The sequence below is a fragment of the Brevundimonas sp. genome (assembly GCF_013912005.1).
In the GTDB taxonomy this organism is placed as follows: domain Bacteria; phylum Pseudomonadota; class Alphaproteobacteria; order Caulobacterales; family Caulobacteraceae; genus Brevundimonas.
The window spans coordinates 56,695-167,063 of sequence record NZ_JACESB010000004.1 but is presented as its reverse complement, the minus strand read 5'-3'; the positions used below and the strand labels follow the sequence as shown (position 1 = coordinate 167,063).

Here is a 110,369-nt window from a genome sequence, read left to right as displayed (position 1 = left end):
TCGGCCAGCACCGGCTCGTGGGCGGCCATGACCTCCGCGGCCTCCGGCCCCTGGATGGCCAGCAGGGCGCGGTCGTCGAGGATCGTCAGGGTCGCGTCGCCGGACAGGCTGGCCTTCAGGTGGGCGAAGTCGGCGTCCTTGTTGCCGGCGTTGACCACGACATAGAGGCCGTCGTGGTCGGGCTTGCCGGCCATCAGGTCATCCATGACGCCGCCCTCGGCGTTCAGCAGCAGCGAGTACTTCTGCTTGCCCGCCTTGAGGATCTGGTAGTCGCCCGGCACGAAGCGCTCGAACTGCGCGACGGCGTCGGGGCCGGTGATCTTGCACTGGCCCATGTGCGAGACGTCGAACAGGCCGGCGTGCTCGCGGGTCCAGCGATGCTCGGCCAGAACGCCCTCGTACTGCACCGGCATGTCATAGCCGCCGAAGCCGACCATGCGGGCGCCCAACGCCCGGTGCGCGGCGTTGAGAGGGGTGGTCTTCAGGGTTTCGTCGGTCATGTCAGGCCTTCAGAGTCGCGTGCCGGGGCGGAAAGCTCCGCCGTCCTCGCGCCCCCGCTGTCCTGAAGCCTGAGAGATTCCGGCCGCCGGGGGCCCGGCGACCTTGCTCCGTCGGCGCGCTCCGGAGAGCGACTTTCCAGCGTCCGTGCGCCCCGCGGTCCTTTTGCCTGAGCGTTTCCGGGGCGGTTGCGCCTTCGGCTCCGAAGCCTCCGGAAAGGCCCCGATCTCTCCCGCGAGAGCGTCGCGACCTAGGCCCCGACTCAAGGGCCAAGTCAAGCGGAACGGCGACCGACGGCCCGCGACCTCACCCGGCCGCCCAGGCCTCCACCTCTGCGATGCGGGCCGCCTTCTCCGCCGGCGCCAGGAACGACCCCTCGAAGCTGTTCCGCGCCAGCCGCGTCAGCTGCTCCCGCGTCAGCCCCACCGCCGCCGCCAGCTGCCGATAGTTGTCGTTCACATAGCCGCCGAAATAGGCCGGATCGTCCGAGTTCAGCGTCACGTGCAGGCCGCGGCGCAGCATCTCCGGGACCGGGTGGTCCTTCAGATCCTTCACCACGCACAGCTTCAGGTTCGACAGCGGACAGACCGTCAGGGTCATCTGCGACGCCGCCAGCCGCTCGATCAGCGCCTCGTCCTCCATCGAGCGGTTGCCGTGGTCCATGCGATCGATGTGCAGCAGGTCCAGCGCCTCGCGCACATACTCCGGCGGCCCTTCCTCGCCGGCGTGGGCCACCCGCTTCAGCCCCATCTGGCCGGCGCGCTCGAACACCCGCTGGAATTTCGACGGCGGGTGCCCGACCTCGGAGGAGTCGAGGCCGACGCCTTCGATCCGGTCCAGCCACGGCTCGGCCTGGCGCAGCGTCTCGAAGGCGGCATGCTCGTCGAGGTGGCGGAGGAAGCAGAGGATCAGTTTCGAGGTGACGCCCAGCTCCCGCTCCGCCCGCTTCATCCCGGCCAGCAGGCCCTCGGCGACCACGCCGAACGGAACGCCGCGGTCGGTGTGGGTCTGGGGGTCGAAGAAGATCTCGGCGTGCCGCACCGCATCGGCCGCAGCGCGGCGGAAGTAGGCGAACGCGAGGTCGTGGAAGTCCTCCTCGGTCAGCAGGACGTTGGCCCCGGCGTAGTAGATGTCGAGGAAGTCCTGCAGGTTCGAGAAGTCGTAGGCGGCGCGCACCGCCTCGACGCTGTCGAACGGGATGGACACCCGGTTGCGGCGGGCGAACTCGAACATCTGCTCGGGCTCGAGCGAGCCTTCGATGTGCAGGTGCAGCTCGGCCTTGGGCAGGCCTGCGATGTAGCTGTCGAGATCGGACATGACGGCTCCCTCCGGAGAGAGAGTTTAACCTACATCCGCTCCGGCGTGTCGATGCCCAGCAGGTCGAGCGCGATCACGAGCTGGTCCAGCGTCGCCTTCGCCAGCGCCAGGCGCGAGCCGCGCACCGCCAGGTCCGGCGCCGCCAGCACCGGGCAGGCGGCGTAGAATTTCGAGAAGCTCTGGGCCAGCCGGTACGCGTGCTCGGCGATCACGTGCGGCATCCGCTTCTCATAGGCCTCGGCCGCCGCCTGCGAGAAGGCGTCCAGCGTCAGGGCCAGGTCGCGCTCGGCCGGTTCGGCGATGGCGACAGGGCCGGGTTCCGCACCCTGGTCCGCCGCCTTGCGCAGCAGGGATTTGATCCGCACCGCCTGGTACAGCAGGTACGGCCCGGTCTTGCCCTCGAAGCTCATGAAGCGGTCGAGGTCGAAGACGTAGCTGGTCGTCCGGCTGTTCGACAGGTCGGCGAACTTGAGCGCCGCCACCGCCACCTTGTGGGCGATGTCCTCGAACTCCCCGGCGGGCAGATCCTCGCCCAGCTTCGCCTCGTGCAGGCGTTCGCGGGCCTTGTCCTTCGCCATGGTGATCAGGTCGTGCAGCTTGAGCACGCCCCCGGCGCGGGTCTTGAAGGGCTTGCCGTCCGGACCGTTCATGGTGCCGAAGCCGAGGTGCTCCAGCGAGCCCTCCCCGGCGTAGCCGGCCAGGTAGCTGGCGCGGAACACCTGCTCGAAATGCTCGGCCTGGCGCTCGTCGACGACGTAGAGGATCAGGTCCGGGTCGAGCGACTTGCGGCGGTCGAGGATGGTGGCCAGGTCGGTGGTGCCGTACATCGCCGACCCCTCCGAGGAGATCACCAGCAGCGGCGGCGGGCTGGGCGCCTCGATCACCGAGCCGTCGGCCAGCTTCTTCTTGCGCGTCTCCCCGGGGCGGGCGACGTGGACCACCCGCGCGCCGTCGTCCTCGACCAGCAGGCCGGTCGCCTCCAGATGGGCGATCATCTCGGGCATCAGCGGGTCGGCGTCGCTCTCGCCGTTCCACAGGTCGAAGGTCACGCCCAGCGCGCCGAACTCGCGTTCCAGCGCCGTGCGGCTGACGGCCACGAAGTGCCGCCACAGGGCCCGGTAGCCGGGGCGGCCGGCCTGCAGCTCGGCCGTCGCCTTGCGGGCGCGGTCGCGGAAGGCGGGGTCTTCCTTGGCCCTGGCGGCGGCGGCCGGATAGAGGCGCTCGAGGTCCTCCAGCGTCACCGGGCTGTCGGCCGGGAAGGGCCCGTCGCCGTCGGCGAGGAAGGCGTCGGCGCGGCCCTCGTCGCCGACGGCGACGATCAGCAGGCCCATCTGGAAACCCCAGTCGCCGAAGTGGGCGTCGCCCCAGACCGTGTCGCCGCGGAAGCGGAACAGCCGCTTCAGGCTCTCGCCGATGATCGAGGAGCGCAGGTGTCCGACGTGCATCGGCTTCGCCACGTTCGGGCCGGCGTAGTCGATCACCACCTTGCGCGGCGCGTCGACCATGGCGGCGCCGGCGTGCGCGGCGTCGCCCGCGACGTCCGCCGCCCGCGCGGCCAGCGCTTCGTCGGCGACCTTGAGATTGATGAAGCCCGGACCGGCGACCTCGACCGAGGCGAGGCGCGCATCCGCCTCCAGCCTGGCCGCCACCTTCGCCGCCAGTTCGCGCGGGTTCTGCTTCAGGGCCTTGGCGGCGGCGAGGGCGCCGTTGGACTGGAAGTCGGCCAGGTCGGGCCGGTCGGAGGCGGTGACGCGGGCCAGCCTCGGATCCACGCCTTCGGCGGCGAAGGCGGCTGCGACCGCTTCGCCCAGGTCCGTTCTGAGGTCGGCCATCAGTCGGCCTGTGCGCCTGCGTTGATCCGGAAGCGGCTGCCGGAGCGGTTGAACTCCGCCATTTCGGGCGTGACCTCGAAGCCGACCAGGATCTCGAAATTGTCGCCGCTGACGGTGTTGCTGGCGCGCGGGATCACGATGGTCTGGTCCTGGGTGACGGTGGTCGTCCGCTCATCGCCCTCGAAGGTCACCGGCAGGTCGAAATAGACCTTGTCCAGCACCGCCCGGTTCCGCTCGGTGACGGCGATCCAGTAGCGATAGGTGCGGCCGTTCCCCTCGGCCAGCGGCCCGCGCCCGAGGTTGAACAGCACCCGCGTCTGCAAGGTGATCGGGTCGTCGCCGCGGTAGGCGCAGTCCGAGACCAGACCCTCGATCTCGCCGGTGTAGCCGACGTTGGAGGCGGACACGCGGTCGCCGCCCAGCTCGACGTAGCGCGCAGCGTCGTAGAGAATCTTCACATAGGGGCACGGCCCGTCCGCGGCCCGGCGCCGCAGCGGCGCGATGCGCGGCGTCCGGTCCTGCCGGCTCTGCTCTTCCTGCTGCCCCCCCGGACTGCGGCCCCCCTCGGGCCGTCCGCTCTGGCCCGGGACCTGGGCGGAGGCGACGTCGGCCGAGAAGAGGGCCGCGGCGGAGAAGGCAAGGGCGACGAGACGCATTCGGCTGGATTCCGGAACGGGAGGCGCGCGAGGGACGCAACGCTTCCCGCCTGATAACGGCTAAACCGAGGCGCGGCAAACCCGCCTGCCCCTGAAACGGCGGTGGCGGCGGACCGGGTGAGCGACTAGGTTCCGCCCATGACGCCTCCCCTGTCTGTCCGAGAGCACGAGCGCCCGCCCCTGGCGGTGCGTCTGGCCACCCCGCGCGGGTTCTGCGCCGGGGTCGACCGCGCCATCCAGATCGTGGAGCGGGCGCTCGAGAAGTATGGCGCGCCGGTCTACGTGCGGCACGAGATCGTCCACAATCGCCACGTGGTCGAGCGCCTGAAGTCGATGGGGGCGGTGTTCGTCCGCGAGCTGGACGATTGTCCCGACGATCGCCCGGTGGTGTTTTCCGCGCACGGGGTCCCGAAGTCGGTCCCGGCGACGGCGAGGGCGCGGGAGATGCTCTACATCGACGCCACCTGCCCGCTGGTGTCGAAGGTGCACGTCGAGGCCGAACGGCACCACGCGGCCGGCCGCCACGTCATCCTGATCGGCCACGCCGGCCATCCGGAGGTCGTCGGCACCATGGGGCAGCTGCCGCCGGGCGCGATCAGCCTCGTGGAGACTGTCGAGGACGCCGAGGCCTTCCGGCGGCCCGGCGACGCGCCGCTGGCCTACGCCACCCAGACGACCCTGTCGGTCGACGACACCGCCGGGATCCTCGCCGTGCTGAAGCGGCGCTTCCCGGAACTGCCCGACCCGCACAAGGAAGACATCTGCTACGCCACCACCAACCGGCAGGAGGCGGTCAAGGCGCTCGGCCAGGGCTGCGACCTCGTGCTGGTCGTGGGCTCGAAGAACTCCTCGAACTCGGCCCGGCTGGTGGAGGTCGCCCTGCGCGCCGGCGCCGCCGACGCCCGGCTTATAGACGACGCGAGCCATGTGGACTGGGCCTGGTTCGACGGGGTCTCCACCCTGGGGATCACCGCCGGCGCCTCCGCCCCCGAGCAGCTGATCGAGGAACTCATCGAGGCTGTCCGGGCGCGGTTCGACGTGAGCCTGGTCGAGGACGACGGCGCCCGTGAGACGGTGACGTTCAAGCTGCCGCGCCTGCTCACCGCCTGAACCGGGCTTGCGCAAGCGGAGCCTTTGGCCTTGGCTGGCGTTGACCTTGGCCACGACCGGGAGCCCGCCATGCGCCGACCGAGCCTCGCCTGCGCCCTCGCCGCCAGCCTCGCCCTGATCGCGGCCTGCACCGAGGAGGCGGCCGCGCCGCCCGAGCCGGTCGCGCCGTCCGCGGCTCCCGCCGCCGCCACGGCTCCGTCGGTGAGCTACGCCTGCGAGAGCGGGCAGTCGGTCGCCGTCGCCTATCCGGACGCCGCCACCGCACAGCTGTCGTACCGCGGGCGGGAGTATGTGCTGAGGACCGCCGTCTCGGCCTCCGGCGCACGCTTCGTGGGATCGGGTCTCGAATGGTGGATCGCCAGCCGCGGCGGAACCGAGAGCGCCACGCTGAGCCGCCTCGGCCCTGACGAGGCGGTCGGCACGGCGGTGCTGGAGCGGTGCAGCCGTCCGGCGTCGGGGCCGGAGCCGGTCGGCCCCGTCCCGCCCGTGGGCGGCGACGCCGGACTCGCGGCCCCGCCCTGTCGCGGGCCGCAGCTGCGCCTGTCGAACGAGGGCGGCGACGCCGGCGCCGGCAACCGGATCGTCAACATCGGCCTTCAGAACGTCGGGGCGCAGCCGTGCGGCCTGACCGGCTACCCCGGCGTGACCCTGCTGGACGCGCAGGGCAGGACCCTCACCGGAATCCGCGCCGAACAGGCGGCCGGCAGCTACTTCACCGCCGACCAGCCGCCGGCGGCGGTGGTGCTGGCGCCGCAGGAAAAGGCCGCCTTCGAACTGGCCTGGTCGGTCGTGCCTCATGAGGGGCAGGGGGAGCGGACCTGCCCCGTGGCGAAACGCGTCCGCGTCACGGCGCCGGGCGACTCCTCCGCGGCCTCGCTGGACCTCGACCTCACGCCCTGCGGCGGTCGGGTGAAGGTCAGCCCGGTCCGCCCGCTCACGGGCGGGACGCGGCCCGCGCCGGAACCGAACGTCTGAACGGGGCTTCAACCCGCCACGAATTCGGCGTAGCGGAGCGCCCATGACCGCCAGCTTCCACGACCGCGTCGCCGCGGAACTCGCCGACATCGACTCTCAGGGCCTCACCAAGCCGGAACGGGTGATCGCCTCCCGCCAGGGACCGGTGATCAAGGTCGGCGGGCGCGAGGTGCTCAACTTCTGCGCCAACAACTATCTCGGCCTCGCCGGCGACGAGCGCGTCGTCCAGGCCGGGATCCGGGCGCAGGAGCGCTGGGGCGCCGGCACCGCCTCGGTGCGCTTCATCTGCGGCACCCTGGAGATCCACAAGGAGCTGGAGCGGGCGATCGCCGGCTATCTCGGCTTCGAGGACGCCATCCTGTTCGCCGCCGCCTTCGACGCCAACGGCGGGATCTTCGAGCCGCTGTTCGGGGCCGAGGACGCGATCGTCTCCGACAGCCTGAACCACGCCTCGATCATCGACGGCGTCCGGCTGTGCAAGGCGAAGCGGTACCGTTTCGCCAACTCCGACATGGACGACCTCGAGGCGCGGCTGAAAGAGGCCCGCGCCGACGGCGCCCGCGACATCGTCATCGCCACCGACGGCGCCTTCTCGATGGACGGCTATATCGCCAAGCTGAAGGACATCCGGGCGCTCGCCGATCGCTACGACGCCCTGATCATGGTCGACGACTGCCACGCCACCGGCTTCCTCGGCCCGCAGGGCCGCGGCTCGTTCGCGCACCACGGGGTGAAGGTCGACTTCGTCACCGGCACCTTCGGCAAGGCGCTCGGCGGGGCCATGGGCGGCTTCATCTGCGCGACGGCGCCGGTGGTGCAGCTGCTCAAGCAGCGGGCGCGCCCCTACCTGTTCTCCAACGCGCTTTCGCCCGCCGTGTGCGGCTCCTCGCTCGAGGCGATCCGCATCGCCGGCGGGGCCGAGGGCGACGCCCTGCGCGAACAGCTGTCCGCCAACGCCGCCCGCTATCGCGCCGCCATGGCCGAGGCCGGCTTCAGCCTGCTGCCGGGCGAGCACCCCATCATCCCGGTGATGCTCGGCGATGCGAAGCTGGCCCAGGACATGGCCGCCCGCATGCTGGAGCTCGGCGTCTACGTGATCGGCTTCAGCTTCCCGGTGGTGCCGCGCGGCCAGGCCCGCATCCGCACCCAGATGTCGGCGGCGCACACCTTCGACCAGATCGATCAGACGGTCGCGGCGTTCACGACGGCCGGCAAGGAATTGGGAGTTATCTGATGGCGGACACCATGAAGGCCCTGGCCAAGACCCGGCCCGAGGTCGGCCTCGAACTGATCGACGCCCCGATCCCGGTCGCCGGCGACGAGGACGTGCTGATCAAGGTCAAGCGCACCGCCGTCTGCGGCACCGACATCCACATCTGGAACTGGGACGAGTGGAGCCAGAAGAACGTCCCGGTGCCGATGATCACCGGCCATGAATTCTCGGGCGAGATCGTCGCCATCGGCAAGGACGTCGACCGTCGTCTGAAGGTCGGCCAGCGGGTCTCGGCCGAAGGCCACGTCATCGACCTGAACTCGGAAGCCGCCCGCGCCGGCCATTTCCACCTCGATCCCGCCACCAAGGGCATCGGCGTCAACCGTCAGGGGGCCTTCGCCGAGTACGTCGTCGCGCCGGCCTTCAACGTCATCGAGCTGCCCGACGACGTGCCGTACGAGATCGGCTCCATCCTCGACCCCTTCGGCAACGCCGTGCACACCGCCCAGCAGTTCGACCTGCTCGGCGAGGACGTGCTGGTCACCGGCGCCGGGCCGATCGGCATCATGGCCGCCGCCGTCGCCCGCCACGCCGGCGCCCGCACCGTCGTCCTGACCGACATCAACGACTTCCGCCTCGAGCTGGCGCAGAAGGTGGCGCCGGGCGTGCGCACCGTGAACACCTCGAAGGAAGACCTGCACGACGTCATCCACGAGCTGGGCATGAAGGTCGGCTTCGACGTGGCGCTGGAGATGTCGGGCTCGCCGATCGCCTTCCGACAGTGCGTCGACACCCTGATCATGGGCGGCGGCCTGGCCATGCTCGGCATTCCGTCGAAGCCGATGGAGACCGACTGGGGCGCCATCATCCTCAAGGCCCTGACCATCAAGGGCGTCTACGGACGCGAGATGTTCACCACCTGGCGCAAGATGCTGGGCCTGCTGAAGGCCGGCCTCGACCTGACCCCGCTGATCACCCACCAGATGTCCTACGAGAACTACCGCGAGGGCTTCGAGGCGATGAAGTCCGGCAAGTCCGGCAAGGTCGTGCTGGACTGGGACCGGGCCGCGGCCTGAGCCATGGACGGAGGCCCGGTGCTGGCCTTCCTGCGGGGGGAGGGCGTCGACGGGGTCGGCCGCGGCCTGTTCGACGTGCTGGCCTTCGACGACGCGACCGTGGAGCAGCGCCACGACTTCATCCAGTGGCTGTTTCCGCTGGATGAACCCTCGGCCGCCGTCCCCGGCGCCCCGGTGCTGTCGCCCGCCGAGGCGGCCGCGATCCGGGACGACACCCTCGCCCAGTGCGCCCTGGCGGCGGCGACCGACCGGATGGACGGCTTCTACCGCCGCACCACCCGCTGGCTTGCGCCCCACGACCACAACCACCTGCGCATCACCCGCATCATCCGCTCCCTGCGGCTGCTGGCCGGCGACGCGGCGGCCGACGCCTTCCGCGACGCCATCCTCTGGCGGGTCGAGGCGACGCGGGCTCCGGTCAGCGCCCGCAGCCGCGGCTACTGGATGACGGCCTGACCCGTCAGGCCGCGGCCGCGGCTTTCGGCCCGGTCGCCCGGAAGACGATCAGGGCGAAGACGAACATGCCGAGCACGACCATGGTCGGGCCGACGATCATCATCGGCGGCGCCCAGGCGACCAGGCCCGGCACGGCCAGCAGCTGGATGGTCAGGCCGATCATCATCACCGGCAGGCCCAGCCCGGCGAGCGCCAGGTGCGCCTTCGGCAGCCAGCCGTCGGCGGCGGCCGGGAGGCTGCGATAGAACAGGCCGTACAGGAACATCGACACCCAGCCGAGCAGGTTGATGTGGGCGTGCACCGGCGAAACGGTGAACTGGTGGGTCGCGCCCATCCAGTAGCCGAGCGACACGCCGACCACCGCGAAAAGCACGCCGAGGCGCAGGAAGACGTTGGACATGGTTAAACCCCTGAAAAGTGGCCGGCTCGTAAACCGACGTTCTCTCCCGGGGGCAAGTTACATCGGCGACAGGCTGCGGGCCTGATCGCGGCGGCCGCGACGCCGCCACTGCTCAGGCCGGTCGAACGAACCCGCCCAGGCTCCGGCGCCGCGGGCGCGGGCGCTCTCCTCCGCCGCCACATAGTCCATGCTGTAACGGCGGTAGGCCAGGGCCAGCCCCCGGCGCACGAGGGCCTCCCCGACGTCCTCGCCATTCCGCACGCAGCGGGCGACCTGCCGTCCGTAGCGGTCGGTGTCGATCACCGTGCAGTCGAGACTCCGCCCCTCCGCAGTGTCCGACAGCGCCGCCGTCGCCGCCGCGCCGCACGCCCATGGCCCCTCCGGCAGATCGCAGGTCTGGCCTCGCTCGAAGGCGTCCAGGCCGTGCAGCCGGACGCGGACGCCGCCCACGTCCAGCGTGTCGCCGTCGATCACCCGGGCGGCTCCCGTGAGCCGGTCGCTCGCCGCCGGAGCGGCCTCGGCGGCGGTGGCCTGCCGGTCCTCGGGATCGGGGGCGACGACGGCGCCGATCGCCGCGACCGCCAGCAGGGCCAGAAGGAGCCAGACCGGCCGCCGCGACCGTCGGCGGGGGAACAGGGGGGAAGGCCGGGGCACGCGAATCTCCATGCGGGGGAGACCGCAGCCTGGAAGGAGGAAGGTTCAGGAAGGGTTGTCGTCGCGGGCGGCCAGCACGCGGGCGAGCCGGCGCTCGAAGGTGGCCGCGTCCGGCCCCGGGAGCGCTGCGCCGATCCGGCCCGACTGGTAGAGCTCGAACACCCGCGGATGGACGTAGGACGACCGGCAGACGGTGGGCGTGTTGCCGAGCAGGCCGGCCACGGCCTTCACGCAGACGGTGATCTTGCGCTTCGCGTCCGTCGGAGAGGTCGGCGGGTCCATCTCCCGCAGGGCCCGGGCGGCGGAGACGGTGCCGGCCCAGGTGCGGAAGTCCTTGGCCGAGAACGTCTCTCCCATCGCCTCCCGGATATAGGCGTTGACGTCGTCGGAGGTGACGGGGACGAGGCTCCCGTCGGCGTCGCGGTACTTGAACAGCTGCTGGCCGGGGAGGTCCTGCAGCGAGCGGACCATCCGGGCCAGCCGCCGGTCCCGCACCCGCACCTCGTGCTCCACGCCGCTCTTGCCCTTGAAGGCGAAGGTCAGCGCGCCCCCGCCGACCTCCAGATGCCGCTTGTGCAGGGTGGTCAGCCCGTACGACCGGTTCTGCTTCGCATACTGCGCGTTGCCGACGCGGATCAGGGTCAGCTCCAGCAGGCGGACCGCCGTCGCCAGCACCTTGTCGCGGGAGGGGCCGCGCTTGCCGAGGTCCTGCTCGACCCGCCGCCGCAGCCGGGGCAGGGCGCGGGCGAACTCCGGCAGCCGGTCGAACTTGTTGGTGGCGGCGTGGCTCGTCCAGCCGGGATGGTACCGGTACTGCTTGCGCCCCTTGGCGTCGCGCCCGGTGGCCTGGATGTGGCCGTTGGCCCGGGGGCAGATCCAGACGTCGGTCCAGGCCGGGGGAATGGCCAGGGCCTGGATGCGCGCGAGCCGCTTCTCGTCCTCCACCGGCCGCCCGGCGCTGTCGTGATAGGCGAAACCTCTCGAGGTGGCGGTCCGGCGGATGCCGGGCTGTTCGTCATTGCAGTACGACAGGCCCTCCGGGACGGACCCCGGATCGCTCGCGGTCACCGGCGGTCTCCGGGCGGCGGCGGCGCGGGATCGAGGGGGAAGGGGTCGGTCATCGGGGCTCCTCGGGCCTTGCCCAACGGCGGCCGCCGATGGCGGTTCCTCTTGACCCGCCGGCCGCACCGGCGGAGGCAGGGCCATGAACTACCGACACAGTTTCCACGCCGGGAATTTCGCCGACCTGGTCAAGCACGCCCTCGTGCTCTGGCTGCTCGGGCGGCGCCAGGCGACGGGGCCGGCGACCGTGATCGACACCCATGCCGGCGCCGGCCTGTACGACCTGACCGGGGACGCCGCCCGCTCGCGGGAGGCGGAAGCCGGCGTCGCGCGGCTGATGGCGGCGGTCGACCGCCCGCCCCTGATCGAGGCGCTGGCGCGGGAGGTCGCGGCCCTGAATCCCGTCGGCGGCGTGCGCTTCTATCCGGGCTCGCCGGTGCTCGTCGCCCGACGCCTCCGGCCGGAAGACCGCTATGTCGGATTCGAGCTCAACCCGCCGGTGCTGGACCTGCTGACCGCGGCGCTGGCGCGCTTCCCGGCCGCGGCGGCGCGCGGCGGCGACGGCTACGACGAGGCCGTGTCAGCGGCGCGACAGGCCCCGGCCGCCTTCGTCCTGATCGACCCGCCCTTCGAGCGCCCCGACGACTACCAGCGCGCGGCGGACGCCGCCGCCGCCATCGCCGCGACGAACCCGGCCGCAACGGTGGCCGTCTGGACGCCGCTCAAGGATCTGGAGACCTTCGACGCCTTTCTCCGGCGGCTGGACGCCCGCGGGGCGAGGGGCGTGCTGGTGGCCGAGGCGCGACTCCGGCCGCTCCGCGATCCGATGAGGATGAACGGCTGCGCCATGGTCGTGCTCAACCCGCCGCCGGGGACCGACGTCGCGGCGCGGGAGATCTGCGGCTGGGTCGTCGATGCGCTGGGCGAGCCCGGGGGGCGGGCCGAGGTCTGGACGACCTAGGCGACCTCGACCGGCTCGTAGAGGTGCGGTTCGAAGGTGGCGGCGGCCAACACCGGCTCCATCGCCGCCGCGACCTCCGGGTGGCGGGCCATGGCCTTCCAGTCTTCCTTCGAGCGCCAGACCCCGTACACCGCCGCCACGCGGCCGCTGAGCCCGCGGTGCAGGGTGGACGATATGAAGCCGTCGCGACCGCGCTGGGCGCGGACCACCGCGGCGAGATGCTCCATCAGCGCGGCCTGACGCTCCGGCTCGCAGCGATAGACGTTGATCAGGACGACAGGCGCTTCGGACATGGCGGGGGCATAGCCGATCCCGCCTTGCGAGTCTCGCCGGCAGGCTCATATGCGGAAGCCTGCAGGAGATTGCCTTGACCCGCATTGCGATACTCGAGACCGGCGCCCCGCCCGCGGACCTCCGGGCGGAACACGGGGACTACCCGTCCATGTTCCGGGCCCTGCTGGGGCCGGGGTTCGACGTGGCCGTGTTCGACGTGCAGGCGGGGGAGCTGCCCGATCCGGCCGCGTTCGACGGCGCGATCATCACCGGCTCGCCCGCCGGGGTGTACGAGGATCACGCCTGGATACCGCCGCTCCTCGACTGGATCCGCTCGGCGCGGGGACGGGTTCGCCTCGTCGGCATCTGCTTCGGCCACCAGGCCATGGCGCAGGCGCTGGGCGGACGGGTGGAGAAGTCGGACCGCGGCTGGGGCGTCGGCCTGCACAGCTATGACGTCAGGGCCGGGGAGCCGTGGATGCAGCCGCCGGCGGCGTTCATCGCCATCCCCGTGTCCCACCAGGACCAGGTGGTCGAGGCGCCCGTGGACGCCCGGGTGACCCTCGCCAGCGACTTCGCCCCCTTCGCCGGCCTGGCCTGGGGGACGGACGCGATCAGCTTCCAGTGCCACCCCGAGTTCAGTCCCGCCTACGCCGCGGCGCTCGTCGCCGGTCGCGCCGGCCGAATTCCCGCTCCGGTGGTGGACGAGGCGCTCGCCAGCCTCACCGGGCCGGACGACCGTCCGGTGCTGTCGGCGTGGATAAGGGCGTTCCTCACCGGCGCAGCCTCCTGAGCGCAGGCCCCGCAAGCCCGGTCCCGCGGCCGTGCTAAGCCTTGCTCAACACCTCCAGTGCGAGAATGCGGCCCGGGGTCGGGAGTATCATGCCGCCAGTTCGCCTGTTCGCCGCGCTGCTTTGCGCCCTCGCCCTTTCGAGCGCCGCTCCCGCGCAGGCGCAGCCGGTACGCGCAGAGTCGCCGGAGGCCTCGGGCCTCGTGGAGTTCGTCGAGCGCCGCGCCGCCGCGACCAGTTTCGCCGACCTCGAAGCCTTCGGGCGAGCGGCCCTCGTCCGGAACGATCGCGAAGGGCTGAATCGTCTCTACCACGTCGCCTGGACCGTGCTGAACCAGGGGGAGTTCGACCAGGCCGCGCAGTGGAACCGGTGGTTGGCCGCCGCCGCCGCGCGCCAGAAGGATGCTCGCTACCAGGACGTCGCCCGCCTGAATGAACTGACCATCCGCTACGACCAGGGCGAGACCGGCGTGGCCGCCGAAATGTCGCGGATGGCGACCTCCGGACGCGACTGGTTCGTCCGCGCCCATGCGGCGCGGCTGACGGCGCTCTCGCTGATGGACCAGGGCCGCACCGGGGAGGCGCTCGAACTGCTCACCTCCGCGGAAGCGGACATCCCCGATCGCGATCCCTTCGCGGCCACCGCCCATGCCGGCATCTGGGAGGTCGCCGGCATGGGCCTGAAGGATCTGAACGACGTGCTGGGCGCCGCTGACGCCTTCCGCAAATTCGAGATCGACTATTCGAATCCCGAATACCCGCGGCCGGACTTCGACAGCCTGTACAATCTGACCAAGATGGCGTTGCAGGTGGGCGATACGGAGCGGGCGGCGCGGTACTACGCCGCTCATCACCGTCTGGCCCGTCGCGCCGGGCTGGAGACGCTGTCGGTCTACGACGCCAACCTCTGCGCCGCCGTCGCCCACGCCCGGGGCGACGCGCGAGGGGTGCTCGACTGTCTCGAGCCCTACGGGGAAAACCTCGGAGCCGCGGCCTTTCTGGCCCTCGAAGCCCTGCCGGTTCGGGGCGTCGCCCGCGCCCGGACCGGCGACGTGGCCGGCGCCCGCCGCGACCTCGCGCGTCTGCGGGCCCAGGAAGCCGAAGCCAACGTCGGCGCCGGCTCGGCGCACCTCGAGGCCGAGGTGCTGTTCGCCGAGGGACGACCTGCGGAGGCCTTCCGCCTGCTTCGCGCCCACGCCCGGCAGAGCGAGGTCGAGAACGCCCGCCAGTTCAGCGCCGGCATCCACCAGGTCACAGGCAATATGCAGCAGCAGCTGGCGGAGCGCCGGCGGCAGCTCGAGACGGCGCGCGCCAACACCGCCCTCCAGCAGGGGATCATCGTCATCGGAATCGTCTTCCTGCTCTCCGCCACCGGAACGGTCGCATGGCAGGCGCGGCAGGCCCGACGGCTGAAGGCGGCGCAGCTTCGCGCGGAGGAGGCGAACCGGACCAAGAGCGAATTCCTCGCCAACATGAGCCACGAGATCCGCACCCCGCTGAACGGGGTCGTGTCCATGGCCGACGCCCTGGCCCGGCGCGAGCTCGAGCCGCAGGAGCACGAGATGGTCGAGCTGATCCGCTCGTCCAGCGCGACCCTCGAACGGCTGCTGTCCGACATCCTGGACAGTGCGAGGATCGAGTCCGGCCAGGTCGCGATCGAACGCACCGCCTTCGATCTCGAGCAGGCCGTCGGCGATGTCGCCGCCCTCTGGCGGGTGCGGGCCGGCGAAAGAGGCGTGGCGCTGGAGGTCGACTTCGACCCCGCCCTGGCCGGCCGTGTCGACGGCGATCCGGTGCGGGTGCGGCAGGTGCTGACCAATCTTGTGAGCAACGCGCTCAAGTTCACCTCCGAGGGACGGGTCCGGATCTCCGTCTCGGCCATGGACCACGACCGCGTCTCCTTCCGCGTCAGCGACACGGGCGTCGGCTTCGACGCCGCCCAGAAGGCCCGCATCTTCAGCCGCTTCCAGCAGGCGGACGGCTCGATCACCCGCCGCTACGGCGGCACCGGCCTCGGCCTTGCCATCTCCAGCGCCCTCGTCGGGCTGATGGGCGGGCGACTGGACTGCGACAGCACGCCGGGCGAGGGCTCGGTCTTCTGGTTCGACATTCCGCTGCCCCGTGTGCAGGAGCCCTCCAGCCCGGGCGCGGATGCGCCGGCGGTCGAGGTCTCGGCCGGGCCGATGCGGGTCCTGCTGGCCGACGACCATCCGGCCAACCGCAAGGTGGTCGAGATCATGCTGTCGGCCACGCCGATGGAGCTGGTCGCTGTCGAGAACGGCCGTCAGGCGGTGGAGGCGTTCGCCGCCGGCGGCTTCGACCTGGTGCTGATGGACATGCAGATGCCCGTCATGGACGGACTCACCGCCACGGCCGAGATCCGGAAGCTGGAGGCGGCGCGGGAGGCCGCCCGGACGCCGGTGATCATGCTGACCGCCAACGCCATGGCGGAGCACGTCGCGGCCGGGCGGGCCGCCGGGGCCGACGGCCACCTCGCCAAGCCCATCACCATGGACAGCCTGTTCTCCGCGATCGAGGCCGTGCTGCCGGAGCGGGAGCGGGAAGCCGCCTGAGCCGTCTCAGGGCCACTTCACCACGGGCGGCATCGAGCTGAGGATCGACTCGACGTTGCCGCCGGTCTTCAGGCCGAAGGTCGTGCCGCGGTCGTAGAGCAGGTTGAACTCGACATAGCGGCCGCGGCGGACCAGCTGCTCCTCGCGCTCCTCCGCCGTCCACGACTCGGTCATGCGGCGGCCGACGATCCGGGAATAGACGTCGAGGAAGGCCTCGCCGACGTCGCGGGTGAAGGCGAAGTCGCGGTCCCGGTCGCCGCTGTCCAGGTGGTCGTAGAAGATGCCGCCGGTGCCGCGCGGTTCGTTGCGGTGGGGCAGGAAGAAGTACTCGTCGCACCAGGCCTTGAAGCGGGCGTGCCAGTCGGGGTCGTGGGCGTCGCAGGCGGCCTTCATGGCGGCGTGGAACTCGACCGTGTCCGGAGCGTCCGGTCGTCGGTCCACGTCGAGCACGGGGGTCAGGTCAGCCCCGCCGCCGAACCAGCTGCGGGTCGTGGCGATGAAGCGCGTGTTCATGTGCACCGCCGGCACGCGCGGGCTGACCGGGTGACAGATCAGGCTGATGCCGGTGGCGAAGAAGCGCGGGTCCTCGGCCGCGCCCGGCACGGTCTTGGCATAGTCCTCGGGGAAGGTCCCGAAGACGGTGGAGACGTGGACGCCGACCTTCTCGAACAGCCGTCCGTGCATCATGCCCATGACGCCGCCGCCGCCGGCCGGCCGCTCCCACGGCGTGCGGACGAAGCGGCCGGGCTCGCCGGGGAAGAGCTCCGGCGGGGCCTGGTCTTCCAGCGCCTCGAAGCCGGCGTGGATGCGGTCGCGGAGGGCCTCGAACCAGGCGCGGGCTTCGGCCTTGCGGGCGTCGAGAGGGGCGGGGGCGTCGGTCATGCCGCTTCATAAGGGCGGGCGACGCAGGCGCAAAGGCGGCCGTTGACCGCCCGGTCCCATCTGCCACTGTCCGGCTTCGCCACTTTCCGGAGGTCCCGATGATCCGCGCCGCCCTGCTGTCCACTGTCGCCCTCGCCCTGGTCGCCGGCGCCGCCGCCGCGCAGGATGCGGGCGAGGCCCGGGCCCGGCGCATTCTCGAACGGACCCCGCTGATCGACGGCCATAACGACCTGCCCTGGGCCCTGCGGCAGGGCCACGGGAGCGACCCCCACGCCGTCGACCTGACCGCCAATCTCGACGCCTCCACCGACCTTCACACCGACATTCCCCGCCTGCGCGCCGGCGGCGTCGGCGGCCAGTTCTGGTCGGTCTACGTCCCCGCCAGCCTCGAGCCGGTCGAGGCCGCCAAGGCCACCTTCGAGCAGATCGATGTCGTTCGCCGCATGGTCGCCGCCCACCCCGAGGCGTTCGAACTGGCGACCACGGCCGACGACATCCAGCGCATCCACCGCCGCGGCCGCATCGCCAGCCTCATGGGGATCGAGGGCGGCTACTCGATCGACGACTCGCTCGGTCTGCTGCGCGAGTTCCACCAGGCGGGGGTCCGCTACATGACCCTGACCCACTCGGCGACCACGACCTGGGCCGACAGCGCCACCGACGCCCCGAAGTGGGGCGGCCTGTCACCGTTCGGCGAGCAGGTGGTGAAGGAGATGAACCGGCTGGGGATGATGGTCGACCTGAGCCACGTCTCCGAGGAGACGATGGTCGACGCCATGCGCGTCTCCGAAGCCCCGGTGATCTTCTCCCACTCCTCCGCCCGGGCCGTCACCGGACATCCGCGCAATGTGCCCGACAGCGTGCTGCGGATGATGCCGGCTGACGGCGGCGTGGTGATGGTCACCTTCGTGCCGGGCTTCGTGAACGAGCAGGTGCGGGCCTGGGGCGCCGCCCGCGCGGCCGAGGAGGCCCGGCTGAAGGCGCTCAACCCGGGCGACCCGGAGGCGGTTCGTCGCGGACTGGAGACCTGGACGGCCGCCCGGCCCGCGCCGCGCGCGACGATCGACGACGTGGTCGCCCACATCCAGCACGTGCGCGATGTGGCGGGGGTCGACCACGTCGGCCTCGGCGGCGACTTCGACGGCGTCGGCAGCCTGCCGGAAGGCGTGGAGGGCGTGGACGCCTATCCGCGGATTCTCGCCCGGCTGATGGAGAACGGCTGGAGCGAGGCCGACATCCGCAAGCTGGCCGGTGAGAACGTGCTCAGGGTTATGCGCGCGGTTGAGGCGGCGGCGGCGGCGAAGGCGGCGGAACGCCCGATCCTGGCGCGGCTTGAGCCCGCGGAGGCCCCGGAGTAACGCCGCCGCGACCTAGCGCCACCTTGCGCCCGCGCCCTGCCCGGCCCAGAGGCCCGCGGATGGCGCGGGGCTGGCGAAAATCAGCGGGATTCGCGGCGGCCCTGTCCGCCCTGTTGCTGGCGCTCGTCCTGCGCGGGCTCGTCGCTCCGGGCTATATGCCGGAGTTCGACGGGCGCGGTTTCCGGATCGTGGTCTGCGAAGATCAGACCCCGCCGAACGCCCGGGCGGCCCACGCGCCCGCGCACCACGACCAGCACGGCGGCGAGGATCCGGCGCGGCCCGACTCCGTCTGCGCCTTCGCCGCCGCAGGTCCCGAGCTCGCGCCGGATGCGCCGCCGCCGCCGCCGCGGCGGTTGCTCGCCCTCTCCCCGTCGGAACCGGTTCGGCGCGCAGGACGGGTGCACATCCATGGTCCCCTGGAGGGGCCGCCGCCGCCCCCGCGGGCTCCGCCCCGGTTCGTCTGACCTGTCCTGCCCCAGAGGGCGAACCGTCCGACGACGGCCGCCCTGTTCCGCCGGCTGCCCGGCGTTCAGACCGAGCTCTTACCCATGACACTGACCCGAGGGGCCCTGGCCCTGGCTATCGGCGCGCCCATGCTCGCCGCCCTTCCCACGCACGCGCAGGATCCGTCCCTGCTGGACGAAATCGTCGTCACCGGCGTGCGCCGGGACGCCGTCGTCGACAGCGTTCGACCCGAAGCCGGCGCGGCCGTGACCGCCGACAGCTCCGGCCTGGTCGCCCGATTGCCGGGCGGCGCCCGCGTCGACAACGGCGGCCTGTCCGGACAGGTGCAGTACCGCGGCCTGTTCGGCGACCGCGTTCTGGTCCGGATCAACGGCCAGAGGTTCCATACCGGCGGACCGAACGCGATGGATCCGCCGCTCCACTACGCGCCCATGCCGCTGGTCGCCCGTCTCCAGGTCGACCGCGGGATCAGCCCCGTCCGCAACGGCCCCGCCCTCGCGGGCGGCGTGAACGCGGAGCTGAAACGGGTGGACTTCGGCCATGGCCGCGAATGGACGCCGGCCGGCGACCTCTCGGCGAACTGGCGCTCGGTCGACGACGCCCATGCGTTCGGCGGCGTGATCGGCATGGCGAACGACCGGTTCCGGCTGAACCTGATCGGCGCCCGGGAGGAGGGGGGCGAAACGCGGTTCCCCGGCGGGGTGATCCGCGACAGCGCCTTCGAGCGGGACACCTACGGCGTGTCAGCCGGCGTGCGGGGCGGCGTGGGCGAACTGTCGCTGGACCTTCGCGGCCAGGAGACCGGCCCCACGGGAACGCCGCCGTTCAGCATGGACATCCGCTACTTCGACACCGACTTCGCGCGTCTGGCCTACTCCGGCCCGGCCGGCTCGGCGGTGCAGGTGGAGGCCTCGTTGGGACACAGCCGGGTCGAGCACGGCATGGACAATTTCAGCCTCCGCCCCGGTCCCGCCATGTCGACGATGCGCCGGCTGTCGCTGGCGGACGCCGAGAGCCTGTCAGGCGACCTGCGACTGGCGTTTGCCGCGTTTGGAGGTCGCCTCGGCCTCGGCGTCGACTTCGAGCGGGCGGACAAGTCGGTGAGCATCACCCATCCGGACAACCCCGCCTTTCTCGCCACCTCCCTGCCCGGAACCAAGACGCGGCGGCTGGGCGGGCACATCGAATGGCGTGGATCCCTGTCAGGGGTGCAGGCCGAGGTCGGCGCGCGCGCCGACGGCCACCGCGCCGAGGCCGGGCTCGCCCGCACCGGCCCCGCCCTGCCGATCGGCCCGACCCGGCTGGCGGCGGCGTTCAACGCCGGGGACCGCTCCTGGAGCGGCGGCGCCTTCGACGTCGCCGCGCGCTTCTGGCGTGAGCTGGGCGAGGTCACGCCGCGACTGACCCTGGCCCGGAAGACGCGGGCGCCCAATCCGGTCGAGCGCTTCTCCTGGCTGCCCACCGAGGCCAGCGGCGGGCTCGCCGACGGCAACATCTACGTTGGCGATCCGGAGCTCCGGCCCGAGGTCGCGTGGATCGCCGAGGTCGGCTTCGACTGGCGGCGCGGAGGGGCGTGGGCGCGGCCGACGGTCTACTACCGACAGATCGACGACTACATCCAGGGCGTCGCATATGACGCCACGCCGGGCGTCGCGGACACCCTCGTCGAGATGGTGGCGGCGGCGAGCGGCGACCCCACGCCGCTGCGCTGGAGCAACGTCGACGCGGAGCTCTACGGTGTGGACGTCGACTTCGGCGCCGCCCTGACCGACCGCCTGCGCATTGAGGGCACGGCCAGCCACGTGCGTGGCCGCCGGCGGGATATGGAGGACGACCTCTACAGGATCGCGCCCCCGAACCTGCGACTGGCCGCGATCTGGGAGGAGGCGGACTGGTCGCTGGGCGTGGAGGCGGCGGGCGCCCTGCGCCAGCGCAACGTCTCGACGACGAACGGGGAGGCGCCGACCGGCGGCCACGTCGTCTTCTCGGTGCGAGGCGAGCGGCGGCTGGGCGCCGGCGTCGCCATCGAGGCGGGCCTCGAGAACCTGTTCGATCGCGAGTACCGCCCGCATCTGGCCGGCCGCAACCGCGTGACCGGGTCCGACGTCGCCGTCGGCGACCGGCTCCCCGGCGCCGGCCGTGGCGTCTTCGTCGCGCTCCGAAGCGCCTGGTGAGGGCGGGGAGGGCCCGGCGGAAGGCGGGCGCCGGGTCCTCTCCTCAGCCGCTTCGACCGGCGCAGCGACCGGGGCCGGGGCCGCTCCTCAGCGGACTTCGGCCGCCGCCCCGCGCCCGAGGATGAAGGCCGCGCCCGCGATGAGGAACGGCCCGCCGAGCAGGAGGTTGGTGGCTGGCGGGTTGTCGAGCAGCAGCAGCGGCGAGACACCCGCGAGAAGGAACAACGCGCCGCCGACGCCCGGCCATCTCCAGGCGACCGCCAGGATGCCGAGGAGCACGAAGCTGGGCGTGAGGTGGACCAGGAAGCCCGCCAGCCGGTACGCCAGCGACCCGTCCATGCCCGGGACGTCGAGCGCGAACAGCGAAATGAAGCCGGCGCCGAGGATGGCGATTCCGCGGGCGGCGAGGATCAGGAACCGCTGCATGCCGAACATATGCGACGAGCAGAGGGGGGGCGTCTTGAGCGGGATCAAAACCCGCGAAGTCCCTCCCAGAGGGCGATGCCCGCGCTGACCGACAGGTTCAGCGACCGCGCGCCCGGTCGAATCGGGATCACGACCCGGGCGTCGGCCGCTGCGTGAACATGCTCCGGGGCGCCCGTCGGCTCGCTCCCGAACAACAGGACGTCGTCCTCGCGGAAGGCGAATTCCTGCAACGGCGTGGCGCCCCTGGTGGTGAACAGCACCAGCCGGCCGGGGCCGCGGTCGCGCTGGAAGGCGTCCCAGTCCGGGTGGCGCACGAGGTGCGACAAGGGGCCGTAGTCCAGCGCCGCGCGCTTCATCGCCCGGTCGTCGAAACGGAAGCCGGTCGGCTCGATCACATGCAGTTCCACCCCGAAGCAGGCGGACAGCCGGATGCATGCGCCGACGTTCTGCGGAATGGCTGGTTGAAAAAGCGCGAGACGCATTCTAAGGCCCTCATACGCGCGGCCCGGGGGCTTGTCGCGGCTCGAATGCGACTGCTTCGCAGGTGACAGCGACAGCGCTTTGCGGCGATGAGCCGCAAGCCGGGCCGGGGCGGGACGTACCGGAATTCGCTAGACCATCCATGCCGGACGAAACCGCGCTCCGATCGGGCGCGGACTGCGGCGTACGAGGAGTGACACGTGGCCGAATCGGTCGTGACGGAAGGCGAAGGCGGCGACGCCACCCGCCGGGACTTCATCCATATCGCGGCCGGCGCGGCCGCCGTCGGCGCGGGGGCCATGGCCATCTGGCCGCTGGTCAACCAGATGAACCCGGCCGCCGACACCCTGGCGCTGGCGTCGATCGAGTTCGACATGACCAAGGTCCAGGAAGGCCAGCAGGTCGTGATCAAGTGGCAGGGCAAGCCGGTGTTCGTGCGCTACCGCACCCCGGCCGAGATCCAGGCCGCCGCCGCCACGCCGCTGTCGGACCTCAAGGATCCGCAGACCGACGCCGAGCGCGTCAAGGAAGGCCACCAGCAGTATCTCGTGGTGCTGGGCAACTGCACCCACCTGGGCTGCGTGCCGACCTTCGGCACCGGCGACTACGGCGGCTGGTTCTGCCCCTGCCACGGCTCGCACTACGACACCTCCGGCCGCATCCGTAAGGGTCCGGCGCCGCTGAATCTGGTGGTGCCCGACTACGAATACGTGTCCGACACCCGGATCAAGATCGGCTGAGGACGGACGAGAGACCCATGAGCGATCACGAATCCACCTACGTCCCCAAGACCGGCGTCGAGAAGTGGCTCGACAGCCGCCTGCCGATCGTCCGCTTCGGCGCCGACTACATGTCGCTGCCGACCCCGAAGAACCTCAACTACTGGTGGACCTTCGGCGGCATCCTGGCCCTCTGCCTGGCGGTGCAGATCGCCACCGGCATCGTGCTGGCGATGCACTACGTCCCGAACGTCGAGCTGGCCTTCGCCTCCGTCGAGCGCATCATGCGTGACGTCAACGGCGGCGACCTGATCCGCTACACCCACGCCAACGGCGCCTCGATGTTCTTCATCGCGGTGTACCTGCACATGCTGCGCGGCCTGTACTACGGCTCGTACAAGGCGCCGCGCGAGATGATCTGGATCGTCGGCTGCGTGATCTTCTTCCTGATGATCGCCACCGCCTTCCTCGGCTACGTCCTGCCGTGGGGCCAGATGTCCTACTGGGGCGCCGAGGTGATCACCAACCTGATCGGCGCCATCCCGGTGATCGGCGAGCCGATCCTGATCTGGCTGCGCGGCGGTCCGGCGATCGACAACGCCACCCTCAACCGCTTCTTCTCGCTGCACTACCTGCTGCCGTTCGTCATCGCCGGCTGCGTCGTGCTGCACCTGTGGGCCCTGCACCACGCCGGCCAGAACAACCCGGTCGGCATCCTGATCCCCAAGGACCGCCTGAAGAAGGACACCGTCCCCTTCCACCCGTACTTCACTGTGAAGGACGGCTTCGCGATCGTGCTGTTCCTGATCCTGTTCGCGGTCTTCGTCTTCTTCATGCCGAACGCCCTGGGCCACGCCGACAACTACATCCCGGCCAACCCGCTCCAGACCCCGGCGCACATCGTGCCCGAGTGGTACATGCTGCCGTTCTACGCGATCCTGCGCGCCATCCCGGACAAGTTCGGCGGCGTGCTGGCGATGTTCGGCGCGATCGGCGTGCTGTTCGTCCTGCCTTGGCTGGACACCTCCAAGGTGCGCTCGATGCGCTACCGCCCGGCGATGCGGACGTTCTTCGTGATCTTCGTGCTGGTGGGCCTCGGCCTCGGCTGGTGCGGCGCCCAGCTGCCGGACGCGCCGGTGATCCCGGGCATGCCCAGCTTCACCCTGATGGACGGGCAGCTGAACAGCTACCTCTGGCTGACCCGCCTGTTCACCGCCTACTACTTCGCCTTCTTCCTGATCATCATGCCGATCGTCGGACTGCGCGAGACGCCGCTGCCGATCCCGGCGACCATCTCGGAGCCCGTCCTGCCCGGCGGCGACGCGATGACGGCGGCGGCTCCGGCCGCGGCCGAGAAGAAGGGCTGATGGCGACCATGAACCTCGAGACTTCGATGCGCTCCATGAAGAAGACCCTGGCGCTGGTCGCCGCCGCCGCCGGCCTGGTGCTGGCGGCCCAGCCGGCCGCCGCGGCCGAGGGCGGCCACGGCTACGCCCTTCGCGACGGCAACTTCAGCTTCGAGGGCCCGTTCGGGACCTTCGACCAGGGCCAGCTCCAGCGCGGCTACAAGGTGTATCGCGAGGTCTGCGCCTCGTGCCACAGCATGGACCTGATGCACTTCCGCACCCTCGCGGAGCCGGGCGGGCCGTTCTACGACGCCCACCAGGCCAGCGCCGCCGAGAACCGCTACGTCAAGGCGTTGGCGGCGGAGGTGCAGGTGGCGGACATCGACACCGAGACCGGCGAGTCGGTGATGCGCGACGGCACCGCGGCCGACCGCTTCCCCAACCCCTATCCGAACGCCACCGCCGCGGCGGCGGCGAACGGCGGGGCCGCCCCGCCGGACCTTTCGGTGATGGCCAAGGCCCGCCACGGCGGCGCCGGCTACATCTATTCGCTGCTCACCGGCTACGCTCCGCCGCCCGAGGGCCTGCAGATCCGTCCCGGCCAGTATTACAACGCCTACATGGCCGGCGATCTGACGCCGTTCATGCCCGAGGGCGCCCACGTGCCGCCGGGCGGGTTCATCGCCATGCCGCCGCCGCTGATGGACGGCCAGGTGACCTACGACGACGGCTCGCCGGAGACGGTCAACCAGTACGCCAAGGACGTGGCCGCCTTCATCGCCTGGGCCTCTGATCCCAAGCAGGTGCAGCGCAAGCAGTCCGGCGTCGGGACGCTGATCTTCCTGCTGCTCTTCGCCGGCGTGACCTACATGAGCTACCGCCGGATCTGGAAGGGCGTGGCGCACTAGCGCCGCCCCCTCCCCACCGGACGACAGCGCCCGCCGGAGCACCGCTCCGGCGGGCGTTTTCGTCCGGCGGACCCGCTGTTGCCAGTCGTGACCAAGTGCTTTATAAAGCAAAGCACAGGAGGCGGGTCATGAAACAGGTTCTTTCACTCCTTGCGGCGGCGGCCATGCTGACGGCCCCCGCGGTCGCCGCGGCCCAGGAGCTCCACCCGGCGGGAACCGCGGAGCAGCGGGCGGCGATGCAGGCCCTGTCGTGGATGGACGGCGAATGGGTGGGCGAGGCCACGATCTACGCGGGACCCGGCCGCACCCTGGTCCAGCCCCACACCGAACGCGTCGGCCCGATGCTCGGCGGTTCGATCAAGGTCATCGAGGGGCGCACGGGCGGCCGCGACGACGCAGCCGCCTTCAACGCCTTCGCCGTGGTCTCGTGGGACGACGCGACCGACCGCTACACCCTGCGCTCGTACGCCAACGGGCAGGCGGGCGACTTCGCGATGACCGCCTCCCCGGACGGGTTCAGCTGGACCGTCCCCTCGCGAGGCGGCGAGATTCGCTACGTCACGACCTTCCGCGACGGCGAATGGCGCGAGGTCGGCGACTTCGTGCTGCCGGGCCGCGAGCCGATGCGGGTGATCGAGCTGCGCCTGCGCCGTCGCGGCGACACGGACTGGCCCGCAGGCGAACCGGTTCTGCCCTGAGCCGCATCGACAGGTCCCGGGCGACGCCCTAGGGTCGCCACCCTGTTCAAGGCCGAGGGTGATCTGTTCATGCGTCTGACCGCTTCCGCCGCCGCGCTCGCCGGCGTCCTGCTCGCCTCCTGCGCGACCACTGCGCCGTCCGGCGGCGACGCCGCCGCCCTGTTCGACCCGGCCCGGCTGTCCGAGCATGTGCGGGTCCTCGCCGACGACAGCTACCAGGGCCGCGGCATCGCCACGCCGGCGGAAGACATGGTGGTCCGCTACCTCAGCGAGCAGTACGCCGCCGCCGGGTTCGAGCCGGGCGGTCCGAACGGGGCCTGGACCCAGGACGTGGCGCTCAACCGGTTCACCACCTCGGACGTGGAGGCGCGCCTGGAGGTCGGCGGCGCGACCCTCCCGCTGGCGCAGGGCCGGGAGATCGTGGTCTCGACCCGCCTGCCGGGCTCGCAGGTCGACCTCCGGGACAAGCCGCTGGTGTTCGTCGGCTACGGCATCGACGCGCCGGAGCGGAACTGGGACGACTTCAAGGACGTCGACGTGCGCGGCAAGGTCATCGTCGTCCTGGTCAACGACGCCGACTTCGAGCAGCCCGAGCTCGACACCTTCAACGGCCGCGCCATGACCTACTACGGCCGGTGGACCTACAAGTACGAGGAGGGCGCCCGGCAGGGCGCCGCCGGGGTGATCATCGTCCACGAGACGGCTCCCGCCTCCTACGGCTGGCCGACGGTCCAGAACAGCTGGTCGGCGCCGCAGTTCGACATCGTCCGGCAGAACGCCGCCGCCGAGCGGGCGCCGATGGAGGCGTGGATTCAGCGCGACGTCGCGGTCGACCTGTTCCGCCGCGCCGGCCTCGACTTCGAGGCGCTGAAGACCGCGGCGCGCAGCCGCGACTTCCGCCCGGTGGAGCTGCCGGGGGCGACCTTCAGCGGTTCGTTCGACGTGGCCACCAGCCGGGTCACCACCCGCAACGTGATCGCGCGCCTGCCCGGGACCACCCATCCGGACGAGACGATCCTCTACACCGGCCACTGGGACCACATCGGCGTCGGCGAACCCGACGCCAATGGCGACGCCATCTTCAACGGGGCGGTCGACAACGCCACGGGCACGGCGGGCCTGCTGGAGCTGGCCCGGGCCTTCGGCCAGGGACCGCGGCCGGAGCGCTCGATCGTGATGATCAGCTTCACCGCCGAGGAGAGCGGCCTGCTCGGGTCCGAATACTACGCGGCCAATCCGGTGTGGCCGCTGGAGACCACGGTGGCGGGCTTCAACATCGACGCCATGAACGTCTACGGCCGCGTCGCCAACGTCGACGTGATCGGCTACGGCCAGTCGGACCTCGACGAACGCGTCGAGGCGGCGGCGGAGGGGCAGGGCCGCGCCATTCGCCCGGACGCCAATCCCGCGGCCGGCAGCTACTTCCGGTCCGACCACTTCCCGCTGGCCAAGCGGGGCGTGCCGATGGCCTATGTCGACGGCGGGGGCGAGTTCCTCGACGAGCCGATCGCCGCCCGCAACGCCGCCCGGGACGAGTACACCGCCCGCCGCTATCACCAGGCTGATGACGAATGGTCGGCGGACTGGGACCTGCGCGGCCAGGCGGAAGACCTGGCGCTGATCTACGGCCTCGGTCTCGACCTGGCGAACAGTCGCGACTGGCCGCAGTGGAAGCCGGGCTCCGAGTTCGGCCCGGCCCGCGCCGCCAGCGAGGCCGCCCGGCGTCGCTGATCGCGGCAGATGACGAAAACTTAACGGGCGGCCCCGGCGGGCCGCCCTAGAGTGCGCCCGGTCAATCCGGGATGGAGTCCTTGATGTTTCGCAGATTCACCGCCGGCGTCGCCCTCGCCGCCGTGCTTCTCGCCGCCGGCGCCGCCGCGGCCCAGGACTTCTCCGCCGAGCGGATCAGCAACGACATCCGCACCATCAGCGCCGACGAGTTCCAGGGGCGCTATCCCGGCACGGAAGGCGAGCGGATGACCCTCGCCTGGCTGCAGGGGCAGTACGAGGCGATGGGGCTCCAGCCCGGCGGCCCCGACGGCCAGTGGCTGCAGCCGGTCGAGCTGAAGCGCTTCACCCCCGTCGAGGGCGCGACGGCGAGCTGGACCGGCCCCGACGGGGCGACGCACCCGCTGACGGTCGGGACCGACCTGGTGGTGCGGGCGGCGACCAACGACGGCCGGGCGAGCGTCCGCGACGCGGGCGTGGTCTTCGCCGGCCACGGCATCTACGCCCCCGAGCGCAACTGGGACGACTACGGCGACCTGGATGTGCGCGGGAAGGTCGTCGTGGTGGTGGCCGGGGAGCCCGACGGCGAGCTGTTCAACGGGCCGTATGCGACCAACTACCAGTCCGGGGCCTACAAGGCCGACGAGGCCTTCCGGCGGGGCGCGATCGGCGTCCTCACCCTCGTTCCCCAGGGGGCGGGCTCGCCCCAGTGGCAGGGGCTCGTGCGCGCCAACGCCCGCACGCGGACGATGACCCCGGGCGCGGCCGACCTCGAGTTCTCGGGCGCGCTCAACCACGACACGGCGGCGGCCTGGGCCGCGGCGGCCGGTCTGGACATCACGCAGCTGCCGGACATCGCCGGCGGCACCTTCCGGGCGGTGGCGCTCGAGGGCGTGTCCCTGTCCGTGGACGCTGCGGAGACCATCGACACCCTGGTGACCCACAACCTTCTGGCGCGCATCCCCGGGACCGAGCGTCCCGAGGAGACCATCATCTATTCGGCGCACTGGGATCACGTCGGCGGCGCCGGCCAGCACCCGGGCGTCGAGGGCGACAACATCTGGAACGGCGCCTGGGACAACGCCTCGGGCACCATCGGCGTGCTGGAGATGGCGCGGCAGCTGAGCCGGGCGCCGCGGCCGGAGCGGTCGATCGTCTTCGCGCACATGGCCGCCGAGGAGATGGGCCTGCTGGGCGCGTACGGCTATGCGGCCGATCCGGTGTACCCGCTCGAGACCACGGTCGCCGACATCAACATCGACATGCTGCCCCTGTCGGGCCCGACCCGCGACATCCCGATCTTCGGCAAGGGGCAGAACGACCTCGAGGACCGGTTGCAGGCGCTGGCCGAGCCGCTCGGGCGCTATGTCTCCGACGACGGCATGCCGGAGCAGGGCTTCTACTACCGCTCGGACCACTTCCCCTTCGCCCGCATGGGCGTGCCGGCGATCATGCCGTGGCACGGCTGGGACTGGGTCGAGGGCGGCCGCGAGGCCGGCGAAGCGGCCTGGCGGGCGAAGTTCGCCGCCGACTATCACCAGCCGTCCGACGAATGGTCCGCCGACTGGGATCTGACCTCGGCGGTCGAGAACCTGACCCTGCTTTACCACCTGGGCCTCGACCTCGCGAACAGCGAGGACTGGCCGGGCTGGAAGCCGACCTCGGAGTTCGCGGTGGTCCGCGCCCGTTCCGACGCGGCGCGGCAATAGGGCGCGAGGCGTGGCCGTCGTCATCCGTCCGCTGACCGGCGACGGCTCGCCGCCCGCCGGGGGCCAGTACGCCCAGGCGGCCGAGGTGACCGGCGCGACCCGCTGGCTCTACCTCTCGGGCCAGATTCCGGTCGCCCCCGACGGCTCGCTGGCGGCGGACTTCACCGGCCAATGCGAGCAGGTCTGGGACAACCTCGAGACCCAGCTGCGCGCCGCCGGCATGACGCTCGACAACCTGGTCAAGGCGACCACCTTCCTGTCCGACCGGAAGTACGCCCTGGAGAACCGCGAGGTCCGCCTCCGCCGCCTCGGCGGCCGCCAGACGGCCCTGACGGTGATCGTGGTCGACCTCTTCGAAGGCGAGTGGCTGGTCGAGATCGAGGCGGTGGCGGCGGCGTAAGGCCCTTCGGGCGGACCGGAGCGTGCATGGCTCCGTCGGCTGAAGATCGCGCGCGGTTTCCCGGCAGAGCAGGGGCCGGACTGACGGCTGCGTTCAGCCGCCGACGCTCAGTCCCGGCCGCTCGTTGTCCCAGATCATGTGCAGGATCGACCACAGGCCGTCCGGCCCCCGGCACAGCTGGATCGAGTTGATCCCGCGCCGCTCCGGCTCAAGGTCGGCCGGGTCGTTGCGGGCCTCGTAGACGCTCCAGACATGGGCCATGTTGCCGAAGACGGAGATCCGGCGATCGATCTCGGTTTCGAAGAACCCTGTGGTCTCGAAGAAGGGCGTGACGTTCGCCTCGTACGCGTCGCGGCCCATGACCAGCATCGCCGGCCGGCCGTCGGCGTCCAGCCAGGTGCGGGCCTGGCGGCTGTCGGGGTGGAAGATCTCGCGCTGGGTCGCCCAGTCCCGCGGCCCGGCCGGGCCGGAAATGCAGGCGTACATGGCGTCGACCACGGCCCCGATGTCGGACCGGTCCACCATCAGGCCCGCTTCCGCACGAACACCGTGCCGGCCGAATAGCCGGCTCCGAAGCTGCAGATCAGGCCGGTGTCGCCCGGGGCGAAGCCGTCGTGGTGCAGGTGGAAGGCGATGATCGAGCCGGCCGAGGAGGTGTTGGCGTAGTCGTCGAGGATGATGACGTTCTCCTCCGCCGTCGGCTCGCGCCCCAGCACCTTGCGGCCGATCAGCTCGTTCATGTTGATGTTGGCCTGGTGCAGCCACAGGCGCTTCAGCGTCGCCGGGTCGAGCCCCAGGTCGCGGGCGTGGTCGACGATCATCTCCGCCACCATCGGCACCACGTCCTTGAACACCTTCCGCCCCTGCTGGACGAACATCTTGTCGGTCAGGCCGGTGGCGGCGGCCGGCTCGGCGCCGCCGGTCGGCAGGGCCGCCTTGTTCAGGAAGCCGAAATTGTTGCGGATGTTGTTCGAGAAGACGGTCTTCAGCCGCGTGCCGAGGATCTCCCAGCCGTCCACGGCCTGGTCGGCGGCCTCGACGATCACCGCCGTGGCGACGTCGCCGAAGATGAAGTGGCTGTCGCGGTCCCTGAAGTTCAGGTGGGCCGAGCAGATCTCGGGATTCACCATCAGCACGGCCTTCACCGAGCCGGAGGCGATGAAGTCGGCGGCGGTCTTCAGGCCGAAGGTGGCCGAGGAGCAGGCGACGTTCATGTCGAAGGCGAAGCCCTCGATCCCCAGCGCCTGCTGCACCTCGATGGCCATGGCGGGATAGGGGCGCTGCATGTTGGAGGCGGCGCAGATCACCGCGCCGATCTCCGACGCCGGCTTGCCCCAGCGCGCCAGCGCGTCCCGGGCCGCCTTCACCGCCATCTCGGCGAGGACCGACAGGTCCTCGTTCGGGCGCTCGGGCAGGTGCGGCGTCATGCGCTCGGGGTCGAGCACGCCCGCCTTGTCCAGCACGAAGCGCTGCTTGATGCCCGACGCCTTCTCGATGAACTCGACCGACGAGTGGGTCAGCGCCTCCATCTCGCCCGCCGCGATGTCGGCCGCGTGGTCGGCGTTGAAGCGGTCAGCCCAGGCGTTGTAGGCGGCGACCAGCTCCTCGTTGGAGATCGACTGTTCCGGCGTGAACAGGCCGGTGGCGGCGATGACGGCTTGGGTCATGGATTCCCGTGCGCCCGGGGCGCGTTCTGTTTCTGGACGGACTGATACGCCGCTCAGACGTCCCGGTCGAGACGGGCCAGCAGGCGTTCGGCGGCGGCGAGGTGCAGGCGCTCGACCATGCCGCCGTCGAGGCGGATGGCGCCCTTTCCGGCCGCCTCGGGGGAAGCGAAGGCGGCGACCACCGCCCGGGCGCGCGCGACCTCCTCCGGGGCGGGCGAGAAGGCGGCGTTGGCGGGCCCGATCTGCGCGGGATGGATCAGGCTCTTGCCGTCGAAGCCGTAGAGACGGGCCTGGGCGCACTCGGCCGCGAAGCCCGCGGCGTCGGTGAAGTCGTTGAACACGCCGTCGACGGCCAGCAGTCCGCGGCTGCGGGCGGCGGCGACCGTGGCCGCCAGCCACGGCTTCAGCGGCTCCCGCTCCGGCGAAGGGCCGGTTCCCAGTCCAAGGGCGAGGTCGTTGACGCCGAGCATCAGCCCTTCCAGCGGCGTGTCCGCGGCCGCCCGGGCCAGGTCGGGCAGCGCCAGCAGCGCGGCGGGGGTCTCGACCATGGCCCAGAGCGCCGTCCCTTCCGGCAGGCGCGCCGCCAGCGTGTGCACGTCGCCGCCGTCGCTGACCTTGGGCGCCACGATCAGGGAGACGCCGGTCCCCGCCAGGGCCGCCAGATCGTCCGCGCCCCATTCGGTGTCGAGCCCGTTGATGCGCACCGCCGCCCGCGGCCCCCAGCCGCCGGCGCGGACCGCCGCGGCCGCGGCGCGACGGGCGTCGGCCTTGGCCTCCGGGGCGACGGCGTCCTCCAGATCCAGCACCGCCACGTCGCAGGGGAGGGCGCGGGCCTTCTCGATGGCGCGCGGATTGCTGGCCGGCAGGAACAGGACGCTGCGGGCCGGTCCCATCAGACGCGCCCGGTCACCGGCACCAGCGCCCCGGTCATGGCGCGGCTTTCCGGCGACGCCAGGAACAGCATGACCCGCGCCAGGTCCCCGGGGCGGACCCAGGTCGCCGGATCGGCGTCGGGCATGTCGCGGCGGTTCTGTTCGGTGTCGAGGATCGACGGCAGCACGGCGTTCACGGTCACGCGGGTGGCCTTCAGCTCTTCCGCCAGGCTTTCGGTCAGCCGGTGCACCCCGGCCTTCGAGGCGGCGTAGGCGCCCATGCCGGCCGCGGCCTTGACGGCGCCGGCGGCGCCGACGTTGACGATCCGGCCCTCGTCGGAGCGACGGAGGTGCGGCAGGGCGGCGCGGCTGGCGTTCAGGGCGGTGACGAGGTTGAGCGCGTACATCCGGTCCCACGCCGGCTCGGCCGCCTCGGCGGTCTGCCAGACGAAGCCGCCCGCGATGTTGAGCAGGGCGTCCAGCCGGCCGAAATGCGCCGCGGCCGCATCGATCGCCCGGCTCGCCGCCGACGCGTCGGTCAGGTCCACCCCGCCCAGTTCGAGCACGCCGGGCGGCGCCGTCTGCCCCGAGGCGTGGTCGATCACCGCAATCTTCAGTCCGTCGGCCTGCGCCGCCTTGACCACGGCCCGGCCCAGCGCGCCGTGCCCGCCGGTCACCACGATCACCCGTTCCGCCATCGCGTCCTCCTCTGCGACCGAGGGCTTAGCAGATGATCAGGCGGCGAACACCTTGGCCATCAGCCGCTCCAGCGCCTCCGCGTCGATCCTGTCGAACGCCGCCTTTTCGGTGGCGTCGACGTCGAACACGGCGATCAGCCGCCCATCGCCGTCGGAGACGGGAACCACGATCTCGCTGGCCGACCGGCTGTCGCAGGCGATGTGGCCGGGAAAGGCGTGCACGTCCTCGACGATCTGGGTGGTCCGGGTCGCCGCCGCGGCACCGCAGACGCCACGCCCGAACGGGATGCGCAGGCAGCCGAGGGTGCCCTGGTAGGGGCCGACCACCAGCTCCTTCTCCCGGGACGGATCGACGACGTAGAAGCCGGTCCAGAAGAAGGCGGGAAAGGCGTCGGCCAGCATCGAGGCCACGGTCGCCATGCGGGCGACGCGGTCGGGTTCGCCCTCCAGCACCGCGAGAATCTCCGCCTCGACTTCGGCGTAGCGTTCCGCCTTGTCGGCGGGGCGATCGTCGCGGGCGACGTAGGTCATCAGCGGTCTCCGGAAGGGGCGGCTGATATAGGCGGCGACGCCCTTTCTGGCGAGAGGGCGGCTCGCCCGTCCAGCGAATCGCAAGCGTCTGATTCGCTTCGGAAGTCGGCGGGCGACCGCACAAAATGGCCGCTCCACGGCAACGCTTTGTCGCAAAACGGCGTTAACCTTGACAGGACCTTAACTGGACCGGACTGTCGCGGTCCCGCAAAGGTTAACGACCGGGCGCGGCCCGACCAGAGGGGTGCGAGGGAGTATGGCCGAGGGCGAAGCCACACACGAACGACGCTCGCGCGACGGCCGCTCCCGGGGACCGGTGGCGGTGGCTGCGGTGGCGGGGGTGCTGGCGTTGACCGCGCTGGGCATGGTGTCCTGCGGCGACCGTGGCGGCGTCCGCTTCTGGCAGGGCGGCGGCAGCGACGGCAACAGCTGCCCGAGGCCCGCCTCCCTCACCGGCTCCGAGTTCAACGCCCAGGAGACGGGACTGAGGGCGCTCCGGCGCGCGGCCTTCCGCGGCGACTTCTTCGCCCAGCTGGAGCTGGGGTCGCGCTATTCCGCCGTGCGCGCCACCGACAAGAACATCGAGGATCCGATCGAGAGCGCCACCTGGTACGCCATGGCGCTGGCCAACGACGAGGGCTACGCCCCGATCAACCGGGTGCGGCGTGACGGCTGGGGCGGGTGGCGGCCGCTGTCGAAATACGACGACTGCCGCGCCTGGGAACGCCACACGGCCTATCTCCGGCTGGACCGCCTGCTGGGGCAGATGACCCGGGAGGAGCAGGAGGCCGTCCGCGACCGGGTGATCTACGTCCTGTCGACCCAGGACGCCGAGGGCTATCGCACCCTGGCCCGCCTGCACGACGGCCTGTACGGCCCCTTCGGCGAGCCTGAGGACAATCGCGAGGCGCGCGAGGCGTGGGGCCGGGGCGGCGATCATCTCGGCGGCGGGGAGCGGCGACGGCGCGGCTACCAGGCAGCGGTCAACCTGTTCCAGCGGAACGACGTCGACGCCTACCTCTACAACTATCTGGCCGTGCAGACCGGCGACGTCGGCGCCTATGTGCTGATGAGCGACTTCGAGCGCTCGGCGCCGGGCCGCAGCCGCTATCGCAGCTTCGTCGAGGCCAAGGCGCGGCAGTGGACCCCGCCGTTCGAGTTCTACCCGAACGAGGCGCCGCAGTCCGGGGTGCCCTTCTCCGACGAAAGCCGTCCGCGCGGCGACGCCTCGGAATACGCCCTGTCGCGGATGGGCGGCGAACTGCCGTTCATCCACGTCGGCCGCGCCCTGCGCTATCTCGGCGTGACGGACGCCGCGCCCCAGCGGCCGGAGGATCTGTCGAAGCGGCAGATCGAGACGCTCGAGGCCATGCTCGGCCACGCCATGGAGGGGCGCCTGTCGCACCTGGAACGGGTGCGGGCGATCCAGCTCGCCGCCGTCAACGGCTCCTCGGAGGCGCAGCTGGTGCTGGCGGTGATGTACGCCGAGGGCGTCGGCCTCCCGGCCGATTATGCGCGCGCCTTCAAATGGTTCGAGGAGGCGGCGCGGCAGGGGAGCCCCGAAGCCAAGTTCGCCATGTCCAGCTACTTCGCCCTGGGGGTGTCGGGGGTCGCCGACCAGGACAAGGCCCAGGCCGTCGCCCTGCGCATCGACTCCGCCCTGTCGGGTTTCGGCCCCTCGGCGGGCCGGCTGCAGGCGGTGCTGGCCCAGGTCTCCCGTTCGCAGCGCCGCTAAGGAGGGCGAGAACCCATGACGATCCGCACCCCGCTCGGCCTGATCGGCGCCGCCGCTGGAATTGCGGCGGCCCTCGCGGCCTTCGCCCTGCTCGACGCGCCGACGGCGCGCGCCCAGGTGGCCGCCAAGGTGGAGAGCCAGACCCGGCCCAACTTCGGCCTGCTGCTCGACCCGCCGGCCCGGACGTATCGCAACCGCGGCGCGCATCATCGACGCTACGACTATCGACGCCACCGTCCCGACCGGGGCCCCGACTGGCGCCCCGGCGGGTACCGCCCGGGCAGCGAGGAGATCGTGCTGGTCGACTGCGGCGGCAATCCCGGCGCCGGCGCGGTGGAGGACGCGGTGCGCCGCGTCCGCCCCGGCGGGACCCTGGTTCTGCGGGCCCGCGGCGGGCCCTGCGTGGGGTGGCTGAACATCGACAAGCCGCTGACCCTCATCGGCGAGGGCGGCTTCGATCCCCGCGACTGGGAGCGGAGCGCCCAGCTGACGCTGCAGGCGCCTGACGGCCTGCCCTGCATGACCGTGGCGCAGGGCGTGCGGGTCGAGATCCGCGACGTCGTGTTCGCCTCGCCGAGGGCGGGCGACGCCGCCTGCGTGGTCGGCTACGGGGCCGAGATCGTGATGAACCGGGTCGGCTTCCGGCACGCCGGGGATGAGGCGGCGATCTACGCCGACGGCGGGCTGCTGGACATCCGCAACGCCGTGCTCGACGCCCAGACCATCGCTCCGGCCATCGTCGCCGACGGGGCGGTGCTGAACGCCTGGGAGCTGACGGTGCTGGGCGCCCAGTCGGGCATGGAGCTGACTCCTGGCCCCGGCCAGACCTCGCGCATCGCCGCCACCACCCTCAAGGGCACGAACGCGCCCAACAGCTTCGGCCCCCGCTCGATCGGCCTGCTGATCCGCTCGGGCCGCGATTACGGCCGGGTCGAGATCGAGAACGCCGCCGTCTGCGGCTATGTGGAGGGCGTGGTGGTCGAGGGCGCCTCCGTCGCGATCAAGGACAGCCGCATCTGCCGGGCGGACAAGGGGGCGGTGCTCTACAGCGGCGAGCTCCGGCTCGAGGACAGCCGCATCCGGGCCTCCACCGTCGGCGTCGCCGCCGCTGCGGGACATGCCGTGATCGTCGACAACGTCTTCGCCGGCGGGATGGACGAGGTGATCTACCGCGAGCCCCGCGCCAGCGTGGAGGCGCACGGCAACCGCGTCTGGTCGCAGTCCGTCTGCCGACCGTCCTTCCGCGACCGCTACCGCGGACGTTACGAACCCTACTGGCGTCCCGGCGACGGCTGGGAGTGCGCCCACGGCTCCTATCCGCGCGAGTGGTGGGACGCCGAGGACGGCCTGTTCGGCCTGCCGTACTATGACGACGGCTATCAGCTGGACGGGTACGACCGGTACCGCGACGGCTACGGCTGGTACGACCGCGACGGGCGCTACATCGGCGACGACCGCTGGCGCGGCGAGGATCGCTGGCGGCGCGGCGGCGGTTGGGGCTGGTGAGGCGCGCACGGGGAACGACCGCCGCGCCCGGCGGTTGTCCCCGCCATGACCAGTCCGCTCCAGGCCAAGGATGACCAGTGGCGCAAGCGCCGCGCAAACGCCAGCGTTCCGGTGTTCGACCCCGGGATGTCGCCTCCGGGTACGGACGCCGAGGCGGGCGGCGCTCCCGCGGCGGGAGGCGGGCAGGCGGGGCGGACGGAGACGGGCGAAGGCCGGCGGCCTCTCCCCATCATCCCCGAAGGCGAAACCGGCGGCGGTCTGCGCGCGCCCCCCAAGGTCTGGTATGCGATCGCCGTCGCCGTCGCCCTTCTCTTCGCCCTCGTCGCCGCCATTTCCGTTTTCCGCTGACCCGCGCCCTCTCGCGCGACGGGCGTCTTTCCGGAACAAAGAGCGAACAAATCGGTTGACGGACGCGCGGGCCAGGCTCCACAACGACCTCCGGACAGGAGGCGCGGATGACGGCGGAGGATCGCGAGCGGCTGGCGGGCGGACTGGTGCAGGCGAGGCTGAACCCCGCCAGCGCCGACGGCCGCGCCGGCCTCGGCGCCCTGCTGCGCGAGCTGGAACGAGCGTCGCCGGGCGCCCTGCGGCGGATCAGCGCCGAGATCGAGGCGCGCCGGCCGCGCCTGCGGTAGGCCCGGCAGGACTCGAACCTGCAACCAGACCGTTATGAGCGGTCGGCTCTAACCATTGAGCTACGGGCCCGCCGTGGCGGCGGCCTCGCCTAGCAGGCGCCGGCGGGGCTTGCAAAGCGGCATCCGTGTCCCGGGAGCCGCCCCTGTCCGTCGATGAACGGAACCTGCCGACGATCCTGCACGCTTGTTCAGGCGTGAACGGCCAAGGTGTCGCCACGGTCCGCGCCCAGCATCGGGAACGACGGACCGCCCCGCATCAGGAGACCTCCATGAACCGCCCCGTCCCCGCCGCCCCCGTCGCCCGGACCGCGCCCGCCCTGTCCAGCCGCGCGCTGCTCGTCAGCGGCGGCCTGCTGGCCGCGGCCGCCCTGGCCCTCGCCGCGCCCGCCGCCCGCGCCCAGTCGCAGCCCGAGGGCGGCGCCCCGCTGACCATCCAGGCGGTGACCGAGCGCCCGGCGCTGAACCTGTCGGCCTATGGCGAGGTCAAGGCGGCGCCGGACATGGCGACCATCACCTTCGGCGTCGCCACCGAGGCCGCCACCGCCGCCGAGGCGATGAGCCAGAACGCGGCGCAGATGAACAGGGTCATGGCCGCCCTGCGGCGGGCCGGCATCGCCGAGCGCGACGTCCAGACCTCCGGGCTCAACCTGTCGGCCCAGTACGACTACCAGCAGAACGAGCCGCCCCGGCTGCGCGGCTACCAGGCCGTGAACCGCGTCACGGTGGTGATCCATGATCTGGAGCGGGTCGGTTCGACCGCCGACGCCGTCGTCGCCGCCGGGGTCAACCAGATCGACGGCATCAGCTTCGGTCTCGAGGATCCCACGGCCGCCGAGAACCGCGCCCGCCAGCTGGCGGTGCGCAACCTGCAGGCCAAGGCCGCGCTCTACGCCGACGCGCTCGGGGTCCGTCTGGGCGGGATCCGCTCGCTGACCGAGGGCGGCGGCTATGCGCCCCAGCCGCCGCGCCCGATGTACGCCCGGGCCGAGATGGCCATGGACGCCGGCTCGACCCCCGTCGCGGCCGGGGAGCTGACGGTGCGGATCGACATCACCGGCGTCTACGACCTGGCGCGCTGATTCCGCCGGAGAGGGGAGGGCGGCCGGGCCGTCCTCCCGATCCCGCTCAGTCGACCGACCGGGCCAGCATCAGGCCGACGGCGACGTTCAGCACCGTGGCCACCATGGCGATGGCCAGGGTCGTCACCGAGTCGAGCTGCAGCATGAACAGCGGCGCGCTCCACGGCAGGCCCGTCACGGTGAGCGGAAGAAAGGTGACCCGTTCGGCCGGCATGCCCAGCAGGGCGAGGCCGGTCGGCAGCGCCAGCATGAGCGCTCCGGCGGCGGCGACCAGATAGGCGCCGTACAGGGGCCAGCGAACGGCGCGCAGGGTGCGGTTCATGTCGATCCTCCGGAGCGGAGGAGAGGCCCGGAGGCGCGCGTCGTCAAGCGCCCCGGTCGATCTCGAAGGCGACGTTCAGGCCGCCGGCTTGATCTCGTTCCGGTCGCCGAGCAGCACCACCGTCGGCGACCACTGGCGGGCCTCCTCCTGCGGCAGCTGGCCGTAGGTGACCACGATCACCTTGTCGTTCTTCTGGACCAGCCGGGCGGCGGCGCCGTTGACGCCGATGACCTTCGAGCCGCGCGGCGCCTCGATGGCGTAGGTGGTGAAGCGCGCCCCGTTGGTGATGTTCAGCACGTCCACCTGCTCGTGCGGCAGGATGCCGGCGGCGTCCAGCAGGTCGGCGTCGATGGCGATCGAGCCCTCGTAATCGAGATCGGCCTGGGTCACCGTCGCCCGGTGCAGCTTGGCCTTCATCAGGGTGACCAGCATGGGGAGTGCGGTCCCTTGGTGACGCGGGGCGATCGGCCCCCGCTCGCAGGGCGCTGATATAGGCGCTCGCGCCCGGCGCATCAATCATCGCGCTGCGTCGCAGCATGGGATGGTGCGACGCATTCGCCCGTTACGGGACGTTCATTTGACGGAAGGCTTCCCCGGCCTATGGTCAGACTGGGCCAAGCCTCGGCCCGCGGCTCCGGCGACCTCCTGTCCATGAAGCAATTCTTCCTCACGGTGGCGGGCGTCTTCGCCGGCCTGTTCCTGTTTCTCGTCGTGGTGCCGTTCGTGCTCATTGCAGTGGCGATCGGCTCGGCCTCCTCGAAGGAGCCCACCCCCGCCAATTCGGTGCTTGAGCTCGACCTGCGCGAGGGCCTGACGGACCAGACCCCGACCAATCCCTTCGCCGTGTTCGGCGGTTCGGGCCTGTCGACGATGCAGATCGTCGACACCCTCGCCCAGGCCGAGGACGACAGCCGGGTGAAGGTGCTGCTGATCCGCCTGCCGGAAGGCGGGATCACGCCCGCCGCCGCCGACGAGATCCGCCAGGCGGTGCGCCGCTTCCGCCGCTCCGGCAAGCCGGTCATCGCCCACAGCCAGGGCTTCCAGCCGGTCGGGACCAGCATCTCGGGCTATATGCTCGGCGCGGCCGCCTCCGAGCTGTGGATGCAGAACACGGCCAGCTTCCAGGTCGCCGGCCTGTCGGCGGACTCCATCTTCCTCGGCCGCGCCTTCGACAAGTACGGCGTGAACGCCCAGTTCGAACAGCGCTACGAGTACAAGAACGCCGTCAACGAGTTCACCGAGAGCGACTTCACCCCGGCGCACCGGGAGGCCATGGCGGCCTGGATGGGGTCGATCTACGCCTCGGCCATCGCCAACGCCGCCCAGGATCGCCGGCTGACGCCGCAGGTCCTGCGGACCACGATCGAGGCCGGGCCGTACTCGTCGGCCGAGGCGCTGCGGCGCCGCCTGATCGACAAGGTCGGCCAGGTCGAGGAGGCCGAGGCCGAGGCCAAGCGCCGGGCCGGCCGCGGCGCCGACATCATCGAATTCCAGGACTACGCCTCGTCGAAGGGCGAACGCGCCGGCTCCGGCCGCAACGCCGTCGCCATCGTCGGCGGCGAGGGCGCGATCATGACCGGGACCGGGAGCGGCGCCGATCCGTTCGGCGGCGCCGCCGCCATCCGCTCCGACGATCTCGCCGAGGCCCTCTACGACGCCATCGAGGACAAGGCGGTGAAGGCCATCGTCTTCCGCGTCTCCTCGCCCGGCGGCTCCCCGGAGGCCTCGGAGCAGATCCTCGCCGCGGTGCGCGCGGCCAAGGCGGCCGGCAAGCCGGTGGTGGTCTCGATGGGCGACTACGCCGCTTCGGGCGGCTACTGGATCAGTTCGGAGGCCGACTGGATCGTGGCCCAGCCGACGACCCTGACCGGCTCGATCGGGGTGTACGGCGGCAAGTTCGTGCTCGCGGACGCGCTGGGACGGTTCGGCGTCGACATGCGCAACCTGAGCATCGGCGGCCCCTACGCCGACGCCTTCTCGCCGTCGGAGCCGTTCACGGCCGCCCAGCAGGCGGCGTTCGCCGCCTCCATCGACCGCACCTACGAGGAGTTCATCACCCGGGTCTCGACCGGGCGGCGGCTGCCGCCGGCGCGGGTGCGCGAGATCGCCCGCGGGCGCGTCTGGACCGGCGCCCAGGCCCGGCAGCTGGGGCTGGTGGATCAGCTCGGCGGACTGGAGGAGGCCATCGGCAAGGCCCGCCAGCTGGCGCGGATCCCGGACGGGGATTCGATCCGCTTCAAGCGCTACCCGCAGCCGGAATCGCCGTTCGAGGCGCTCTCCGAAATGTTCGGCGTGTCGAGCGAGGCGGCGCGGGTGCTGGTCGGCGTCGGGAGCGTGATGAACGATCCCGCCGCCGGGGCGGCCGTTCGTCGCATCCAGACCGAGCGGGCCCGCGCGGAGGGGGCTTCGGTGCTGGCGGACCAGCCCTGGTGAGAGGGCGGACACTCGCCTGTGAAGGTCTGGCGCATTGACCGTTCACGGCTGTGGACCGACATTGGGGGTTCCGGCGTTGTCGAGACGCCACGGAAGGTAATGAGATGACCCGATCCGATCGCCTGCTGTTCGCCCAGGTCGGCCCCGGCGCCCGCCGTTCGTCCGGAGGGCTGCTCGCGCCGATGATGTGGCTGGGCGGCGTGATCGCCACCTTCGCCGCCATGGCGGTGGGCGCGGTGCTGGCGGTCGTGACCGCCGCCGCCGTGGCCGTCATCGCCCTGATCGCCGCCGTGCTGGTCTTCTTCGCCGGCCTCGCCATGCGCGCCCGCCGCAGCATGACCGTGCGCACCCGGCGCTCCGACGATGTGATCGAGGCGCGCAAGGTCGACGGGGCCTGGGTGGCCTACGGCTGGGAGCGGACGGGCCGGTAACGGGAATCGTGCTGAACGTCCGGGAGCTGCCGTCCCCCAATTTCGACGCCCGCCGGGCGCCGCCGGACATGCTGGTCCTGCACTACACCGGCATGCAGACGGCCGAGGCCGCCATCGCCCGGCTGTGCGATCCCGAAGCCAGGGTCTCCGCCCACTATGTCGTCGACGAGGACGGCTCCATCCTCCGGCTGGTCCCCGAGGAACGTCGGGCCTGGCACGCCGGGCGCGGCGCCTGGCAGGGCGAGACCGACTGCAACGCCGCCTCGATCGGCGTCGAGATCGTCAACCCGGGGCACGAGTTCGGCTATCGCGACTTTCCGGAGGCGCAGATCGCCGCCGTGCTGGAGCTGGTCGCCGACATCCGCGGCCGCTGGACCATCCCGGACGCGCGCATCATCGGCCATTCCGATCTCGCCCCCGACCGGAAGCAGGACCCCGGCGAGCGCTTTCCGTGGAAGCGGCTGGCGGCGGCGGGGCATGGCCTGTGGTTCGAACCCGCGGAAGAGCGCATCGCCGCCCTCGGGGCGCCGTTGGGACCAGGCGACGAGGGGCTGGGGGTGATCGTGCTGCGCGCCGGCCTGCACCGGCTGGGCTACGGCCTTCAGCCCGGCGGCGACTATGACGACGAGACCCGCGTGACCGTCGAGGCCTTCCAGCGCCACTGGCGCCCGGCGAAGGTGGACGGGATCGCCGACGGCGAAACCCGCGCTACCCTGATGGGCGTGCTGCAGCTGGCGACGGCGGAGAGCGTGACCGGGGTGCTGCCCTAGGCCGCCGCCGTTGACGTCGTCTCCGTAAGGGCCCACCTAGGCGGCGCCAGACGGCCGGGCGGTCGCGGCGGAGCTCGCTCCGTCGAGGAAAGTCCGGGCTCCACGGTGAAAAGGCGGCGGATAACCTCCGCCCGGGGCGACCCGAGGGATAGCGCCACAGAAAGCAAACCGCCGCCCGCTCGCGGGCGGCAAGGGTGAAAGGGTGGGGTAAGAGCCCACCGCGTTCCTGGCGACAGGGACGGCATGGCAAGCCCCGCCTGGAGCAAGACCGAATAGGGACGTTGCGCGGCTTCGGCCGCAGGGTTCACCGCCCGAGGCGTCCGGGTAGGTCGCGAGAACCGGCCAGCAATGGCCGGTCCAGAGGAATGATCGTCGCCCGCTTCGGCGGGAACAGAACCCGGCTTACAGGCCGTCTGGCGCCTTTTTCGACCTCCCCTCTCCCTGCGCGGGCGCTGCTCGCCAGGCCCCCCGCGGGCGCCGGGCGCGCCGCCGGCGGGCGGGTTGTCCCGCGTTAACCTGCTGCTGCGAAAGCTGGATTCCAGCCCGTCCCCAGCCTGTCGATACTTGTGATGTTCTGTGTATGTTCCGACCTCCAAGTGTTCGGACTGGGCGAGCTTCACGGTTAATGCTCGTCAACTAATCCCATTGTCGCCCATTTCATCCCATGCTATCCCAATCCGGCCGGGTTTGGGGCGCGGCGTGCGTCGCGTGGGATCAGGATCAGAGGGGCGGATCGAAGGGTCCGAGTTGGGCAGGGCGTGTTTCTCTCGACCTATGAGAAACAACTGGACGGCAAGCGCCGCCTGCTGATCCCGCAGGAGTTCCGCACGGCCGACAACGGCGCCGAGCACGGCGTGTTCTGCTTCTTCTCGATCGAGTCCGACTGCCTCGAGGCCGGCGGCGACAAGCTGATGGCCGAGTACGTGGCGATGATCGAGGAGCTGCCCTTCGGCGACGACCAGCGCACGGCGCTGGAGGAAACCTTCTACGCCGGCCAGCGCCCGCTTGCGTACGACGGCGGCGGCCGCATCACCCTGCCGGAAAGCCTGTGCCAGGAGGCGGGGCTGGGCGAGGACGTGGTCATCGTCGGCCTCGGCTCCCGCTTCCAGATCTGGGATCGGGCCCGCTGGAACGCCCGCCGCGAGGAGCGCCGGACGCTGGCGCGCCAGGCGGTGCGGGAGCGCGGCGAGGCGGCCCGACGCGCGCGCGCCGCCCGGCCGGCGGGGGAGGGCGCATGAGTCCGCACGCCCCCGTCCTGCTCGCCGAGGTGCTGGAGGCGCTGGAGCCGAAGCCCGGCGACGTGGTCGTGGACGCCACCTTCGGCGCCGGCGGCTACACCCGCGCCATCCTGGCGGCCGGCGCGACGGTGATCGCGCTGGATCGCGACCCGACCGTGCAGCCCTTCGCCGACGCTGTGGCCAACGACTTCCCGGACCGCTTCCGGCTGGTTCGCACCCCGTTCTCGGGTCTGGCCGAAGCCGTCGCCGACAGCGGGGCGGCGCGGCTGGACGGCGTGGTCTTCGACATCGGCGTCTCGTCGATGCAGCTGGACCAGGCCGAGCGCGGCTTTTCCTTCATGCGCGACGGGCCGCTCGACATGCGCATGTCCGGCGAGGGCGAGAGCGCCGCCGACATCGTCAACTCCTGGGAGCACGGGCCGCTGGCCCACATCTTCCGACTCTACGGCGACGAGCGCCAGTCGGGGCGGGTCGCCACGGCCATCCTGCGCCGCCGCGCCGAGCAGCCCTTCGAGCGGACGCTGGATCTGGCCGCCGTGGTCGAGAAGGCCCTCGGCGGCCGCCGCGGCGCCCCGATCCATCCCGCCACCCGCGTCTTCCAGGCGCTGCGCATCGCGGTGAACGACGAGCTGGGCGAGCTGCGCGCCGGGCTGGAGGCGGCCGAGGCGACGCTTTCGCCGGGCGGCCGGCTGGCGGTGGTCACCTTCCATTCGCTGGAGGACCGGATCGTCAAGGCGTTCCTCACCGAGCGCAGCGGCGCGGCTCCCGGCGGTTCGCGGCACGCGCCGGCCGCCGTCGACACGCGCAAGCCCAGCTTCGTGCTGAGGTTCAAGGGCGCGCGCGAGGCGACCGAGGCCGAGCGCGAGGTCAATCCGCGGGCGCGCTCCGCCAAGCTCCGCGCCGCCGTGCGCACCGACGCCGCGCCCTGGGGGAGGCTGGCCGCATGAGCCTGCTCGTCCTGCCCCTGCAGCGCCTGTTCGCCTGGAAGATCCGCGGCGTGCGCTGGGTCGAGATCATCGGCGTCCTGCTCGTGGCGGCCATGATCTTCTCGGTCTATGTGGCCAAGGCCGCCGCGGCGCGGACCGGCTCCGAGATCGCCGACCTCGAGCGGCAGATCGCCGAGAACGGCCGCCGCGTCCGCCTGCTGCGCGCGGAAGCCGCCCGGCTGGAGCGGCCGGTCCGCCTCGAGGCGCTGTCCCGCGACGCGGGCCTCGTGCCGGTGGACGTGCATCGCCTCGCCACCGAAGACCGGCTTCCCACGCTCGCGCCGCGGCCGGAGCCCGCCCCGGCTCCGACCCCCGCGCCCGCCGTCGCCGCGCCCGAAGCTCCGGTCGCCGCGGAAGCGGCGCCCGCGACGGACGAGGCGGCGCGATGAGCGTCCACGATCCGCACGCCTGGGACCGTTCCGTCCGCGCGCCGGCGTGGCGGCCGCGCCTGCGTCTCCCCTCATGGCGGTGGCTGGCCGAGGCCATGTGGTGGGTCGAGCACTCCTTCGGCCGGGCCCGCGCCGACGCCCGTCCGGAGGAGGACACCCGGGTCCGCATCTTCCTGATCCTCGCCGTCTTCAGCCTCGTGTTCGCGGGCCTCGCCCTGGGCGCCGCGCGCGCCGCCCTGCTGGCGCCGAAGGGCGGGGTCGGCTCGGCGCACCATCCGTTCGCCATGACCCGCGCTGACCTGGTCGACCGCAACGGCGCCCTGCTGGCCACCAACATCGTCCACTACGGGCTGTACATCGATCCGGCCGAGGTCTGGGACCGCCCGCTGGCGGCGCGGCAGATCAAGCAGGCTCTGCCCCGGGTCTCGATGAAGCGGCTGAACCGGGTGTTGAACGGCGAGCGGCGGCTCATCGTCCTGCCGGGCCTGACGCCGCAGGAGAAGGCGGCGGTGCACGCGCTGGCGCTGGGCGGCGTGACCTTCGAGCCGGAGGACCGCCGCGTCTATCCGCTGGGCGGCTCGGCGCGCCACGTGGTCGGCGCCTCCGACGGCGGCGGGATCGGCATCACCGGCGCCGAACTGGCCTTCAACGACGAGATCCGCGCCGCCGGCCAGAAGGGCGAGGCCTTCCCCCTGTCCATCGACCTGCGCGTGCAGGGCGTGCTGGAGAACGAACTCGCGGCCGCCGCGACGGAGACCCAGGCCAAGGGCGCCGTCGGCATCGTCGCCGACGTCCAGACCGGCGAGATTCTCGGCATGGCCAGCTGGCCCACCGACGAGGGCCTGAACCGCGCCGCATCCGCCCACTACGAGATGGGTTCGGTGTTCAAGACCTTCACCGTCGCCGCCGGCCTCGACACCGGCCGGGCCGACATGGACACCCTGTTCGACGCCTCGGAAGCCTTCATGATCGGCAACCGCCGCATCACCGACTTCCACGCCACCAACCAGATCCTGACCCTCGAGGAGGTCTACCTCCACTCCTCGAACATCGGCACCTCGCGGCTGGCGGTGGAGATGGGGCCGCAGGTGATGCGCGACTACTTCACCCGCTTCGGTCTGCTCGACGCCGCGCCGATCGAGCTGCACGAATCGGCCCGCCCCCGCCGGCCGCGCAAGTGGGACGACTCCACCCTCGCCTCCCTGTCGTTCGGCTACGGCATCATGATCACCCCGCTGCAGATGACGGCGGCGATGAACGCCCTGACCAACGGCGGACGGTTCATCCCGCTCAGCCTGCGCAAGGGCGGCCGTCGCGACGCGCAGGCGCGCCAGGTGGTGACGCCGGAAACCTCCGCCGCCCTGCTGGAGCTGATGCGCCGCAACGTGGTGCGCGGCTCGGGCACGCGCGCCGACGCGCCCGGCCTGCGGGTCGGCGGCAAGACCGGCTCGGCGAACAAGCTGGTCAACGGCCGCTATGATCCGACCCATGCGGTCGGCACCTTCGCCGCCGTCTTCCCGACGGACGGGCCGCTGGACGCCCGACGCTACTCGATCCTGATCCTGGTCGACGAGCCCGGGACCTACCCCCGCACCGGCGGCTTCGTCGCCGCCCCGGCCGTGGGCCGCATCGCCGACCGCATCGCCGGCTTCCTCGGCGTCGAGCGCCGCGCCGATCCCTACCGTACGGCCCTCGGCGAGGCGGTTCCGCAATACCAGGACGTGGAGGGCGACGGGCGATGAGCGCGCTGCGCCTGTCCGAACTCCTGCGCCGCGACGTGCCCGCGGACCCGGTCATCACCGGCGTCACTGCCGACAGCCGCAAGGTCGCGCCGGGCGCGCTGTTCGTCGCCCTGCCCGGGACGGCGGCCGACGGCCGGGCCTTCATCCCGCAGGCCCTGTCGCAGGGCGCCGCCGCGGTGCTCGCGCCGGCCGACACGGACGCGGGGCTCGCCCCGGTGCTCGTCACTTCCGGCGACGTGCGCCGCGCCTACGCCATCGCCGCCCGCAGCTTCTACGGAACCCAGCCGGCCACCTGCGTGGCCGTCACCGGCACCAACGGCAAGACCTCGGTCGCCGCCTTCTGCCGGCAGATCTGGGCCCGCCTCGGACGGACGTCGGCGAGCATGGGCACGCTCGGCGTTCTGAAGCAGACAGGTAACGTTAACGAGACGCTGACCGGCCCCGGGCTGACCAGCCCGGATCCCGCCGATGCGGCCCGCCTGCTGGCGGGGCTGGCGGCGGAGGGCGTGACCCACCTCGCGCTCGAGGCCTCGTCGCACGGCATCGACCAGCGGCGTCTGGACGGCGTCTCCCTGCGCGCCGCCGCCTTCACCAACCTGACCCAGGACCACCTCGACTACCACGGCACGATGGAGGCCTACCGCGCCGCCAAGCTGCGCCTGTTCGAGACCCTGCTGCCGCGGGGCCGCACGGCGGTGCTGAACGCCGACTCCGACGCCTACTCCAGCTTCGCCGCGGTCAGCATCATGTCGGGGCTCGGCGTCATGGGGGTGGGCGAGCGCGGCCGCGACCTCGCCCTGATCGGCCGCCGCGCCACGCCCGAGGGGCAGCGCCTCACGGTCGACGCGGCCGGCGAGATTCACGAAATCCTGCTGCCGCTGGCGGGGGCCTTCCAGGCCTCCAACGCCCTCGTCGCGGCCGGGCTGTGCATCGCCGGCGGGGAGAAGGCGGGGGAGGTGCTCGCCGCGCTTGAGAGCCTCGAGGGCGCGCAGGGGCGGATGCAGCGCGTGCCGGGCCCGGGGCCGGGCGAGGTCTACGTCGACTATGCGCATACGCCGGACGGGCTGGAGACGGTGCTCAGGGCGCTGCGGCCGCACGCGACCGGGCGGCTGATCGTGGTCTTCGGCGCCGGCGGCGACCGCGACCGCGCCAAGCGCCCGCTGATGGGCGAGATCGCCGCCCGTCTGGCCGACGTCGCCATCGTCACCGACGACAATCCGCGGTCGGAAGACCCCGCCGCCATCCGCGCGGCGGTGCGCGAGGGCTGCCCGCAGGCGCGGGAGGTCGGCGACCGTCGCCGCGCCATCCATCTGGCCGTGTCGATGATGGGCGACGGGGATGTGGTGGTGATCGCCGGAAAAGGGCATGAACAGGGACAGATCGTCGGCGGGGTGACCCATCCGTTCGACGACGTCGCCGAAGCCGCCGAAGCCCTCCGCATCCATGCCTGACGTCGCCCCCCTCTGGACCTCGGCCGAGATCGAAGCCGCCACCCGCGGCCGACTCTCCGGTCCCGCCTTCGACGTCTCCGGCGTCACCTACAACAGCCGCGAGATCGCGCCCGGCGACCTGTTCGTCGCCCTGCAGGGCGCCCGCGACGGCCATGACTTCGCCGCCGCCGCCTTCGCCGCCGGCGCCGCCGGGGCCCTGACCTCCCGGCCGGTCGAGGGCGGGCCCTGCGTCGTGGTGGAGGGAGACACCTTGGCGGCGCTCGAGGCGCTCGGCGTCGCCGCCCGCGAGCGGGCCCCGCAGGTGCGCCGCGGCGCCGTCACCGGCTCGGTCGGCAAGACCAGCGTCACCCAGGCCATCAAGGCCGGCCTCGACCTCGCCGGCCCGGCCCACGCCTCGGTGAAGAGCTACAACAACCACATCGGCGTGCCGCTGACCCTCGCCCGGATGCCGCGCGCGGTGGAGCGGGCGGTGTTCGAGATCGGCATGAACGCCCCGGGCGAGATCGCGCCCCTGTCGCGCATGGTCCGTCCGCACGCCGCCTGCGTGACCACCGTCGGTCCGGTCCACATCGAGGCGTTCGACAACGGCGAGGCCGGCGTCGCCGCCGAGAAGGCGTCGATCTTCGAGGGGCTGGCGGAGGATGGAATCGCCGTCCTGAACGGCGACATCGGCTTCGCCGCGGTGCTCGACGCCGCGGCGCGCAAGGCCGCGGCCCGGCGGGTGACCTTCGGCGCCGCCGCCGGCAGCGACGCGCGCCTGATCGACTTCCGGCCGGACGGCGACGGCGCCCGCGTCCGGGCCGAGCTGTACGGCCGCCCCCTCGACTTCCCGCTCGCCCAGTCGGGCTTCCACTGGGGCCTGAACAGCCTGTGCGTCCTGCTGATGCTGGAGGCGCTGGACGTCCCGCTCGACACCGCCCTGGCGGCGCTGGCGGACTTCCGCCCGCTGGCCGGACGCGGCCAGACGACGGTGGTGCGCGCGCCCGGCGGCGCCTTCACCCTCATCGACGAGAGCTACAACGCCAATCCGCTGTCGATGGCCGCCGGCTTCCGCAGCCTGGGCGCCCGCCCGGTCGCCCCCGGCGGCCGGCGCGTCGTGGTGCTCACCGACATGCTGGAGCTGGGCGAACGCTCGCGGGCCCTGCACGAAGGCCTGGCCGAACCGATCGCCGCGGCGGGACTGGACCTCGTCCACGCCGCCGGGCCCGCGATGAAGCGTCTGCACGAGGTCCTGCCGGCGGGAGTCCGGGGCCTGTGGCGCGAGACCGCGGCCGAACTGGCCGCCGAGGCCGCGGCGCTGGCCGGGCCGGGCGACGTCGTCATGGTCAAGGGATCGAACGGCTCGAAGGCCTCGCTGGTCGCGAAGGCGCTGACCGGCCTTGGCCAAGCGGATGAGGGGACCGCCTGATGTTCTACCTGCTCTACCTCTATTATGCGGACGTCGCCCGGGATTACCCCCTGCTGAACCTGGTCCAGTACCAGACCGTGCGGGTGGCCCTGGCCATGGCCACCGCGATGATCGTAGCGGTCGCCATGGGCAGCCGCTTCATCGCCTGGATGCGGGTGAAGCAGGGCAAGGGCCAGCCGATCCGCTCGGACGGCCCCATCACCCACCTGTCCAAGGTGGGCACCCCGACCATGGGCGGGCTGATGATCCTGGCCGGCATCGCCGTGGCGGTGCTGCTCTGGGGCGACCTGACCAACCCCTACATCTGGATCGTGTCGCTGGTGACCGGCGCCTTCGGCGTGCTCGGCTTCGTGGATGACTACGCCAAGGTGACGAAGCAGTCCTCCGCCGGGCTGACATCGAAACAGAAGCTGCTGGCCCAGACCGCGGTCGCGGTGATCGCCGGGATCCTGACCGTGCTGTGGATGAAGGCCTCGCCGACCTCGCCCAATCTCGAGACCTCGGTCGCCTTCCCCTTCTTCAAGGCGGTGCTGCTCAACATCGGCTGGTTCTACGTCGCCTTCGCGGCCTTCACGATCGTCGGCTTCTCCAACGCCGTGAACCTGACCGACGGCCTCGACGGCCTCGCCATCGTGCCGGTGATGATGGCCGCCGCGGCCTTCGGCATCATCTCCTACCTCGCCGGCAACTTCATCTTCTCCGAATACCTCGGCATCCACCACGTTCCGGGCGCGGGCGAGCTGGCCATCTTCCTCGCGGCCATCATCGGCGGCGGCGTCGGCTTCCTCTGGTACAATGCGCCGCCCGCCAAGATATTCATGGGCGACACCGGCTCCCTGGCCCTCGGCGGGGCGCTGGGCGCCATCGCCGTGGCCACCAAGCACGAGCTGGTGCTGGGCATCGTCGGCGGCCTGTTCGTGGTCGAGGCGGCCTCGGTGATGATCCAGGTCGCCTACTTCAAGGCGACCGGCAAACGCATCTTCCTGATGGCGCCGATCCACCACCACTTCGAGAAGATGGGCTGGCCGGAGTCGACGGTGGTGATCCGGTTCTGGATCGTCGCCGCCATGCTGGCGCTCGCCGGCCTCGCCACCCTGAAGCTGCGCTGACGCCATGATCCCCGTTCCCGGCTTCGAAGGGCGGAGGATCGCGGTCTTCGGCCTCGGCAGGTCGGGACTGACGGCCGCGCGCGCGCTCAAGGCCGGCGGCGCCCGGTCGGTGCTGTGGGACGACAGCGTCTCCAGCCGGATGCAGGCGGAGGCGGAAGGGTTCGCGGTCGAGGATCTGACAACCGCGGACTGGTCCGGCTTCGCGGCCCTGGTTCTGTCGCCCGGCGCGCCGCTGACCCACCCGAAGCCTCACTGGACAGTGGAGAAGGCCAGGGCCGCCGGGATCGAGGTTCTCGGCGACATCGAGCTGTTCGCCCGCGCGCTGGCGGCCCTGCCGCAGGACCGGCGGCCGAGGGTCGTCGCCATCACCGGCACCAACGGCAAGTCCACCACCACCGCCCTGATCGGCTGGGTGCTGAAGCAGGCGGGGATGACCGTGCACGTCGGCGGCAACATCGGCATCGGCGTGCTGGCCCTGCCGGCCCCGACGCCGGAGGCGGTCTATGTGGTCGAGGTGTCCAGCTATCAGCTCGATCTGACCACGGGCTTCGCGCCCGACGTGGCTATCCTCATCAACATCAGCCCCGATCATCTTGACCGGCACGGCGGCATGGACGGCTATGTCGCGGCGAAGCGGCGCATCTTCGCCCGGTCCGGACTGGCGCTGGTCGGGGTCGACGATCCGTGGGGGCGGGACACGGCGGCCCGGCTGCAGGCGGACGGACGGGCCGTCGCCTCGGTGTCCACCGGCGGGGAAACGGCCGACATCGTGGCCGCGTCCGGCGTCCTGACGACGCCGGAGGGGCCGGTCGACTTCGCGGCCGCCCGCTCGCTCAGGGGCCGCCACAACGCGCAGAACGCCGCCTTCGCCTGGGCGGCCGCCCGGGCCCTCGGCGTGCCGCACGCCAAGGTCCTCGAAGGCCTTCTGGGCTTCCCCGGCCTCGCCCATCGGATGGAGACCGTCGGCCGCCTCGGCCGGGTCGCCTTCGTCAACGATTCCAAGGCCACCAACGCCGACGCGGCACGGCAGGCGCTGACGTCGTGGGACCGCTGCTTCTGGATCGCCGGCGGGCGGGCCAAGGCCGGCGGCATCGACGACCTTGAGGACCTGTTCCCGCGCGTGGTGGAGGCCTTCCTGATCGGCGAGGCGGCCGGGCCCTTCGCCGCCCGCCTCGGGGACACGCCGCACCGCATCAGCGGCGACATGGCGACGGCGGTGCGGCAGGCTTACGAGGCCGCCGCGGCCACCGGTCGCGAGGAGGTGGTGCTGCTCAGCCCCGCCGCCGCCAGCTTCGACCAGTATCCCGACTTCGAGGCGAGGGGAGAGGCGTTCCGCGCCGCCGCCCTCGCCCTCGGCGCCGTACCCGCGAGCGCGTCATGACCGACAGCTACAGCCCCGCCTTCTCCCGCCTCGACCAGGGTCCGATCGCCAAATGGTTCTGGACCGTGGACCGGGGTCTGCTTGCGGCGGCCCTGACCCTGATGGGTCTGGGGGTGGCGCTGAGCTTCGCCTCCAGCCCCGCGGCCATCGCTGCGGACGAGTCGATCACCGATCCCTTCCACTATTCGTGGCGCATGCTGGTGTGGGCCTCCATGGGCGTGGTCATCATGCTCACCACCTCGCTGCTGTCGCCGAGGGGCGTGCGGCGCATCGCCGTGCTGGCCCTGCTCGGCGCGATCGTGACGATGGCGGCCCTGCCGTTCATCGGTGACGAGGTGAAGGGCGCGGCGCGCTGGATCAACCTCGGCCCGTTCAGCCTGCAGCCGTCGGAATTCGCCAAGCCGGCGCTGATCGTCTTCGCCGCCTGGATGTTCGCCGAGACCCAGAAGGGGCAGGGGGTCCCCGGCGTGTCGATCGCCTTCGGCTTCTGGGCCCTGACCGTCGGCCTGCTGCTGATCCAGCCCGACATCGGCCAGACCCTGCTGATCACCACCACCTTCATGGCCGTGTTCTTCATGGCCGGCGTGCCGCTGAAGTGGGTGGCCGCCCTCGCCGCCGCCGGCGCCGCCGGGGTGGTCGGCCTGTACTTCACCTTCGGCCACATGCGCGACCGCCTGAGCCGCTTCCTGTCGCCCGAGACCACCGACACCCACCAGATAGACCGCGCCTCCGAAGCCATCCGCGCCGGCGGCCTCGTCGGCCGGGGCATCGGCGAGGGGGTCATGAAGCGCTACGTGCCGGACCTGCACACCGACTTCATCTATTCGGTCGGGGCCGAGGAATTCGGGCTGGTCCTCAGCCTGGCGATGATCGGCCTCTACGCCTTCATCGTGCTGCGCGGCATGCGCAAGGCGATGAAGCTGAACGACCCGTTCGAGCAGACCGCCGCCGCCGGCCTGTTCATGCTGATCGGCCTGCAGGCCTGCATCAACATCGCGGTCAACCTGAACCTGATCCCGACCAAGGGCATGACCCTGCCCTTCATCAGCTACGGCGGCTCGTCCATGCTGGCCATGGGCCTGACCATGGGCTTCGCCCTCAGCCTGACCCGCCGCCGCCCCGGCGCCTACGAGCCGGGCGCCACCCTGCCGGACCGCCGGCGGATACTGCCTTAGGCGTGAGCAGTGGGTAGTGAGTAGTGTGTAGTGAACATCACGGGAGCCGCCGCCGCGGAGCCCTCCTGCTCGCTACTCACTGCTCACTGGCACTCTTCACTTTTCCCGTCCCCAGCCGGAGCCGCCCATGAACTCGAAAGTCTGCGTCGTCGCCGCCGGGGGAACCGGAGGACACATGTTCCCGGCCGAGGCGCTGGCGCGCGAGCTGCAGGCCCGCGGCTGGCGCATCGTGCTGGCCACCGACCGGCGCGGCGAGCAATACGCCCACGGCTTTCCGGCGGAGGAGCGTCTGGCGCTGGACGCCGCGACCGGCCGCGGCCCGCTCGGTCTGGCCAAAGCCGGCGTCGCCATCCTCAAGGGCGTGACGCAGGCGCGCGCCGCCCTGGACCGGCTCGACGCCTCGGTGGTGGTCGGCTTCGGTGGCTATCCGTCGGCGCCCGCCCTGCTGGCCGCGCTCAGCCAGCGCCGTCCGACCCTGCTGCATGAGCAGAACGCGGTGCTGGGTCGCACCAACCGCTGGCTGGCGCCGTACGTCGGCGGCGTCGCCGCCTCCTTCCCCAACCTGCAGAAGGTCCCGCCGGCGGTGGCCGCGCGGGTGACCCTCGTCGGCAATCCGGTCCGCCCCGACATCCGCGCCCTCTACGGACGCGCCTTCACCGCGCCTGCCCCGAACGGTCCTGTCCACGTCCTCGTCACCGGCGGCAGCCAGGGCGCCCGCATCCTCGCCGAGACTGCGCCCCGCGCCATCGCCGCCTTGCCGGCGGCCCTGCGCGCCCGCCTGAAGGTCCGGCAGCAGGCCCGGGCCGAAAGCCTCGACGCCGCCCGCCAGATCTACCTCGAGGCGGGGGTCGAGGCCGAGGTGGCTCCCTTCTTCCGCGACATGGCCGCCCGGCTGGCGGAGACCCACCTGCTGATCGGCCGGGCCGGGGCCTCGACCTGCTCCGAGCTGGCCGTGGCGGGGACGCCGTCCCTGCTCGTGCCGCTGAAGATCGCCACCGACGATCACCAGCGCTTCAACGCCCTGTCGCTGGTCGAGGCCGGCGGCGCGGAGATGATGCTCGAGGACGAGGTCACCGTGGACGCCATGGCCGCGGCGCTGGAGCGCCTGCTGTCCGACCCGGCGCGGCTGGCGGCGATGAGCGCCGGCGCGCGTTCGGCCGCCCTTCCGGACGCCACCTCGGCCCTGGCCGACAGGGTGGAGGCGGCCGCCGCGGCCTGACGATCGGGAAACCCGGCGGGGGCGTCGTGCGCTTAAGCTGGATGCCGACCTTCATCACCGAGCTGACCGCCACGGTCATCCGTCTGTGGCGGCGCTTCGACTGGCTGCCGGAGTGGGCGGTCATCAGCCTTGTGCTGCTCGTCTTCGTGGGCGGCGGCTGGCTGGCGCACAAGCTGCTGTTCGCGATCCTGCGCCGGCTGGTGCGCAAGCGCGACGTCTTTTGGCGCGGCGTGGTCGAACGCGGCCGCACCAAGTTCCGCATCCTCATGCTGCTCGCGGCGATCGGCATCGGCGTCACCGTCTCGCCGATGGACCCGCTGCCCTCGGCCCAGATCCGCTCGGTCCTGCTGTTCATGGCGATCCTGACCGCCGGCTGGCTCGCGTCGGGGGTCATGGACATGTGGGCCGTGGTCTACATGCGCCGCTTCAACATCCAGACCGAGGACAACCTCGTCGCCCGCAAGCACATCACCCAGACGCGCATCCTGCAGAAGGTGGCCAAGGTGGTGATCGCGCTGGTGAGCCTCGGCCTCGCCCTGATGACCATCGCCGGCTTCCGGCAGTGGGGCGTCAGCATCCTCGCCTCGGCCGGGGTGGTCGGGATCATCGCCGGCTTCGCGCTGCAGCCGGTGCTGACCAACCTGCTCGCCGGCATCCAGATCGCCATGACCCAGCCGATCCGCATCGAGGACGCGGTCATCGTCGAGGGAGAATGGGGGACGGTCGAGGAGATCACCTCCACCTATGTGGTGGTCAAGCTGTGGGACTGGCGGCGGATGGTGTTGCCGCTGACCTATTTCATCCAGAAGCCGTTCCAGAACTGGACCCGCGAAACCGCCCGCCTGATCGGTACGGCCATCCTCTACGTCGACTACGAGGCGCCGATGGACCGTCTCCGCGCCGAGCTGGAGCGCATCTGTCGCGCCAGCCCGTTGTGGGACGGAGACGTGATCAGCCTGCAGGTCACGGACATCACCGACCGCGTCGCCCAGGTGCGCTGCCTGGCCAGCGCCCGCAACGGCGCCCACGCCTTCGACCTGCGCTGCGACATCCGCGAGAAAATGCTCGCCTTCATGCGCGACCAGTGCCCCGAAGCCCTGCCGCGCGACCGGCTGGCGCTGGAAGGCGGCCGCCGGTTCGCGGAGGAACCCGGGCCGGCGTCGTAACCGGACGTTGACGGCGCCGGCCTAGGCTCCGGGCCATGACGCGCTTCATGACGCTGGACTTCGCTGACGGCGACCGGGCCGCCCTGCTGGCCGAGGTGATCGCGCGCGCCCGGCGGCCCTACGGCTATGTCGTCACGCCCAATGTCGACCACGTCATCAAGCTGATGGACGGCCGGGTCCCGGCCGACGTCTATCGCGGCGCCGCCCTGCACGTCTGCGACAGCCGCATTCTCGCCCATCTGGCGCGCCTGCGCGGCAGGGCGCTGTCGGTCTACCCCGGCTCGGACCTGACCGCCGACCTGCTGGCCTCCGACGCGGGCGCCGATCTGGTCTACGCCGTCTTCGGCCCCGATCTTGAGGCCTTCCTCACCCTGCAGGCCCGCTTCCCGCGCCGCCGCTTCGTCTTCCTCGAAGCTCCGATGCTGACGCCGGGCACGCCGGCCTGGCTCGGCGCGGTCGACGCGGCCGCGAAGGCGGAGTGGGACGTGCTGCTCGTCTGCGTCTCCTTCCCCAAACAGGAGCTGTTCGCCCACGCCCTGCGCGTCGCCGGCCGCGGACGGGGCGTCGCCCTCTGCGTCGGCGCCTCGATCGACTTCCTGACCGGCCGTCAGCATCGCGCCCCGACCGTCTTCCGACGCCTGTCGCTGGAATGGCTTCACCGCCTCGCCAGCCAGCCCCGCCGCATGTTCCGCCGCTATGTGATCGAGGGGCCTGCGATCCTCGGCTGGTTCCTGAAGACCGAGGTGCTGAGTAGCGAATAGTGAGTAGTGAGTAGTGAGTAGTGAGTAGTGAGTAGTGAGTAGTGAGTAGGGAAGATGGCTGTCATTAGCCGTCAGTCGCAATTAACTAATCACTACTCACTACTCACTACTCGCTACTCACTCACTCTACGCCACCAGCTTCTCCGCCTGGGTCAGGTCGACGCTGACCAGCTGGCTCACCCCCCGTTCGGGCATGGTCACCCCGTACAGCCGGTCCATCCGGCTCATGGTCACCGGGTTGTGGGTGATGACGATGAAGCGGGTGTCCGTCCGTTTCCGCATCTCGTCCAGCATGCGGCAGAAGCGGTCGACGTTGGCGTCGTCCAGCGGCGCGTCGACCTCGTCGAGCACGCAGACCGGGGCCGGGTTGGCGAGGAAGACCGCGAAGATCAGCGCCGCCGCCGTCAGCGCCTGCTCGCCGCCGGACATCAGGCTCATCACCGCCAGACGCTTGCCCGGCGGGCAGGCGTAGATCTCCAGCCCCGCCTCCAGCGGATCGTCGCTTTCGACCAGCTTCAGCTCGGCCTGGCCGCCGCCGAACAGGGCCTCGAACAGGGTCTTAAAGTTGTCGTTGATGATGTCGAACGCCGCCACCAGCCGCTCGCGGCCCTCGGCGTTGAGCTCGTCGATGCCGTCCCGCAGCCGGGCGATGGCGTTGGTCAGGTCCGAGCGCTCGACCTTCATGGTCTGCAGCCGGTCGCCGTATTCGTTGGCCTCCTCCTCGGCCAGCAGGTTGACCGCGCCCAGCGCCTCGCGCTCCCGCTCCAGCCCGTAGAGCAGGCTTTCGGCGCCGGCGGCGTCGGGCGGGCGGGCGATGGCGTCGTCCTGCAGCTTCTGACCCAGCTCCTCGGGCGACATCTGCGCCGTCTCGCGCACGTTCTGCTCGGCCTCGGCCAGCCGTTCGGCCGCGGCCTCCGCCCGCGCCGCCAGCCCGGCGCGCGCCTCGCGGGCCTGCGACGCGGCGCTCTCGGCGGCCCGCGCCGCCCGGTCGGCCTCGCCCGCCGCGGCCTCGGCCGTGGCCAGGGCGTCGGCGGCGGCCTTGCGCCGGGTCTCGGCCATGGTCAGCGCGTCCAGCAGCTTCGACCGCTGCGCCGCCAGCTGCTCGGGGGCGTCCGCCGCCGCCTGCAGCCGGGCGGCGGTCTTCTCCGCCTCCTTCTCCAGGGCGACGATGCGCGCCCGGGCGTCCTTCGCCCGGCCGGCCCAGCCGTCCCGCTCCCGCGTCAGCCCGTCCAGCCGCGCCTGACGGCCCGCCACCTCGCGGGCCTCGGCGTCCCGGGCCAGCCGCGCCTCGGCGGCCGCGCCCCGCGCCGCGTCCGCCGCCGCCCGGGCGGCCGTGAGCTCGGCGCGCAGCCCCTCCAGCGTCTCGGACGGCGCCTCGGTCCCCTGCGCCTCGGCCAGCCCGGTCCGCGCCGCCTCGACCTCGGCGGTCAGTCGCTCCAGCGTCTCGTCCAGCGCCTGCGCCCGCGCCTCCTTGCGGGCCTGCTCGCGGGCCAGGGCTTCCACCCGGTCGCGCGCCGCCGTGACCGCCTTGTCGAGGGGGAAGGGGGCCGCCCGGGCGGCCTTCACCGCGTCCTCGGCCGCCCGGAAGGCTTCCCCGGCCGCCTTGAGCGTCGCCTGCGCGGCCTCCAGCGCCGGCTTGCCGGCGTCGATCTCGGTCTCCAGCTCCGACAGCCGGGTGCGCTGCGCCAGGCGCACGGCCGCGGGGCGCGGCGCCTCGGCGCGCTGCACGAAGCCGTCCCAGCGCCACAGGTCGCCCTCGACCGTCACCAGCCGGGCCCCCGCCGGCAGCGCCCCCGCCAGGGCCGCGATGTCGGCGCGTTTCGCCACGCCGCAGAGGGCGAGGCGGGCCTTCAGCTGCTCCGGCGCGCTGACCCTCTCCGCCAACGGCTCCACCCCGGCCGGCCAGTCGGGGGAGGGGGCCTCGGCTCCGCCCCAGTAGGCCGCCGCCCGGGCGTCCAAGGCCGCGTCAAGATCGTCGCCCAGCGCCGCCGCCAGCGCCGCCTCATAGCCCTTGTCCGCCTGCACCCGGTCCAACGCCGGCGGATGCTCGCGCTTGCCCTGCACCAGCAGCTGGGCGAGGCCGCGGGCCTCGGTCTGCAGCCGACCCAGCCGGTCCTCCGCCGCCCGCGCCGCCTGCCGGGCCTCCTGCTCGGCCCGGGCCCGTTCGCCGCGATCCGCCTCGGCCGTCTCCACCGCGGCGCGCGCCGCCGCCAGCGCCGCCTGGGCCTGTCCCAGCGCCGCCTGCGCCGCCTCGATCTCCGGGGTTTCCAGCGGCCCCAGCGCCTCGCGTTCCCGCTGAGCCGTCGCCAGCTGCGCCTCCGCCCGCTGGACGCGCGCCTCGGCGTCGCGGCGGCGGGCGTTTTCCGCAGAGACCCGCGCCTCGACCGCGGCCACCGCCCCGGCGACCCGCTCGACCTCGGCGTCGGCCGCCTTGCGCGCCGCCTCCGCTGCGGCCAGCGCCGCCTCCAGCTCAGGCCCTCGCGCCGGCGCCGCGGCGATCTCCGCCGACAGCGCCTCCAGCGCCGCCGCCAGCCGGGCCAGCTCGCCCTCGGCGTCGCCGGCCATGGCCGTTTCGCGTTCGACGTCGGCCGCGATGCGCGCGCCTTCCGCCTTCAGCCGCTCCACCTCCGCCCGCGCCTGCTGCTCGGCCATGTCCAGCCGGTCGCGCTCCAGCGAGGCGCGGTGCAGCAGGGCCCCGGCCACCGCATCCTCCTCGCGCGCCGGCTTCAGCGCCTCCTGGGCGTTCAGCGCCGCGGTCTGGGCGCGTCCCGAGGCGGTGGTCGCCTCCAGCACCGCCCGGTCGGCCTCCGCCAGCTCCTGCGCCGCGGCCTCGGCGGCCACACGCGCATCGTTCCAGCGCACATAGAGCAGGGCCGCCTGAAGGGCGCGGATCTCGGCCGAGATCTTCTTGTACTTCTCCGCCTGCCGCGCCTCGCGCTTCAGCCGGGTCAGGGTCGTCTCCAGCTCACGGCCGATGTCGTCCAGCCGCTCCAGATTGGCCTCGGCCGCCTTCAGCCGCAGCTCCGCCTCGTGCCGCCGGGTGTGCAGGCCGGCGACGCCGCCGGCCTCCTCGAGGATGCGGCGGCGGTTCTGCGGTCGGGCGGCGATCAGTTCGCTGATCTGGCCCTGACGCACCAGCGCCGGGCTGTTCGCCCCGGTCGAGGCGTCGGCGAACAGCAGCTGGACATCCCGCGCGCGGACCTCCTTGCCGTTGATGCGGTAGGTCGAGCCCTGGCCCCGGTCGATGCGCCGCGACACCTCCAGCATGGGACTGTCGGTGAACGGCTGCGGCGCCCGGCGCTGGGCGTTGTCGATGGTCAGCTGCACCTCGGCGTGACTGCGCGGCGGACGGTTGGCGGCGCCGGCGAAGATCACGTCGTCCATGCCCTGGCCGCGCATGGCCTTGGCGGAGTTCGCCCCCATCACCCAGCGCAGGCTCTCCAGCACATTGGACTTGCCGCAGCCGTTGGGGCCGACGATGCCGGTCAGGCCGGGCTCGATGTGGAACTCCGTCGGATCGACGAAGGACTTGAACCCGACCAGTCTGAGGCGCTGGAACTGCACCCGGGCGGCGTCCTCAGCGCTCGGCCAGGGCGGCGCGCACGGCGATCTCCAGCCCGCCCAGCGACCGGTCGGCGACCGGCCGGCCGTTGACGAAGAAGCTGGGGGTATGGTGCGCGTCCGCCGCGTGGGCGGTCTCGATATCGCGGTTGATCGCGGCCCGGGTCTCCGGCGTCGTCGCGCAGGCCTCGATCTGCGCCTGCGTCCGGCCGCTGGCGGCGATGGCCGGGGCGTACCAGTCCGCGCGGTCTCCGCCGCGGAGCACCGCCGCCTGTCCGGCCATCAGGATGGAGGTCACCTCGAAGAAGCGCTCCGGGGCGGCGCAGCGCGCCAGCGCCGCCGCCGGCAGCGAGATCTGCTCCGGCTGGGTGGGCAGGTTGCGGAACACGAAACGCACCTGTCCGGTGTCGACCAGCCGCTGTTTGAACAGCGGCCAGACGAAGCGGTGCCAGTCGGCGCAGGATGGACAGGCGAAGGAGGCGTACTCGATCACCGTGACCGGCGCGTCCGGGCGGCCGATGGTCCGGTCGGCGGCGGTGACCGGCGCCACCGGCCCCGGAGAGGCCGCCGCGGGGACGGCGGCCAGCGGCGCCAGCAGGGCCAGCGCCGCGATCAGCAGGGAGCGCCGGACCGCCTGCATCGCGGTCCTACTTCGCCAGCTCGGCGTCGATGGCCTTCGACAGGTCCTCGAGGCTCGCGCCCTCGCCGCCGGGGCTGATGACCTGGGTCCCGTTGACGAAGAAGGCCGGAGTGCCCGTCACGCCGGCCTGAACGGCGGCCCGGGCGCGCTCGTCGGCGGCCTTGAGGTTCTCCGGATCGGTGATGCAGGCGCTGATCTGCTCGTTGCTCAGACCGGCGCCGTTGCCGACCCGGAACAGGGTGTCGCGCGGGTTCACGCCGGCGCGCCACTCTTCCTGGCTCTCCATGATGGCGTGGACGACGTCGAAATACTTGTCCTCGCCGGCGCAGCGCGCGATCGCGAATCCGGCGATGGCGACGTTCGCGGGCGGCGTCGGCAGTTCGCGGAACACGTAGCGCACCTTGTTGGTGTCGACGTACTTCGCCTTGAACTGCGGCCACACCTGCTCCTGCCAGGCCGCGCAGTGGGGGCAGGTCACCGAGGCGTACTCGACCACCGTCACCTTGGCGCCTTCCGGGGCGCCCATGGCCATGTCGCCCTCGGCCGCCGCGCCCGCGCCGCTGCCGCCGCAGCCGGCCAGGGCGGCCATGGAGGCCAGCGCCGCGGCGGTCATCGCCGCCCGGCGGCTCATGGCGGCGAATTTCGACTTCATGGCGCTCATCGCGTCGTCCTCACTGGAGCGGGATTCGGAAGCATCGCGCGATTCCCCGGAAAGTCGCGCGTTCGTGGTTTTCGAGAACAGAAGCGGCGAAGTTTTGTCAACGGGAGCCGCGGCCGCCCTCGCCGAGCACCGCGCGCCCCAGCCGCTCCAGCGGCCCCTTCAGGGGCTCCGGCGCCGGGTCGATCGCCGCCTTCAGTTCCGCCTCCACCGAAGCCGGCAGCGGCGGCTGCACGGTCCTGCGCCGCGGCGGCGCCGGCGCGTCCGCCAGCGGCTTCACCGGTCCCTGGGCGATGCGCAGCTTCTCCACCGAACCCGGGCCGAGGAACAGGTTGACCCGCTGCAGGATGTCCTCGGACTGATGCTGCACCAGCAAGGCCGCGGGCCCGGCCACGCGCAGCTCCAGCGTGCCGCCCTTGCCGTCGCGTCCCCGGGTCAGCTTCTGCGGCCGCGTCACCCGCGCCAGCCGCTCGCCGACGATCTCGCGCCAGCGCGGCTCCAGCGCGCCGGCCCCGCGGCCCAGCCTGGCGTCCAGTTCGCGGATCAGCCCCTGCAGGGCGCGGCCGGCCTTCGGCGCCGGGCGCGGGGCCGGCCGGGTGCGCCGTCGCGACAGGATTTCGCGAACCTCTTCATCGGTGGGCAGCGGGCGGCGCATTCCTGCTTTATAGCGCGGATCGATGCCTGCCGTCCCCCCAGAGTCCCGGCCCGACGTTCCCGCCCTCCGCGCCGCCCTGCTCGACTGGTACGACGCCCACGCCCGGCCGCTGGTCTGGCGTACGACGGGCGGCGTCCGAGCCGACCCCTACCGCGTCTGGCTGTCCGAGGTGATGCTGCAGCAGACCACCACCGTTCACGCCGCCCCCTATTTCGAGGCCTTCACCGCCCGCTGGCCGACCGTCGTCCACCTCGCCGCCGCCGATGACGCCGACGTCATGGCCGCCTGGGCGGGCCTCGGCTACTACGCCCGGGCCCGCAACCTGCTGGCCTGCGCCCGCGCCGTCGCCCGTGACCACGGCGGCGTGTTCCCGGAAACGGAAGCCGGCCTGCTCGCTCTTCCGGGCGTCGGCCCCTACACGGCCGCCGCCGTGGCCGCGATCGCCTTCGGATGCCCCGCCAACGTCGTCGACGGCAACGTCGAGCGGGTCATGGCCCGGCTCTTTGCGCTGGAGACGCCGCTGCCGGCCGCGAAGCCGGAGCTGCGCCGCCTCGCCGGGTCGCTGGTCGCCGACGACCGGCCGGGCGACTGGGCCCAGGCCCTGATGGATCTCGGCGCGACGGTCTGCCGCCCCGGTCGCCCCCTCTGCGACGCCTGCCCCCTGACGGGCTGCTGCGCGGCCTTCGCCTCGGGGACGCCCGGACGCTGGCCGCTGAAGGCGCCGAAGCCGGAACGGCCGCGCCGCCACGGCGTCACCTGGGTGCTGCGCGACGGGGAAGGGCGGGTCGCCCTCGTGCGCCGGCCGGCCAAGGGGCTGCTGGGCGGGATGCTCGGCCTGCCGACCTCGGACTGGGGCCCCGCGGCCGTCGAGCCGCCGCCGCCGCCCGCCGCCGACGACTGGCGCGACGTCGGCGCCGTGGAGCACGTCTTCACCCACTTCGCCCTCACCCTGAACGTCCGCGCCGGCACGGGGAGGGGCGACTTCCTGTGGACTCCGGTCGAGGCGGCGCGGGCCGCCCTGCCCACCGTCTTCCGCAAGGCGCTCGACCGGGGTCTGGCCGGCTAGCGCAGCAGCAGCCGCACCTCGCCCAGCCGGTTGCGCCTCCCAACGAGCGGAATCCTTCGCACGGGCGAAGGCGCCGTGCAGCCTGGCCGCGAGAGCCCGGCGCGCCTACTGCATTCCGGCCCGGATCTCGGCGCGCAGGGCGTCGATCGAGCGCAGGCCCTGGTCGGTCTTGAAGCGCCAGTAGGTCCAGCCGTTGCAGGCCGGCGCGTTCTCCAGCAGGGCGCCCAGCTTGTGGATCGAGCCGGTCAGTTCGCCGTAGGCCAGCGAGCCGTCGGCGCGCACCCGCGCCTCCCGTTCCCCCTTCGGGCAATAGAGGCGGTCTCCCGGCTGCAGCAGGCCGGCCTCGACCAGGGCGCCGAACGGCACCTTCGGCTCCGCCCGCTTCGATCCCATCACCGCCAGGTCCTCCGGCGCCGCCGGCGTCACCCCGCGGATGCGCTTCTCGGCCACCTTCGCGTAGCCCTCGTCGCGCTCGATGCCGATGAAGCGCCGGCCCAGCCGCTTCGCCGCCGCGCCGGTCGTGCCGGTGCCGAAGAAGGGATCCAGCACCACGTCGCCGGGCCGCGTCGCGGCCAGCAGCACCCGGTGCAGCAGGGCCTCGGGCTTCTGGGTCGGGTGCGCCTTCTTGCCGTCGGCGTCCTTGATGCGCTCCTCGCCGGTGCACAGGGCGAAGGTCCAGTCGGACCGCATCTGGGTGTCCTCGTTGAAGGCCTTCAGCGCATCGTAGTTGAAGGTGTAGCGCTTCTGCTCCCGCGAGCGCGCCGCCCAGATCAGGGTCTCGTGGGCGTTGGTGAACCGGGTGCCCTTGAAGTTCGGCATCGGGTTCGACTTGCGCCAGATGATGTCGTTCAGCACCCAGAAGCCGAGGTCCTGGATGGCGGCGCCGAGACGGAAGACGTTGTGGTAGCTGCCGATCACCCAGATCGACCCCTCCGGCTTCAACACCCGGCGGCACTCCGTCAGCCAGGCCCGGGTGAAGGCGTCGTACTCGGCGAAGCTGCCGAACTTGTCCCAGTCGTCGTCGACCGCGTCGACCTTCGAATTGTCGGGCCGCAGCAGGTCGCCGCCCAGCTGGAGATTGTAGGGCGGATCGGCGAAGACCATGTCGACCGAGGCGTCGGGCAGGCCGCGCAGCACCTCGATGCAGTCGCCCCGATGGATGACGTCGGTCTTCAACTCGGACATGGAACCCGGCCCCGGCTACTCTGAGACCGGCAAGGTGAATCCTTACGGTTAAGGCACGGTTAGCCGGAGGGGCGGAACGCTTGTGCGGCCGGGCGGTTGAGGAGCGCCCCCTTTCCCCCGGACCCCGCCATGATCCTGTTCGCCCTCCTGCAGCGCCTGTTCGCCCTGGGGTCCATCGCCCTCTTCGTTCTCGGAGGCTGGCTGGCGTGGAGCTGGTACGAGGCGGAGCGGCAGGCGGAGGCGCTGGGCCTCGCCGATCCGTCGGAGACGCGCCTCTGGTGGGCCGGCGCGCTGCTGCTCTTCGGCGTGCTCGGGCGGACGCCGATGCTGTTCCTGCTCGGGCGCGGCGGAAAGCGCGCCGAGGCGCGCCGCGCCGCCCGGTCGTTCACGGTGGACGGCGCCGACGGGGCCCGGCTCCACGTGGAGCACGAGGGGGCCGAGGAGGGGCCGGTGCTGGTCTTCACCCACGGCTGGGGCCTGTCCGCGCGCATGTGGGCCGAGGCCCGCCGCGACCTCGGGGACCGGTACGGCCTCGTGTTCTGGGACCTTCCCGGCTCGGGCCGGTCCGGTCGCCCGCCGGCGGGCTATTCCATCGAAGGCTTCGCCGAGGATCTGCACGCGGTCGTCGACAGCCTGCCGCCGCACCGGCCGGTGGTGCTCGTGGGGCACAGCATCGGCGGCATGACGACCCTCACCCTGTGCGCCCGTCGCCCGGAGCTGCTGAACCGTCGCGTCATCGCCATCGCCCTGATGAACACCACCCACAACAATCCGCTCACGACCATGGCGCTCGCGGGTCTGTTCACCCGGCTGCAGCCGCTGGTGGAGGTCGCCTGCCGGCTCGAGCCCCTGGTCTCGCCGCTCACATGGGTGATGAACTGGCAGGCGTACCTGAGCGGCGCGACCCACCTCGCCGCCCGCCTCGTCGGCTTCGGCGCCCGACCCACGCGCGAGCAGCTCGACCGGATCGCGCTGCTGCCGACCAAGACCTCCCCGGCCGTCCAGGCGCGCGGAAACCTGGCCATGATCCACTGGTCGGTGACGGACCGGCTGCCCCGTATCGACGTGCCGGCCCTGGTCTTCGCCGGCGGGCGGGACCTGATCACCAGGGACCACGCGGGCGAACACATCGCCGCGGTCCTGCCCCAGGCGCGACTGGTCCGGGTCGAGGACGCCGGGCACATGGGTCCGGTCGAACGGGCGGACTTCTACGATGAGCAGCTGACGGACTTCATCGGCTTCGTCGAACTGCTCCGCTCCCGGGCGGCGGGGGAGGGTCGCTCGTTCCTGTCCCCGGAGCCCGCGCTCGCGCCCGCGCCGTCGACCTCGGCGGCGGCGGATGCGGCCCCTGCCGCAGCGCCGGCGGGCGGAACGTCCCGGCGCGTCTGAGCCGCGCCGCCGGAACCGCAACGTCGCCTCACGTTTTGTTACACCCTCGGCCTCGCCTTGCCGCCTCCGGCGCGCTAAGCGGGGCCACAGACCGCGGCCGGAGCGAGTCCGCCGCGATGAACCACGGCTCAGGGGCTGCTTGATGACTCAGTGGGTGTACGGCTTCGGCGGCGGTTCCGCCGACGGCGACGCTTCGATGAAGAACCTCCTCGGCGGCAAGGGGGCCAACCTGGCCGAGATGTCCTCGCTGGGCCTGCCGGTGCCGCCCGGCTTCACCATCACCACCGAGGCCTGCAACCACTTCTACCAGCAGGGCCAGACCTATCCGGCGGACCTGGAGGCGCAGGTGAAGGCCGGGCTGGCCCGGGTCGAGGGGATCGTCGGCAAGACCTTCGGCGACCCGGAAAACCCGCTGCTCGTCTCGGTTCGCTCCGGCGCCCGCGCCTCGATGCCGGGGATGATGGACACGGTGCTGAACCTCGGCCTCAACGACGAGACGGTCGAAGGCCTCGCCGCCCTGTCCGGCGACCGCCGCTTCGCCCTCGACAGCTACCGCCGCTTCATCACCATGTATTCGAACGTCGTGCTCGGCCTCTCGCACGACGACTTCGAGGAGGTGCTCGACGATCACAAGGACCGGCTCGGCGTCACCGTCGACACCGACCTGACGGCGAAGGACTGGGAGAAGGTGGTCGCCGCCTACAAGCAGGTGGTCGAGGACCGGCTGGGCCGCCCGTTCCCGCAGGATCCGAACGACCAGCTGTGGGGGGCGATCGGCGCCGTCTTCACGAGCTGGATGAACGACCGGGCGAAGTTCTATCGCCGCATGCACGACATTCCCGAGAGCTGGGGCACGGCCGTCAACGTGCAGTCGATGGTGTTCGGCAACATGGGCGACACCTCGGCCACCGGCGTCGCCTTCACCCGCAACCCGTCCACCGGCGAGGCCCGTCTGTACGGGGAGTTCCTCGTCAACGCCCAGGGCGAGGACGTGGTCGCCGGCATCCGCACGCCGCAGTCCCTGACCCGGGCCGGCCGCGAGGAGATGGGCGAGACCGCCCCGTCGATGGAAGAGGCCATGCCGGAGGTGTTCGGCCAGTTCGTCGACGTGGTCGGCGCCCTGGAGCGCCACTACCGCGACATGCAGGACATCGAGTTCACGGTCGAGCAGGGTCGCCTCTGGATGCTGCAGACCCGCAACGGCAAGCGCACCGCCAGGGCGGCGCTGAAGATCGCCGTCGATCTGGCGGCCGAGGGCGTCATCTCGGAGGAGGAGGCCGTCAGCCGCGTCGAACCGGCGGCGCTGGACCAGCTGCTGCACCCGACCCTCGACCCGAAGGCCGAGCGCGTTGTGGTCGCCGCCGGCCTGCCGGCGTCGCCCGGCGCGGCGACGGGCAAGGTGGTGTTCGACGCCGACGAGGCCGAGCGCCTGTCGCAGCTGGGCGAGGCCGTCATTCTCGTGCGCGAGGAGACCAGCCCGGAGGACATCCACGGCATGCACGCCGCTCGCGGCATCGTCACCGCCCGCGGCGGCATGACCAGCCACGCCGCCGTCGTCGCCCGCGGCATGGGCCGCCCGTGCGTCTCCGGCGCCGGGGAGATCCACATCGACGAGAAGGCCGGCGCCTTCACCGCCCGCGGCCGCACCTTCCGCGCCGGCGAGATCATCACCATCGACGGCGGCAAGGGCGAGGTGCTGGACGGCGCGGTGCCGATGATCGAGCCGGAGCTGACCGGCGACTTCCAGACGCTGATGGCCTGGGCCGACCGGGTCCGCCGCCTGAAGGTCCGCGCCAACGCCGAGACCCCGCTGGACGCGCGGACCGCCCGCGGCTTCGGCGCCGAGGGGATCGGCCTGTGCCGGACCGAGCACATGTTCTTCGACGACACCCGCATCGCCGCGGTGCGCGAGATGATCCTCGCCGACGACGAGGCCGGGCGCCGCGCGGCGCTGGCGAAGATCGCCCCGTTCCAGAAGTCGGACTTCGTCGAGCTGTTCACCATCATGTCCGGCCTGCCGGTGACGGTGCGCCTGCTGGACCCGCCGCTGCACGAGTTCATCCCGCACGGGGAGGCGGAGATCGACGCGCTCGCCGCGGCCCAGGGGCTGGACGCCGCCAAGCTGAAGCGCCGCGCGCGCGAGCTGCACGAGACCAACCCGATGCTCGGCCACCGCGGCTGCCGCCTCGGGGTGGCCTATCCGGAAATCTACGAGATGCAGGTCCGGGCGGTGCTGGAGGCGGCGCTGGAGGTGAAGAAGGCTTCGGGCGTGGCCCCGATCCCCGAGATCATGCACCCGCTGGTCGCCCTCGGCCTCGAGATGAAGTTCCTGCGCGAGCTGACCGACCGCACCGCCGAGGCGGTCTTCGCCGAGGCCGGCGACCGGGTCGAATACCTGGTCGGCACCATGATCGAACTGCCGCGCGCCGCCCTGCGCGCCGCCGACCTGGCCGAGTACGCCCAGTTCTTCTCCTTCGGCACCAACGACCTGACCCAGACCACCTTCGGCATCAGCCGCGACGACTCCGGCCGCTTCCTCCAGGCCTATATGGACAAGGGCATCTTCGAGACCGATCCCTTCGTCCGCCTCGACCAGGAGGGGGTCGGCGACCTGATCCGCATCGCCGCCGAGCGGGGCAGGGCGGCCCGCGAGGGCGTCAAGATGGGCATCTGCGGCGAGCATGGCGGCGACCCCGCCTCGATCGCCTTCTGCGAGGCGGTCGGCCTCGACTACGTCAGCTGCTCGCCCTACCGGGTGCCGATCGCCCGCCTCGCCGCCGCCCAGGCGGCGCTGGACGCCCGCGCCGGGACCGAGCGCGAGAAGGACCGCTAGAAGTCGGTCTGCCTCAACAAGACCACGATAAGGTCACGATTGGCGTATCGTCGTCTGTGCCCTGCGGCGCACAGTCGACGACGCCTGTCCGGTCAGCACTGGAACGTCCGTTCCGGCGACCCATTTGTGTATCCGCTGGGTGGGGCCGGTGGCTCTTTCAGTCACCGCATCCAGAGGATACAGAAACAATGCGTAACGTTCTTCTCGCGACCGCCGCTCTTACTACGCTGATCGCCGCGCCGGCCATGGCGCAGGTCCCGACGTCGCCGGTGACCGGCTCGATCGGCTACACCCACTTCGACGGCGACCAGGGCGAGCTCGGCGCTGTGACCGGCCGCCTCGGCTACCGCTTCAACCCGTGGGTCGGCATCGAGGGCGAAGCCTCGGTCGGCGTCGCGGATGAGGACATCACCGTCGGCGGGGTCGACGGCAGCCTCGAGCACGAATACGACGCCGCGGCCTACCTGGTGGGCACGGTGCCGGTCAGCCAGAACGTCGAGCTGTTCGGTCGCGTCGGCTACGGCACGACCTCGCTGAAGGCCGAGGTGGCGGGCGTGGACGTCAGCGAGGACGGCGAGAGCATCAACTACGGCGCCGGCGCCAACTGGTTCTTCGACGCCCAGAACGGCCTGCGCGCCGACTGGACCCGCCGCGACTTCCGCGACGACGCCGGCGAGGTCGACACCTACGGCCTCAGCTTCGTCCGCCGCTTCTGATCGGAGCTCCGGTCAGCGAAAGGGCCCGCGACTCCGGTCGCGGGCCCTTTTCAATTCTCCGCCGGGTCAGGCGACGCCGGGTTGCAGCGCCCACCGGTGCGACCCCTCGCCGAAGGGCCGGAAGAAGAGGTCGCGGTAGCGTTCGAACACCTCGACGATGCGGGTCGCCAGATCCTGGGCGACGGTTTCGCCGCGCTGGCGCTTCAGCGCCGCGACGCATTGCACCACGTCGCGCTGGTGGGCGGAGCCGCCCATCCGCTTGAGCACCGCCGCGACGTCCTGCGCCAGCGGATCGATCTGGGCTCCCCACGGGGTCGTGTTCTGAGTCATTCGGGACACCCCCTGAGTTCTCGACACAGCGAACGCCTCGCAAAAACTTGCGGCGGATGCAAGCTTGGCCGCGATTTCGTGATCGGAGCGAGGCGGAGCGCCGGGCGGCGCAGGGCGTTCTCGACCCATGACCGCGCTTCGTCTTCCGATTCTCTCCGCCGCCGTCCTTCTCAGCCTCGCCGCCTGCGGCCGGGAGTCGGTGAACCCGCCGACCGATCCGGCCTCGCCGGTCACGGCCCCTGAGGGCGCCGCGCCTCCGCCGCCCCCTCCGGCCGAGGTCGGCGCCGTCCTGCCGGGCAGCGGCGCCGCCAGCTTCGTCGGACGCTGGGCGGCCGAGCCGGCCTGGTGCGCCGCGCCGCGGGGCGCCGAGCGTCCGATCGAGATCACCCCGACCCGCTTCGAGGGCTATGAGAACAGCTGCTCCATCGACCGGATCGACGAGCGGGCAGGCGGCTACGACGCGGCCCTGACCTGCGACGCCGAAGGGATGCGCAGCCAGGAGCGCGTCCGGCTCGAGGTGCAGGGGGACGCCCTGCGTCTCACCTGGCCCGATCGCAACGGGGCCGTCGTCCTGCTCACCCGGTGCGGGGCGGAGAACCGGCCCGCCGGCGCGGACTGATCAGCTGAACAGGAAGTGCATCACGTCGCCGTCCTTGACGACGTAGGCCTTGCCCTCGGCGCGGAGCTTGCCGGCCTCGCGGGCCTTCGCTTCGCCGTTCAGAGCCACATAGTCCTCGTAGGCGACGGTTTCGGCGCGGATGAAGCCCTTCTCGAAATCGGTGTGGATCACGCCGGCCGCCTGCGGAGCCGTGGCCCCGACGGGGATCGTCCAGGCCCGCGCCTCCTTCGGCCCCACGGTGAAGTAGGTCTGCAGGCCGAGCAGCTTGTAGGCCTCCCGGATCAGACGGTTGAGCCCCGGCTCCTCCAGCCCCAGACCCTCGAGGAATTCCTTCTGCTCCTCGTCGTCGAGCACGGCGATCTCGGATTCGATCTGCGCCGAGATGACCACCGAGTTGGCGTTGTCGCGGGCGGCGCGCTCGGCCACCTTCGCGGACAGCTCGTTGCCCTTGTCGGCCGAGGCCTCCTCGACGTTGGCCACGTACAGCGCCGGCAGCGAGGTCAGCAGCTGCAGCATGCGCCAGCCCTTGTCGTCCTCCTTCGGCACCTCGGCCAGCCGCGCCGGCTTGCCCGCCCGCAGCTGCTCCAGGGCGAGGTTGATCAGCCGCAGCGTCTGCTGGGCCTCCTTGTCGCCGCCCTTGGCCTTCTTCTCGACGTTGACCACCCGCTTCTCGAGGCTTTCGAGGTCGGCCAGCATCAGCTCGGTCTCGATGATCTCGAGGTCCGACACCGGGTCGATGCGGTTCTCCACGTGGGTGATGTCGTCGTCGACGAAGCAGCGGGCCACGAAGGCCACGGCGTCGCAGTCGCGGATGTTGGCGAGGAACTGGTTGCCCAGGCCTTCGCCCTTCGATGCGCCCCGCACGAGGCCCGCCACATCGACGAAGGTGATGCGCGCCGGAATGATCTCCTTCGAGCCCGCGATCTTCGCCAGCACGTCGAGCCGCGGCTCGGGCACGGCGACGTCGCCGGTGTTCGGCTCGATGGTGCAGAACGGATAGTTGGCCGCCTGCGCCGCGGCGGTGCGCGTCAGGGCGTTGAACAGGGTGGACTTGCCGACGTTCGGCAGGCCGACGATCGCGACTTTCAGGGCCATGGTCTTGGGGAGGTTCCTCGTGAGCGCACGCCCTTAGCCGGTCCGGACCGGTTTGTCAGGTTCGTCGCGAGGGCCGGCCTACTCCGCCTCGGGCTGGCGCACCCAGGCTGTGACCTTGGCGTCCGGCGCCTTCTCGAAGTTCAGCGTCAGCTCCACGCTGTCGCCGGTCTCCAGCGGCCCGCTGAGGCCCATCACCATGATGTGGTTTCCGCCCGGCCGCAGCTCCACCAGCCGGCCCTGCGGCAGCGGAAGCCCGTCCTCCAGCGGATGCATCATCATCATGCCGCTCTCCATGCGGCTCTCGTGGATCTCGACCCGGGCGGCGCCGGCGGCGGTCGCCGAGACCAGTCGATCGTCCGCCCGCGCGGTGAGGCTGACGTAGCAGCCGGTCATCAGCCGGCCGTTGGGCGTCGGACGGCACCAGGCGTCGCCGACCGCCACTGGCTCGGCGGCCGCGCCGCCTTTTCCGCCGCCTTCGCCGGAGCCGCAGGCGGCGAGCAGGAGAAGGGCCGGGAGGGCGATCAGGAAACGGGCCATGGACATACACCTCGGTCGTCGGAAAGCGTCGCCCGCAGGCGCCGCCTCATGCGCGCATAGCCTCCCGCGCGGCCTTCGCAAAGGGCGACGGTCGGTCGCGCTCGATCGACGGCGCGGCGGGGGCGGGTTCAGCCCCCCCGCGCCGCCTCCTGCGCGGCCTGCCGCGGGCTGAATTTCGGGGCCGGAGCCAGTCGCATGACCTCGGCCTGGTAGCGGTCGTCGTCGCCCGCGAGGGCGAAGGGCAGGGCGTCGGCGCAGGCCTGCAGCAGGGCGTCCAGCCACGGCTGGTCCGCCTTGTGGAAGTCGCCCAGCACATGGCCGTGCACCAGCTCGGGCCGCCCCGGATGCCCGACGCCCATGCGCGCCCGGCGGAAATCCGGCCCCAGCTGGCTGATCAGGCTGCGGACCCCGTTCTGGCCGGCCGCCCCGCCGCCGGTCTTCATCCGGAAGCGCCCCGGCGCCAGGTCGATCTCGTCATGGAAGACGATCACCTCGCCCGGCGGGACCTTGTAGAAGCGCGCCGCCTCGCCGACCGCCCGGCCGCTCTCGTTCATGAACGTCTGCGGCTTCATCAGCAGGACCTTCACCCGGCCCTTCGGCGTCTCGAGTTCGCCCTCGCGGATCACCGACTGGAACTTGGCCCGCTCCGGCCCGAACGACCAGCGGCGGGCGATCTCGTCTGCGGCCATGAAGCCGATGTTGTGGCGGTTCTTCTCGTACTTCGGCCCCGGATTGCCGAGGCCGGCGATGATGATCATGGGCGGGCTCCGGAAACGGAAACGGCCCCTCCCGATACCGGAAGGGGCCGCTTTTCAGAACAGTGGATCGGGCGATCAGCCTTCCGAAGTCTCGTCCGCAGCCTGCTCGATGGCCGGAACCTCGGCCTCGGCGGTCTCTTCGGCCACGGCGGCCTCGATCTCGTCGGCGGCCTTGGCGGCCGAGGAGGTCTTGATCGAGGCGATCACGAAGTCGCGGTCGCCGATGGTCGGCTCGACGTCCGACGGAACCTTCAGGTCCGACCAGCGGATGGTGTCGCCCAGTTTGTGGCCGGCGAGGTCGACGATCAGGTCTTCCGGAATGTGGTCGGCGCGGACCTTCACCTCGACCGCGTGACGCACGACTTCCAGCGAACCACCCTGGCGGAAGGCCGGGCACTTGTCTTCGTTGATGAAGTGGACCGGAATTTCGATCTTCACGGTCTGCTTCTCGTCGACCCGCATCAGGTCGAAGTGCAGCGGACGGTCCGACACCGGGTCGAACTGCACATCGCGGGCGATGACCGGCTGGGTCTCCTCGCCGTACTTCAGGGTCACCAGGTGGCCCAGCAGCTTGCCGGTGTAGAGCGACTTGCGGAAGTCCTTCTCGTTGACCGAAATGGCCACCGGAGCCTTGTCGCCGCCGTACAGGATGCCCGGCACCATGCCGGCGCGGCGGACCGCGCGGGCGCCGCCGGTGCCCACGCCGTCACGGACGTCGACGTTCAGAATGATCTCGGCCATCTGGCTCGCCTCAACAAACAACGGAAACGCCGCGCCAACCTCGGTGGCCCGCGCGGCGGGGTCGTGAAACCCTCGAATTCAGGAGCGCGGGCTATTACACGCTGGCGGCCGCCGACGCAACCGTCCGCGGCGCCGGGCCCGCGCCGGCGGTCAGCGGCCGCTGTCGAGCGTCGCCGTGGCGGCGGTGGAGGCCGCCGCGGCCTCGGCCGCAACCGGAGCCGCCGCATCGACGTCCGCCACCAGCGTCGGGGAGACCGGCAGGGCGGCGGGAGTCACCGCCTGGGCGGTGCAGGTCGACAGGTCGCGGGCGATGTGGCGGCCGACGCAGAACATGTCCTCGTAGCTCGGCCGCGAGGCGGCCAGGCACTGGAACAGCATCAGCTTGGACATGTTCAGGCAGAATTCGCTGGTCTGCTCGACCGTCAGCGCCTCGGTGCTGGCCCGGGCGTCGTCGCCCCCGGCGCCGAGCGCAGCCAGGGCGGCCAGGGCCAGCGACCGGACCACGGCCGGCGTATAGGGCGGGCCCGCCTGGCTCGACACCGGCGTCAGGCCGGCGCCCGCGTTCGCCGCGGCGAACAGCCGGGCGGCCTCTTCCGCCGAGGGCAGCATCGCGGCGGCGGACAGGGTCTTGGCGCCCTCCAGCCGCTGTTCGCGGTTGGCGATGTGCGTCACCGCCCAGCGCCGCCGCGGGTCGGCCCGCTCCTGGATCTTGTAGGCGTCGTTCTCGACCGCCTCGGCGATCGTCAGCATGGCGGCGACGTCCTGGCCGAGGGTGCCGGCGATCAGGCCGGCGGCGGCCTCCGCGCCCGGGAAGGTGGCGGCCGTGGCCGGGTCGGCGATGATCCGCGCCACCATCTCCTGCCGGATCGTCGGATCCACGGCGTACTGGCGCACGCCCTGGACGAACTCCGGCGACTGCAGGGCCAGGATCGAGCCGTAGGCGATCATGCCCCGCGACAGCTGGGCCGGGTCGTAGGCGGCGCCGCGCCGGATCGCGGCCTGGATGGACTCCGCGTCGGAGAAGCCGCCCGCCGGAATGGAGCTCGCCTCGCGCATGAAGGCCACATAGATCGAGGCGGCCTCGGCGACGCCCTCGTTCAGGCTCACCGCCGGCGGCGGCGGCGGCGGCGGCGGCGGCGGGGGCGGCGGTTCGTCGGTGGCGCAGCCGGCGAGCACGGCGGCGGCGGCGACAACAGCCAGCGCCAGACCCCGGCGCATGTGATCCTGGAACATGAGGAACCCCCAGCAAGCCCGAGCGACCCGCGCGAGCGACGACTGATCCCTCTTATACCGTGTGGAAAAGGGTTGGCCGAGAGTTAATCCTGTCAGGCGAACGACCGGACTCGGGCTCCGGGATCAGTCCTCGCCCCGGTTCAGCCGCTCGGTCAGCGATCCTGTCGGCGGCGGCCGATCGGCCGCAGGCGGCGGCGGCGCGGGGCTTCGGGCCGGCGCGGGCGAAGCCGCCGGGGCCATGCTCACCCGCGGCGGCGGGGCGGCGGTCGCCGGCCGGGGCGCGATCACGATTCCGGGAGGAGCGGATTCCTCGACCACGCCGGTGGTGGTGAGGTCGGATACGGTCACGATCGCGCCGGGCAGGGCGGCCCCGCGGGTGCAGGTCGAGAGGTCGCGCACCACGTGGCGGCCCAGACAGAAGATGTCCTCGTAGTTCGGCCGCGACGCCGCGAGGCACTGCAGCAGGTTCAGCTTGGCCATCTCCATGCAGGTGTGGCCGGTCCAGTCGAACTGCAGCGCGTCGGTGTTGGACCGGGCGTTCTCGCCTGCCGCGCCGAGCGCCGCCAGGGCGGCCAGCGCAAGCGCGTTCTCGACCGCGGACGGGTAGGGGGGCTCGCGCCGCTCCGCCGCAACGGACAGGCCGGTCCCCGCGTGGGCGGCCTCGAACAGACGGGCCGCCTCATTGGCCGGCGGCAGCATGGCTTCGCCCGCCGCGTGGGCCGCGGTGAGCCGGCCCTGCCGGTCCGCAACCGGGCGGATCGCCCAGGCCCGGCGGGGGTCCCAGGAGTTCTGGATGCTGTAGGCGTCGTTCTCGATCGAATTGGCGGCGCGGCTGAGCGCCTCCACGTCCGTCCGCAGGCTGCCGATGATCAGGCCGGCGGCCGCCTCGGCTCCCGGCAGGCGCGAAGCGCGCCCGGGGTCGGCCACGATCTCGGCCACCAGCCGCTCGCGGGCGGTTTCGGGCGCGGCGAACTGCCGGACGCCCTGCACGAACTCCGGCGACTGCAGGGCGATGATCGAGGCGTAGGCGATCAGGCCGCGCGACAGCTGCTCGGGGTCGTAGCCCGAGGCGCGCGCGAGCGCCGCCTGGATGGCCTCGGGGCTTTCGAAGCCGCCCTCGATCGCGGCCATGTCCCGCACGAAGGCGATGTACACGGCGGCGGAGTCGGCGACCGACTGGTTCAGCGCCACCGGCGGGCCCCGCAGGGCGATTTCGGCGGCGATCCGCTCGGCCTCCGCCCGCGCCTCCGCCTCAGCCTGCGCGGTCGGGGAGGCGCAGCTCGCCGCGAGCGAGGCGGCCGCGAGAGCGGCGAAGGTCAGGCTGGCGCGCAGGACGGCCGGTCGCATCGGAACTCCTCTTCAGACGGCGCCATCAACGCCCCGGTTCCGGGCGGTAATGGGGCGCAGCCGAAGCCGTTCCGAAAAAGCGCCTAGTCGAACAGTTTCGACACCGACTCCTCGTTGGCGATCCGGCGGATCGCCTCGCCGATCAGCGGCGCCACCGAGACGGTGCGGATCTTGGCGCAGTTCAGCACCTCGTCCGGCTGCTCGATGGAGTCGGTGATGACCAGTTCCTTCAGCGGGCCGTCGTTGACCCGCTGCACCGCGGGGCCGGAGAGCACGCCGTGGCTGATGTAGGCTGACACCTCGGTCGCGCCCTGGTCGATCAGCGCCCGGGCCGCGTTCACCAGCGTGCCGCCCGAATCGACGATGTCGTCGAACAGGATGCAGCGTCGCCCCTCGACGTCGCCGATGATGTTCATCACCTCGCTCTCGCCGGCCTTGGGCCGCCGCTTGTCGACAATGGCGAGGTCGGCGTCCAGCCGTCTGGCCAGCGAGCGGGCCCGGACCACGCCGCCGACATCCGGGGAGACGATCATCAGGTCGTCGCCGCGGCGGTAGTTCTCCTTGATGTCCTGCGCCAGGACCGGCGTGGCCACCAGGTTGTCGGTCGGGATGTCGAAGAAGCCCTGGATCTGCCCGGCGTGCAGATCCATCGTCAGCACCCGGTCCGCCCCGGCGCGGGTGATCAGGTTGGCCACCAGCTTGGCCGAGATGGGCGTCCGGCCGTCGGTCTTCCGGTCCTGCCGGGCGTAGCCGAAGTAGGGCATCACCGCCGTGATCCGCTTCGCCGACGCCCGCACGAGGGCGTCGGTGATGATCAGCAGCTCCATCAGGTTGTCGTTGGCCGGATAGCTGGTCGACTGGATCACGAAGACGTCCTCGCCGCGGACGTTCTCCTCGATCATCGCGAACACCTCGTTGTCCGCGAACCGCTTCACCTGGGCCTTGGTCAGCGGCATGTCGAGGTGGGTGGCGATGGCGCGGGCGAGCGTCCGGTTGGAGTTGCCTGCGAGCAGCTTCATGTCCGGTCATCCTTTCGCCGTCATCGCCCGGCGACATGCCGCGGAGCGCTGGCGCGCTTCATAACAGGGGACGGCCGGGCCACAAGGCGCGGTCCTGCGTTTTTGCGGCGTCGGGCCGGCATTGGCGCGAGCTTGTTCGCTGGTGTAGAGATCGCGTCTCGTTTCCGGGGGCGCCGACGGGTGAGCGCCCGCCGGCCTGCAAGTTGAGGTCGTCCTTGTCCGCATCGAAGTTTCGCACCGGCCTGATTCTTTCGGCCGTCGCCGTTTCGGCCCTGACGATCTCCGCCTGCGCCGGCCGCGCGGACCGGCCGCGCCTGGCCTATGAGGAGCGCCCGGTCGAGGCGCTGTACAACACCGGCTACCAGCGGCTCGAATCGCGGCGCTGGGCCGACGCCATCGACTACTTCCAGGAAGTCGAGCGGCAGCATCCGTATTCGGAGTGGTCGCGGCGCGCGATCCTGATGCAGATCTACGCCTACTACCAGAGCAACGACTACGCGGAAGCGATCGCGGCTGCGGATCGCTTCATCGCGCTTTTCCCGGGCAATCCGAGCGCGCCGTACGCCTTCTACATGAAGGCGCTCTGCAACTTCGAGCAGATCACCGACGTCGGCCGCGACCAGGGCTACGCCCAGGCGGCGCTGGACGGCCTGCGCGACGTCGCCCGCCGCTATCCCGGCACCTCCTACGCCATCGACGCCACGGTCAAGATCGACATGGTCAACGACCAGCTGGCCGGCAAGGAGATGACGATCGGCCGCTACTACCAGCGCGCCGGCCAGCCGCTGGCGGCGATCAACCGCTACAAGGCGGTGATCGACAACGAGGCCTACCAGCGCACGTCGCACACGCCCGAGGCGCTCTACCGCCTCGTCGAGGTCTACCTCGGTCTCGGGCTGAAGGAGGAGGCGACCCGCAACGGCGCGGTGCTGGGCCACAACTATCCCGGCAGCCCGTGGTACGCCGAGGCCTACGCCCTGCTGACCGAGGAGGGCTCCCGCCCCGACGTCCAGCCCACCGGCCAGCGCGAAAGCTGGCTCCGCCGCATCATCCCGGGCTGACGTTTCCCATATGTTCCGCTAGCCTCGGCCTTGCCGGGCCGGCGCTTCCCCTCGCATCCTCCGGCTTCGTCGGGAGATCGATTCGCCTTGTCCAGTCCGCCTGATCGCCCCTCCGGCCGCGGCGTCCAGCCCGGGACACGCCCATGCTGACGGCCCTGTCGATCCGGGACATCGTTCTCGTCGACGCGCTCGACCTCGAGGTCAGCGAGGGCCTGACCGTGCTCACCGGTGAAACCGGGGCGGGCAAGTCGATCATCCTCGACGCTTTGGGCCTCGCGCTCGGCGCCCGCGCCGACGCCGGTCTCGTACGCTCCGGCGCCCGGCAGGCCTCGGCCACCGCCGTCTTCGCCGCGCCTGACGACGCCGCCCTGATCGGGCTGATTTCGGAGAAGGGCTTCGAGGTCGCGCCCGGGGAGGAACTGATCCTCCGCCGAACCCTCTCCGCGGACGGCCGCAGCCGCGCCTTCGTCAACGACCAGCCCGCCGGCGTCGCCGCCCTGCGCGAGATCGGCCAGGCGCTGGTCGAGGTGCACGGGCAGCACGAGACTGTGGGGCTGCTGGACTGGAAGACCCACCGCGCCCTGCTCGACGCCTACGGCGGCCTGCAGCCGCAACTCGACGGCGTCGCCCGCGCCGCCGAACGGCTGAAGGCGGCCGAGCAGACGGTGGCGGCGCTGAAGGCTGAGGCGGCGGACGCCGCGGCCCGCGCCGGGGAGCTGGCCGAGAACCTCGCCGACCTTGACGCCCTCGATCCCCGGCCCGAGGAAGAGGCGGAGCTGGCGGGGGAGCGGGCGGTGCTCGGCGCCGCCGAGAAGGCCATCGCGGACCTGTCCGACGCCCGCGCCCAGCTGGGCGGCGACAAGCTGGCCCGCAACCTCGCCGCCGCCCTCCGCGCGGTGGAGCACGCCCGCCAGCGCGCCGGCCAGGCGGGCGTCGAGCCGGATCATCCGGTGCTGGTCCGCCTCGCGGCCGCCGCCGAGGCCATCGACCGGACCCTGGTCGAGGCCCAGGAGGCGATCGCCGCCGTGGACGCCGCCGCCGACGCCTTCGATTTCGAGCCGGGCCGGCTGGACAAGGCCGAGGAGCGCCTGTTCGCTCTCCGCGCGGCGGCGCGCAAGCTCAACACCTCGGTCGAGCTGCTGCCGACCCTTCGCGTCCGTTTTCGCGAGCAACTGCGCCTGATCGAGGACGGGGCGGAGGCGATCACCGCCGCCGAGCGCGCCGCTTCCGCCGCCCGGGAGGCGTGGGACCTCGCCGCGACCCTGCTGACCTCCGCCCGCGAGGCGGCGGCCGACCGGCTGACCGCGGCGGTCATGGAGGAGCTGGGGCCCCTGAAGCTGGAGCGGGCCCGCTTCCGCGTCGCCTTCGAGCCGGTGGCCGAAGGCCGCCGCGGCCCGCTCGGGGCGGAAACCGTCCGTTTCGAGATCTCCACCAACGCCGGCACGGCCTTCGGCCCGCTCGACGCCATCGCGTCGGGCGGCGAACTGGCCCGCTTCGCCCTCGCCATGAAGGCGGCGCTGGCCGGCCGGGAGGACCAGCGCCAGCCGGTGATGATCTTCGACGAGGTGGACCAGGGCGTGGGCGGCGCCGTGGCCGAGGCCGTCGGCACGCGGCTCCAGCGCCTGTCGCGCGGCGCCCAGGTGCTGGTCGTCACCCACAGTCCGCAGGTCGCGGCCCGCGGCCACGCCCACTGGAAGGTGCGCAAGTCCGACGCCGGCGGCCTGACCACCACGACGGTCGACGCCCTCGACGAGACCCGGCGGCTGGAGGAGATCGCCCGCATGCTGTCGGGCGCCGTCGTCACCGACGAAGCGCGGGCCGCGGCGAAGGCCCTGATCGGCTAGGGGAGGGGCTCAGGCCCCCTGCAGCACCTTGCGCAGCTGCGGGTGCAGCTCGGCGTTCGTGGCGAGGATCTGCTTCCCGGTCTTCGGATCGCCGTCCGCGTCGATGGTCGTGACGATCCCGCCGGCCTCGGTCACGAACAGCACCCCGGCCGCCACGTCCCACGGCTGCAGGTTGCGTTCGTAGTAGGCGTCGTACCGCCCGGCGGCGACCCAGGCGAAGTCCAGCGCCGCCGAGCCCAGCCGGCGGATGCCGGCCACCCGCTGGCCGACCGCGTGGATGTCCTTGATCGCCTGGGCGTGGCCGGTCTTGCCGATGAACGGCAGGCCGGTGGCGATCAGGCTTTCCGACAGGTCCTTGCGGCCCGCCACCCGGATGCGGGTGTCGTTCAGGTAGCAGCCCTTGCCCTTCTCGGCCCAGAACATCTCGTTCATCACCGGGTTGTAGGTGACCCCGGCGACGATCTCCGACGCCCCGTCCGGCGCGAAGCGCTCCAGCGCGACGGTGATCGCGAAGTGCGGCATGGCGTGGACGAAGTTGGTGGTGCCGTCGATCGGATCGACGATCCAGCGGTGCGACTTGTCGGTCCCCTCGACCTCGCCCCGCTCCTCGCCGAGGAAGCCGTAACCCGGCCGCGCCTTGGTCAGGAGTTCGAACAGGGTCTGTTCGGCCCGCACGTCGGCGGCGGTGACGAAGTCGCCCGGGCCCTTGCGCGACATCTGCAGGTTCGACACCTCGCCGAAGTCGCGCAGCATCGGCCGCGCCGTCTTGCGGACCGCGTCCATCATCACTTGCAGCAGGGCGGAGGCGAGGGCCATGGGAATCTCCTGGTCCGCAAGTCCTGAAAAGGCGCGCAGCCCGGACAGGCGGAGAAGTTCAAACGCTGGACGGCCCCGATGGAGCCGGAAGGATCAGTCGGCGCGGCGGACGTACTCGCCGGTCGTCGTGTCGACCACGATGCGCTCGCCGGCGCTCATGTACGGCGGGATCATGATGCGTACGCCGTTGTCGGCGATGGCCGGCTTGTAGGACGACGAGGCGGTCTGGCCCTTCACGGTGGGCTCGGTCTCGGCGACCGTCAGGGTCACCTGCTCGGGCAGCTCCAGCCCGATCGGCCGGCCCTCGTGCATTTCGATGACCACCTTCATGCCGTCCTGCAGGTAGGGGATCCGCTCCTCGCCGACCCACTCCTTCTGCAGCTCGATCTGCTCGTAGGTGGCGTCGTCCATGAACACCAGGGCGTCGCCCTGCTCGTACAGGTACGAGAAGTCCTTCTGCTCCAGGGTGACGCGCTCGACCTTGTCTTCCGACCGGAAGCGCTCGTTCAGCTTGTTGCCGGTCTCGAGGTTCTTGGCCTCGACGTTGGCGAAGGCGCCGCCCTTGCCGGGCTTGACGTGGCTGGCCTTGGTGACGACCCACAGGCCGCCGTTGTGCTGCAGGACCATGCCGGGCTTGATGGTGTTGCCGTTGATCTTCATGGAATCTCGGAGTTCTGGAGGCGCGGGCGTCCGACCGTCCGGCGCGCGCGAAATCGGGCGCAGTCCCTAGAGGAAGCCGGGTTCCGAGGCAAGGCGCGCCTCAGTGGAGGGTCGGCCCCTCGTCGACCTTCTCCTGCACGGTGTTGGCGATCCGCACCCCGCCGCCCGTGGGCGAGGCCCATTGCCCCGCCTTGAGGTCGATCCTGCGCGCCTCGTGGGCGAAGGCCGCGGCCATGCCGGCGGTCGACATGGCGGCGGCGATCTGCATCCCGCGGCTCGCCGGGCGCAGGGCGATCCAGACGGCGTTCAGGGCCTGGGCGGCGGTCCACAGGCCGATGGCCCGGCTCCGCGCCCGCGCCGGCGGCGCGTTCCACACCCGGAGCGCGGACAGGGTGGTGGCCGAGAACACGGCGGGCAGGATCAGGCTGAGCGGTCCGCGCGGGCGCTCCGTCACCGGCTTGCCGCCGTCCCCGGCGCGCAGGGGCTGCGGCCGGATGGCGCGGCGGGCGAGGGTGGTGGCGGCGAAGGCGAAGCCGATCGTCAGCGCCGCACCCAGCAGCACATGGCCGGGATGACGGCCCTCCGCGTTCAGGAAGTCCGCCGCAGCGTCCCTGGCGTTGTCCAGCGCGTCATCGATCGCAACCATCGGCTCCTCCAGCTCTCGGGGCGGGAATGAGCCGGGCGGCGGGTCAGTTCCCCGTCGCGCTCCGGTCGGGCGCGATCTCCGTCATCGCCGACTGCAGGTAGTTCTGCTCGCCCAGCTGTTCGATCAGCTTGTGCTGCGCCTCGAGGAAGTCGATGTGCTCCTCGGTGTCGGCGAGGATCTCGGTCAGGATCTGCCGGCTGACGTAGTCCTTGGCCGCCTCGCACTGGGCGATGCCGGCCAGCTGGGCGTCGCGTCCGCCCAGCTCCAGCGCCAGGTCGGCGGCCAGGCACTCGAACACGTTCTCGCCGATCTTCAGCTTGTGCAGGTCCTGCAGGTTGGGCAGGCCGTCGAGGAAGAGGATGCGCTTGATCAGCTTGTCGGCGTGTTTCATCTCGCCGATCGACTCGTCGTAGACGATCTGGCCGAGGTGCTTCAGCCCCCAGCTCTCGAACATCCGCGCATGCAGGAAGTACTGGTTGACCGCGGTCAGCTCGTTGGTCAGCACCGCATTGAGGGTGCGGATGATCGCGGGATCGCCCTTCATGATCGTCTTCCTGTCGCCGGGGCGGCCGTCGACCTGACGCCCTGAATCACCCGTCGCTCGCGGCACTCATAACACGCGGGAGCGGGCGGTGTTCACTTGCGAACACTTCTCACAACATTGAAAATGCGAGTAAAACTCGCCCGCAGCTACTCGGCGGCGAGGGCGAAGGCCTGGCGGCTGTCGTCGATCATCCCGCGCATCTCGCAGACGCAGCGCGCGCACTGCGGACGGCACTGGTGGCGGTCGAACACGTCCTTCGGCCGCGTCGCGCCGGCCTCGATGGCGGCGGCGACGTCGCGTTGGCGCAGACCGTTGCAGTTGCAGACGTACACGAGCGGGCCCGATGCGATTGCGAATGGTTCGCTATAGCCACGGGAGCGAGGCGAATGCAAGTCGTTCGCAGTCCGGAATTGTACGGAGAGGGGCCGACGCATTGACGCAGCCCCGCGTCCGTCGCACTCCCGGCGCATGGCCCGAGAACCCGTCGTCCCGCCGCGTCCGCCCTGCCGCCTCTATCTGATCACCCCGCCCGTGATCCCGGACCTGGGCGCCTTCGCCGCGACGCTGGCGGCCGCGCTCGACGCCGGCGACGTGGCGGCTCTGCAGATCCGGCTCAAGGACGCCGACGACGCCGCCGTGCTCCGCGCCGTCGAGGCGCTGGCGCCGGTGGCCCGCGCCCGGGGAGTGGCGGTGATCCTGAACGACCGTCCGGACCTCGCCGCCCGCTCCGGCTGCGACGGCGTGCACGTCGGCCAGTCCGACGCCTCCTACGCCGAGGCCCGCCGGGTCATGGGGCCGCAGGCGATGATCGGCGTCACCTGCCACGACAGCCGCGAACTGGCCATGGACGCGGCCGAGGCCGGCGCAGACTACGTCGCCTTCGGCGCCTTCTTCCCCACCGGCACCAAGACCACCACGCACCGGCCGGACCCCGAAATCCTCTCGATCTGGCAGGAGACGGTGGAGACGCCCTGCGTGGCCATCGGCGGCGTCACTCCCGCCAACGCCGCCGGCCTCGCCCGGGCGGGCGCCGACTTCGTCGCCGCCAGCTCCGCCGTGTGGGACGCCCCCGAAGGCCCCGCCGCCGCGGTCCGCGCCTTCAATGAGGCGCTGGCCCAGGCCTTCTGACCTTCAGGGGATATTAGGAAGCCGCGGGCTATCCGGGGTCCGGCGCCACGCCCAGCGGACCCGACGATGACCATGAGCCCCGTGCTCGAGCCCCTGCCGGCCAGACCGGTCCCCAAGGCCCCGGCCGCGGCGCCGGAAGGGGCCCGGCAGCCGCTCGCGCCGGTGTTCACCGCCATGGCGGTGATGGTGCTGACGGTGCTGTCGCTGACCTTCGCCCGTTCCGCCGACATGGTGGCGGCCCTGTGGGGCTCGGCCGGGCTGGCGGTGGCGGTCTGGCTGCGCACCTCGCGCGGGCCGCTGTACGATCTGTCGTTCGGGGGCCTCGTCGCCCTCGGGCTGGCGGCCGGCAACCTCCTCGCCGGCAATTCCACCGCCACGACGGCGATGTTCACCGTCGCCAACATGCTCGACATCTACGCCGCGGTGCTGCTGGCCCGGCGTTTCGCGCCCACGCTCAACCTCGCCACCGTCCGGGGCGCGGGCCGCTTCCTTCTCGCCGCCGGCGCCGTGGCGCCGCTGCCAGCCGCCGTCTTCGTCGGCGGCATGCTCTGGTGGATGAACGGCGCCGACTTCTTCGAGGCGGCGCAGACATGGTGGTTCGGCCATGCGCTCAGCATCGCCGTGATCGGCAGCTTCGGCCTCGCCGTCACCCGCCGGGAGCTGGTCCGCCTCCGCAGTCCCGCCCGGCTCGTCGAGGCGGCGGTGCTGTTGACCATTCTGGCCGTGATCTGCGTCGGAGTCTTCCTGCGCAGCACGGCGCCGCTGGCCTTCCTCGTCCTGCCCATGCTGCTGCTCATCACCGTGCGCTTCCGGGTGATCGGCGCCACCGCGGCGCTGGTGTTGATCACCATCCTCGCCGTCGGCGGCAGCATGCATGGCCTCGGTCCGTACGGCGGGTACGTCGGGCCGGAGCGCGCCATGATGGCCCAGCTGCTCGTTCTGCTGGGCTACCTGCCGATGCTCGTTGTCGCCGCCCTGCTGGAAGAGCGCGACCGGCTCAGCGACCGCGCCCGGGCGGGGCAGGCGCGGGCGGAAAGCGCTTCCGAGGCCAAGTCGCGCCTGCTCGCCAACGTCGCCCACGAGATCAAGAGCCCGGTCGGCGGGATCATCGGCATCGGCGAGCTGTGGAAGACCGGCCAGCTGGGGCCGGTGAGCGCCACCCAGCAGGAGATGGCCGACATGCTGGTGCGCACCGCCCGGCAGGTCGAGGCCCTCGCCCATGACCTGCTGGACGTGGCCCGCGCCGAGTCCGGCGCGGTGCGGGTCGAGTTGCGCCCCACCGACGTCTCCGGCGTGCTGGACGACGTGCGTCGGGCCACCGCCCTGCGGCCCGAGGCCGAGGGCGTCCGGCTGGACGTGGTCTGCGAGGGCGACGGGCTGGTGGCGCTGGCCGACTCCCAGCGTCTCGCCCAGGTGGTCTCCAACCTCGCCTCCAACGCGGTCAAGTACGGGGGCGAGGGCGGCCTCGTCGTGCTGCGCGCCCGCCGCATCCACGACGGAGTCCGGATCGAGGTCGTGGATCGCGGGCCGGGGCTCTCCGCGGAGAAGCAGGCCCAGCTGTTCGAGCCGTTCAACCGCCTTGGCCTGGAGCGCTCCGCCGTCGAGGGGCACGGCATCGGGCTGGCCCTGGCCAAGCGCCTGGTCGAGCTGCAGCGCGGGACCATCGGCGTCGAGTCGACGCCGGGGCAGGGGGCGACCTTCTGGGTCGAGCTGCCGGCGGCCTGACGCCGCAGGCGCCAGACTGTGGCGCCACGTCGCGCGGCAGGGCGGCAGATGACAGGCCGCCGAACCGGGAGTAGCGTCCCCCGGTCCGTCGCCTGAAGGAGTACGGCCTTGGAATACGACGCCCTGCTGCTGTCGCGCCTCCAGTTCGCCTTCACCGTCGCCTTCCACATCCTGTTCCCGGCGTTCACGATCGGGTTGGCGGCCTATCTGGCTGTGCTGGAGGGGCTGTGGCTGCGCACGAAGCGCGAGGCCTACAAGACCCTCTACATGTTCTGGGTGAAGGTCTTCGCCATCAGCTTCGGCATGGGCGTCGTCTCCGGCATCGTCCTCAGCTACCAGTTCGGCACCAACTGGGCGGAGTTCATCCGGCTGTCGGGCGGCGTGCTCGGGCCGTTGCTGGCCTATGAGGTGCTGACCGCCTTCTTCCTCGAGGCCTCCTTCCTCGGCGTCATGCTGTTCGGCTGGAAGAAGGTCGGACCGAAGCTGCACTTCCTCGCCACCTGCCTCGTGGCCATCGGCACCAGCGTCTCCGCCTTCTGGATCCTGTCGGCCAACAGCTGGATGCAGACCCCCGCGGGCTACGAGATACTCGCCGACGGCCGCATCATCGCCACCAACTTCTACGAGGCGATCTTCAATCCCAGCTTCCCGTCGCGGATGTCCCACATGCTGATCGCCGCCTTCCTGACCACCGCCCTGGTGGTCGGCGGCGCCTCCGCCTGGCAGCTGCTGCGCCGCCCCGGCCAGGAGGAAAGCCGGCTGGCGCTCAAGATGGCCGTCGGCCTGATCGCGATCCTCGCGCCGGTGCAGCTGTTCGTGGGGCACTGGTCGGGCGAGGTGGCCCGGGATCACCAGCCGCAGAAACTGGCGGCGATCGAGGCCTACTGGGAGACCCGCGCCAACCATCCGCTGATCGTCTTCGCCATTCCCGATCGCGCCGCCCAGGCCAACCACCTGGAGGTCGCCATTCCCGGCGCCGGCGTTATCGTCGCGCCGCCGGACGAGGTGGTGCAGGGGCTCGACACCTGGCCGCGCGAAGACCAGCCGCCGGTCTTCCTGGTGTTCTGGAGCTTCCGCATCATGGTCGGGCTGGGCCTGCTGATGATCGCCCTGGGCCTGTGGGGCGTCTGGCTCGTCTGGCGGCGGCGCGTCGACGGGAACCGGCTGTTCCTCGGCTTCGCCGCCCTGATGGGGCCATCGGGCTTCGTGGCGGTGATCGCCGGCTGGATCGTCACCGAGGTGGGCCGCCAGCCGTGGGTGATCCAGGGCGTGCTGCTGACCCGTGACGCCCTGTCGCCGGTCACGCCCGGCTCCGTCGCCACCTCGCTGCTGATCTACCTTGTCATCTATTCGATCGTCTTCGTGGCCGGCACTATCTACATCCTGCGTCTGCTGCGCGAGGGACCCGTTCCGGGCGGCGCCGAGCCGAAGCCGGAGGGGCAGCGCGCTCCCGGCTGGGCCCTCGCCGCCGCCCCCGAGGACGCTCCGGGAGACCCGAAATGAGCCTCGACCTCCCCCTCATCTGGGCCGGCCTGATCGCCACGGGCGTGCTGCTCTACGTCCTGCTCGACGGCTTCGACCTCGGCGTCGGCATCCTGTTCCCCTTCTCGCGGAACAAGGAGGACCGGGACGTGATGATGAACACCGTCGCGCCCGTCTGGGACGGCAACGAGACCTGGCTGGTGCTCGGCGGCGGCGGCCTGCTGGCGGCCTTCCCGCTGGCCTATTCGATCGTCATGCCGGCCTTCTACCTGCCGGTGATCCTGATGCTGGCCGGGTTGATCCTGCGCGGCGTGGCCTTCGAGTTCCGCTTCCGCGGCCAGCGCCGCGGCCGTCCGTTCTGGACCGCCATGTTCGCCGGCGGCTCGATCCTCGCCGCCTTCTCCCAGGGGCTGATCCTCGGCGGCTTCATCCAGGGGGTGCGGGTGATCGATGACCGCTTCGCCGGCGGGACCTTCGACTGGTTCACCCCCTACACCCTGCTGGTCGCGGCCGGCCTCGTCTGCGGCTACGCCCTGCTCGGGGCCGCCTGGCTGATGTGGAAGACGGCGGACGAACTGCACGGCGACGCGCGCCGCTGGGCGGTGATCTCGGGCGGCCTCACCGCCCTCTTCCTCGTGGCTGTCAGCATCGCCACCCTGGTGGTCCATCCGGTCGTCGCCGAACGCTGGGGCTGGACCGGCGCCGGCCTCGACGTCGGCCGCTTCCTGCCGCTGGCGTGGATTCCGCTGCTCGGTCTGGCGGGGCTCGCCCTCGTCGGCTGGGGCGTCCGCCGCGCCTCCCACGGCTGGCCCTTCATCGGAGCCGTGCTGGTCTTCCTGTCCGGCTACGCCGGCCTGGCCGCGGGCTTCTTCCCGTATGTCGTCCCGTACGCGGTGGACTTCCGCAACGCCGCCGCGCCGGCCAACGCCCTCGGCCTGATGCTCGTCGGGACGGTCGTCATCCTGCCCCTGATCCTCGCCTACACCAGCTGGGTCTACTGGGTGTTCCGCGGCAAGGTCACTCCGGAGACCGGCTATCATTAGGATCGAGCCGCCGCCCGGCCCCGAAGAGGCGCCCCGCCCGCTGTGGAAGCGGCTGGCGTGGTTCGCGGGCCTCGCCGTCGCCGCCTCGGCGGTCACGGCGACCGTCGCCTACGCGCTTCGGGGCTTGCCGTTCATGGGCTGACGGAGGAAGGTCGGGGCCATGAAAGCGCTCCTTCCGTCCGCCGCCGTCCTGCTCCTCGCCGGGGCCGCCCACGCCCAGACGGCGCCGTCCTCCGGCGACCTGACCCGGGACCTCAACAGCGGCCCGCCCGCGCCGGCGACCTATCTGGCGCCGCCGCCGGCGCAGCCCACGGCGGACACCGCCCGGCCGGCGGTCGTCCCGCCCGCGCCGCCCTGCCGTTCTCGGTCGACCTCCCGGCGGGCTTCCAGATCGTCACCGGCCGCCCCGGGCCGGACTTCCGCATCTACACCATCCGCCGCGGCGAGCGGTCGTTCGTCATGGTCTACGCCGGTCCCGCCTCGCAGTTTCCGATCTACTCCGGGCAGATGACGGTGGCCGGCGGCCGCGCCACCGTCGTCACCACGGAGGACGGGACCCGCCACGCGGTCGAGCACCTGTTCCAGCGCGCCGACGCGCCCCGGGAGATCCATGTCTGGACCATGACCCTGGACGGCGCCGACCGCGCCCTCGCCGAGCAGATCGCCCAGTCCGTCGATGTCGCCGCGGCCGCGCCGGCCGCCGCCCCCGGGTCGAATTCCGCGCGCTAAGTCGAAAAGCGTCGGACCCGTCACGGCTGCGTGCGCATTATCGGTTCACCTTCGGCCTCATTGGCTGCCGGAGGCTGAGAGATTTCGGCACGCTCGCTGCGCACTCCCGCCCCCTTGTCGGAGTTCCGCATGCTCGAAAACCAGACCATTGCACGGATGTGCGAGGCGGACCTCGCCGCCCTCCTGCCCCACCTGTCCGAGCGCCGGGTCGACCGCGGCGAGGTGCTGATCGAACAGGGGGCGAGGGTGGAGACCGTGCACTTCCCGACGACCGCCTATCTCGCCAACACCATCAGCTTCCGCGACGGCCGCTCGTCCGAGACCTTCATCATGGGCGCCGAGGGCGTCTCCGGCCTGCCGCCGTTGCTCGCCGACGCCCCCTGCGTCTGGGCGGTGGAGGTGAAGGCGTCCGGTGCGGTCTACACCCTGCCGGCGGCGATCCTCCGGACGCAGGCGGACCTCAGCCCCGGGCTGCGGCGCGACCTGCTGCGCCTCTCCAACGACTACCACGCCCAGGCCGCCTTCGGCGTGGCCTGCGCGTCCCTGCACGACGCGCCATCGCGGCTGGCGCGCTTCATCCTCGTCTACGCCGACCGGGCCGCCACCAACGAACTCCGCTTCACCCAGGAGGATCTGGCGACCCTGCTGGGCGTCCAGCGCACGACGGTGACGGCTGCGGCCATGGCCCTGAAGGCGGCCGGGGCCATCCGCTACAGCCGCGGCGTCATCCGGATCGTCGACCTTCCCGCCCTGAAGCGGGCGTCCTGCGAGTGCTATCACCTGCATCGCTCGCTGCTTCAGTAGGCGCCGGCGACCGCCGCACCGGTCGGTCCTCGGGGCCGAGCCGCACGCCGCGCAGGCCGGCGAACACCAGAACCTCCATGCCCGGGGCCCCGGCCCAGCGCCGCAGCGCCGCCTGGTACGGGTCGCGCCGCCAGTCGTGCGGCCGGGCCGGGTCGCACTCGACGATCAACCGCGTCCCGCCGGCCTCGCTGTGCAGCACGAAGCCGGCCACGGTCGGCTTCCACTCCGGCCCCAGGGCGTCGGTCAGCAGCCAGAGGCAGTTGAACGCGCGGCAGTCGTCCGGCCGCTCGCCATAGATGGCGCAGCCCGTCGCCTTGCCGAAATGTCGGCACCACTTCCCCGCCGGCTTGGCGAGGGCGGTCACGCCCATGATCTTGCAGCACAGGCCGCAGTCGCCGCAGGCCTTCGCCGGGGTCAGGTCTCCGACCACACCGCCAGCTCGTTCCCCGCCGGATCGCGGAAATGGAAGCGCCGGCCGCCGGGGAAGGCGAAGATCGGTTTCGTCACGACGCCGCCGGCGCCCTCGACCCGGGCCTGCATGGCCTCGAGGTCCCCGGCGTAGAGGATCGGCAGGGGCTGGCGCACCGCTTCGGGCTGGGCATCCAGCCCGCCGTCGATCCCCTCGTCAAAGGCCGCATACCCCGGCCCGTAGTCCTGGAATCTCCAGCCAAAAGCCGCCCCGTAGAACGCCTTGCTCGCCGCCAGGTCGCCGCCCGGCAGTTCGATGTAGTCCAGCTTTCCGTCTTCACGCATCCGTGTCGCTCCTCCCGGATCGCCATCCGCCTTCCGACTTGCCACGGACGGGCGTCCGCGCAAACCTGAGAATCGTTCGCAGAAGAGGAGTCGGCGGATGATCGTGCTGACCACCGGCCGCGAGGCGCTGGCGCGCCTCATGAGCCTCGACGCGGGGCTAGAGCACCTCGCGCCGCGACAGGTGCAGGACCAGCAAAACCAGCGCCACGGCGCCCAGTCCGGCTCCGAGCCCGAGGGCGGTGTTCACCCGCCAGGCCTCCGTGGCCAGCATGTTGACGGGCATCTGCCACGGCAGGACGACGCCCTGCTTCGCTGAGGTCGCCACCACGGCGAAGAAGGTCCCGCCGATGCCAAGCGCCAGCCCCGGCACGAAGCTGGCGAAGCGCAGGGCCGTCCACAGTTGCACCGCGACCAGCAGCAGGGCGGCGGCGAACATCATCGCCAGCGTCCGGGCGTAGCCGGCGAGTTCGAACGCCCCGGTCGGCCGCAGTTGCGGCCTGATCGCCGCCGCGAGCTCCACCGCGCCCCAGGTCAGCACCAGCACCGCCGCGCTCATCGCCGCGACCAGCGCCAGCACGCAGGCGGCCTTGGCGGCGTAGATCTGCCAGCGGGGGACGGGCAGGGCGCGCAGGTGGTCCCACGACCGGGGCCCGTGCTCCATGTGCGCCACCAGCGCGGTCAGGGCCGTCACGCTCATCGGCAGCATGAAGAAGGCCCAGATGGCGGCGGTGCTCGTCATCCACATGTCCCAGGGCTGGGGCGCCTTGCTGCGCAGCATGTTGAAGAAGACGAAGACGGCGATCAGCGAGGGGGCCGCGACGGCCAGAAGCGCGGCCAGCGAGCGGTTGAGCTTGCGGATCTCGACGGAGAGGACGGCCAGCATCAGGCGAACTCCGGCTGCGGTTGGACAGGCTGTCGGGGGGCGGGGGAGGGGGCGGAGACCTCGCGGTAGATGCCTTCCAGCGAACGCGGCCGCGCCCCGATCGAGAAGACGGCGACGTCCGCCTCGACCAGGGCCCGGTTCAGGGCCGCCGCCGCGGTCCGGGCGTCCTCGCCCGGCCTCAGCCGCGCGACCAGACCGTCGTCCGCGGTCGCCACCTCGAAGCCGCGGGCGGTCGCCAGGGCCGCGCCCCGCACCGCATCGTCGACGGCGAAGGCGATCTCCGGCGCCAGCTCGGCCTTCAACCGCTCCAGCGCCCCCTCCAGCACCAGTTGGCCCTGGCTGAGGATGCCGACATGCGTCGCGGTCTGCTCGATCTCGCCGAGCAGGTGGCTGGACAGCAGCACGGCGGCGCCGGTCCGCTCCGGCAGCGAGCGCAGGAAGCGCCGCATGTCGGCGATGCCGTCCGGGTCCAGACCGTTGGTAGGCTCGTCGAGGATCAGCACCGGGGGCGCGCCCAGCATGGACCGCGCCAGCCCCAGCCGCTGGCGCATGCCCAGCGAGTAGCCGGCCACGCGGCGCCCGGCGTCGGCGGTCATTTCGACCACCTCCAGCACCCGGTCGATCTCGCGCTTCGGCAGGCCGAGCAGCGTCCGGGTCAGGTCCAGGTTCTCGCGTCCCGAGAGATTGCCGTAGAAGCCGTGGGCCTCCAGCAGCGCGCCCACCTTCCGGGCGGCGCCCCTGCGGTCGACGCCGACGTCGACGCCGCCGACCCGCGCCGTCCCGGCGTCCGGCCGGATCAGCCCCAGCAGCATCTTCAGCGTCGTCGTCTTGCCCGCGCCGTTGCGGCCCAGGAAGCCGTACACCGCCCGCTCGGGCACGGTCATCGACACCGCCTCCACCGCCGTACGGCGGCCGAAGCGGCGGGTCAGGTCCCGGGTTTCTATCGCCGGCGCGCTCATCGCCGTCTCCCTGTCGTTTAACTCCGACATAAAGTTGCGGAGCGTGCGTCTTTAAGTCAAGATTAAAGAACTGACAGATTCGGAGACCCCCGTGAGCCGCGCCGACATCGACCGCTTCCGCCTGCGCTGCCGCCAGTTCCGCTGGCTGGCGATCTTCATGGTGGTCAGCGTGGGCGCCCTGCTGGCGCTCGTGCACATCGTCGTGCCGGTGGTGTTCCTGGCGCGAGCGGAGGACTATCCGTACTTCGATCTCTGGCTGGCCAGCCTCGTCAAAGCCCTGCCGACCGTCTTCTATCTGTTCGCCGTCTGGGCGATCGGAGCCGCCATGGGCCAGCTTTCGAAGGGCCGTCTGATCCAGCCCACGCTGGCGAGCGCGCTGCGCCGGGTCGGCCTCGCCCTCGGCTTCGGAGGTCTGCTCAGCGTCTTCGGCGTCACCAACATTATGCGCCTGATCGAGGGCGGCCGCGGCGGCTGGGCCTGGTTCGACGTGCCGGGCATGACGCTCGGCATGATCGGCGGGGCCCTCTTCCTGCTCGGCGGCGTGGTCGAGCAGGCGGGCAAGGTCCAGGCCGAGCTGGACGAGATGGTCTGATGCCGGTTCGCGTGACCCTGGACGAGCTGATCGTCCGCAAGGGCCTGAAGGCGCGCGATCTCGCGCGCGAGGTCGGCCTCAGCGAGACGCAGCTGTCCCTGTTCCGCTCGGGCAAGGTGAAGGGCATCCGCTTCCGGACGCTCGCCCGCCTCTGCGCCGCCCTCGACTGCCGCCCCGGCGATCTCCTCGACTACGCCTTCGATCCGACGGATCTCGAGACCGCAGACGAGGAGTAGGGGGGCGCCGCCCTCAGGCCAGCTCGACCGCCATGGCCACGGCCTCGCCGCCGCCGATGCACAGCGACGCCATGCCCTTCTTGCCGCCGCGGGCTTCCAGCGCCGACAGCAGGGTGGCCAGCACCCGGGCGCCCGAGGCGCCGATCGGGTGGCCCAGCGCCGTGGCGCCGCCGTGCACGTTCAGCTTCGCCCGGTCGATGCCCAGCTCCTGCATGGCGATCATGGCCACCACGGCGAAGGCCTCGTTGACCTCCCACAGGTCGACGTCGTCGACCGACCAGCCGGCTTTCTCCAGGGCCTTGCGCATGGCCGGCACCGGGGCGGTGGTGAACAGTCCCGGCTCCTGCGCGTGCGCCGCGTGGCTGACCACCCGCGCCACGATCGGCAGGCCCAGGGCCCTGGCCACGCTCTCGCGGGTCATGACCACAGCGGCCGCGCCGTCGGAGATCGACGAGGCGTTGGCGGCGGTGATGGTGCCGTCCTTCGAGAAGGCCGGGCGCAGGGTCGGGATCTTGGCCGGGTCCGCCTTCAACGGCTGCTCGTCCTTCGACACCACTTCCACGCCCTTGCGGGTCTTCACCTCGACCGGGACGATCTCCTTGTCGAAGGCGCCGCTCTCGATCGCCTTGCGGGCCCGGTTCAGGCTCTCGATGGCGTATTCGTCCTGCTGTTCGCGGGTGAACTGGTAGGTCGCCGCGGTCTCCTCGGCGAAGGCGCCCATCAGCTTGCCGGGGGTGTAGGCGTCCTCCAGCCCGTCCAGGTACATGCTGTCCGAGATCACGTCGTGGCCGATGCGGGCGCCGCCGCGGTGCTTGGCCATCACGTAGGGCGCGCCGGTCATCGACTCCATGCCGCCGGCCACGATGACGTCGGCGGTCCCGGCCTTCAGGGCGTCGTGCGCCATCATCGCGGCCTGCAGGCCCGAGCCGCACATCTTGTTGACGGTGGTGGCCTCGACGTGCTGCCCGAGCCCGGCGCCGATGGCCGCCTGCCGGGCCGGGGCCTGGCCGAGGCCGGCGGGCAGGACGCAGCCCATGAAGATCTGCTCGACCTTCGCCGGATCGACGCCGGCCCGTTCGACCGCCGCCTTCACCGCCGTGGCGCCCAGATCGGTGGCCTTGGCGCCCGAGAGCGCGCCCTGGAAGCCGCCCATCGGCGTGCGGGCGAAGGAGCAGATGACGACAGGATCGGACATGGGAGCATCCTCAATCAAAACGTTCGGCGGTTAGATCGTCCCTTTCCGCCGCATGTGCAAGATGACTCGTGCCGCAGTGCAGCATCAGCCGGCGACGGCAAGCCACTCCGGCCGCCGCGCCTGCACGGTCCGCCCCTCGACCGTCAGCGCCCCGTCGAGCCGGTCCAGACGCAGCAGGGCCATGGCCATCCCGTCGCGGCCGGTCAGCACCTCGCCCGCCCGCAGGTCGCCGTTCAGCACCTCGGCGCCGAACGGCGGCGGCGGGCCGTCGAAGGCGATCGGCAGCATGCGGTTGCGGATCGTCCCCCGCCGCTTCATCCGCGACGTCGTCTCCTGCCCGACGAAGCAGCCCTTGGCGAAGTCGATCCCGTTCAGCAGGTCGAAGTTGGCCTCGATCGGATAGGTCTTGTCGGCCAGGGCGTCCGCCGCGGGATCCGGGACGCCCAGGGCCAACCGGTGCGCCTGGAAGTCGTCTTCGGTCGCGTTGACCTCGATGTCGCCCCCGTACCGCCGCCCGCCCAGCGCCGGCAGCCGCGGATCGGCCGTGAAGCCCTCCGCCGGCCCGTCCCAGGCGGCGAGGACCGGCGCGTCCGCCGGCTCCACCGTCACCTGCGCCCGCAACCGGTACATGCCGAGCCGCTGCAGCAGCGCCTCGCGCCGGTCCGCCGCCACGTCCAGCAGCGCCCCGTCCGCCTCACCGTGCAGGAACAGGTCGAACAGCAGCCGCCCCGGCGGCGACAGCAGGGCCCCGAACCTCAGCTCGCCGGGCGCCAGCGTCTCCACGTCCTGCGTCAGCAGGTTGTGCAGGAAGGGCCGGGCGTCCGGGCCGCTGACCCGGACCAGGGCGCGGCTGTCGAGGCGGGCGATGCGGGTCATGTCGCGGAGATAGGGCCGCAGGCGACGACGACCAAGCGTTCAGCCCTCGACCGCGTAGCGCGCGGTGATCCCGTCCGCCTGCCACTCATGCTGCGCCAGCCGGTCCAGCGAGCGGATCACCCGACGCGCGAAGTCCGCCGGGTCCCCCGCCTCGACCGGCGGCCGCAGCCAATCGCTGACCACCGCCCGGGCGGGATACGTCCCCACCGGCCCCGGGACGCTCAGCGCCACCTCGATCCGCTCGGCCAGCCAGCCGGCGACCACGCCGAACAGCTCCGTCGAGGCGAGAAACGCCGTCCGCCGCACCACGAACAGGGTGATGATCCCGTCCTCGATCCCGTCCGGCCGCACCACGATCCCGCTGCGGTCCGGGCGCCAGTGGTCGGACAGCTCGACCACCCGCCACAGGCAGAACCAGGTCCGGCAGGTCTGCGGCCGGATGGCGTGCACCCGGCACCCGGCCCCGTCGACGCAGTAGGCGCACAGCTCGCCGGTGGGCTTGGCCAGTTCCGGCAGATCCAGCGGGATCACCCGGCAGCACTCGACGCAGCCGCCGCACTCGCGGCCGGGGAGGAGGGGAAGGGACATGGCCGATCCCTCGGCGCATCCGCCGCCGGGGTCAACGTGTCGCGCCGCCGGGACCATCCACAGCCAAGCGGCCCCGCGCGCCTTGAGCCGCCGAGAATCCGTCTACGATCCAATTATGGCGGCCCGCTTTCCCATCCTCTACCTCGCCGAGGCCGACCCCGAGGACGCCGTGCTGTCCTCCGGGCCGCTGGCGTATCTGGTCGAGGCCATGCCGCAGGCGAGCTTCACCGTCGTCGGCTCCCCCGCCAGCGCGCCCCTGTTCGCCGACACCCCCCGCCTCGACCGGCTGATCGTGCTGGAGCGGGAAGGGCGGCTGGACTGGCTCGGCCTGTGGAACCAGGTGCGGGCCACGAAGTGGGGGCTCGTCGTCGACATGCGCGGCACGCGCTTCTCGGACAAGCTCCGGCGCCAGAAGCGCGCGGTCCGCGGCGAGGACGAGCCGGGCGTCCACAAGGTCGAACTCGCCGCCCGCGTGCTTCAGCTCGACGAAGTCCCGCCGCCGCGGCTTCACGTGTCCGAGGCCACCCGGGCGGCGGTCGACCGGCTCATCCCCGACGACGGCGCGCCGCTGCTGGCGATCGCCCCCGGCGCCGAGTGGATGGGCCGGCGCTGGCCGGCGGAACGTTACGCCATTCTCGCCTCCAGCCTGTGCGGCCCCGACGGTCCGCTGGCCGGCGGCCGGGTGGTGGTGATCGGCGACGAGAGCGACCGCGACGCCGCCCACACCATCCGCCTCGCCATGCCCCGCAACCGCACGATCGAGCTGCAGGGGCGGCTGTCGAAGCTGCAGGCGGTGGCGGCCCTTCAGCGCGCCGACCTCTACCTTGGCGGCGACTCGATCTGGACCCATCTGGCCGCCGCCGCCGGAGCGCCCGTCGTCGCCGCCTTCGGCCCCTCGGACGACGCCGTGCGCGGGCCCTGGGGCGGGGTGGTCGTCCGGGGGCCCCGCTCGGTGGCCGAGTTCCGCAAGATCGACCCCGGCCTCAACCAGGCCATCCAGCACATGAACGAGGTGCCGGCCGACCGCGTCCTCAAGGCGGCTCGCAAACTGCTGGCCGAGCGCGTAAACGCCGGGGCATGACCCGGACCTATGATCTGATCGTTCGCGGCGGCGAGGTCGCCAATCACGCCGGTCGCGGCCCCGCCGACGTCGGCGTCGTCGACGGCCGCATCGCCTTCATCGGCGACCTGTCCCAGGCCTCTGCCGGCGAGACCTTCGACGCCGCTGGCCTGACCGTCCTGCCCGGCGTCATCGACACCCAGGTTCACTTCCGCGAGCCGGGGCTGGAGTGGAAGGAAGACCTCGAGACCGGCTCCCGCGCCGCGGCGCTGGGCGGCGTCACCGCCGTGTTCGAAATGCCGAACACCGAGCCCAACACCACCGACCCGGACACCCTGCAGGACAAGCTGGACCGGGCCCGTGACCGGATGTGGACCGACCACGCCTTCTACATTGGCGGGACCCACGAGAACGCCCGCTTCCTCGGCGAGCTGGAGCGCCTGCCGGGCTGTTGCGGGGTCAAGGTGTTCATGGGCGCCTCGACCGGCACCCTGCTGGTCGCCGACGACGACGGCGTGCGCGAGGTGCTGCGCCATGTGAAGCGCCGCGCCACCTTCCATTCCGAGGACGAGTACCGCCTCGCCGAGCGCCGCCCGCTGGCCCGCGCCGGCGACTGGACCAGCCATCCGGAGGTGCGCGATCCCGAAAGCGCCATCATGTCGACCCGCCGCCTGGTGCGGCTGGCGCAGGAGACCGGGGCCCGCATCCACGTCCTCCACGTCACCACCGCCGAGGAGATCGACTTCCTCAGCCACCACAAGGACGTGGCCACCGTCGAGGTGACGCCCCAACATCTGACGCTCGACGGCGACGAGGCCTATGCGCGCCTCAAGGGCCTCGCCCAGATGAACCCGCCGATCCGCAACGCCCCGCACATCGCCGGCCTGTGGCGCGGCATTGAGCAGGGCGTCGCCGACGTGCTCGGCTCGGACCACGCGCCGCATACGCTCGAGGAGAAGGCCCGGCCCTATCCCGCCTCGCCCTCGGGCATGCCGGGCGTGCAGACCCTGGTGCCGGTGATGCTCACCCACGTCGCCAACGGGCGGCTGACGCTGGATCGCTTCATCGACCTGACCAGCCACGGCGCCAACCGCGTCTTCGGCATCGCCGGCAAGGGCCGTATGGCCGAGGGCTATGACGCGGACCTGACCATCGTCGACCTGAAGGCGAAGCACGTCCTGCGGCACGAGGACATGGCCACCCGCTCGGGCTGGACTCCCTTCGACGGCATGGCGTGCACCGGCAAGGCGATGGCCACCATCGTCCGGGGCCGCGTCGTCATGCGCGACGGCGAACTGCAGGGCTCCGCCCACGGCCGTCCGGTGCGCTTCCAGGAAACCCTGGCCTGAACCGCGGCCTCGCCGCGACCGCCCGGCCGCGCTATTCTCCGCCGCGACGCACGGAGGCGGCCATGGCCAACGGGACATCGTCGGCGGGGCAGGTCCGTCTGCTTTCCGGCGGCAATCCGCAGATCGCCAAGGGCGAGGGCGACGCCCCGGTGCAGGCCTGGATCGACGCGGTTCCCGGCTGGAAGAGTCCCGTCTGGCGGCGTCTGGACGCGCTGGTCGGCGCCGCCGTCCCGGGCGTGCGCCGGGCGGTGAAGTGGAATTCCCCCCTCTACGGCGCGCCGGGGAGGGACGACTGGTTCCTCGGCGTCCACGCCTTCGACCGCTACCTGAAGGTCAGCTTCTTTCGCGGCGCGGGCCTCACGCCCCCGCCGCCGGTCTCCTCGAAGCAGAAGGAAGTCCGCTACTTCCATATCCACGAGGCGGATGCGGTCGACGAGGGGCGGTTCGCGGACTGGGTGAGACAGGCCGCCGGCCGGCCCGGCGAGAAGATGTGAGGCGCGATCGATGAGGGATGGGCGCTGATCGGCGGGCGGTCGCGGCGAAGGCCGTCAGATCGAGAAGCTGACCCCGCAGCCGCAGCTGGAGGCGGCGTTCGGGTTGCGCACCACGAACTGGGCTCCGGCGAGGTCGTCGACGAAGGCGATCTCCGAGCCCTTCAGGAAGGGCAGGGAGACCGGGTCGACCAGGGCCGTCTGGCCGTCGGCGGCGATCCGGATGTCGTCCGCCGCGGCCGTCTCGACCAGTTCGAACCGGTACTGGAAGCCCGAGCAGCCGCCGCCGTCGACGGCGACGCGCAGCATCACCGGCCGCCCCTCGCTCGCGCCGAGCTTCGCCAGCCGCCGCGCCGCGCTTTCGGCCAGCGTCAGGCCGTGGCCGCCGGAGGCCGGGGCGATCTCGAATGCGGGGGTGGCCAGATCAGTGCTCATTGGACGGTGCTCACGGCGCTCTATATGAGGCGGAGGCGGCCGTTCGCAAAGGGCCGCCTCCAGCCGTGAGCCGCCGACGTTGCTTCCCGACCGCGCGCCCTTCGCCGAATACCCCGAGCACAGCCGCGGGCGGCTGGTTCCGGAGCCCATCAGCCGCACCCGCAACGCCTTCGCGCGCGACCGCGACCGCATCATCCACGCCACCGCCTTTCGCCGCCTGAAGGAGAAGACCCAGGTCTTCGTCGCCCACGAGGGCGACCACTACCGCACGCGCCTGACCCATTCGCTGGAGGTGGCCCAGATCGCCCGGTCGATCGCCCACGCCCTGCGGCTGGACACGGACCTCGCCGAGACGGTGGCGCTCGCCCACGATCTCGGCCACCCGCCGTTCGGCCACTCCGGCGAGGACGAGCTGCAGGCGCAGATGGCCCCCTGGGGCGGCTTCGACCACAACGTCCAGACCTTCCGCGTGGTGACGAAGCTGGAAGAGCGGTACCCGGCTTTCGACGGCCTGAACCTCAGCTGGGAGACCGTGGAGGGCGTGGTCAAGCACAACGGGCCGGTCGCGCACCGGCTCGACGAGCCGGCCTGGCAGGCGATCGCCGACTACGCCCATGGCTGGGACCTGCGCCTCGACACCTTCGCCTCGCTGGAGGCCCAGGCGGCCGCCATCGCCGACGACATCGCCTACAACAACCACGACGTCGAGGACGGTGTGCAGGCGGGCCTGTTCACCCTCGACGACCTCGCCGACGTGCCCCTGATCGGGCCGGTCCTGCACGGCGTCCGCCGCGACTGGCCGCAGATCGACGAGCGCATGATCCGCATCGAGGCGGTGCGGCGCATGATCGGCGTCATGGTCGAGGACGTGCTCGCCGAAACCGGCCGCCGGCTCGAGGCGGACGATATCCGCTCGACCGAGGGCGTGCGCACGGCGCAGCGCCCGTTGGTGGCCTTTTCGCCCGCCATGCTGGCTGACCTCGGCGTGCTGCGGAAGTTCCTGTTCGAGCGGATGTACCGCCACTACCGCGTCAACCGCACCCGCAGCCAGGCCCGGCGCATCCTCGCCGAGATGTTCCAGCTGTTCATGGCCGAGCCGGAGACCCTGCCGCCGGAATGGTCGGGCAAGGCGCTGGCCGGGGACGAGGGACGGCGGGCGCGGGCGGTGTGCGACTACATCGCCGGCATGACCGACCGCTACGCCATCGAGGAGCATCGCAAGCTGTTCAGCCTCGACCTCGCCCTCGATCTGTGATTCGAAAGGCGGGGCGGGGCGGTTAGGATGGTTGTCCGGCGCGTCGATTCGCGCCGTCGACCCGACTCGAAGGCGCGGCCATGTCCCACGAAGATCCCTATCGCCCGAACCCCGGCCGCGACCGCGGCGCCTATACGCCGCCGACCGACGACGACCTGCCGTTCGAGCGCCAGGGGTACGACGCCCGCCGGCCCGCGGCCGGCGGCGGCAAGGCGCCGCCCCTGACCCTGATCATTTCGGCCGCGGTCCTGCTGCTGCTGATCATCGCCGTCGTGGTCTACTACCGGGCCGGGCCCCGCTCGTCCGACGACGCTCCGCCCGCGGTGGGGACGCCTGTCGGCGAGATGAAGGTCGAGGCGCCGGTCGACGCCCAGCCTGTCGACCCGGCCGAGGGCATCGACGTCTACGAGGACGTCGAGGCGCCGGCGACGCCGCCGACCTTCACCCCGCCGCCGGAAGAGGTGCAGCCCCGTCCCGCCCCGGCCGCCGCCGCGCCGGAGCCCGTTCCGTCCCGCCCGACGCCCGCCACGCCGGCCCCGGAGAAGAAGGCCGAGCCCGTCCCGGCCGGCGGCAGCGCCGGCGTCCAGATCGGCGCCTTCTCGACCCCGAACCTCGCGGAGAGCGAGTACAACCGCATCGTCGGCCGCTACTCGCAGTTCACCCAGGGCGCCAGCCGCCGGGTCCAGGAGGTCACCGCCTCCAACGGCTCGACCGTCTACCGCACCACCGTGTCCGGCCTCAGCCGCGAGCAGGCCGCCGGCCTGTGCAACGCCATCAAGGCCTCGGGCGGGGACTGCATCGTCCGGTGACCCGTTCGGCGGCGATCTACGGAGTCTCCGGACATCGGCTGACGGCGGAGGAGAAGGCCTTCTTCGCCGACGCCCGGCCGTGGGGCTTCATCGTCTTCCGCCGCAACGTGGACAGCCCGGACCAGCTGCGCGCCCTGACCGCCGAGATGCGCGACTGCCTGGGCGAGACCGACGCGCCGGTCCTGATCGACCAGGAGGGCGGCCGGGTGCAGCGCATGGGCCCGCCGCACTGGCCGAAATACCCGCCGGCCGACGCCTTCCTGAAGGCGACCAACGACCCGCTGGCCGCGCGCGAGCTGGTGCGGCTCGGCGCCCGGCTGATCGCCCACGACCTGCGCGAGGCCGGCGTCACCGTCGACTGCCTGCCGGTGCTCGACGTGCCGGTGCCGGGCGCCCACGACATCATTGGCGATCGCGCCTACGCCCGGGATCCGGCCACGGCGGCCCAACTCGGCCGGGCCGCCGCCGAAGGCCTGCTGGCCGGGGGCATCCTGCCAGTGATCAAGCACATGCCCGGCCACGGCCGCGCCTTCGCCGACAGCCACCACGACCTGCCGGTGGTTCACGCCGATCTCGCCCACCTTGAGGCCTGGGACTTCGCCCCCTTCCGGGCCCTGTCCGACATGCCGCTGGCGATGACCGCCCACGTCGTTTTCGACGCCATCGACCCGAAACACCCCGCCACCACCTCGCGGAAGGCGCTGAAGCTGATGCGCCGGGAGCTCGGCTTCGGCGGGCTGATCCTGACCGACGACCTGTCGATGAAGGCGCTGTCCGGCTCCCTGGCCGGACGGGCCGAGGCCGCCCTCAAGGCCGGCTGCGACGTCGTCCTGCACTGCAACGGCGACCTCGCCGAGATGCGCGCCGTGGCCGAGGGGGTCGGGCGGCTGAAGGGCGGGTCGAAGAAGCGGGCCGAGGCGGCCCTGGCCCGCATCGTGCGTGAGCCGGAGCCGTTCGATCCGCTGGCGGCCCGCGCCCGCTTCGACGCCCTGATGAGCGGCCGCCTCGACGCCGCCCGCGGGCCGGACGTCGGGGAGGCGCAGGCATGACCCCGGGCGCCGCGAAGCATGGCGGGGCGTCCGCATGACCGAGGCCTTCCAGCCCAACCTGGATTTCTCCGCCGTCGAGCAGGCGGACGCGCGCGACGCCTTCGTGGTCGATCTCGAGGGCTACGAGGGTCCGCTGCACGTCCTGCTGGCGCTGGCCCGCACCCAGAAGGTCGACCTGCTCAAGCTGTCGATCACCCGGCTGGCGGAACAGTATCTCGCCTTCGTGCACGAGGCCCGGCGGCGCAACTTCTCGCTCGCCGCCGACTACCTCGTCATGGCCTCCTGGCTGGCCTACCTGAAGTCGCGCCTGCTGCTGCCCCGCGCCGACAAGGGCAAGGGCGACGAGCCGCCGGCCGAGGAGATGGCCGCCGCCCTGGCCTTCCGGCTGCAGAAGCTCGAGGCCATGCGGAAGGCCGTCGAAGCGCTCCGGTCCCGGCCCCAGCTGAAGCGCGACGTCTTCACCCGCGGCGACCCCGAGGCCACGGTGATCGTCCCTTCGGACCGCATCGACGCCAGCCTGTACGAGCTGATGGCCGCCTATGTGCAGCAGCGTCGTCGCGAGGAGCAGCGCCGCTACAATCCCACCCAGCGGGTCGAGGCCTTCGCGCTCGAGGCCGCCCGCGACTGGCTGCGCGAGGTGCTGCCGCGGCTGGAGCAGTGGACGCCGCTGGACCGGATCGCGCCCGAGCGGCATGGCCCGGAGGGGCCGTCCCAGGCGAGCTATACCGCCTCCACCCTGTCGGCCAGCCTCGAGCTGGTGAAGGAGGGGGCGATGGACGTGAAACAGGCCGAACCCTTCGCCGACGTCTTCCTCAAGCGCCGCGGGCGGGGCCAGCCTCTGGAGTTGACGCCGTGAGCCTGCAGTTCGCGCCCGATCACGCCGAGATCGAGCGTCGCGTCGAGGCCCTGCTGTTCGCCGCGGCCGGCCCCCTGTCGGCCGCGGAGATCGCCCGCCGCCTGCCGGAAGGGGCCGATGTCGGGGGGGCCATCTCCGCCCTGCGCGCCCGCTACGAGGGCCGGGGCGTCGAGCTGGAGTGCGTCGCCGACCGCTGGCGCTTCCGCACCGCGCCGGATCTCAGCTTCATGATGACCGAGGAGCGCGAGGAGCCCCGGCGCCTGTCGAAGGCTGCGCTCGAGACCCTCGCCATCATCGCCTACCACCAGCCCTGCACCCGCGCCGAGATCGAGAGCGTGCGCGGCGTCTCCCTGTCGAAGGGCACCCTCGACCTGCTGCTGGAGATGGGCTTCGTGAAGCTCAAGGGCCGGCGGCGCACGCCCGGCCGGCCGGTGACCTACGGCACCACCGACCGCTTCCTCGAACACTTCAGCCTGGCCAGCCTGTACGATCTTCCGGGCGTGCAGGAGATGAAGGCCGCCGGCCTGCTCGACCTCTCGATCCCCGCCGGTTTCGAGGTCCCCGATCCCACCCGCGCCTCGGACGAGGACGAGACTCCGCTGCTCCCCGGCGACGAGGACGCCCCCGAGTTCGCCCAGGACTTCGTGGGCGAGGACCGCGGATAGGGACTGTGCCTCTCCCGCCGCGGCAGGCGGGGGGCAAGGTGATGCATTCGGCGTCAAGCCTTGCTAAGCGGCTGCGATGATCGCACGCCTCCGCCCCGTTCCCTTCGACATCGGCCCCGTCCACTTCGTCGGCATCGGCGGCATCGGCATGAGCGGCATCGCCGAGATCATGCTCAAGATCGGCTATGCGGTGCAGGGCTCGGACGCGAAGGCCAGCGCCAACACCGAGCGGCTGGAGAAGCTCGGGGCGAAGATCTTCATCGGCCACGACGCCGCCCACGTCGGCGAGAGCGTGTCGGCGGTGGTCTATTCCACCGCCGTGAAGCCCTCGAACCCGGAGATGGTCGTCGCGCGCGAGCGCCGCATCCCGCTGGTCCGGCGCGCCGAGATGCTCGCCGAGCTGATGCGCCTGCAATTCTCGATCGCGGTGGGCGGCACCCACGGCAAGACCACCACCACCTCCATGGTCGCCGCGGTGCTGGACGCCGCCGGGCTCGACCCCACCGTCGTCAACGGCGGCATCATCAACGCCTACGGCACCAACGCCAAGGTCGGCGACGGCGACTGGATCGTGGTCGAGGCGGATGAGAGCGACGGCAGCTTCCTGCGGCTCAAGTCGACGGTGGCCATCGTCACCAACATCGACCCCGAGCACCTCGACCACTACGGCGACTTCGACGGGGTGCGGAAGGCGTTCGTGGACTTCGTCGAGAACATCCCCTTCTACGGCTTCGCCGCCGTCTGTCTCGACCATCCCGAGGTGCAGCGGCTGGTCGCCTCGATCGACAACCGGCGGCTGGTGACCTACGGCCTCAACCCGCAGGCCATGGTCCGCGCCGAGAACTGCGACATGCGCCCCGACGGCGCCCGTTTCGACGTGGTCATCCAGCAGCAGGGGCTCGCCGCCCTGGAGGAGCCGATCCGCATCACCGGGCTGCACCTGCCGATGGCGGGCTGGCACAACGTCTCCAACGCCTTGGCCGCCATCGCCGTGGCCCGCGAGCTCGACGTCTCGGACGAGGCGATCCGGGCCGGCCTCGCCGGTTTCGGCGGGGTCAAGCGCCGCTTCACCACCACCGGGGTCGTCGACGGCGTCCGCATCGTCGACGACTACGGCCACCACCCGGTGGAGATCGCCGCCGTGCTGAAGGCCGCCCGCCAGGTGGCCGAGGGCCGCGTGATCGCCGTCGTCCAGCCGCACCGCTACACCCGCCTGCGCGACCTGATGGAGGAGTTCTCGACCTGCTTCTCCGACGCCGACTCGGTGATCGTCGCCGACGTCTATCCGGCGGGCGAAGCCCCGATCGAAGGGGTCGACAAGGACGCCCTGGTCGAGGGCGTCCGCCGCTTCGGCCATCGTTCGGTGCAGGCGCTGGAGGGGGTCGACGCCCTGCCGGCCGTGATCCGCGCCGAGACGAAGCCGGGCGACCTCGTCGTCTGCCTCGGCGCCGGCGACATCACCCAGTGGGCCTACGCCCTGCCGGAGCAACTGGAGGCGCTCGCGTGATCGACCTGCCCGCAGCCCGCGGCAAGCTGCTCCGCGACGAGCCGCTCGGCCCCTACACCTGGTTCCGGGTCGGCGGCGCCGCCGACGCCCTGTTCATTCCGGCGGACGCCGACGACCTGGCCGACTTCCTCCGGGCGCTCGATCCGGCCGTGCCGGTGACCATTCTCGGCGTCGGGTCCAACGTCATCGTCCGCGACGGCGGGGTCGAGGGCGTGGTGATCCGCCTCGCCGGCCGCTCGTGGGCGCAGGTGACGGCCGAGGGCGACACCATCACCGCCGGCGCCGGCGCGCTGGACTCCATGGTGGCCAGGGCCTCCGCGAAGGCCGGGATCGCGGGCTTGGAGTTCTACGCCGGCATCCCGGGCACGATCGGCGGCGCCCTGACCATGAACGCCGGCTGCTACGGCTCGGAGACGAAGGACGTGCTGGTCTCGGCGCGGGGCCTGCGGCGGACGGGGGAGCGGGTCGACTACGACCTTGCCGACTTCGGCTACACCTACCGTCACTCGGAGGCGCCGGCCGACATCATCTGGCTGGAGGCGACCTTCCGCGGGACGCCCGATGATCCCGCCGCCGTGCAGGCGCGCATCGACGAGATCACGTCCCGACGCGAGCAGACGCAGCCGATCCGCGAGAAGACCGGCGGGTCGACCTTCAAGAACCCCGAGGGCCATTCCTCCTGGAAGCTGGTCGACGAGGCCGGATGGCGCGGCCGGCTGCACGCCGTCACCGGCGGCGGGGCCAGGTTCTCGGAACTGCACTCGAATTTCATGATCAACCCCGGCGAGGCGACCGCCGCCGACATCGAGGGGCTGGGCGAGGCCGTCCGCGCCGACGTGCTGGCGAAGACGGGGATCCAGCTCGACTGGGAGATCCGGCGCATTGGCCGGAAGCAGGTCCAGGTTCCAGGTTCTAGGGGCTAGGGGCTAGGGTTTAGTCCCGACGGCTCTTCCTCCAACTCCCCTAGAACCTAATCCCTAGCCCCTAGCACCTTCCGTTGGTTGACGCGCTGTTAAGGACGATCGGCGCATTCCGTCGACTGTTCCGGAGCCCCTCATGAACCGCCCCCTGTCCGAGCTGCACGTCGCCGTCCTGATGGGCGGGCTGTCGCCGGAGCGGGAGGTTTCCCTCGACTCCGGCCGGGGCTGCGCCGACGCGCTGGAAGGGCAGGTCGCCCGGGTCACCCGGGTCGACGCCGGGCGCGACCTGGCGGGGGTGCTCGCCGACCTCCGGCCCGACGTCGCCTTCAACGCCCTGCACGGCGTCTGGGGCGAGGACGGCTGCGTGCAGGGGATCCTCGAGACCCTGCAGATCCCGTACACCCACTCCGGCGTGCTGGCCTCCGCCCTCGCCATGGACAAGGACAAGTCAAAGGCTGTGCTGCGCGCGGCCGGGGTGACGGTGCCCGGCGGCGGTCTCTACGACCGCTTCGAGGTCGCCCGCCGCCACGTCCTCGAGCCGCCCTATGTGATCAAGCCCAACGCCGAGGGCTCGTCCGTCGGCGTGTTCCTCGTTCCCGCAGGCGCCAACGGTCCGCAGGCCGAGGTCGGCGCCGCCGACTGGGCCTACGGCGAGCAGGTCATGGTCGAGCCCTACATCCCCGGCAAGGAGCTGGCCGTCGCCGTGATCGGGGAGGCGGCGGGGCCGCGCGCGCTCACGGTCACCGACATCACGCCGGTCAAGGGCTTCTACGACTACGAGGCCAAGTACGCGCCCGGCGGATCCGTCCACAAGCTGCCGGCCGAGCTGCCGCCGCACGTGTTCGAGGCGGCGCTGCGCCAGGCCGAGCGCGCCCACGCCGCTCTTGGTTGCCGGGGCGTTTCCCGATCCGACTTCCGTTATGACGATCTTAACGACGTTCTCGTTCTTCTGGAGGTCAACACCCAACCCGGCATGACCTCGACCTCGCTCGCCCCCGAGCAGGCCGCCCATGTCGGGATTGGGTATCGAGACCTGGTCCGGTGGATGGTGGAGGACGCCTCATGCCCGCGGTAGTTCGCGGCGGTCGGCGACAGAGTGCGAGTCAACCTGCGCGACGCGGCGCTCCCCGCCCGCAGGGCCGCGGCCGCGCGCCGCGCAACGCTTCGGCCATCCCCGGCAAGATGGCGGCGATCGGCCGTCTCGACCTCTCGCCCCGCGCCGTCGTCATCTCCATCGCCGCCGGCGGTCTCCTTCTCGCCGCCCTGCTGGCGACCGGCGCCCGCGCCGAGCGCATCGGCGCCTCGTTCAGCCGCGGCGTCGACGGCGTCGCCGTCGGTCTCGGCCTGAAGCTGGAGAAGGTGTTCATCGAGGGCGAGAGCCCCGAGGCGACCCGCGACATCCAGCGCGCCGTCCAGCTGCCCGCCGGCCAGCCGATGACCTCGATCGACCTCGACGCGGTGCGCGAGCGGGTCGAACAGGTCGGCTGGGTCCGTTCCGCCCGCGTCGTGCGCCTGCTGCCGGACACCCTGATCGTCGATGTCACCGAGCACGACCGCCTGGCGGTGTGGCAGACCGGCGGCCGCGCCTGGGTGATCGACGGCCAGGGCCAGATCATCCGCGGCGCCGACCCCGGCCGCTATCCCGCGCTGCCGCTCGTGGTCGGCAAGGGAGCCGAACAGGCGGCGGCCGAGATCCTGCCCCTGCTGGCCCAGCGGCCCCGGCTGCAGGCGCGCATGGAGGCGCTGGTCCGCGTCGACGAGCGGCGCTGGGACCTGCGCCTGAAGGACGGCAGCCTGATCCAGCTGCCGGCCACGGACGCCGAGGCGGCCCTGATCCAGCTCGACGCCCTCGACCAGCGCGAACGCCTGCTGGAGCTGGGCTTCGCCCGCATCGACCTCAGAACCCCCGATCAGGTCGCGGTGCGACCGTCGGCCGGAGACGCTTGAAGGAATGGCCCGGACGCCTGACAGAACCAGCGAAGCCCGCAGCGCGGCCGGCCGCGCGCCCGTGGTGGCGGCCCTCGACCTGGGTCAGTCCAAGGTCGGCTGCTTCATCATGAAGCCGGAGGGCGTCCGCCACGCCGACCGCACCATCCGGGTGGCCGGCGCCGGCCACGTCCAGTCGCGCGGCGTGCGCGGCGGCGGCATCGTCAACATGGATGAGGCGGCCCAGGCCATCGGCCACGCCGTCGAACGCGCCGAACGCGCCGCCGGCGCCCCGGTCTCCGGCGTCGTGGTCACCACGGCGATCGGCCAGATGGCCAGCCATCGGGTGCAGGCGCGGGTGTCGCTCGGCCAGAATCCCGTCGGCGACGCCGATCTCGCGCGCGCCATCGGCATGGCGCTGGCCCAGATTCGCCTGCCGAACCGGCGGCCGATCCACGTCCTGCCCATCGCCTGGTCCGTGGACGGGGCGCGCGGGGTGCACGATCCCCGGGCCATGCGCGGCCATTCGCTCGGCCTCGACCTGCTGGTCGTCTCCATGGCCGAAAGCGCCTTCACCGCCCTCGGCCACTGCCTCGAGCTGGCCCACCTCGACCTGCAGGGCGTGGTGGCGGCGCCGGTGGCCTCCTCGCTCGCCGCCCTTGAGGACGACGAGATGGACCTCGGCTGCGTTTGCATCGACATGGGCGGCGGGGCGACCTCGGCGGCCGTCTGGGGCGGCCGCAGCCTGCTGCATATCGAGTCGCTGAACGTCGGCGGCGACCACGTCACCGCCGACATCGCCCGCGGCCTGTCCACCTCCCGCGCCGGGGCGGAGCGCCTCAAGACCCTGCACGGCTCGGCCATGGCGTCGGCCAATGAGGACCGCGAGATGCTGGAGGCGCCGCCGCGCGGCGAGGACCCCTCGGCCGGCCCGGTGGTGGTGCCGCGCGCCATGCTGAAGACCGTCATCGCGCCCCGCGTCGAGGAAACCCTCGAGCTGCTGCGGGACCGCCTGCGTAACGCCGGCGTCGGGCTGGAGCCGGGCGCCGGCCTGGTCCTGACCGGCGGGGCCAGCCAGCTGAACGGCGTGCGGGAACTGGCGGTGCGGGTGTTCGATCGTCCGGTGCGGCTGGGCAAGCCCCAGCGCGCGCCCCACCTGGCCGACGCCGCCTCGGGCCCCGCCTTCTGCTCGGCCGCCGGCGTCCTGCTGCGCGCCGCCTACGGCCCGCGCGAGGCCGTCTCCGCCCGCAAGCTGATGTCCCGCCAGATCACCGCCGCCGACGCGCCGCGGGCCCATTCCGGCGGGCTCGTCGCGCGGGCGGCGGGGTGGTTGCGGGAAAATCTCTGAACCGCGTCCAAACTGTGTCCTGATTGTAACATTCGTGACCTGAAGGCGTCAAAATAGGTTCAGGAAGCTTGTGCGGTCCGCCGGCCCCATTAATGCTGGCGGCAATGGGTGCGCTCAGGCGCCCATCTTTCTCTCGTTTTGGGGGCCTCCAATCCATGCTTCTCCAGCGCAAGCACCTTTTCGGGACGACCATTCTGGCAGGGGCTATGGCTCTGTCGTCGGCCGCCCTGGCGCAAACCGCCACCACGACCGCCCAGCAGCCGGCGCAGACGGAAGAGTCTGAGCGCCAGCAGCAGACCGGCACCCGCCTCGACGAGGTCGTGGTCACCGGCTCGCGGATTCGCCGCAACGAGTTCACCAGCGCCCAGCCGATCCAGGTGATCACCACCGAGCAGCAGGAACTGAAGGGCAACATCGACGCCGCGGCGACCCTGCAAGGCTCCAGCCTCGCGGCCGGTTCGTTCCAGTGGAACGACCAGCTGACGGGCTATGTCACCGCCGGCGGCGGCGGCACCCAGCTGGTCGCCCTCCGCGGCCTCGGCGCGCAGCGCACCCTGACCCTGCTGAACGGCCGTCGCGCCGGTCCGGCCGGTACGCGCGGCCAGGTGCAGGCCTTCGACCTGAACGTCATCCCGGCCTCGCAGGTCGAGCGCTTCGACATCCTGAAGGACGGCGCCTCGTCGATCTACGGCTCCGACGCCGTGGCCGGCGTGATCAACGTCATCACCAAGCGCAACCTCGACGGCGGCGCCTTCAACATCGCGACCACCCAGACGGTCGAGGGCGGCGGCGAGATCGTCCGCGGCGACGCGACCTGGGGCCGCACCTTCGACAACGGCTACTTCAACGTCTCGGGCGAATTCTACAAGCAGTGGGCGCTGCGCCGCGAAGATCGCGACGACACGGGCTGCGCCGCGGACTACCTGTTCTCGCCGGACCAGAGCCGTCGCCTCGACTACATCGATCCGCGCACCGGCGACTACAAGTGCTACAACCTCGCCAACGGCTACATCCAGGCTGCGTTCCCCGCCGCGCTCGGCGGTACGATGAACCTGGTGCCGATCTCCCGTTATGGCGGCGCCTACAACTACGCGGTTCCGGGCAACAACGCGCCGGCGATCGCGGCGGGCCAGGGGTTCGCCCGCTGGGGCCGCGCCGGCTATCCCGGGACCTACCTCTACGGGCCCTACGACTCGGACATCTGGAACCGCGCGACGGTGATCAGCCCGAGCGAGCGCTTCACCCTGACCTTCACGGGCGGGTATGATCTGAGCCCGGACGCCGAGATCTACACCGAGCTGCTGTACAACCGCCGCTCCTCGGAGCAGAACGGCGCGGCCCAGATCTTCCAGAACTTCGCGCAGCGGAACATCCTGTTCGGCGCCTCGAACGTTCTGCCGGCCAGCAACCCGAACAACACCCTCGGGGTCAACGCCGTCACCGTCACGGCCTATGAGTCGAGCTCGGCGCAGGAAATCGACTACTACCGCGGCGTCGTCGGCCTGCGGGGCCAGGCCCCGGCCTTCGGGCGCGACTGGGACTGGGACGTCTACGCCCAGTACTCGCTGTCGGACGGCGTCTACAACAACGGTCCGCGTATCTACCTCGACCGTCTGCTGGCGCTGAACAGCCCCGGCGTGGCCTGCACCAACAATCCGGCGGGCGGCAACTTCTCGAACTTCAACTGCGCCGACCTGCCGGGCGGCATTCCGTGGATGTCCGAGCGCATTCTGCTGGGGCAGTTCACGGACGCCGAGCGCAACTTCCTGTTCTTCGAGGAAGACCACACCACGACCTATGACTACGCCTACATCGAAGGCGTGATCACCACCGACCGCCTGTTCAGCCTGCCGGCCGGCGACGTGGGCGCGGCCTTCGGCTTCCAGTACCGCGAGGAAGAGATCGACGAC

General features: G+C 71.8%; 111 protein-coding genes, 1 tRNA gene, 1 other RNA gene and 2 riboswitches (2 of these 115 only partly in view). Of the genes, 68 read left to right on the top strand and 45 right to left on the bottom strand.

What is annotated here, in order from left to right:
- The 4 genes from gcvT to H2038_RS05035 all read right to left on the bottom strand — a co-directional run.
- Window positions 1-500 carry the start of a glycine cleavage system aminomethyltransferase GcvT gene (gene gcvT / locus H2038_RS05050; protein ID WP_292109891.1) on the bottom strand. Its footprint begins 619 nt before the window's first position, so the window shows 500 of its 1,119 coding nt (coding positions 1-500); the start codon lies at window positions 498-500; its stop codon lies off the left edge, out of view.
- Window positions 501-555: 55 nt separating this feature from the next.
- Window positions 556-642: riboswitch (glycine riboswitch) on the bottom strand.
- Between the two features lie 3 nt (window positions 643-645).
- A riboswitch (glycine riboswitch) is annotated at window positions 646-743 on the bottom strand.
- 61 nt (window positions 744-804) lie between these two features.
- Complete coding sequence (locus H2038_RS05045) at window positions 805-1,815, bottom strand: adenosine deaminase (RefSeq protein WP_292109887.1); 1,011 nt, start codon at window positions 1,813-1,815, stop codon at window positions 805-807.
- Window positions 1,816-1,844: 29 nt separating this feature from the next.
- Window positions 1,845-3,647, bottom strand: coding sequence for an arginine--tRNA ligase (gene argS, locus H2038_RS05040; RefSeq protein ID WP_292109884.1), 1,803 nt, complete (start codon window positions 3,645-3,647; stop codon window positions 1,845-1,847).
- On the bottom strand, window positions 3,647-4,303 hold the full coding sequence (locus tag H2038_RS05035) for a Tat pathway signal sequence domain protein (protein WP_292109881.1): 657 nt from the start codon (window positions 4,301-4,303) through the stop codon (window positions 3,647-3,649). The genes argS and H2038_RS05035 overlap by 1 nt, the downstream gene beginning before the upstream one ends.
- Before the next feature lie 138 nt (window positions 4,304-4,441).
- Here H2038_RS05035 and ispH point away from each other — a divergent pair, with 138 nt between their 5' ends.
- From ispH to H2038_RS05010, 5 genes are all read left to right on the top strand, one after another.
- Window positions 4,442-5,413: a 4-hydroxy-3-methylbut-2-enyl diphosphate reductase gene (ispH, locus tag H2038_RS05030; protein ID WP_292109878.1), complete on the top strand. Its 972-nt coding sequence runs from the start codon at window positions 4,442-4,444 to the stop codon at window positions 5,411-5,413.
- A gap of 69 nt (window positions 5,414-5,482) precedes the next feature.
- Window positions 5,483-6,388, top strand: coding sequence for a DUF4232 domain-containing protein (locus tag H2038_RS05025; RefSeq protein ID WP_292109876.1), 906 nt, complete (start codon window positions 5,483-5,485; stop codon window positions 6,386-6,388).
- A 43-nt stretch (window positions 6,389-6,431) separates the two neighbouring features.
- Window positions 6,432-7,622 (top strand): glycine C-acetyltransferase, encoded by a 1,191-nt coding sequence (locus tag H2038_RS05020; RefSeq protein WP_292109874.1) that lies wholly within the window; start codon window positions 6,432-6,434, stop codon window positions 7,620-7,622.
- Window positions 7,623-7,633: 11 nt separating this feature from the next.
- On the top strand, window positions 7,634-8,677 hold the full coding sequence (gene tdh, locus H2038_RS05015) for an L-threonine 3-dehydrogenase (RefSeq protein ID WP_366926483.1): 1,044 nt from the start codon (window positions 7,634-7,636) through the stop codon (window positions 8,675-8,677).
- Window positions 8,678-8,680: 3 nt separating this feature from the next.
- Window positions 8,681-9,133 carry an opioid growth factor receptor-related protein gene (locus H2038_RS05010; RefSeq protein WP_292109868.1) on the top strand — a complete coding sequence of 151 codons (453 nt, stop codon included), beginning with the start codon at window positions 8,681-8,683 and terminating at the stop codon, window positions 9,131-9,133.
- 4 nt (window positions 9,134-9,137) lie between these two features.
- Here the strand turns inward: H2038_RS05010 and H2038_RS05005 are convergent, their stop codons facing one another.
- From H2038_RS05005 to H2038_RS04995, 3 genes are read right to left on the bottom strand one after another with little or no spacing between them, the layout of a single operon-like run.
- Window positions 9,138-9,533, bottom strand: coding sequence for a hypothetical protein (locus tag H2038_RS05005; protein ID WP_292109866.1), 396 nt, complete (start codon window positions 9,531-9,533; stop codon window positions 9,138-9,140).
- Between the two features lie 57 nt (window positions 9,534-9,590).
- Window positions 9,591-10,187, bottom strand: a complete 597-nt coding sequence (locus tag H2038_RS05000) for a thermonuclease family protein (RefSeq protein WP_292109864.1) — start codon at window positions 10,185-10,187, stop codon at window positions 9,591-9,593.
- Between the two features lie 45 nt (window positions 10,188-10,232).
- Window positions 10,233-11,255: a DNA topoisomerase IB gene (locus H2038_RS04995; RefSeq protein WP_292109862.1), complete on the bottom strand. Its 1,023-nt coding sequence runs from the start codon at window positions 11,253-11,255 to the stop codon at window positions 10,233-10,235.
- Between the two features lie 136 nt (window positions 11,256-11,391).
- On the opposite strand from H2038_RS04995, the gene rlmJ reads away from it, so the two are divergent.
- A complete protein-coding gene (gene rlmJ, locus H2038_RS04990; RefSeq protein ID WP_292109859.1) occupies window positions 11,392-12,210 on the top strand; it encodes a 23S rRNA (adenine(2030)-N(6))-methyltransferase RlmJ in 819 nt (272 codons plus the stop codon).
- On the opposite strand, the gene H2038_RS04985 is transcribed toward rlmJ, so the two are convergent.
- Complete coding sequence (locus tag H2038_RS04985) at window positions 12,207-12,503, bottom strand: antibiotic biosynthesis monooxygenase family protein (RefSeq protein ID WP_292109856.1); 297 nt, start codon at window positions 12,501-12,503, stop codon at window positions 12,207-12,209. The genes rlmJ and H2038_RS04985 overlap by 4 nt on opposite strands.
- A 74-nt stretch (window positions 12,504-12,577) precedes the next feature.
- Between H2038_RS04985 and H2038_RS04980 the strand changes: the two genes are divergently transcribed.
- Both H2038_RS04980 and H2038_RS04975 read left to right on the top strand, forming a co-directional pair.
- Window positions 12,578-13,276 (top strand): type 1 glutamine amidotransferase, encoded by a 699-nt coding sequence (locus H2038_RS04980; RefSeq protein WP_292109853.1) that lies wholly within the window; start codon window positions 12,578-12,580, stop codon window positions 13,274-13,276.
- Window positions 13,277-13,365: 89 nt separating this feature from the next.
- The gene (locus H2038_RS04975) at window positions 13,366-15,846 is read left to right on the top strand and encodes an ATP-binding protein (RefSeq protein WP_292109851.1); all 2,481 of its coding nucleotides are present in this window, start codon (window positions 13,366-13,368) and stop codon (window positions 15,844-15,846) included.
- Between the two features lie 6 nt (window positions 15,847-15,852).
- Here H2038_RS04975 and hemF read toward each other — a convergent pair whose 3' ends face one another.
- Window positions 15,853-16,728, bottom strand: coding sequence for an oxygen-dependent coproporphyrinogen oxidase (gene hemF, locus H2038_RS04970; RefSeq protein ID WP_292109848.1), 876 nt, complete (start codon window positions 16,726-16,728; stop codon window positions 15,853-15,855).
- A 98-nt stretch (window positions 16,729-16,826) separates the two neighbouring features.
- On the opposite strand from hemF, the gene H2038_RS04965 reads away from it, so the two are divergent.
- From H2038_RS04965 to H2038_RS04955, 3 genes are all read left to right on the top strand, one after another.
- A complete protein-coding gene (locus H2038_RS04965) occupies window positions 16,827-18,086 on the top strand; it encodes a dipeptidase (RefSeq protein WP_292109847.1) in 1,260 nt (419 codons plus the stop codon).
- A gap of 59 nt (window positions 18,087-18,145) precedes the next feature.
- The gene (locus H2038_RS04960) at window positions 18,146-18,550 is read left to right on the top strand and encodes a hypothetical protein (protein ID WP_292109844.1); all 405 of its coding nucleotides are present in this window, start codon (window positions 18,146-18,148) and stop codon (window positions 18,548-18,550) included.
- A gap of 84 nt (window positions 18,551-18,634) precedes the next feature.
- Window positions 18,635-20,725, top strand: coding sequence for a TonB-dependent receptor (locus H2038_RS04955; RefSeq protein ID WP_292109841.1), 2,091 nt, complete (start codon window positions 18,635-18,637; stop codon window positions 20,723-20,725).
- 87 nt (window positions 20,726-20,812) lie between these two features.
- Here the strand turns inward: H2038_RS04955 and H2038_RS04950 are convergent, their stop codons facing one another.
- Window positions 20,813-21,151: a hypothetical protein gene (locus H2038_RS04950; RefSeq protein ID WP_292109839.1), complete on the bottom strand. Its 339-nt coding sequence runs from the start codon at window positions 21,149-21,151 to the stop codon at window positions 20,813-20,815.
- A gap of 44 nt (window positions 21,152-21,195) precedes the next feature.
- Window positions 21,196-21,633, bottom strand: a complete 438-nt coding sequence (locus tag H2038_RS04945) for a tRNA (cytidine(34)-2'-O)-methyltransferase (RefSeq protein WP_292109837.1) — start codon at window positions 21,631-21,633, stop codon at window positions 21,196-21,198.
- Window positions 21,634-21,831: 198 nt separating this feature from the next.
- On the opposite strand from H2038_RS04945, the gene petA reads away from it, so the two are divergent.
- From petA to H2038_RS04910, 7 genes are all read left to right on the top strand, one after another.
- Entirely contained in the window at window positions 21,832-22,371 is a 540-nt protein-coding gene (gene petA, locus H2038_RS04940) for a ubiquinol-cytochrome c reductase iron-sulfur subunit (protein ID WP_292109834.1), read from the top strand.
- A 17-nt stretch (window positions 22,372-22,388) separates the two neighbouring features.
- The gene (locus tag H2038_RS04935) at window positions 22,389-23,717 is read left to right on the top strand and encodes a cytochrome b N-terminal domain-containing protein (RefSeq protein ID WP_292109831.1); all 1,329 of its coding nucleotides are present in this window, start codon (window positions 22,389-22,391) and stop codon (window positions 23,715-23,717) included.
- Complete coding sequence (locus H2038_RS04930; protein ID WP_292109828.1) at window positions 23,717-24,604, top strand: cytochrome c1; 888 nt, start codon at window positions 23,717-23,719, stop codon at window positions 24,602-24,604. The genes H2038_RS04935 and H2038_RS04930 overlap by 1 nt, the downstream gene beginning before the upstream one ends.
- Window positions 24,605-24,732: 128 nt before the next feature.
- Window positions 24,733-25,302 carry a DUF1579 domain-containing protein gene (locus H2038_RS04925; RefSeq protein ID WP_292109825.1) on the top strand — a complete coding sequence of 190 codons (570 nt, stop codon included), beginning with the start codon at window positions 24,733-24,735 and terminating at the stop codon, window positions 25,300-25,302.
- Window positions 25,303-25,371: 69 nt separating this feature from the next.
- Window positions 25,372-27,033, top strand: coding sequence for a M28 family metallopeptidase (locus H2038_RS04920; RefSeq protein WP_292109822.1), 1,662 nt, complete (start codon window positions 25,372-25,374; stop codon window positions 27,031-27,033).
- A gap of 83 nt (window positions 27,034-27,116) precedes the next feature.
- Window positions 27,117-28,739 (top strand): M28 family peptidase, encoded by a 1,623-nt coding sequence (locus H2038_RS04915; RefSeq protein WP_292109819.1) that lies wholly within the window; start codon window positions 27,117-27,119, stop codon window positions 28,737-28,739.
- A 10-nt stretch (window positions 28,740-28,749) separates the two neighbouring features.
- On the top strand, window positions 28,750-29,139 hold the full coding sequence (locus H2038_RS04910; protein WP_292109816.1) for a RidA family protein: 390 nt from the start codon (window positions 28,750-28,752) through the stop codon (window positions 29,137-29,139).
- A gap of 93 nt (window positions 29,140-29,232) precedes the next feature.
- Here the strand turns inward: H2038_RS04910 and H2038_RS04905 are convergent, their stop codons facing one another.
- Genes H2038_RS04905 through H2038_RS04885 form a run of 5 tightly spaced genes read right to left on the bottom strand, consistent with a single transcriptional unit; the run spans window position 29,233 to window position 32,907 of the window.
- Complete coding sequence (locus tag H2038_RS04905; RefSeq protein WP_292109812.1) at window positions 29,233-29,664, bottom strand: hypothetical protein; 432 nt, start codon at window positions 29,662-29,664, stop codon at window positions 29,233-29,235.
- Window positions 29,664-30,806, bottom strand: coding sequence for a beta-ketoacyl-ACP synthase III (locus H2038_RS04900; RefSeq protein ID WP_292109809.1), 1,143 nt, complete (start codon window positions 30,804-30,806; stop codon window positions 29,664-29,666). The genes H2038_RS04905 and H2038_RS04900 overlap by 1 nt, the downstream gene beginning before the upstream one ends.
- A 53-nt stretch (window positions 30,807-30,859) precedes the next feature.
- Window positions 30,860-31,699 carry a CoA ester lyase gene (locus H2038_RS04895; protein WP_292109807.1) on the bottom strand — a complete coding sequence of 280 codons (840 nt, stop codon included), beginning with the start codon at window positions 31,697-31,699 and terminating at the stop codon, window positions 30,860-30,862.
- Window positions 31,699-32,376 carry an SDR family NAD(P)-dependent oxidoreductase gene (locus H2038_RS04890; protein ID WP_292109803.1) on the bottom strand — a complete coding sequence of 226 codons (678 nt, stop codon included), beginning with the start codon at window positions 32,374-32,376 and terminating at the stop codon, window positions 31,699-31,701. The genes H2038_RS04895 and H2038_RS04890 overlap by 1 nt, the downstream gene beginning before the upstream one ends.
- Before the next feature lie 36 nt (window positions 32,377-32,412).
- Window positions 32,413-32,907, bottom strand: a complete 495-nt coding sequence (locus H2038_RS04885) for a GAF domain-containing protein (RefSeq protein WP_292109800.1) — start codon at window positions 32,905-32,907, stop codon at window positions 32,413-32,415.
- Window positions 32,908-33,163: 256 nt separating this feature from the next.
- Here H2038_RS04885 and H2038_RS04880 point away from each other — a divergent pair, with 256 nt between their 5' ends.
- From H2038_RS04880 to H2038_RS04865, 4 genes are all read left to right on the top strand, one after another.
- Window positions 33,164-34,642, top strand: coding sequence for a tetratricopeptide repeat protein (locus tag H2038_RS04880; RefSeq protein ID WP_292109797.1), 1,479 nt, complete (start codon window positions 33,164-33,166; stop codon window positions 34,640-34,642).
- A gap of 15 nt (window positions 34,643-34,657) precedes the next feature.
- The gene (locus H2038_RS04875; protein WP_292109795.1) at window positions 34,658-36,148 is read left to right on the top strand and encodes a hypothetical protein; all 1,491 of its coding nucleotides are present in this window, start codon (window positions 34,658-34,660) and stop codon (window positions 36,146-36,148) included.
- Window positions 36,149-36,193: 45 nt separating this feature from the next.
- The gene (locus H2038_RS04870) at window positions 36,194-36,496 is read left to right on the top strand and encodes a hypothetical protein (protein WP_292109793.1); all 303 of its coding nucleotides are present in this window, start codon (window positions 36,194-36,196) and stop codon (window positions 36,494-36,496) included.
- A gap of 107 nt (window positions 36,497-36,603) precedes the next feature.
- Window positions 36,604-36,783 (top strand): hypothetical protein, encoded by a 180-nt coding sequence (locus H2038_RS04865; protein WP_292109791.1) that lies wholly within the window; start codon window positions 36,604-36,606, stop codon window positions 36,781-36,783.
- On the opposite strand, the gene H2038_RS04860 is transcribed toward H2038_RS04865, so the two are convergent.
- Window positions 36,781-36,853 (bottom strand) — tRNA-Ile (locus tag H2038_RS04860). The two genes, H2038_RS04865 and H2038_RS04860, sit on opposite strands and share 3 nt — an antisense overlap.
- Before the next feature lie 199 nt (window positions 36,854-37,052).
- On the opposite strand from H2038_RS04860, the gene H2038_RS04855 reads away from it, so the two are divergent.
- Window positions 37,053-37,862 (top strand): SIMPL domain-containing protein, encoded by an 810-nt coding sequence (locus H2038_RS04855; protein WP_292109788.1) that lies wholly within the window; start codon window positions 37,053-37,055, stop codon window positions 37,860-37,862.
- Between the two features lie 46 nt (window positions 37,863-37,908).
- Here H2038_RS04855 and H2038_RS04850 read toward each other — a convergent pair whose 3' ends face one another.
- Together H2038_RS04850 and panD are read right to left on the bottom strand one after the other, a co-directional pair.
- Window positions 37,909-38,184 carry a hypothetical protein gene (locus tag H2038_RS04850; protein ID WP_292109785.1) on the bottom strand — a complete coding sequence of 92 codons (276 nt, stop codon included), beginning with the start codon at window positions 38,182-38,184 and terminating at the stop codon, window positions 37,909-37,911.
- Window positions 38,185-38,259: 75 nt separating this feature from the next.
- Window positions 38,260-38,616, bottom strand: a complete 357-nt coding sequence (gene panD, locus H2038_RS04845) for an aspartate 1-decarboxylase (protein ID WP_292109782.1) — start codon at window positions 38,614-38,616, stop codon at window positions 38,260-38,262.
- Window positions 38,617-38,835: 219 nt separating this feature from the next.
- Here panD and sppA point away from each other — a divergent pair, with 219 nt between their 5' ends.
- The 16 genes from sppA (at window position 38,836) to H2038_RS04765 (ending at window position 55,843) form a co-directional block, all read left to right on the top strand.
- On the top strand, window positions 38,836-40,617 hold the full coding sequence (gene sppA / locus H2038_RS04840) for a signal peptide peptidase SppA (protein WP_292109919.1): 1,782 nt from the start codon (window positions 38,836-38,838) through the stop codon (window positions 40,615-40,617).
- 104 nt (window positions 40,618-40,721) lie between these two features.
- Window positions 40,722-41,048 carry a hypothetical protein gene (locus tag H2038_RS04835; protein WP_292109779.1) on the top strand — a complete coding sequence of 109 codons (327 nt, stop codon included), beginning with the start codon at window positions 40,722-40,724 and terminating at the stop codon, window positions 41,046-41,048.
- Between the two features lie 5 nt (window positions 41,049-41,053).
- A complete protein-coding gene (locus tag H2038_RS04830; protein WP_292109916.1) occupies window positions 41,054-41,818 on the top strand; it encodes an N-acetylmuramoyl-L-alanine amidase in 765 nt (254 codons plus the stop codon).
- Window positions 41,819-41,864: 46 nt separating this feature from the next.
- An RNA gene (gene rnpB / locus H2038_RS04825) (RNase P RNA component class A) lies at window positions 41,865-42,239 on the top strand.
- Between the two features lie 337 nt (window positions 42,240-42,576).
- A complete protein-coding gene (locus H2038_RS04820) occupies window positions 42,577-43,056 on the top strand; it encodes a division/cell wall cluster transcriptional repressor MraZ (RefSeq protein ID WP_292109776.1) in 480 nt (159 codons plus the stop codon).
- Window positions 43,053-44,003 (top strand): 16S rRNA (cytosine(1402)-N(4))-methyltransferase RsmH, encoded by a 951-nt coding sequence (gene rsmH, locus H2038_RS04815; RefSeq protein WP_292109774.1) that lies wholly within the window; start codon window positions 43,053-43,055, stop codon window positions 44,001-44,003. The genes H2038_RS04820 and rsmH overlap by 4 nt, the downstream gene beginning before the upstream one ends.
- On the top strand, window positions 44,000-44,431 hold the full coding sequence (locus tag H2038_RS04810) for a cell division protein (RefSeq protein ID WP_292109771.1): 432 nt from the start codon (window positions 44,000-44,002) through the stop codon (window positions 44,429-44,431). The genes rsmH and H2038_RS04810 overlap by 4 nt, the downstream gene beginning before the upstream one ends.
- A 95-nt stretch (window positions 44,432-44,526) precedes the next feature.
- Window positions 44,527-46,173 carry a penicillin-binding protein 2 gene (locus tag H2038_RS04805; RefSeq protein ID WP_292109913.1) on the top strand — a complete coding sequence of 549 codons (1,647 nt, stop codon included), beginning with the start codon at window positions 44,527-44,529 and terminating at the stop codon, window positions 46,171-46,173.
- Window positions 46,170-47,624, top strand: coding sequence for a UDP-N-acetylmuramoyl-L-alanyl-D-glutamate--2,6-diaminopimelate ligase (locus H2038_RS04800; protein ID WP_292109769.1), 1,455 nt, complete (start codon window positions 46,170-46,172; stop codon window positions 47,622-47,624). The genes H2038_RS04805 and H2038_RS04800 overlap by 4 nt, the downstream gene beginning before the upstream one ends.
- Complete coding sequence (murF, locus tag H2038_RS04795) at window positions 47,617-49,032, top strand: UDP-N-acetylmuramoyl-tripeptide--D-alanyl-D-alanine ligase (protein WP_292109766.1); 1,416 nt, start codon at window positions 47,617-47,619, stop codon at window positions 49,030-49,032. Before H2038_RS04800 ends, murF begins: the two co-directional genes overlap by 8 nt.
- Complete coding sequence (gene mraY, locus H2038_RS04790; protein ID WP_292109765.1) at window positions 49,032-50,141, top strand: phospho-N-acetylmuramoyl-pentapeptide-transferase; 1,110 nt, start codon at window positions 49,032-49,034, stop codon at window positions 50,139-50,141. The genes murF and mraY overlap by 1 nt, the downstream gene beginning before the upstream one ends.
- 4 nt (window positions 50,142-50,145) lie before the next feature.
- Entirely contained in the window at window positions 50,146-51,522 is a 1,377-nt protein-coding gene (murD, locus tag H2038_RS04785) for a UDP-N-acetylmuramoyl-L-alanine--D-glutamate ligase (RefSeq protein ID WP_292109763.1), read from the top strand.
- Window positions 51,519-52,697, top strand: a complete 1,179-nt coding sequence (gene ftsW, locus H2038_RS04780) for a putative lipid II flippase FtsW (protein WP_292109760.1) — start codon at window positions 51,519-51,521, stop codon at window positions 52,695-52,697. Before murD ends, ftsW begins: the two co-directional genes overlap by 4 nt.
- Window positions 52,698-52,824: 127 nt before the next feature.
- A complete protein-coding gene (murG, locus tag H2038_RS04775; protein ID WP_292109758.1) occupies window positions 52,825-53,916 on the top strand; it encodes an undecaprenyldiphospho-muramoylpentapeptide beta-N-acetylglucosaminyltransferase in 1,092 nt (363 codons plus the stop codon).
- A gap of 26 nt (window positions 53,917-53,942) precedes the next feature.
- Window positions 53,943-55,082 carry a mechanosensitive ion channel family protein gene (locus H2038_RS04770; protein WP_292109755.1) on the top strand — a complete coding sequence of 380 codons (1,140 nt, stop codon included), beginning with the start codon at window positions 53,943-53,945 and terminating at the stop codon, window positions 55,080-55,082.
- Between the two features lie 35 nt (window positions 55,083-55,117).
- Window positions 55,118-55,843: a WecB/TagA/CpsF family glycosyltransferase gene (locus tag H2038_RS04765; protein WP_292109752.1), complete on the top strand. Its 726-nt coding sequence runs from the start codon at window positions 55,118-55,120 to the stop codon at window positions 55,841-55,843.
- A gap of 126 nt (window positions 55,844-55,969) precedes the next feature.
- Here the strand turns inward: H2038_RS04765 and smc are convergent, their stop codons facing one another.
- The 4 genes from smc to H2038_RS04745 all read right to left on the bottom strand — a co-directional run bounded on the left by smc (window position 55,970) and on the right by H2038_RS04745 (window position 61,357).
- Entirely contained in the window at window positions 55,970-59,407 is a 3,438-nt protein-coding gene (gene smc / locus H2038_RS04760; RefSeq protein WP_292109750.1) for a chromosome segregation protein SMC, read from the bottom strand.
- Window positions 59,408-59,420: 13 nt separating this feature from the next.
- A complete protein-coding gene (locus tag H2038_RS04755) occupies window positions 59,421-60,044 on the bottom strand; it encodes a thioredoxin domain-containing protein (protein ID WP_292109747.1) in 624 nt (207 codons plus the stop codon).
- Between the two features lie 7 nt (window positions 60,045-60,051).
- Complete coding sequence (locus H2038_RS04750; RefSeq protein ID WP_292109745.1) at window positions 60,052-60,705, bottom strand: DsbA family protein; 654 nt, start codon at window positions 60,703-60,705, stop codon at window positions 60,052-60,054.
- 97 nt (window positions 60,706-60,802) lie between these two features.
- Entirely contained in the window at window positions 60,803-61,357 is a 555-nt protein-coding gene (locus tag H2038_RS04745) for a DciA family protein (RefSeq protein WP_292109743.1), read from the bottom strand.
- A 22-nt stretch (window positions 61,358-61,379) separates the two neighbouring features.
- Between H2038_RS04745 and H2038_RS04740 the strand changes: the two genes are divergently transcribed.
- The gene (locus H2038_RS04740; protein ID WP_292109740.1) at window positions 61,380-62,423 is read left to right on the top strand and encodes an A/G-specific adenine glycosylase; all 1,044 of its coding nucleotides are present in this window, start codon (window positions 61,380-61,382) and stop codon (window positions 62,421-62,423) included.
- 105 nt (window positions 62,424-62,528) lie between these two features.
- Here H2038_RS04740 and H2038_RS04735 read toward each other — a convergent pair whose 3' ends face one another.
- Window positions 62,529-63,608 carry a site-specific DNA-methyltransferase gene (locus tag H2038_RS04735; RefSeq protein ID WP_292109736.1) on the bottom strand — a complete coding sequence of 360 codons (1,080 nt, stop codon included), beginning with the start codon at window positions 63,606-63,608 and terminating at the stop codon, window positions 62,529-62,531.
- Between the two features lie 129 nt (window positions 63,609-63,737).
- Here H2038_RS04735 and H2038_RS04730 point away from each other — a divergent pair, with 129 nt between their 5' ends.
- From H2038_RS04730 to H2038_RS04720, 3 genes are all read left to right on the top strand, one after another.
- Window positions 63,738-64,997: an alpha/beta hydrolase gene (locus H2038_RS04730; RefSeq protein ID WP_292109734.1), complete on the top strand. Its 1,260-nt coding sequence runs from the start codon at window positions 63,738-63,740 to the stop codon at window positions 64,995-64,997.
- 142 nt (window positions 64,998-65,139) lie between these two features.
- Window positions 65,140-67,830: a pyruvate, phosphate dikinase gene (ppdK, locus tag H2038_RS04725; protein ID WP_292109731.1), complete on the top strand. Its 2,691-nt coding sequence runs from the start codon at window positions 65,140-65,142 to the stop codon at window positions 67,828-67,830.
- Window positions 67,831-68,018: 188 nt separating this feature from the next.
- Complete coding sequence (locus H2038_RS04720) at window positions 68,019-68,546, top strand: porin family protein (RefSeq protein ID WP_292109729.1); 528 nt, start codon at window positions 68,019-68,021, stop codon at window positions 68,544-68,546.
- A gap of 66 nt (window positions 68,547-68,612) precedes the next feature.
- Here H2038_RS04720 and H2038_RS04715 read toward each other — a convergent pair whose 3' ends face one another.
- Window positions 68,613-68,876 (bottom strand): hypothetical protein, encoded by a 264-nt coding sequence (locus H2038_RS04715; RefSeq protein ID WP_292109726.1) that lies wholly within the window; start codon window positions 68,874-68,876, stop codon window positions 68,613-68,615.
- Window positions 68,877-69,003: 127 nt separating this feature from the next.
- Here H2038_RS04715 and H2038_RS04710 point away from each other — a divergent pair, with 127 nt between their 5' ends.
- Window positions 69,004-69,495 (top strand): hypothetical protein, encoded by a 492-nt coding sequence (locus H2038_RS04710; protein WP_292109723.1) that lies wholly within the window; start codon window positions 69,004-69,006, stop codon window positions 69,493-69,495.
- Here H2038_RS04710 and ychF read toward each other — a convergent pair whose 3' ends face one another.
- From ychF to H2038_RS04675, 7 genes are all read right to left on the bottom strand, one after another.
- Window positions 69,496-70,590 (bottom strand): redox-regulated ATPase YchF, encoded by a 1,095-nt coding sequence (gene ychF / locus H2038_RS04705; RefSeq protein ID WP_292109720.1) that lies wholly within the window; start codon window positions 70,588-70,590, stop codon window positions 69,496-69,498.
- 78 nt (window positions 70,591-70,668) lie between these two features.
- On the bottom strand, window positions 70,669-71,127 hold the full coding sequence (locus H2038_RS04700; RefSeq protein ID WP_292109717.1) for a copper chaperone PCu(A)C: 459 nt from the start codon (window positions 71,125-71,127) through the stop codon (window positions 70,669-70,671).
- Between the two features lie 128 nt (window positions 71,128-71,255).
- Window positions 71,256-71,885, bottom strand: a complete 630-nt coding sequence (pth, locus tag H2038_RS04695; protein WP_292109713.1) for an aminoacyl-tRNA hydrolase — start codon at window positions 71,883-71,885, stop codon at window positions 71,256-71,258.
- A 75-nt stretch (window positions 71,886-71,960) separates the two neighbouring features.
- A complete protein-coding gene (locus H2038_RS04690) occupies window positions 71,961-72,626 on the bottom strand; it encodes a 50S ribosomal protein L25/general stress protein Ctc (protein ID WP_292109710.1) in 666 nt (221 codons plus the stop codon).
- Between the two features lie 150 nt (window positions 72,627-72,776).
- Complete coding sequence (locus H2038_RS04685) at window positions 72,777-73,859, bottom strand: hypothetical protein (protein WP_292109707.1); 1,083 nt, start codon at window positions 73,857-73,859, stop codon at window positions 72,777-72,779.
- A gap of 123 nt (window positions 73,860-73,982) precedes the next feature.
- Window positions 73,983-75,206, bottom strand: a complete 1,224-nt coding sequence (locus H2038_RS04680) for a hypothetical protein (protein ID WP_292109704.1) — start codon at window positions 75,204-75,206, stop codon at window positions 73,983-73,985.
- A gap of 83 nt (window positions 75,207-75,289) precedes the next feature.
- Window positions 75,290-76,225, bottom strand: coding sequence for a ribose-phosphate pyrophosphokinase (locus tag H2038_RS04675; RefSeq protein ID WP_292109701.1), 936 nt, complete (start codon window positions 76,223-76,225; stop codon window positions 75,290-75,292).
- Window positions 76,226-76,440: 215 nt separating this feature from the next.
- On the opposite strand from H2038_RS04675, the gene H2038_RS04670 reads away from it, so the two are divergent.
- Both H2038_RS04670 and recN read left to right on the top strand, forming a co-directional pair.
- Window positions 76,441-77,286, top strand: a complete 846-nt coding sequence (locus tag H2038_RS04670) for an outer membrane protein assembly factor BamD (RefSeq protein WP_292109698.1) — start codon at window positions 76,441-76,443, stop codon at window positions 77,284-77,286.
- Between the two features lie 143 nt (window positions 77,287-77,429).
- On the top strand, window positions 77,430-79,130 hold the full coding sequence (gene recN / locus H2038_RS04665; protein WP_292109695.1) for a DNA repair protein RecN: 1,701 nt from the start codon (window positions 77,430-77,432) through the stop codon (window positions 79,128-79,130).
- 9 nt (window positions 79,131-79,139) lie between these two features.
- Here recN and H2038_RS04660 read toward each other — a convergent pair whose 3' ends face one another.
- From H2038_RS04660 to H2038_RS04640, 5 genes are all read right to left on the bottom strand, one after another.
- A complete protein-coding gene (locus tag H2038_RS04660) occupies window positions 79,140-79,946 on the bottom strand; it encodes an inositol monophosphatase family protein (RefSeq protein ID WP_292109692.1) in 807 nt (268 codons plus the stop codon).
- 93 nt (window positions 79,947-80,039) lie between these two features.
- Window positions 80,040-80,606, bottom strand: coding sequence for an elongation factor P (gene efp / locus H2038_RS04655; protein WP_292109689.1), 567 nt, complete (start codon window positions 80,604-80,606; stop codon window positions 80,040-80,042).
- Window positions 80,607-80,706: 100 nt separating this feature from the next.
- Window positions 80,707-81,252, bottom strand: coding sequence for a TspO protein (locus H2038_RS04650; protein ID WP_292109685.1), 546 nt, complete (start codon window positions 81,250-81,252; stop codon window positions 80,707-80,709).
- A 43-nt stretch (window positions 81,253-81,295) separates the two neighbouring features.
- Window positions 81,296-81,796 (bottom strand): bacterioferritin, encoded by a 501-nt coding sequence (bfr, locus tag H2038_RS04645; RefSeq protein ID WP_292109683.1) that lies wholly within the window; start codon window positions 81,794-81,796, stop codon window positions 81,296-81,298.
- A gap of 146 nt (window positions 81,797-81,942) precedes the next feature.
- Window positions 81,943-82,128 (bottom strand): (2Fe-2S)-binding protein, encoded by a 186-nt coding sequence (locus tag H2038_RS04640; protein WP_292109680.1) that lies wholly within the window; start codon window positions 82,126-82,128, stop codon window positions 81,943-81,945.
- A 136-nt stretch (window positions 82,129-82,264) separates the two neighbouring features.
- Here H2038_RS04640 and thiE point away from each other — a divergent pair, with 136 nt between their 5' ends.
- The 6 genes from thiE (at window position 82,265) to H2038_RS04610 (ending at window position 88,707) form a co-directional block, all read left to right on the top strand.
- Complete coding sequence (thiE, locus tag H2038_RS04635; RefSeq protein WP_292109679.1) at window positions 82,265-82,924, top strand: thiamine phosphate synthase; 660 nt, start codon at window positions 82,265-82,267, stop codon at window positions 82,922-82,924.
- A gap of 66 nt (window positions 82,925-82,990) precedes the next feature.
- Window positions 82,991-84,649, top strand: a complete 1,659-nt coding sequence (locus H2038_RS04630; protein ID WP_292109654.1) for a sensor histidine kinase — start codon at window positions 82,991-82,993, stop codon at window positions 84,647-84,649.
- A 108-nt stretch (window positions 84,650-84,757) separates the two neighbouring features.
- Window positions 84,758-86,152, top strand: a complete 1,395-nt coding sequence (locus tag H2038_RS04625) for a cytochrome ubiquinol oxidase subunit I (protein ID WP_292109651.1) — start codon at window positions 84,758-84,760, stop codon at window positions 86,150-86,152.
- Window positions 86,149-87,174, top strand: a complete 1,026-nt coding sequence (cydB, locus tag H2038_RS04620; RefSeq protein WP_292109649.1) for a cytochrome d ubiquinol oxidase subunit II — start codon at window positions 86,149-86,151, stop codon at window positions 87,172-87,174. The genes H2038_RS04625 and cydB overlap by 4 nt, the downstream gene beginning before the upstream one ends.
- A gap of 459 nt (window positions 87,175-87,633) precedes the next feature.
- Window positions 87,634-87,903, top strand: coding sequence for a hypothetical protein (locus H2038_RS04615; protein ID WP_292109647.1), 270 nt, complete (start codon window positions 87,634-87,636; stop codon window positions 87,901-87,903).
- 129 nt (window positions 87,904-88,032) lie between these two features.
- Window positions 88,033-88,707, top strand: a complete 675-nt coding sequence (locus H2038_RS04610; protein ID WP_292109645.1) for a Crp/Fnr family transcriptional regulator — start codon at window positions 88,033-88,035, stop codon at window positions 88,705-88,707.
- Here H2038_RS04610 and H2038_RS04605 read toward each other — a convergent pair.
- The 4 genes from H2038_RS04605 to H2038_RS04590 all read right to left on the bottom strand — a co-directional run bounded on the left by H2038_RS04605 (window position 88,628) and on the right by H2038_RS04590 (window position 91,302).
- Window positions 88,628-89,137, bottom strand: a complete 510-nt coding sequence (locus tag H2038_RS04605) for a YkgJ family cysteine cluster protein (protein WP_292109643.1) — start codon at window positions 89,135-89,137, stop codon at window positions 88,628-88,630. The genes H2038_RS04610 and H2038_RS04605 overlap by 80 nt on opposite strands.
- On the bottom strand, window positions 89,122-89,460 hold the full coding sequence (locus H2038_RS04600) for a VOC family protein (RefSeq protein WP_292109640.1): 339 nt from the start codon (window positions 89,458-89,460) through the stop codon (window positions 89,122-89,124). The genes H2038_RS04605 and H2038_RS04600 overlap by 16 nt, the downstream gene beginning before the upstream one ends.
- A gap of 157 nt (window positions 89,461-89,617) precedes the next feature.
- Window positions 89,618-90,343, bottom strand: coding sequence for an ABC transporter permease (locus H2038_RS04595; RefSeq protein ID WP_292109638.1), 726 nt, complete (start codon window positions 90,341-90,343; stop codon window positions 89,618-89,620).
- Window positions 90,343-91,302 (bottom strand): ABC transporter ATP-binding protein, encoded by a 960-nt coding sequence (locus H2038_RS04590; RefSeq protein ID WP_292109636.1) that lies wholly within the window; start codon window positions 91,300-91,302, stop codon window positions 90,343-90,345. Before H2038_RS04590 ends, H2038_RS04595 begins: the two co-directional genes overlap by 1 nt.
- A gap of 91 nt (window positions 91,303-91,393) precedes the next feature.
- On the opposite strand from H2038_RS04590, the gene H2038_RS04585 reads away from it, so the two are divergent.
- Together H2038_RS04585 and H2038_RS04580 are read left to right on the top strand one after the other, a co-directional pair.
- On the top strand, window positions 91,394-91,894 hold the full coding sequence (locus H2038_RS04585) for a DUF2975 domain-containing protein (protein ID WP_292109634.1): 501 nt from the start codon (window positions 91,394-91,396) through the stop codon (window positions 91,892-91,894).
- Window positions 91,894-92,130 (top strand): helix-turn-helix transcriptional regulator, encoded by a 237-nt coding sequence (locus H2038_RS04580; RefSeq protein ID WP_292109632.1) that lies wholly within the window; start codon window positions 91,894-91,896, stop codon window positions 92,128-92,130. The genes H2038_RS04585 and H2038_RS04580 overlap by 1 nt, the downstream gene beginning before the upstream one ends.
- Window positions 92,131-92,143: 13 nt before the next feature.
- On the opposite strand, the gene H2038_RS04575 is transcribed toward H2038_RS04580, so the two are convergent.
- From H2038_RS04575 to H2038_RS04565, 3 genes are all read right to left on the bottom strand, one after another.
- On the bottom strand, window positions 92,144-93,325 hold the full coding sequence (locus H2038_RS04575; RefSeq protein WP_292109631.1) for an acetyl-CoA C-acyltransferase: 1,182 nt from the start codon (window positions 93,323-93,325) through the stop codon (window positions 92,144-92,146).
- Between the two features lie 84 nt (window positions 93,326-93,409).
- Window positions 93,410-94,201, bottom strand: coding sequence for a folate-binding protein (locus H2038_RS04570; RefSeq protein WP_292109629.1), 792 nt, complete (start codon window positions 94,199-94,201; stop codon window positions 93,410-93,412).
- A 39-nt stretch (window positions 94,202-94,240) separates the two neighbouring features.
- The gene (locus H2038_RS04565; protein ID WP_292109626.1) at window positions 94,241-94,789 is read right to left on the bottom strand and encodes a hypothetical protein; all 549 of its coding nucleotides are present in this window, start codon (window positions 94,787-94,789) and stop codon (window positions 94,241-94,243) included.
- Window positions 94,790-94,904: 115 nt separating this feature from the next.
- Between H2038_RS04565 and H2038_RS04560 the strand changes: the two genes are divergently transcribed.
- The 3 genes from H2038_RS04560 to H2038_RS04550 all read left to right on the top strand — a co-directional run bounded on the left by H2038_RS04560 (window position 94,905) and on the right by H2038_RS04550 (window position 97,692).
- Window positions 94,905-95,870, top strand: coding sequence for a glycosyltransferase family 9 protein (locus H2038_RS04560; RefSeq protein WP_292109623.1), 966 nt, complete (start codon window positions 94,905-94,907; stop codon window positions 95,868-95,870).
- Window positions 95,867-97,198, top strand: a complete 1,332-nt coding sequence (locus H2038_RS04555) for a dihydroorotase (protein ID WP_292109621.1) — start codon at window positions 95,867-95,869, stop codon at window positions 97,196-97,198. Before H2038_RS04560 ends, H2038_RS04555 begins: the two co-directional genes overlap by 4 nt.
- A gap of 62 nt (window positions 97,199-97,260) precedes the next feature.
- The gene (locus tag H2038_RS04550; RefSeq protein ID WP_292109619.1) at window positions 97,261-97,692 is read left to right on the top strand and encodes a DUF1801 domain-containing protein; all 432 of its coding nucleotides are present in this window, start codon (window positions 97,261-97,263) and stop codon (window positions 97,690-97,692) included.
- A gap of 54 nt (window positions 97,693-97,746) precedes the next feature.
- On the opposite strand, the gene erpA is transcribed toward H2038_RS04550, so the two are convergent.
- Window positions 97,747-98,124 (bottom strand): iron-sulfur cluster insertion protein ErpA, encoded by a 378-nt coding sequence (erpA, locus tag H2038_RS04545; RefSeq protein WP_292109617.1) that lies wholly within the window; start codon window positions 98,122-98,124, stop codon window positions 97,747-97,749.
- A gap of 79 nt (window positions 98,125-98,203) precedes the next feature.
- Here erpA and H2038_RS04540 point away from each other — a divergent pair, with 79 nt between their 5' ends.
- From H2038_RS04540 to H2038_RS04490, 11 genes are all read left to right on the top strand, one after another.
- Window positions 98,204-99,379: a deoxyguanosinetriphosphate triphosphohydrolase gene (locus tag H2038_RS04540; RefSeq protein ID WP_292109615.1), complete on the top strand. Its 1,176-nt coding sequence runs from the start codon at window positions 98,204-98,206 to the stop codon at window positions 99,377-99,379.
- 80 nt (window positions 99,380-99,459) lie between these two features.
- Window positions 99,460-100,188, top strand: a complete 729-nt coding sequence (locus H2038_RS04535) for an SPOR domain-containing protein (RefSeq protein WP_292109613.1) — start codon at window positions 99,460-99,462, stop codon at window positions 100,186-100,188.
- Complete coding sequence (gene nagZ, locus H2038_RS04530; RefSeq protein ID WP_292109611.1) at window positions 100,185-101,237, top strand: beta-N-acetylhexosaminidase; 1,053 nt, start codon at window positions 100,185-100,187, stop codon at window positions 101,235-101,237. The genes H2038_RS04535 and nagZ overlap by 4 nt, the downstream gene beginning before the upstream one ends.
- A 34-nt stretch (window positions 101,238-101,271) precedes the next feature.
- On the top strand, window positions 101,272-102,093 hold the full coding sequence (locus H2038_RS04525) for a ScpA family protein (RefSeq protein WP_292109608.1): 822 nt from the start codon (window positions 101,272-101,274) through the stop codon (window positions 102,091-102,093).
- Entirely contained in the window at window positions 102,090-102,758 is a 669-nt protein-coding gene (gene scpB, locus H2038_RS04520) for an SMC-Scp complex subunit ScpB (protein WP_292109605.1), read from the top strand. Before H2038_RS04525 ends, scpB begins: the two co-directional genes overlap by 4 nt.
- Window positions 102,759-102,834: 76 nt before the next feature.
- Window positions 102,835-104,265, top strand: a complete 1,431-nt coding sequence (gene murC, locus H2038_RS04515) for a UDP-N-acetylmuramate--L-alanine ligase (protein WP_292109601.1) — start codon at window positions 102,835-102,837, stop codon at window positions 104,263-104,265.
- The gene (murB, locus tag H2038_RS04510; protein WP_292109598.1) at window positions 104,262-105,188 is read left to right on the top strand and encodes a UDP-N-acetylmuramate dehydrogenase; all 927 of its coding nucleotides are present in this window, start codon (window positions 104,262-104,264) and stop codon (window positions 105,186-105,188) included. Before murC ends, murB begins: the two co-directional genes overlap by 4 nt.
- Window positions 105,189-105,321: 133 nt before the next feature.
- Complete coding sequence (locus H2038_RS04505; protein ID WP_292109595.1) at window positions 105,322-106,260, top strand: D-alanine--D-alanine ligase; 939 nt, start codon at window positions 105,322-105,324, stop codon at window positions 106,258-106,260.
- Between the two features lie 107 nt (window positions 106,261-106,367).
- The gene (locus tag H2038_RS04500; protein ID WP_292109592.1) at window positions 106,368-107,132 is read left to right on the top strand and encodes a cell division protein FtsQ/DivIB; all 765 of its coding nucleotides are present in this window, start codon (window positions 106,368-106,370) and stop codon (window positions 107,130-107,132) included.
- Window positions 107,133-107,136: 4 nt separating this feature from the next.
- The gene (gene ftsA, locus H2038_RS04495) at window positions 107,137-108,459 is read left to right on the top strand and encodes a cell division protein FtsA (RefSeq protein WP_292109590.1); all 1,323 of its coding nucleotides are present in this window, start codon (window positions 107,137-107,139) and stop codon (window positions 108,457-108,459) included.
- 206 nt (window positions 108,460-108,665) lie between these two features.
- A protein-coding gene (locus tag H2038_RS04490; protein WP_292109587.1) for a TonB-dependent siderophore receptor crosses the window boundary here: on the top strand, window positions 108,666-110,369 show its 5' portion. 1,281 nt of this gene lie beyond the right edge of the window; 1,704 of the gene's 2,985 nt are visible here — the first part of the coding sequence; it begins with the start codon at window positions 108,666-108,668; the stop codon falls past the right edge of the window.

Bases quoted from the DNA above. Each gene is read 5' to 3' on its own strand.
- H2038_RS05045 (WP_292109887.1), bottom strand. From the start codon at position 1,815: ATGTCCGATCTCGACAGCTACATCGCAGGCCTGCCCAAGGCCGAGCTG.
- argS (WP_292109884.1), bottom strand. From the start codon at position 3,647: ATGGCCGACCTCAGAACGGACCTGGGCGAAGCGGTCGCAGCCGCCTTC.
- H2038_RS05035 (WP_292109881.1), bottom strand. From the start codon at position 4,303: ATGCGTCTCGTCGCCCTTGCCTTCTCCGCCGCGGCCCTCTTCTCGGCC.
- ispH (WP_292109878.1), top strand. From the start codon at position 4,442: ATGACGCCTCCCCTGTCTGTCCGAGAGCACGAGCGCCCGCCCCTGGCG.
- H2038_RS05025 (WP_292109876.1), top strand. From the start codon at position 5,483: ATGCGCCGACCGAGCCTCGCCTGCGCCCTCGCCGCCAGCCTCGCCCTG.
- H2038_RS05020 (WP_292109874.1), top strand. From the start codon at position 6,432: ATGACCGCCAGCTTCCACGACCGCGTCGCCGCGGAACTCGCCGACATC.
- tdh (WP_366926483.1), top strand. From the start codon at position 7,634: ATGAAGGCCCTGGCCAAGACCCGGCCCGAGGTCGGCCTCGAACTGATC.
- H2038_RS05010 (WP_292109868.1), top strand. From the start codon at position 8,681: ATGGACGGAGGCCCGGTGCTGGCCTTCCTGCGGGGGGAGGGCGTCGAC.
- H2038_RS05005 (WP_292109866.1), bottom strand. From the start codon at position 9,533: ATGTCCAACGTCTTCCTGCGCCTCGGCGTGCTTTTCGCGGTGGTCGGC.
- rlmJ (WP_292109859.1), top strand. From the start codon at position 11,392: ATGAACTACCGACACAGTTTCCACGCCGGGAATTTCGCCGACCTGGTC.
- H2038_RS04985 (WP_292109856.1), bottom strand. From the start codon at position 12,503: ATGTCCGAAGCGCCTGTCGTCCTGATCAACGTCTATCGCTGCGAGCCG.
- H2038_RS04975 (WP_292109851.1), top strand. From the start codon at position 13,366: ATGCCGCCAGTTCGCCTGTTCGCCGCGCTGCTTTGCGCCCTCGCCCTT.
- hemF (WP_292109848.1), bottom strand. From the start codon at position 16,728: ATGACCGACGCCCCCGCCCCTCTCGACGCCCGCAAGGCCGAAGCCCGC.
- H2038_RS04965 (WP_292109847.1), top strand. From the start codon at position 16,827: ATGATCCGCGCCGCCCTGCTGTCCACTGTCGCCCTCGCCCTGGTCGCC.
- H2038_RS04960 (WP_292109844.1), top strand. From the start codon at position 18,146: ATGGCGCGGGGCTGGCGAAAATCAGCGGGATTCGCGGCGGCCCTGTCC.
- H2038_RS04955 (WP_292109841.1), top strand. From the start codon at position 18,635: ATGACACTGACCCGAGGGGCCCTGGCCCTGGCTATCGGCGCGCCCATG.
- H2038_RS04950 (WP_292109839.1), bottom strand. From the start codon at position 21,151: ATGCAGCGGTTCCTGATCCTCGCCGCCCGCGGAATCGCCATCCTCGGC.
- H2038_RS04945 (WP_292109837.1), bottom strand. From the start codon at position 21,633: ATGCGTCTCGCGCTTTTTCAACCAGCCATTCCGCAGAACGTCGGCGCA.
- H2038_RS04935 (WP_292109831.1), top strand. From the start codon at position 22,389: ATGAGCGATCACGAATCCACCTACGTCCCCAAGACCGGCGTCGAGAAG.
- H2038_RS04930 (WP_292109828.1), top strand. From the start codon at position 23,717: ATGGCGACCATGAACCTCGAGACTTCGATGCGCTCCATGAAGAAGACC.
- H2038_RS04925 (WP_292109825.1), top strand. From the start codon at position 24,733: ATGAAACAGGTTCTTTCACTCCTTGCGGCGGCGGCCATGCTGACGGCC.
- H2038_RS04920 (WP_292109822.1), top strand. From the start codon at position 25,372: ATGCGTCTGACCGCTTCCGCCGCCGCGCTCGCCGGCGTCCTGCTCGCC.
- H2038_RS04915 (WP_292109819.1), top strand. From the start codon at position 27,117: ATGTTTCGCAGATTCACCGCCGGCGTCGCCCTCGCCGCCGTGCTTCTC.
- H2038_RS04905 (WP_292109812.1), bottom strand. From the start codon at position 29,664: ATGGTGGACCGGTCCGACATCGGGGCCGTGGTCGACGCCATGTACGCC.
- H2038_RS04900 (WP_292109809.1), bottom strand. From the start codon at position 30,806: ATGACCCAAGCCGTCATCGCCGCCACCGGCCTGTTCACGCCGGAACAG.
- H2038_RS04895 (WP_292109807.1), bottom strand. From the start codon at position 31,699: ATGGGACCGGCCCGCAGCGTCCTGTTCCTGCCGGCCAGCAATCCGCGC.
- H2038_RS04890 (WP_292109803.1), bottom strand. From the start codon at position 32,376: ATGGCGGAACGGGTGATCGTGGTGACCGGCGGGCACGGCGCGCTGGGC.
- H2038_RS04885 (WP_292109800.1), bottom strand. From the start codon at position 32,907: ATGACCTACGTCGCCCGCGACGATCGCCCCGCCGACAAGGCGGAACGC.
- H2038_RS04880 (WP_292109797.1), top strand. From the start codon at position 33,164: ATGGCCGAGGGCGAAGCCACACACGAACGACGCTCGCGCGACGGCCGC.
- H2038_RS04875 (WP_292109795.1), top strand. From the start codon at position 34,658: ATGACGATCCGCACCCCGCTCGGCCTGATCGGCGCCGCCGCTGGAATT.
- H2038_RS04870 (WP_292109793.1), top strand. From the start codon at position 36,194: ATGACCAGTCCGCTCCAGGCCAAGGATGACCAGTGGCGCAAGCGCCGC.
- H2038_RS04865 (WP_292109791.1), top strand. From the start codon at position 36,604: ATGACGGCGGAGGATCGCGAGCGGCTGGCGGGCGGACTGGTGCAGGCG.
- H2038_RS04855 (WP_292109788.1), top strand. From the start codon at position 37,053: ATGAACCGCCCCGTCCCCGCCGCCCCCGTCGCCCGGACCGCGCCCGCC.
- H2038_RS04850 (WP_292109785.1), bottom strand. From the start codon at position 38,184: ATGAACCGCACCCTGCGCGCCGTTCGCTGGCCCCTGTACGGCGCCTAT.
- panD (WP_292109782.1), bottom strand. From the start codon at position 38,616: ATGCTGGTCACCCTGATGAAGGCCAAGCTGCACCGGGCGACGGTGACC.
- sppA (WP_292109919.1), top strand. From the start codon at position 38,836: ATGAAGCAATTCTTCCTCACGGTGGCGGGCGTCTTCGCCGGCCTGTTC.
- H2038_RS04835 (WP_292109779.1), top strand. From the start codon at position 40,722: ATGACCCGATCCGATCGCCTGCTGTTCGCCCAGGTCGGCCCCGGCGCC.
- rsmH (WP_292109774.1), top strand. From the start codon at position 43,053: ATGAGTCCGCACGCCCCCGTCCTGCTCGCCGAGGTGCTGGAGGCGCTG.
- H2038_RS04810 (WP_292109771.1), top strand. From the start codon at position 44,000: ATGAGCCTGCTCGTCCTGCCCCTGCAGCGCCTGTTCGCCTGGAAGATC.
- H2038_RS04805 (WP_292109913.1), top strand. From the start codon at position 44,527: ATGTGGTGGGTCGAGCACTCCTTCGGCCGGGCCCGCGCCGACGCCCGT.
- H2038_RS04800 (WP_292109769.1), top strand. From the start codon at position 46,170: ATGAGCGCGCTGCGCCTGTCCGAACTCCTGCGCCGCGACGTGCCCGCG.
- murF (WP_292109766.1), top strand. From the start codon at position 47,617: ATGCCTGACGTCGCCCCCCTCTGGACCTCGGCCGAGATCGAAGCCGCC.
- mraY (WP_292109765.1), top strand. From the start codon at position 49,032: ATGTTCTACCTGCTCTACCTCTATTATGCGGACGTCGCCCGGGATTAC.
- murD (WP_292109763.1), top strand. From the start codon at position 50,146: ATGATCCCCGTTCCCGGCTTCGAAGGGCGGAGGATCGCGGTCTTCGGC.
- ftsW (WP_292109760.1), top strand. From the start codon at position 51,519: ATGACCGACAGCTACAGCCCCGCCTTCTCCCGCCTCGACCAGGGTCCG.
- murG (WP_292109758.1), top strand. From the start codon at position 52,825: ATGAACTCGAAAGTCTGCGTCGTCGCCGCCGGGGGAACCGGAGGACAC.
- H2038_RS04765 (WP_292109752.1), top strand. From the start codon at position 55,118: ATGACGCGCTTCATGACGCTGGACTTCGCTGACGGCGACCGGGCCGCC.
- H2038_RS04755 (WP_292109747.1), bottom strand. From the start codon at position 60,044: ATGCAGGCGGTCCGGCGCTCCCTGCTGATCGCGGCGCTGGCCCTGCTG.
- H2038_RS04750 (WP_292109745.1), bottom strand. From the start codon at position 60,705: ATGAGCGCCATGAAGTCGAAATTCGCCGCCATGAGCCGCCGGGCGGCG.
- H2038_RS04745 (WP_292109743.1), bottom strand. From the start codon at position 61,357: ATGCGCCGCCCGCTGCCCACCGATGAAGAGGTTCGCGAAATCCTGTCG.
- H2038_RS04740 (WP_292109740.1), top strand. From the start codon at position 61,380: ATGCCTGCCGTCCCCCCAGAGTCCCGGCCCGACGTTCCCGCCCTCCGC.
- H2038_RS04735 (WP_292109736.1), bottom strand. From the start codon at position 63,608: ATGTCCGAGTTGAAGACCGACGTCATCCATCGGGGCGACTGCATCGAG.
- H2038_RS04730 (WP_292109734.1), top strand. From the start codon at position 63,738: ATGATCCTGTTCGCCCTCCTGCAGCGCCTGTTCGCCCTGGGGTCCATC.
- ppdK (WP_292109731.1), top strand. From the start codon at position 65,140: ATGACTCAGTGGGTGTACGGCTTCGGCGGCGGTTCCGCCGACGGCGAC.
- H2038_RS04720 (WP_292109729.1), top strand. From the start codon at position 68,019: ATGCGTAACGTTCTTCTCGCGACCGCCGCTCTTACTACGCTGATCGCC.
- H2038_RS04715 (WP_292109726.1), bottom strand. From the start codon at position 68,876: ATGACTCAGAACACGACCCCGTGGGGAGCCCAGATCGATCCGCTGGCG.
- H2038_RS04710 (WP_292109723.1), top strand. From the start codon at position 69,004: ATGACCGCGCTTCGTCTTCCGATTCTCTCCGCCGCCGTCCTTCTCAGC.
- ychF (WP_292109720.1), bottom strand. From the start codon at position 70,590: ATGGCCCTGAAAGTCGCGATCGTCGGCCTGCCGAACGTCGGCAAGTCC.
- H2038_RS04700 (WP_292109717.1), bottom strand. From the start codon at position 71,127: ATGGCCCGTTTCCTGATCGCCCTCCCGGCCCTTCTCCTGCTCGCCGCC.
- pth (WP_292109713.1), bottom strand. From the start codon at position 71,885: ATGATCATCATCGCCGGCCTCGGCAATCCGGGGCCGAAGTACGAGAAG.
- H2038_RS04690 (WP_292109710.1), bottom strand. From the start codon at position 72,626: ATGGCCGAGATCATTCTGAACGTCGACGTCCGTGACGGCGTGGGCACC.
- H2038_RS04685 (WP_292109707.1), bottom strand. From the start codon at position 73,859: ATGTTCCAGGATCACATGCGCCGGGGTCTGGCGCTGGCTGTTGTCGCC.
- H2038_RS04680 (WP_292109704.1), bottom strand. From the start codon at position 75,206: ATGCGACCGGCCGTCCTGCGCGCCAGCCTGACCTTCGCCGCTCTCGCG.
- H2038_RS04675 (WP_292109701.1), bottom strand. From the start codon at position 76,225: ATGAAGCTGCTCGCAGGCAACTCCAACCGGACGCTCGCCCGCGCCATC.
- recN (WP_292109695.1), top strand. From the start codon at position 77,430: ATGCTGACGGCCCTGTCGATCCGGGACATCGTTCTCGTCGACGCGCTC.
- H2038_RS04660 (WP_292109692.1), bottom strand. From the start codon at position 79,946: ATGGCCCTCGCCTCCGCCCTGCTGCAAGTGATGATGGACGCGGTCCGC.
- efp (WP_292109689.1), bottom strand. From the start codon at position 80,606: ATGAAGATCAACGGCAACACCATCAAGCCCGGCATGGTCCTGCAGCAC.
- H2038_RS04650 (WP_292109685.1), bottom strand. From the start codon at position 81,252: ATGGTTGCGATCGATGACGCGCTGGACAACGCCAGGGACGCTGCGGCG.
- bfr (WP_292109683.1), bottom strand. From the start codon at position 81,796: ATGAAGGGCGATCCCGCGATCATCCGCACCCTCAATGCGGTGCTGACC.
- thiE (WP_292109679.1), top strand. From the start codon at position 82,265: ATGGCCCGAGAACCCGTCGTCCCGCCGCGTCCGCCCTGCCGCCTCTAT.
- H2038_RS04630 (WP_292109654.1), top strand. From the start codon at position 82,991: ATGACCATGAGCCCCGTGCTCGAGCCCCTGCCGGCCAGACCGGTCCCC.
- cydB (WP_292109649.1), top strand. From the start codon at position 86,149: ATGAGCCTCGACCTCCCCCTCATCTGGGCCGGCCTGATCGCCACGGGC.
- H2038_RS04615 (WP_292109647.1), top strand. From the start codon at position 87,634: ATGGTCTACGCCGGTCCCGCCTCGCAGTTTCCGATCTACTCCGGGCAG.
- H2038_RS04610 (WP_292109645.1), top strand. From the start codon at position 88,033: ATGCTCGAAAACCAGACCATTGCACGGATGTGCGAGGCGGACCTCGCC.
- H2038_RS04600 (WP_292109640.1), bottom strand. From the start codon at position 89,460: ATGCGTGAAGACGGAAAGCTGGACTACATCGAACTGCCGGGCGGCGAC.
- H2038_RS04595 (WP_292109638.1), bottom strand. From the start codon at position 90,343: ATGCTGGCCGTCCTCTCCGTCGAGATCCGCAAGCTCAACCGCTCGCTG.
- H2038_RS04590 (WP_292109636.1), bottom strand. From the start codon at position 91,302: ATGAGCGCGCCGGCGATAGAAACCCGGGACCTGACCCGCCGCTTCGGC.
- H2038_RS04580 (WP_292109632.1), top strand. From the start codon at position 91,894: ATGCCGGTTCGCGTGACCCTGGACGAGCTGATCGTCCGCAAGGGCCTG.
- H2038_RS04575 (WP_292109631.1), bottom strand. From the start codon at position 93,325: ATGTCCGATCCTGTCGTCATCTGCTCCTTCGCCCGCACGCCGATGGGC.
- H2038_RS04570 (WP_292109629.1), bottom strand. From the start codon at position 94,201: ATGACCCGCATCGCCCGCCTCGACAGCCGCGCCCTGGTCCGGGTCAGC.
- H2038_RS04565 (WP_292109626.1), bottom strand. From the start codon at position 94,789: ATGTCCCTTCCCCTCCTCCCCGGCCGCGAGTGCGGCGGCTGCGTCGAG.
- H2038_RS04560 (WP_292109623.1), top strand. From the start codon at position 94,905: ATGGCGGCCCGCTTTCCCATCCTCTACCTCGCCGAGGCCGACCCCGAG.
- H2038_RS04555 (WP_292109621.1), top strand. From the start codon at position 95,867: ATGACCCGGACCTATGATCTGATCGTTCGCGGCGGCGAGGTCGCCAAT.
- H2038_RS04550 (WP_292109619.1), top strand. From the start codon at position 97,261: ATGGCCAACGGGACATCGTCGGCGGGGCAGGTCCGTCTGCTTTCCGGC.
- erpA (WP_292109617.1), bottom strand. From the start codon at position 98,124: ATGAGCACTGATCTGGCCACCCCCGCATTCGAGATCGCCCCGGCCTCC.
- H2038_RS04535 (WP_292109613.1), top strand. From the start codon at position 99,460: ATGTCCCACGAAGATCCCTATCGCCCGAACCCCGGCCGCGACCGCGGC.
- H2038_RS04525 (WP_292109608.1), top strand. From the start codon at position 101,272: ATGACCGAGGCCTTCCAGCCCAACCTGGATTTCTCCGCCGTCGAGCAG.
- murC (WP_292109601.1), top strand. From the start codon at position 102,835: ATGATCGCACGCCTCCGCCCCGTTCCCTTCGACATCGGCCCCGTCCAC.
- H2038_RS04505 (WP_292109595.1), top strand. From the start codon at position 105,322: ATGAACCGCCCCCTGTCCGAGCTGCACGTCGCCGTCCTGATGGGCGGG.
- H2038_RS04500 (WP_292109592.1), top strand. From the start codon at position 106,368: ATGGCGGCGATCGGCCGTCTCGACCTCTCGCCCCGCGCCGTCGTCATC.
- ftsA (WP_292109590.1), top strand. From the start codon at position 107,137: ATGGCCCGGACGCCTGACAGAACCAGCGAAGCCCGCAGCGCGGCCGGC.